This is a genomic window from Leptospira harrisiae (assembly GCF_002811945.1).
GTDB classification, from domain to species: Bacteria; Spirochaetota; Leptospiria; order Leptospirales; family Leptospiraceae; genus Leptospira_A; species Leptospira_A harrisiae.
Genome location: NZ_NPDX01000001.1, coordinates 692056 through 807398, shown reverse-complemented (window position 1 = coordinate 807398; position 115343 = coordinate 692056). Strand labels below are relative to the sequence as shown.

Genomic DNA, 115343 nt, shown 5'->3' with positions numbered 1-115343 from the left:
ATGTTGATCCATTTGGAAAAACCAACCGAGGAAAGAGTCCAAGAAATTTTGGACCAAGTCAGAAAAGAATTTTCTGTAGTGTTTCCTCCTGTTTATAACAAATTCCAAAATTCATTTACTCATATTTTTTCAGGTGGGTATGCAGCCGGATATTATTCCTACAAATGGGCAGAACTACTTTCCGCGAACGCCTACTACTCGTTTGTTGACAGAGGAGTTTTTGATTTAGACCATGCAGCACATTTCAGAAAAACAGTTTTGGAAAAAGGTGGATCTGGAAATGCAATGGACCTCTTCCGAGACTTTTATGGAAAAGATCCAGAGATTGATGCACTACTTCGTCTCAATGGAATTGCTGCTTAACTTTCGTATGGAATTGGTGATAACCTCTATAGAATCGGTTGACTTGATAAGTTTTCGAGTTTTCCGATTTTGATCTAAAACGTATATATAAGTGGAATGGTCAATACTTTGGCCATCATCTGCCTTTTGTACAAAGGCTGCATATTGTTTCAGAATTTGGTTAGTAGTATCTATTGAAAACGATAGTCCAATGGATTGCGGTATATAAAATTGAACATACTTTGTAGTTGTCTCTGGTGAATCTCTTTCTGGATCTACAGAGATAAACACCACTTTAAATTTTGTTTTTTCTGCTTCTGAAAGCGGTTCCACTGCTGCTTTAATTTTTGCCAATGTATTGGGACAAAAATCAGGACAATAGGTGTATCCAAAAAAAACGAGTAACACTGGTTCAGAGAAAGATCGAAATGAAATCAGTTTTCCTGTTTTATCTTTCGCTTCTACATTCCCACCAATCGGAAGATCTGTGAATTCCAAAGCAGAACCACAAGTTCCGAATAAAGCACAAACAAACAAAACTATAATAAACTTTTTTTTCATAATGAACGCTCTTCTACAATAATGACTCTTCTTTCTCCATTCGAAAATTCTAGTTCTAATTCTAATTTTTCTGAATGATTTAATTTGTCGTATAACATTAAATGTTTTCCTGTTCGCTCTAGTTGGATCGATTGATTTGCTTTTAGAAGTATAGGATATTCCAACTTTCGCATCTTTGCAACTTGAGTTTCGTTGTCTACTTTGGTTTCATGGAACTCTATTGTTTTGTAAGTGGAACTTACAATGTTTCGAATCTCCACATCCACAGGGAAAGGATTCCAAATTTCACCATACACGGCAGCAGTTTTTGCTACTTCTGGCGGCGGTGTCATCCAAAGTTTGCTGGTCTCTGTCGGTTTGTGACAGAAAACAAACAAATTGACTTGAATTAGTAACAGAATTCCTGCATTTGTTATATTTAACTTTCGTAACAAGAGAACCTCGATGAGAATAATAATCAAATGGGTGATTGCCATCACTCTCATTCTATCTTCATTCCTAGTATCCACTTACAACTGGTCTATCAGTGAATACAATTATGATTCCTCGCAGAAATTCGAAAATTTCGATGCCTTTTACCAAAACGAATTGAAGATCAGTGCAAAAGAAAATACAAGGCCAAACAACGAAGAACTTCTTGTCCGAGTATCAGAAGAAAAAACACCCATTGTAATTGTTTACATTCATGGATTTGGTGCAAGCCGTGGTGAAGGAGAAGAAGTCACAAACAAACTCTCCGAATACTTTGGTGCTAATACATATTATTTAAGATTACCAGGGCATGGAACAAATCCCGAAGACCACCTAAATACAAAATTTCAAAATTATCTTCAAGATGCAGAAGAAAGTTTAATTTATGCAAGGGAACTAGGTCAAAAAACAGTACTCATCGGAACAAGTATGGGTGGTAACATAGCATCGTATTTAGCAGCGAAACACCCTGACCTTGTTGACTCACTTGTCCTTGTGTCCCCATTTTATGATTTTGATGATCCGTCGGCTCATATTTTTAGATTCCACTGGGGAAAATCTTTTATCAATGCAATCAAAGGGGAAATGCGAATTTCTAAAACTGACCCAAAGGATGAGTCCGCTAAGTATTGGTATTTAGATCAGTACTACGGAGCTATACAAAACATTTTAGACTTAAAACGATTTATGGATCACAACAACCCATATCCACAAATCGCAACCCCCACCTTACTCATGTATTATTATAAATCAGAGACTGAACACGATTTTGTTGCATCTATACAAGCAATGTTACATGTTTATGATCTGATCCAATCCGGACCAAATCATAGTCCAAAAAATAAATTGTTAAAAGTTGAAAACGGAGCACATGTTTTACTTTCAAAATACGTAAAATCTGACAAAGAGCTGATTGAAAAAGAACTCATTCAGTTCATCAAAGAAAGTACGGGAGCGGAAGAAGCACCAAAACTAAAGAAATCCAAACGATAACAAAATCGTTTCATACAATTCATCAACGGATATTGGTTTAGAACGAACCAATATCCCTTCTGCATCCAACTCCTCCGAATCTAATCCATCCATATTTCCCGTATATAAAACCGCAGAAAGATTGGGATTTGTTTTTTTAATTTTTCGAATGAGACTGAGGCCATTCATTTCCCGCATTCTATAGTCTGATAAAATAAAATCGGGAGTTTTATCCTTCAATCCATCCAATGCCATGGATGAACTTCGAAAAACCTTAGGCACTACCTGTTTTTGAGAGAGCACAAAACAAATTGCTTCACTAGCAGCTTCGTCATCTTCAACAATCCAGATTTCTTTTTTAGAAATCTCTAACCAAACATCTTTTGGATTGTTTCCTTGGATATGAGGCGAAGATCCCAATAAGATTTGTCCTTCTTCTAATGGAAGGAAAATATGAATAAGGACAGTCATTGGTTCTGGTTTTTCGATATAAAATTCCCCACCCCAGTTTTTTACATAACGATTGATTAGGTGCATTCCAGCCCATTGGAATTCTTCATCACCAAAGTTCACAAAATCAAGTGTATTGAGACCAGAAAGACTCGGTAACGAAAGTCCCGTAAACTCCATAGATACCAAAAGTTTAAATTCGTCGGCCGGAGACGTTTGAATCCGAACGAGTCCTCGTTTTCGGTCATCCCAAACAAGAAGTCCTCCCGAAGTGAGCTCACAGAGAATTTTTGAAAACCGAACGGCATCTAACTTAGTATAAAGGGGAGATTTGTAAAAATCAAATTGAGCTTCCACATTTTTAGGCAAACCAGCATTCACCAGAGGAATCGAAGACTCCACAACTGAGGAAATTTCTATTTTAGTAGCAGAGTTTTCATCCTTTACTTTTGAATATTTGATAATTCGATGAATCATTGAACGGGCATTATCTGCACCCATTCTTATTTTTTCTAAATATTCCAAAATTCGATTTTGATCAAATTTTCCAGACTGAATTTGTTCTTCACCTAACTGCGAAAACACATGTATGGGTTGGAGGTAATTATTTAAATCATGTGCAATGTTTGTTGCTAAACTCCCAATTGTTTCCATTTTTTGAGAATGAAGTTGGTAAGATTCGAGTTGTTTTTTTTCTGTAACATCATCCAAAAACACATAATAAAAATCTGGTTTTCCCTGTGAGTTACGAAAGGCACTGATTCGGCGATAAACGCTAATTCGACGCCCATCTTTTCTTGTGAGTCTAGACTCTTCGGCACCTTCTTTAAAAAAACCAAAGTATTCCATCTCTTCTTCTGATATTGGTTCACCTTTAATTCGTTTGATATTCAAATCCGTTAAATTTTGAAAACTATATCCTGTGATTTCTGTAAACCTTGGATTGATTCGAAAGTATCCACCTTCCCAATCTTGCAATGCCATACCTACAGATGCATTTTCAAAGAGTCCCAGAAAAAATTGGATTTGTTCGACAATATTGATTTCATTTGTTTTTTCATTGGTCACATCACGAACAAAAACAATTTGTAAATCCGAATCCATATTGGGTATTTTTACTTTTCGTTTTTCAAATTGAAACCACCGCACAAGCACTTCATTCGGCATGAGGAATCGGTAATCTCCAGTGATCGTATCCCGATCAAAATGTTTATTCGGAGATAAAAACTGGTTTCTAAAGTTTGATTTATCTTCTTCCGCAACCCATAACAACAAATCGGATTCCAAACAATCTTGACCTGGCTTAGCACAACCCAAATTGTTTTTAAAAAAATCGTTAGAAAATAAAATCTGACCGGTTTTGGGATCTGTTAAGTAGACACCACCGGAAAATAGATTGGGCAAGACCTTAAAGAATTCTATCATTCCGCTTGCTTCTAGATTCGTTTGCATAACTCTTGCCTTAAGAGGGAAATATGCCATCCAATCCGTTTTCTTTTCAAGCACCTATTGCTTTTTTTAATTTAGGACCATGGGAGATTGCACTCATCGTTTTCTTAGCGTTACTTTTTTTTGGTGGAAAACGCCTACCAAGCCTTGCCAAAGATTTGGGTTCTGGAATCAAAGAATTTCGTAAATCCTTGACAGGCCAGGAAGACGAACCATCTCAAACCAGTTTTCCGCAAGAAGAGCCAAAAACTACTTCTGGCGCTTCCAAATCTGGAAAAAAGAAAAAAGCATAAGACTTAAACCTTGGCCGGGAAAAAAAGAACCGCACTACCGCCGCCGGAGGATTCTGAAACCAGGGAAAAATACATGTCCCTGGGGGACCATCTCGAAGAACTCCGCCAAAGACTCATTTATTCCATCTTAGTGGTTTCTGTTTTTATGACGGGCACCTTGTATTTTGGTAGTGAGATCCATACCTTTCTCATCCAACCTTATAAATCAGTCCTTGGCCCCGATGCCCATTTTTTTCAGATCCAGCTTATGGCTCCGTTTCTGATTTATCTCAAAACATCGTTTATCTTATCGGTTTTGGTTTCTCTACCATTCCTTTTGTACATCCTTTGGGGATTCATAGCTCCAGCTGTGGATCCAAGGACGGAAAAATGGGGAAAATTCATCATCCTATTTTCCACATTACTTTTTTGGTCGGGACTCGCCCTCTGTTGGTTTACAGTTTTTGAAAACTTCCTTCGGGTTTTTCTTGTGGTGTTACGTCCAGACGGAGTCGATCCGTATTTACCAATTGACGAGTATTATGATTTGTTTTTTAATTTGCACCTAGTGTTTGGTGCTTCGTTTCAATTGCCAATTGTCCTCATCCTACTTGGTAGGATTGGTATCCTTTCTTCAAAGTTTTTGATTTCCAGATGGAGAGAGGCGGTGCTTGTCATCGCAGTGGTTTCGGCTGTTTTATCGCCAGGTCCTGATGTATTTTCTATGTTAATGTTACTTGTACCTCTTAGTTTTCTATTCTTTCTTTCTGCACTCATCATGAAAGTTTTGGAAACAACAGACCGCAAATGAGCTTCCGAGTCAAACTCCCTGTACTTTTAGGTATCATAAGTTTTATTTTCTTTTTCATCCATTTTTTATTTGCAGAATTTACTTTTACCCATTGGCAAAATCCCAAAGGAGAAAATGCACTTAACTTTAATTTGGTTGGGATTTATTCTTCTTTTGTATTTTCATTATCAATTGGTTTTTTAACTTATTATTTTCTTGGATTTTTGTATCAGTATATTTTACATTTAATTGCGCATATCCAGGACAACGAACTTCCCAAAGACATTCGCAATCTAAACAAAGATACGGAAGAATACAAAATTTACAAATCGGTTCGATTTACGCTCCTCCAAGGGGATGAAAGTTTTGGTGAAGAACAATTCGAAAACAAATTTGATTGGAAAACCAATCAAGCCGCATCTGTTAATAAACAAATCCCAGACATCCATATACCAAAAATCCATGGGTTCGATGTTTCTGTATTTCCGTCTGTCATGCGTTATGCGGGTGCAGATTACATTCGTATAGTAAAAGCAAAAGATGGAATTTTTGGGATCCTTGCAGGACATATGGAACCAGGGATTTTAGAGTCTTCGGAAAAAGTATTCATCCATGGTATCATTTCTTCTTTTGGAGACGGACTTTTTACAACAGAAGAAATTTTGGAAAAATTAGAAGCAGCACTTCACCAGTTTACTTTTTTAAAATTAAAAATTTCTGCATTTGGAATCCAAAACAAAGAAGATAAAATGTCTTTTTTACATTATATGGATATGCCCATTTTTCAATTTTCTGATCATGGAATCCAAGTGATCGAAGGGAGTGGAGACGACCATTGGTATCCCAACCACAAACACCCACTTTCCATCGCCGACGGAATCGAAATTGGAGATTATTTGGTTTGGGCAAGTGACAGGACCCTTACTCAGTTTGGTCTCACATCTTTTGAAATTATGGAAGAATTTGTAGATTATCTTTTGGATTTAAAGCCAAGTTCATCAAGACAGATGTTACTTGCCATAGCGAAAAAGATGAGTGCTTTAGGTGCTGAAAGAAATCTTTCAAACCCTATGGAAAAACTTTCCATCTTAGTCGTTCGGCGAAACAAGTAACCGAATTGTATGACGAAGTAAATCCAACTTGCCCCAGTCACCGTGCCCCGGAACCACCACTTCAGCATCAGGATAACGTGACAACACCCGCTTCACAGAGTTTGGCCATTCATTTAAATCTGCTTCTTTGACATTCCCGAGGTCTTTTGCATCGATTGCCTTGATAAGGCAACCTCCAAAGAGGATATGAGTTTCGGGAAGCCAAACTACAATATTATCTGCCGAATGCCCATGGCCCGGGAAAAAAACTTCCACCGATTGGTTTCCAGCACCAAGTCTTGTTTGGATGTCTAGGATAGGATTTGTTTTTCCCAGTCCTCTTTCCTTGGCAAGTTTTGCCGTTAAAGAAGTACTATAAACAGGGATGTTTCGTTTTTGGAAAAGGGAAACACCCGCCATACGGTCGTCATGTGCATGTGTCACAACTAAAAACAAAATCTCTTTTTGGAACTTGGTGCTGATCTCTGAAAACAGTTCTTCTGTTTGAGATTCTGTCCACGGAGTGTCAATGACAACAGCTCCTTTGTTTGTGAGTATCGCAAGACCATTGGCAGAATAAACTTGCCCACTAAAAGTGCCGAAACTGCGATGGATCCAAACAGTTTCTTTGATTTTGATCCACTCCAAATGCGAGGAGGATACACTTGAATCTAAGATTTTCCTTTGGTGAGTTGGTGTGGCAATTGGATCAGTGGTTTTTCCAAGTTGGCAATGGGAAAAAGAAAACCCAATGCCAAATAAAAAAAACAATACTAAGAATCGAAACATGAAAGGCAAAGTGAATTCGTAGAACCTGTTTTTGATTGGATCGGAATCTAACATACATTACCCCTAAAAAAGAAAAACCTATCAATCAGATAGGTTTTACCAAATTCCCTAGATCCATAATTTTAAAGTTAGAATCCAGAGTTACTATTTTGAACTTTAAGCGATTTTTTCGATATCACCTTTTAAGATCGTGATGGGTGCTTCTTTTTTAAGAACTGTTTCATCTGTCACAACCACTTCCAACACATCTTTACGGGATGGAATCTGGAACATAAGCTCCATCATAATTTCTTCTACGATGGCACGAAGTCCGCGGGCTCCACTTTCTCGTTTAATCGCTGTTTGGGCAATGGCTTCGATGGCAGACTCAGTAAACTTCAGTTTTACGTTCTCAATATCAAACATCTTTTGGTATTGTTTGAGAAGGGAATTTTTTGGTTCGGTAAAAATGGATTTCAAACTATCGATGGTAAGTTCATCGAGAGTGGCAATGATCGGAAGTCGACCGATGAACTCTGGAATCAGACCAAATTTCATGAGGTCATCTGGAATCACATGGTGCACCACCGATTCCCCTTCTTCGATTTTACGACCTTTGTCATTTACAATTTCGTTGGAATGGAATCCAATTGATTTGACTCCAACTCGTTGTTTGATGATGTCACTAAGACCCACAAACGCTCCCCCACAAATAAAGAGGATGTTTTTGGTTTCTACTGGAATGTATTCCTGATGAGGGTGTTTACGCCCCCCCTGTGGAGGCACATTGGCAACAGTCCCTTCAATGATTTTGAGTAGAGCTTGTTGTACACCCTCGCCACTCACATCACGAGTGATGGACGCAGAATCAGACTTACGAGAAATTTTATCAATTTCGTCAATGTAGATGATTCCCATCTCCGCACGTTTGACATCGTTGTCAGCGTTTTGGATGAGTTTGAGAATGATGTTTTCTACGTCCTCGCCCACATAACCCGCTTCCGTAAGAGCAGTTGCATCTACGATCGCAAAAGGAACTTTTAAGATACGGGCGAGAGTTTGTGCGAGAAGTGTTTTTCCAGAACCAGTAGGGCCAATGAGCATGATATTGGATTTTTCCAATTCCACATCACCCGCCTTACGTTCGTTATGGAAAATTCTTTTGTAGTGATTGTAAACAGCAACAGACAAAGCTTTTTTAGCTTGTTCTTGTCCAATCACATACTGGTCTAAGATTTTTTTGATTTCGGTTGGTTTGGGGATGTCACCGACAATGGCAGTTTTTTCACCACCTTGCGGCTCTTCTGCGATGATTTCATTACATAGAGAAATGCACTCATCACAGATATACACACCAGGACCAGCGACAAGCCTTCTTACTTCGTCTTGGGCCTTTCCGCAGAAAGAACAATGTAATTTTTCTCTGGAATTACCCGTTTGGCTTGGACGTTTGGTCATGATTTAAGCCCCTCGATTAAGCTTGTGGCATCTGTTTGCGTTCTTGGATGACGTTGTCGATGATGCCGTATTCTTTGGCTTCTTCGGCACTCATAAAGAAATTTCTCTCTGTGTCTTTACGGATTTGGTCAGAAGATTTTCCCGTATGTCTTCCATAAAGATCGATGAGTTTGTCCTTGATCTTGATGATTTCTTTTGCTGAAATTTCGATATCGGATGCTTGTCCGCCTGCTCCACCGTAAGGTTGGTGTAACATAATTCTAGAATTAGGAAGTGCAGAACGTTTTCCTTTGGCTCCACCTGCAAGAAGAAGCGCTGCCATAGAGGATGCTTGTCCTATACAAAGAGTTCTTACCTCAGGTTTGATGAGTTGCATGGTATCGTAAATGGCAAGGCCAGAACTCACATACCCACCAGGGCTATTGATGTATAAATAAATATCACGGTCAGGGTTCTCAGCCTCTAAAAACAAAAGCTGTGCCGAAATGACATTAGCATAGGTTTCGTCGATAGCAGATCCAAGAAAAATGATCCGATCTTTCAAAAGCCGTGAAAAAATGTCGTATTGGCGTTCGCCACGGCTTGTTTGTTCGATTACATAAGGCATGAGTGTAGACATAGTTTACTCTTCTTTCCCGCTAAGAATTTTCTCAGCTTCTTCCGTTGAAATAGTCTTAGGCGACTTCTTTTCTACCTCAGCGTATACAAACTCGTCGATTTTATCAAACAGGAATTTGTCACGGTAGAAGGTTTCCGCCTTTTGTTTTTGGACTTCTTTTTTCAGGGATTCGGTCGGAATTCCTTGTTGAACCGCTTCTTTTTCGTATCCAGACTCCACTTCTTCGTCAGAAATCTGGATTTTGTGGTCTTCCGCAATTTTCTGCTTCAAAATATAGGTTTGGATGCGTTTTTCAGCTGCTTTTGAGAAGGATTCGCGAACTTCTTTTTCTTCCTTGTTCAAGCGTTTTGCGTAGTCAGCAAGGGAAGATACAGGAAGGCCAAATTCACGCATAAAGTTTTGGAATACGGTTTCTGTTTCTTCGTAAATCAAAGATTCAGGAATGATGAATTTGGATTCTTTGATGATTTCGTTATAAGCATCATCTGTGGCACGTTTTGTGAGTGCGTTTCCAAAAATTTCGAGTAATTGTTTTTTGGTTTTTTCTTTTAACTCTTGTAAGTTGGCAGAACCATCCACTTCGGATGCAAAGTCATCGTTGATTTCAGGATAAGTGACTTTGTAAATCGCAGAAACAGTTACTGTGTAAACAATGGTTTTCCCAGCAGACTCTGGAGATTGTGGGTAAGAGTCAGGGTATGTGAAAGAAAACTCTTTTGTTTCGTTTAGTTTCATCCCAAGGAGATTGGTTTCAAAACCGGGAGGGTTTTGCGGAGCTCCCATTTGGAATTTTCCCACTTGGCCTTGTTCCGGGTATTCTTTGTCTGATTCTTTGAACTTATAATTGATTTCTAAAAGGTCAGCAGATTCTACAGGTTCTCCCTCTTCTTTCAAAGAGTTACGAGCCATGTTTTTTTGGATCCCTTCCAATTCTTTTTGAATGTCCGCATCAGAAATTTTAATTTCTTTCGGTTGGATTTTGATTTTCTTTAACTTTGGTAAGGTGACTTCTGGTTTGGTGTCGTAAGTTGCTTTGGCTTTGGCACCAGTATTTTTATCAAAAGTTTCCATTTGGAATTGTGGCAGGCGAATTGGTTTGTGTTCCAATTTATCAAACAGGTCTGCCATTGCTTGGTTCAGCATAATGTTGGCTGCATCATCCATAACCGAATCACCGAGAACCTTTTCGACCATATTGAGAGGTGCTTTTCCGGGACGAAAACCAGGGATTTTTACTTTTTCGGATGCATTTTTGTAAGCCTTAGAGTAGGCAGTGCGGACTTCTTCAGCGCTAAATTGAATGCTGAGGTCACAAGTTGCGTTGTTATTTTTTTTAGCAGTAAATTCCATCGTATTATATCCAGTGTAAATAAAGAGAGTGTAGTGGAAAGAAAAAGAAGCGTACCTTCATTAGCGGGAAACGGGACTTGAACCCGCGACCCTCTCCTTGGCAAGGAGATGCTCTACCGCTGAGCTATTCCCGCAGAAGGTTTGTGAAACCATCATTTGGAATCTGGACAAATCGGCAAGGAAAAAAGATCAAAATCACATAGGAAAATCGGGGGGTAAAGGGAAATCTCCAAACTCTGAACTGATCGAATGAAAAGTCGTTTAGACCAACTAACTGTTATTTAGCGAGAGGGCCAGGTTTGTTCTGTCCAAGCCTGTTCCCAAAACATCCATTCGTAATTACAACTTTGTTGGAAAGCGGCCACAGCCCGTTTTTTAGAATCTTCATCAGCAAGATCTGCATACTTTTGCAAACGAGCCAAAAGACCTGTCATATATTCATTAAACCCAGGATCGGAATACATGAGTAACCAAGAGGCATAGGGATGGTCGTCAGGGATTGTACCCTTTTCCTTTAAAAGATGTTGCCCAAGTTCAATGTACAACCAAGGACAAGGAGTTATGGCGGCAAATCCTTCCACTACCGAGCCTTTGACAACCGAAGCAATCATATGGTTTTGGTATGCTAAATTGTTAGGAGTTGGTTCTGTTTCGGAAATGGTTTTGGCATCGTAACCAAGTGTTTTTCCATACCCAATGTGGAGTTGGCCTTCTACAACTAGTGCCATTTTTGCCGCATCAATTAGCCAAAGTTTATCCTCCGGATCTGTGACCCTTGTCGAAAGAATGGCACAGGCATCTGAAAAAGATTCTAAATACTTGGCATCTTGGATTTGGTAAAAACGAAAGAGTTTGGGATCTAAGGTTCCATTTGCAAGAGCAAGGACAAAGGGATGAGAAAAGGATGCACCAAATGATTTTTTTGCGGATACTTTGCATCTATCAGCAAAACTAGGGATGGGAAAGGAAGTAGACATTCTTTACTCCAAAAATATTATTTTACAAGTAATGGTTTGAGGTAAGGGTACACAGTGTCCGCTACCAATTTATGTCCAGCTTCCGTTGGATGGATTCCATCCTTCTGGTTGAGTTTTCGAATGGAGGCCACTTTTTCTAATATAAAGGGAACTAGAGGAACACCTTCTTCTTTGGAAAGGTCTGGATAAATTGAATTAAATTCTTTTGCGTATTTTTTTCCCATATTTGGGGTGGCATACATCCCAACTAACAATATCTTGGTGTTCGGGTATTGGGATTTGGTTTGGCGGATCATTGAACGTAAATTTTCTTTTGTAACAGAAGGACTAATCCCGCGTAACATATCATTGGCACCTAACTCGAGTACGAAGATAGATGGTTTTTCTGCCAAAACCCATTCCAATCTTCCGAGCCCTCCACTGGTAGTATCTCCCGAAACTCCAGCATTTGTCATTTGATAGGAATAACCTTCCGCTTTGATTCGATTGGTGAGGACATGAGGCCAAGCGTCTTCAAAATCCAATAATCCATATCCGGCAGTGAGTGAATCACCAAAAAAAATGATTCGTTTTGTGTTGTTGGAACTTGAGGATTCCTGGTTTTTGGGATTCGAATTCTCAGAAGAATTTCCGCAAGCAATCATAAGTAAAAAACTAATAAAGATAAAATACCGCATCATCCATTAGATTGTTTGGATTTGGTTAAAAATCAAACATTTTTAAAGTGTTAATAAATTCCGTCTGCGTCGTAATAAAAGGAGACACCAGGCATGATATAAAATTCGGTCACTGTGTGTTTGATGGAACCTGACATTTCAGAAAATCCAATGTACACACTTCTTGCGGAATAATCACTTCTTGGGACATTTCCAATGGTATCACCTAAATATGTATCGTAAGTTCTTTTGACATCTTGGCGGATCATACCGATATCCAAACTAAACCGGCAATACTGAAACGAAGTTTCCAGATTTAGAATGGTTCCTTTGTCTCTAACTTTTCCACCATATGCGGGAACAACTCCATTCAAATTGGAACTTCCATCTGTAAACACTTCTTGGATGATTTGAGAACCTAACACAGAAAAGTTTCCTTTTCTATCTAACAATTCCACACGAGCTCGAAGTTCCCACCAGTCGCGAAGTTTAAACTTTGCAAAAATTCCAGGTAAAATTCCTTTCATCGAATATTCGGCATTGGCATCCCCACCTATGGACCAGGTGACTTTATTGGGAACAGCTGCCTCGGGCCTACTCGTAGAATACGAACCATAAGAAATATTATTTCTTTCCGTATAACGGTGAAAATTGATGGAAGGACCAATCATAAAAATCTTTGAAAAAGGATGTGTATAAGAAAATCGTAAATGTTGGCTCACTCCTTCAAAACGAAGTAACCGATTTCCTTCGAATGTACTTGCCCAATAGGTATCTGTTCTTGGAGAAAAGAAATTATTGGATGCGGGTAGATCCCGGCTATAAACACCGAGAGATGTATCTTCCGCAAATTGAACTTCGAATTTATTTTTATAACCGTATCGAATGTCCCAAAACTGAGAATTCACTCCCAAATCTTTGGCAGGTTTATATGGAATTGAAAGTGGAGCGCCAGGTTCTCTGATTTGACGAAAAAGAGAATTTTGAAACCAAGCAGGTCCTGTTTCATTTAAAATGGCAGGAGATAATTTTCCAATCCCCCAACCACCCCGAATCATCAACCTATGTTCATACACTTGGTTGAAGATATCCATTCGAGTTTTATTATCTTCTCTATCTTCTAGTGGAACAGAAGTTTGTTTTCCAACTTCTGCACCTTCTTGTTTTGTTTCCTCAGCTGATAAAGAAAAGAAAACTCCAAACAGGAAAATCAAAAATACAAAGGAGTGTAGGGATGTAAAAAAACGGTACCAGAAATTAATAAACAATACGAACCGTCCCAACGTAAACTTCTGTTCTACGGTTTTTCTTTTCCGCAAGCATTGTATCTACTATTTTTTGTAAATCAGCGAAACCATCCACTTCCTTAAAACGTTCTTCAACAATTCTGTGAATTAGTTTTAATTCAAGTTTTACAGATTGAGAACGTTCCTTACTTAACTTAAGGTTCATTGAGAATGCACCCACACTATCCGTGTGTCCACCAATTCGACAATTGGTTTCAGGGTATGCTTCCATAGCGTCCCCAACTTTGGCGATGAGTTCTTTTGCTTTTGGAGTGAGAGTTGATTTTCCAGATGGGAATGCTACGTCCCCATCGATCACTATTAAAAGTTCTCGTAACCTTTTTTCATCATCTTCAATACGTTTGAGTTCGACCCCTTTTCCAACAAGACTTCCTCCTACTTCTTCAAATGGAGTTCCGGAGTGTTCAAAATCACTGCGAAGACCTTTATACAATTTCTCCAAATATTCGGAAGTTCCCAGTTTATCCAAAGAACCTACGGGTAAACTCCCCAAATAGTCACCGGCTTTCTCTTCTTTAGGAATAACACATCCGCAGAATTTTTGAAAAGCAACTGAATCCTTCCATTCTTGTTTTACAATACTATTGCAATTGATAACAAATAACAAAAGGAAGGTGGAATGGATTAGGATTGATAAGTATATTCTTTTACGCATAAAGCCAACAGTCCTTATCTTGAGAAGTGACTGGGAAAATCAAATGAAAATTAGTTCAGCTAAATTTAACAGATTTAGAAATAAAAAGGAAAATCATTCTACCATAAAGTTGACACATACATTAGGGCTTCACCCTAAAATTTCAACTTAGATTCCACTACAAACTGCTTGTTTTTTCACCACCAACTAACACAAACATGGACATTGTTTCAAATTTCTATACTCATTGGTTTTTCGTTGCTCCGATCTGATTACTGAAAACAATTGGACAAGCTAAAGCCACTGGAAACCGGAAATGATTATGAACTTATACCAACAGATAAAATCCTCACTTTTGATTCTATGTTTATCTTTCTTTCTATTCCAAAGTTGCAGTGGACAAGTTTCTGCAGGGGATACGTTTTTATTTGGGTTAAGTGAAAAGTTTGATCGACTGTTTGGAAACGAAGCAACGGTTGCTTGTTCCTCTGATGTAACGATTTCGACAAAGGCTGTGTCGCTTGTTGAAGACGGAAATGTTTCAGCATCATTTAGCACAACGGAAGATTCTGGAATTACACCTGCACCGACTGATAGCGACTTTGGATACAGTAGTTTCGAAACTTGTATTTATCCAAATTCTCCGTTTTCAGGATCTGTTGAAATCCCAGTATCTTTGTCATCTAACTACGGCTCAAGGGTCACTTCCACTCAATCTGTACCTGGACCTTCTGCTCTACCATCAAAACTCACTTTCACTGGAAACGGATTAGCTGCGAGACAATGCCTAAGATTCACAGTTGTCAACGATACCGACAGAAGTCCAGTTGTAGATCCAATGACCGTTGTTTTAGGAACGATGGTTCAAAAAGACGGAAGTGGAAATGTAACCTCAGGAACTTATTCAGCAAAAGATGCCTGCGATATTTCAGTATCCCTAGAAGATGATGAAGCACCTGGAGTTCGCGTTTCTAATATCCGAGTGATGGAAGAACCAGGCCCTTCTGCTACAACCACCAACGGAACTTTTAAAGTTCGGTTAAGAACAGCGCCGACAGCTAATGTAACGATTCCAATCAATGATGTTTATGATGCAGTGAATGTTGGGAATAGAGAAGGTACTGCAAATCCCAAAACACTCACATTCACGACTGCAAACTTTAATACTGACCAAACTGTCACAGTCACTTCTGTCGATGACTTAGAGTTAGATGGATTAAAATCGTATACTATTGAACTAGGAAAAACAACCAGTGCTGATTCTGAATACAATGGAATCAAACCAAGAAACGTTGTGGTTTATAACCTAGACCAAAGTGTGCCCGGATTTAGCGTACTTAAGTTTAGCGGTGGTGCCACCATCAATTCTGCAAGTTCAAGCATTTCTACAATTGATGGATTTGCAACTGATGAGAGTAATCGATTCGGTGACAAGTATGCAAACTTTCAAATTCGACTTCGTTCCAAACCAACAAATAACGTTACTTTAAATTTTACATCTAATTGCGGAAGTAAATGTACGATTCAAACACCATCATTGGTATTTACACCGACAGATTGGAATGTCTACCAAACCTTTCGTTCAATTGGTGCCACAGATTCAGCAAATTCGGGAAACCAAGATTACACAGTTTCTTTTACCGTAAGCTCTTCGGACTCAACGTATAGCACAACCGTTTACAAACCTAATTTTTCAATTCGTTCTTGCGACAACGATGGAACTCACCTCATTCAACCTTGTAATTATTCAGGTTCACCTTACGGCACTATAAGCGGTCGACTCAGTGCACAGGAAGGAGGATCTACACAAATTTGGCTCATCACACAATCTTCTCCTGCATCCCCAGTCACCGTCGGACTCACATCTAGCGACCTGACAGAAGGGACTGTTCCTGGGACTGTCACTATCGATTCGAGCAATTTCAATGCTATGGAAACAGGTGCAGCCACAAATAGAATCGGACTAACCCATGTGGATGATGCGTTGGTTGACCTCACACAAAATTGGATGATAACAACCAACACATCTACGGGAGGATTGGCTTATGACCCTCTTGATATTTATGCATCCACCACAGATGATGAAAAAGCATTCTATGTAACGCACACCGGCTCTCCGAGAGAAGGCACAGCAAATGTTGCCACAGTCCATGTTTGTTTGGGAGGGAATAACCCAACCCAACCAGTGGTTTTGAATATAACTTGTAAAACATATACATCCACGGAAGCCGCTTACAACGAATGCGGAGCGATCACAACATCTCCCATCACATTCCCTGTAAATAGCGAAGTAGAACCTGGATATGCATCTGATTCTGGATGTGCCAACTCAGCGAACAAACGCTCATTTACAGTCAGTGGTCTTGACGATAATTTTGCTGATGGAAATCAATCGTTTGACATTCGTTTTGCGATGGTTGCCAATACAGATACCAATTACCAAAATGCATCCAATCCTTCCGACCACTCCATCACCAATGAAGACGATGAACCAACAGGAAAGAAAATATTTACAACCTCCGGATCCTATAAAGGAGAAATGGGAACAGATGGAGTCTTCGGTGCTGACCTTACCTGCAACAATAACAAACCTGCGGGCGTTTCTGGAACTTACAAAGCTTTGATCATCAGCAATAGTGTTGGAGATGCATCCATTGCCAACCACCGAGTTCCTGGCGGAGTCAACTGGGTGCTTTCACCTAACTATTATTATTATCGCTGCACAGGTTCAGGATATAATGTTTGTAGTGATGAATTCACAAGGCTCTTTTACACCAATGGTTCTGCAACTTTTGATCCAACAGCGATGTCTCGTGATTTTTCAACGACTGCCTCTGATGAATTTTGGACCGGAATGACAAATTCCGCATCTCTAACCCCCGCAACACAAACTGCATTAAACCCAGATTTAACTGCGTGTAATGATGCATCGCTGGTTTACCGACAGAACTGTCATGGATTCAATTACGAAACTTGTACAACAAATGCTGCTACATACTTCTATGGAGAGATATGGGTTCGCAGCGGCAATGGCTCTGTGTCCAACGCATCAAGAAGATGTGATTTACAGAAAAAACTAATCTGCGTTGAACAATAGAGACCCATTCCTAAAGCAACTTTAACTTTTCTTTCAGCATCTTGGCGGCCATCGTAAAACCGCCGTCAGCTCCATCGACAAAATGAACTTCTTCGGAAGAGGCCACTTTTAAGACACAAGTCATAAGCGACCTGTTGGAAACAAAGATCCCATAACGGAGGAGACCTTCTGTTTCCAATTGGTTCAAAAAAGAAACAAGTGCTTCCCTATGTTCCTTTGATCCGTCAATTACCATCTTAAGAGTTCCATCATACTTACGAAAGTCAGCAGAAAGAGCTTGGTAATCTTTTAGTTTGTCGAGAGAATAATGACCTGACTTTAGAGGGATTCCAAACCGCATCGCAAAAGCCATAAGGGTTCTTTCGATCCAAATTTGAGTTAATGTTAAATAGAATTTGACTCCGCTGGATTTACCCACACGAGCCAGGGCTTCATTGCGTAAATAAGGACCCGAATCAAGTTCAATGTTGTTCACACGTAATGGATGGTAATCACCCTCTTCTCCATATTCAGAACGAATAAAATTAAGGACACGAGTGACCGTTTTTTTACAAACTTCAAAATCTTTGTGAATGGGTTTTACAATGAGAGAAACAATCTCGCCTCTCTCACTGGGAACGTCTTGCCAACGACAAGTAAATCCGGTAAAATCAGCGGGAATGATTTTTTCGTTTTCGCGAACCAGATACGATTCGTCTTTTCCTTCTTTGATCCATTGTTCTGCAAGAGTTAAGGCATCACCAAATAGAGAACATTGAACGTAGTGAGAGGAAGCACGAAACTTACTCAAAAACAATTCTGCCCCGGCACGATACAACTCCTGGACAGGAACAATCCCTGCGCGCATTTCTAAACCAAAGGCAGCCTTCACCTGCGAAATGGTATCAGCAATGGCCGAACGAATGGGAAACAATAAATTGACAGGCAATAAAAATGTCACCCCGTCCCCGCCAAACACAAAAGGGAAATTCATATGTCCATAAACATTAGCAACAGCAATGGCCGTTAGCCCACCTGCCGTATTTACATCTTTGTATCTTCCTTCTTCAATCGCCTTCGTGGATCCAACAATGTCTGTAATGAGGACAAACCAATCATCAGGAACTTTGGTTGGCATACTGCCATCAAATAGATTTGTAAAACTAGGACTCGGTATTAGGTTTTTATAAAAGTCATCCACAAAAACTCAGACGTTGGATTCGAATAGAATGTGGATTTTTTTCTTGGTTGTCTCGGAAAAGCCGTCCGTAGATCGTACCATCATAGCTTATGAACCAAGTTTTACTTCGCACATCCTTTTCCCTCTTTCTCCTTTTTGGATTTTTTGGCTCTTCCTATTGTTTTGGATTTTATCTTACAGAACTTGCCGCCAATGAACGTAAAACTTGGTTGGAAACAAAAGCTTGGTCCATCACCAATGCAATGACAGAAGAAGAACTTGTCGGCCAAACCATCCATATCGCCATCCCACAAAAGACGGTGGATGAAGTGGCACTAAATGAAATTGCTGCCACCAAACCAGGTGGAATCATTCTCTTTGGAAAAAACTTAGGCAAAAAAGAAGAAATCCTTACTCTCACTCATGGATTACAACTTGCTGCAAAAGACGAAGGTCTTGCTCCATTTTTTATCTCCACCGACCAAGAAGGTGGTCGCGTTTTCCGTGTCCAAGATGGAATTACACCTTACCCAGGTGCGATGGCTGTTGGCCAAACTGGAAATACGGAATGGGGAGAAGTGGTTGGTTTTGTAACCTCTTATGAACTTCGAAACCTCGGTCTCAATTTTCTTTTTGCACCAGTTCTCGATATCAATAACAATCCATTAAACCCTGTCATCAACACACGTTCGTTTGGTTCTGATTCCAAAAGAGTTTCCGAAGTTGCCGTAGCATACGAAAGAGGAGCTAGAGTTGGTGGTTGTTTGCCAGTCATTAAACACTTTCCAGGACATGGAGATACCACTGTCGATAGCCATTTGGGGCTCCCTATCATTAACAAAACATTGCAGGAATTGGAAACATTGGAACTGGTTCCCTTTAAACGATCCATTGCCGGTGGAGCAGAGGCAGTAATGTCTGCCCACATCATGTATCCAAAAATTGATCCAAAGTTTCCGGCAACTCTATCAAAAACTATTTTAACGGATGTTTTGCGGAAAAATTTAAACTTCGATGGAATTATCATCACCGATGCTATGGAGATGCATGCGATTTCCAAAAACTATGAAAAAGACAGACCAGGAGTTCTTACCATCCTTGCTGGTGCCAATATTGTCCTTCTAACAAGTTGGGGGGAAACAGCAAAAAAATTCAAAGCACAACTGACAGAGGCTTATCAAAATGGTGAGTTTCGTTATGTGGACAAAGACGGTAAAGAACGTGATAAACTAAAAGATGCAGTCCAAAAACAAATCCGAAAAAAATTGGAACTTGGCCTTTATGATGAAAACTCCATTTTACCAACCGTATACGATGAAAATCCAAAACAAAAAGAATTCTTAACCAATTGGAACCAAGAAAGAATCCAAAGGTACACAAAGTTAAACGAATCAAAAAATTTTGTAAAAGAAATCAACGAAGAATCCATTCGTGCCTATCCAAAATCCTTTCTGTCATCCGGGATTTTGCCTTCGGAAACTCTTTCCTTTGTAAAAAACAATCGTTTAAAAGAAACTCTCAAATCAAAAAAGATAAACACTTTGACTTTTAAATCTTTTCCAGCCCAAGTTAAAGACAAAACAATTTCTACTTATGTTTTTGATTCCACGTCCGAAAACGAAGTTTTATCCATTGCGGCTTTAGCCAAAAAATACCCAAACAAACGTTTTGTGGTCTTACACGGAGGAACTCCGTTTATCAAACTCCCTGAGTATCCTAACTTACAATATTTACTTTCTTTTTCCTTAACCCAAGGTTCTTGGGAAGCATTTGGCGAAAAACTCACTTCTGGAAAAGAAATTCCAAAAGTGGATTTAATTTTATTACCGAAAGGGTCAAAGACACCTTCAAAAGGTGCCTTTCCTGAGAGGTTATAGTTTTAAGATAACACTTCTCTAATGCCACCTCGTTTGCGGATTTCTTCATACAAAGTTTTCCGCACAGTTTCATCGGCATCTACATAACGAAGGAGATACAAATCTGACTTTTGTTTGGTGGGCATCATTTTCGCACGGATATGAAACAAAGGCCCATTATCAAATCCAAAACTCACTTCCCAAAGGTCTTGTTGTTTCCAAATTTCTGGAGAGATTTCTACTGGAAAAGTAAACAATATCCCTCGATCGGAAAGTCGTTCCGAAAGCGTAATAAAAGGCCTTGGCGTTTCTTTGATATCAAAACGTTTTTCGTTATTTTCTTTTTGATCTTTGGCAATTCGTTTCAATACTTCCAATTGTTTATCAATATTTTCTTCTGTTAATAGAAGTTTATTTTTATCCAATTCCAATACTTGTTTTTTTTCGTCAGGTGGGGGCCAAGGAGCAACAGTAATGGAAAGTTTGTCGGTTAACATCAAATGTGACTCACCTTTTCTCTCAATTTTTCCATTAAAATGAAAAATCATTCCACTTTCATTGGTTCGAACCACTTTTCCTTCCAGCAGATAACCACCGCTACTTGGTCTAAACACATAAAGTTTTGCTTCCTTTCCAGGTACTAACAAATCTTTAGAAAGACCTTTCATGGAAAGAAGGAGTTCATCTGTTGTTTTTTGCATGACATAGGTTAGTTCTTCTCTTCCATCTGCCTCTAAGGCTGCCACTTCCCCAACAGTAAGTTCATTCAAAGAAAGAATTTCTTTTTTGAATTCCACTCCAGACCGAAAGAGTTTATCAAAAAGATCAACCTCTTTCTCGGTTGTATTGGCATTCGATTTTAAAAAGTACCGATAAAGTGCATTTTTGAGTTTGTTTCTGTTTTCAGGCAGAAGGTAAATTTCACGTTCATCTTCACTTAAGTGGTCATAAAACGAGTGGAGGATGTTCAGTTCCACTTGGTTGCATTTTCTTGCAACAGCATATCTTTGGAACTCTACCCAATGGTTTACGACGCTTGATTGTTTGTTTTGCAAATAATTCATCACCTTCACGTAAATAAAGGCGGCAACACCCATTAGAAAGATGTAAAAGAGGTAGATCGTATCAAATTTGGGAAAAATCCAAACGACTTGTGCTATAAAATTCATAATTTACTTTTCCTCATATCCGTATTGTGTCGAATGGAAGCAAGGTGAGTTCATCCTACTTCAAAATTATCGGCAAAAATCCTCTGAACGGGACAGTAGTTCCCCAAGGAAATAAAAATGAAGCGCTCCCGCTTCTGGGAGCCCTCCTTCTTTGGGAAGGAGACGTCATTCTGGACAACCTTCCGGAAATCGCCGATGTGCAGAAACTTATGGAAGTCCTCCGCCAGATTGGAGTGGATATCACCTCCACAGGTACAAAAGGATCATACCTCTTTCAGAAAAAAAATCCAGTGAAATCAGACCTTCCTTATGAACTTTGTTCGCAGCTGAGAGGAGCCGTCACACTGGCAGGTCCCATCCTTGCTCGCACAGGCAGAGTGTTCCTACCAAAGCCTGGTGGAGACAAAATTGGTCGTCGCAGAATGGACACCCACTTACTTGCCTTAGAGGCACTTGGTGCAAAAATCGAAGTTTTCCCAGATGGATATATGATCACAGCCGACCGTTTGGTGGGTAAAGACATTCTTTTAGATGAAGCATCCGTCACTGCTACAGAAAATGCTGTGATGGCTGCTGTTTTCGCAGAGGGCCTAACAACGATTCGTAACGCCGCCTCGGAACCGCATGTCCAAGGCCTTTGCAGGTTTTTAATTGCTGCCGGTGCCAAAATTGAAGGTGTGGGAACAAACCACCTAACTATCACAGGTGTAAGTTCGCTAAAATCTCCTCTTGGCGGACTCAGGCATCGAATTGGTTCGGACTATTTAGAAATTGGTTCTTTTATTAGCCTTGCTGCCGTAACAGGTGGTGAAATCCACATCACGGATGTAAACTTAGAAGACGTTCGGATGATCCGAATGGTCTATTCTCGTTTGGGGATTGAAGTGAGGCCCACTGAAAATGGAATCCTTGTTCCTTCTGACCAAAAGATGGAAATCATTCCTGATTACCACGGTGCCACACCTAAAATTGACGATGCACCTTGGCCTGGATTTCCAGCTGACATGACTTCGGTGGCTCTTGTCACTGCAACTCAGTGCAAAGGAACAGTCCTCATCCACGAAAAACTTTTTGAATCCAGACTCTTCTTTGTAGACAATATCATTGCAATGGGTGCACAAATCATCCTTTGTGATCCGCACCGAGCCATTGTGATTGGTGCCAATCGTTTGTATGGCCAAAGAGTAGCAAGTCCTGATATCCGAGCTGGGATGGCAATGATCATTGCTGCCCTTTGTGCAGAAGGACAAAGTGAAATTCATAACATTGTTCAAATTGATAGAGGTTTTGAATCGATTGACACCCGTTTGCGTTCCTTGGGTGCCCAAATCGAAAGAGTCTCCGACTAGATGAAACGAAAAGATCTTTTCCGAGAAGGTTTTAAATCCGTTTTCCAATTTACCTTCAACAAAGCGGACGAATTTACAGAAGCCATCAAAGAAGTTTGGGAGGACGAAAAAACTCCCAAAGGTAGTTCCACAAAAACCTCAAAACGACCATCTAGCAAATCAAAGTCGAAACCAAAACCAGCAACAGTCAGGAAACGAAAAACAAAAATGTTCCAGACATTGGCCCTTCCTCCGGGAGTTTCTCCTGACTTTTTTTCTCTCTGCACTGGATGTAACGAATGTATTTTTGCTTGTCCTTACGCCGTCTTATTCCCTGTTACAGTGCAAGAATCAGGAAAATCATTTCCTCATTTTGATCCGAATGCAAAGGCCTGCCATATGTGTTCTGACTGGCCCTGTATTAGTGTTTGTCCTGAAGAGGCTCTCTTACCGTACGATTTGTCCGGTGGAAAACCAAATTTCGGTAAGGCGAAGGCCATCACAGAACATTGTATTAACGAAAAAACAGGTGAACCCACTTGCGAAGTTTGTTTAACTACTTGTCCCATTGAAAAAACAGTCAAATTTAAAGGGAATTTACCAACTTTTGTATCATCAACCTGTACTGGATGTGGGTTATGTGTAGAATCCTGCCCTAGTTTTCCTAAAGCAATTCAAATCAAATTCAAAAAATAATAACGATCGCCTATCAATCGTTTTAGAAAAATAAAACACCGCAAAACATCAAAAAATTGTTATTCGGTGAAAAAAATATCTTGAATTTTTCAGAGAGGAGAGAGATACCCTTGTTAGGGCAAGGGAATTTCCCTCGTCAAAAAAAAGATAAAATCTAGATTTAAAGGAAAAAGAAAGCTATGGAACCACAAAAAGTAGGCCCAGGACAAATAGACAAAATTGCAGAGGATTTGAAAAAAGATCCTGAAAAATCCATTGGAAATTACCTTTTCAAAGGTTTCAGAATTCAAATCTCTAAATACAAAGCTTCCGGAGCAGAAAGAGTACAACAACTCTACAAAAGAAGAAGAGCTCAGGGCCTTTGCATCGTTTGTGGAACCAAAGTAACTCGTAAAAACCCTGTAACAGGAATCCTTTACAGACTTTGTGACACACACAGAGCAGAAATTGACCAAAAAAACAAAGAAAAAGCAAAAGCAAAAAAAGGAAAATAAACCTTTCGCGGCATTTTTCTAACTAAGAGGGGACTTTGGTCCCCTTTTTTGTTTACAGACAGTATCTTCTCTTTATCTTTTTTGTCATGAAGTCCCTCCTCCCAGTTTTAGCCTTAACCCTAATAGGATGTTCTCAAATGGTCTGGCGCCAAGCACAATTGGCAGAAGAAATCTCTCCCAGTAACGAGCCGAACACCAACTTAGTTCTCTCCGTCAGTTACGAGGAGAAAGATTCTTGGAACCCATTAAACGGAACGACTGACAAAAGAAATTATAAAAGCAAAATCAAATTGGTAAAAAACACCGCCACTGGTGGGAAAACCATCAAAGAATGGGACTTACCTTCTTGGTCCCTAGGCGATGGAATTTTTTACCATACAGGTTCATCCACTTTATTTGTGTTATATGGGAAAGATGATGAGTATGGAACCCTCAACCAAACGCTTTCACTTTACCCAGAATCCGGTGGAGCCTTTTCTTACCCTGCCACTCCTGAAAAAAGAATCATTTTCCAAATGGCACCGTCTCCTAACGGTAGCTTGGTGGCCCTGGTAACAGCCAGTCCCACAAACGAAGGTGAGTTTTCTGAATTTGAACTCAACATCATCCAACTCTCAGATAAAAAAATCCAAAGTTTTCCTATCAATTTTTGGACAGCTCTCCCTCTTTATGGAATTCGTTGGGCCGAGGATGGAAAAAAACTGTATCTAAGGACCCCTGATCGCATCCTTTTATGGACTGGTTCTTCCATTGAAGAAACCAAATCCTTTCCAGATTGTTTTACCGTTTCCACAAATTTTGGGAAATGGGCCTATGAATCAGCAAGCCTGGGAGAAGGTGGAAACGTGATCCTTGGTAAAAAATTGCCGACTCCTCGCCAAATCACCAATATCGACCAAATCAAACTTTGTCGCTAAGGCAAAGCTCTGTTCCTTACCTCCACCCTTCTCATCCGAGAGAAAGGTGGCCGGCAGATTTCTAGAATTCCAGAAATCCCAATTCGATAGACTCTTCCTACCCTTCAATTCGCTTGATTTAATTATGTCACATGATTGGATGAGTGAAAAGCCCCCATGATTGAAAAGAAATTTACGGAACATATCGATGCCATTTCCAAATACCTGAATGTCGTCGAAAAAATTGAACCCATTCGCAAAAGTGGGGTCGTTGTATCCGTGGTGGGCAATGTCATTTATTCCCAAGGCCCACCAGATTCCAAAGTGGGAGAAATTTTAGAAGTCGAACGTGGCTCAGACAAAGGATATCTCGCTTGTGTCCTTGTTGGTTTTAAAGACCATCTTTACACCTTAATGCCATTAGGCGATACGCAGGAAATATTTCCTCATGCCTTTGTATTTTCATCTGGGAGACAAATCACTCTCAATGCAGGTCCTGAACTTTTAGGACGTGTATTGAACGGACTTGGAAAACCCATCGATAGCAAAGGAATACTCATCACCAAAGAAGAAAGAGCCTCCGAACCTAGATTTTTAAATCCACTGGATCGACCTCCCATCACAGATATTTTAGAAACAGGAGTCCGTGCCATTGACGGTATGTTGACCGTGGGCCGCGGACAACGGATTGGAATTTTTTCAGGTTCTGGTGTGGGTAAATCCAGTTTACTAGGAATGATCGCTCGTTATACGAACGCAGATGTAAACGTAGTGGCTCTCATTGGAGAAAGGGGTCGAGAGGTAAATGAGTTCTTACATGTAGAACTTGGAAAAGAGGCCCTTGCAAGATCAGTTGTTTTTGTTGCCACTTCCGATTCATCCAAAATGGAACAAGTAAGTTGTGCCAACTTAGCATGTTCTGCAGCTGAATACTTTCGTGAAAAAGGAATGTCTGTCAATTTGTATATGGACTCTCTCACTCGTTATGCGGAAGCACTTAGAGAACTTTCTATTGGAGAACCAGTGGTAACAAAGGGATATGCATCCAGCGTATTTACCAAAATGGCAAAACTTGTAGAAAGAGCAGGAACATCACATAACGGTGGTTCCATCACAGGGTTTTATACTGTGTTGACAGATGCAGAAGATGATATGGATGATATTGTCGCCGATAAAGTCCGTGGATTTATTGACGGACATATTGTACTTACGCGTAAATTAGCAGAACAAAGTCACTATCCGGCCATTGATGTTCCTGCATCTTTATCTCGTCTTATGCAAAAGATTGTGAACGAAGACCATTATATGCGTTCCTCTATTGTTCGTGAACTCATCTCAAAATATAAAAACTCTGAAGATATCATTTTACTCAATGCTTATGTCCGTGGTGCTGATGAAAAAGTAGATATGGCCATTGATAAAAAATCACAAATCGATGATTATTTAAGACAAAGGATTGAAGAAAAATCAAGTTACAGTGACGCCACAAATCGACTTACAAAAATTCTACAATCTGCAACACGTAATGAGGATGATTTTTAATTTTAAAAATCTATTCAATCTCTAAAATTACTAAGGTCACATCATCGTCCGGAGATCGGTTCCCAGTGAATTCTTTAATCCTTTCGAGTAACAAACGTTTGGATTCTGAGATAGGATATCCGCTGTATCTTTGTACGATAGATTCCCAATTTTCCTGACCTATCATCTCTTTATCGGCATTCGTGGCTTCTGTAATTCCATCCGTATACAAAACGATCCGATCTCCAGCTTTTAAAGGAAGTCGATCTTCTTGGATGTCTAACTCGGGAATCCAACCAATAAGTTTTCCTTGAGGAAGACTTAGTTTCGGTTTGGACTCACCTTTTCGATTTATGATAAGAGGTGGATGTCCACAACGTGCATGTACCAATTCTTTTGTTTCGAGATTAATATAAATATAGGAAGCAGTGACAAAGGCACCTTTCATCTTACCCAGTAAAGTCGAATTGATTTGAGTCATAAGCCCGGCTGGTTCTCGTGATAACCTTACTTGCATGGAAAAAGCAATTTTCAACATGGCAGATATCAGAGCAGCCGGAATCCCATGTCCCGATACGTCAGCAATCAAAACACCCAACTCTGTATCTGAGATGGCATGAAAGTCAAAAAAATCTCCACCAACACTATCCATTGGTTCATAGTAAAATTCTGTTTTGATCCCTGGGATATTGGGAGCTTCTTCAGGGAGGATGGAACTTTGGAGTTTCCTTGCGAGTCCTAACTCATTTTGAAAAGCAATAAATTTGTTTTGTTCTTCGACGGCTTTTTTGAGAGTGATTAAGTTTTTTGCTCTAGAGATTAACTCACGTTTGTCGAATGGTTTTGCCAAATAATCATTTCCGCCTGCTTCTAATGAAGCAATGATGTCGGTAATTTGGTTTTTTGCAGTTAAAAACAAAATAGGAAGTTGGTATAATGAATATGATTCACGTAAAACAGTACAAACATCATATCCGCTCATTCCAGGCATCATTATATCAAGTAACATCAACTCAAATGGTCCATCGTCTCGCACCATTCGAATTGCATCTCCTCCGTTTGAAGCCTCATGAACATCGCAGCCGATCAGAGTTAGGTGGTTCTTTAGAACTTGCCTATTGATGGGTTCATCATCCACAACAAGGACTTTTATTTTTTCACCGTCGTATTCTTCTGTTGTTTCTTCAATTGGTTCAAATTCTGGAGATTCACCACCAAACCATAAATCAGTTTTTCTTACTGGAGGTTTTTTCATAGGGATTTCCCCTTCCCTTGCCAAAGGGAGGGTGAACCTAAAGACAGAACCTTCCCCTTCAACCGATTCGACCCAAATGGTTCCGCCGTGAAGTTCTACAAGACGTTTGGTAATTGCAAGGCCAAGCCCAGTACCACCAAACTTCCGTGTGGTGGACGTATCACCTTGTTCAAAGGATTTAAATATATCAGAAAACTTTTGGGTTGGAATTCCAATTCCTGTGTCTTTAATTGAAAGAACAAGCATCCTCTCCATAATTTCGGCAGAGACGTCAATTCTCCCTTTTTCCGTAAATTTGATGGCATTCCCAATCAAATTGAAAAGGATTTGTTGGAGTCTTGCTTCATCACCTAAAATAGGTGGGAAATCCATAGGCACATGATTGCGAACTGTTAGATTTTTTGTAACATAGAGGGGTCTTGAGATCACTAAAACCAAATCACAAATTTGATGGAGATCGATTGCCTTTAGATCCAAATCCAAATCTCTATTTTTCATTTTGGAAAAATCCAAAATATCATCCACAAGAGAAGACAAACGTTTTCCCGAACTTACAATCATCCCTAAGTTTTGTCTTTGTTCTTGATTGAGTTTTCCACCAATTCCATCAAACATTGATTCGGCGATTCCAATAATCCCATTAAGAGGTGTTTTTAATTCATGAGAAGTATTTGCAAGAAAATCGTCTTTTAGTTTATCCAATACAAGAAGTCTTTTTGATAACGATTCCACATCAGAAAAGGCACGACTAAATCTTCTCGAAAGTGTGAGTGACTGAACTAAAATAAATACAAAAATACCGATTGGAATCGCTTCCACCGTATAAACAACTTGGTAGGCATTGAGTAAGTCAATAAAGGCAGCAATTGCGACCGAGACAATTCCAATTGCAAACAAAAGACTACTTTCCTTTTTATTTACAACAGCACGTAAAACACCTTGTAAAATCAAAATTACCGCAGTAAGAAACACAATCTGAAAGTAATCATTTAACTTTGTATAAATGGAAGTTGGTAAAACAAATAAAAAACTTATAAATATCAAAGTGGGAATCAAAAGTATTCTATCCATCAAACGCGGATAATATTTTGGATAAAACTCACGAAAAAAAGCAAAAAATAGATAAGGAGATAAATAAAATGTTAAATATTCAATCCGAAGACAAAAATTCCAACTGATAAGAGGAGATAATTCATTGAACCCAAACCTTTCGCCTGTAAACAAAGTTCTTAGAGATAATAATAGAGCAGCAAAACCAAATAATAAATTTCCTTTATCTGTGCGTCTAAAATAAAATAAACCAAAATGATATAAGGCAATGATAAACACTGCACCTGCTAAAAATAAAGAAGAAGCTAGGTCTTTTTCACTTGCTTTAAAAAGTTTTTTCCACTCACCAACATAAGGTGGTTCCCACATTCCTCCTTTGTCATGATGAAAATTGGAAATTTCCACCAAAAGTTCGTTAGGTCCTTCTTTCCAAGGTAATGGATAAAACTGAAATTGGTAAGAAGGTTTCGATTCTTCAGGAATTTTTGATACAACACCGGAAGACCCAAGGAGTTTTCCATTCCAATAAACTCGAGAGGCCGTTGCCATATCCACGAGTTTGATTCCATACACAGTGTCCGGGTCTATCCCCTCTGGCCGTTCCAAAACCAAACGGTAGGTTCCAAATCCACTTCCAGAACCAAGAACCGAGTTCCAAATCCCTGGAACCTGCAGTTTTAGATTTGTTTGGGGGGGTTCACCTGGTTCGGAAAGGAAAACTTGGGGATAAAAATCCCATTCCCCTTCCAAGTGCACCGGATTTCCCTGACTTTTTTTGACAATCTCCGTAGGGGGAGTAGCAACCAAAGGCTCTGCGACCAAGCAGAAAACCACACTGGTAGAAATCAAAAGTTGTAAGTATTTATAGGACAATATTGCAAGTTTTACTCATTTTTTTAAAAATACGAGTAAAAAAGAGTACAAAAATTATTCAGAACCGAAGAAATAGACAGGTGTGAAACGATTTCGTTTTAGTTTAGAGACAGTCCTCAAATTACGAGGTTGGCGGGAAGAAGAAGAAATCCGGCGGCTCTCTTCTGTTGTCTCAAAACTCAATGCGCTGATTGGAGAAAAAGAATCCAATGAACGTGAAATCGAATCTTCCTATGAAGCAATTTTGGCCTCCTCAAAAGTAGGGACAAGTCTTTCCGATTATCTTTCCATCGAACAATACATCCAGGGTCTAATGCGTCGTAACGAAGAGTTGGCGGAGAGGATCACTACACAAAACCAAGAAGTAAATTTGGTTCGTAAGGATGTGATGGTGGCTCGAATGAACAAAAAGGTAATCGAAGTTTTAAAAGACAAACGATTTGCAGAATGGAAGAAAAAACGAAACCGAGCAGAACGAAGAGAAGTAGAAGAATTTAATCTTCAGTTAAGCAAACAATCATTATTCGATTCGACAGAAAGTTACGGACCTTCAAAATCTAATAAAATTCCAAGAACTTTCAAAATTTTGAATCGAGAGGACGGAGGTGACGAACTCACATCCGACTTCAAAACTCTTCGTGATTTTTATGAAAAATATTACCTAGGACAAGGCAAATCATAATGGCAAGTGTAACCGATAGCACAAGATCGTTCTTTTTAATCGTACTCATTTTTTTCTTAATCGCCATCGGTTTTTTTGTATTTGATTACTTCCAAGTCATCAATGCAGAAGACTATCTTCCCTTCTTAAAAAAACAAGCAGGCCTTGTAAACCAAGACTTACTTTCTCCAACGGAACTTGAAAAGTTGGAAATGGAAAAAGCAAAAGAAAGACTGATTGCAGATCGCGAAGAACTAGAACAAATGAAACGAGAATTAGAAGAAAAATCTTCTTCACTTCACGCTGACAAAGAACGTTTGGAAGAACTCAAAGAAGGCATCCAACGAAAAGAAAAAGAAATGGCGGACAAACTTAAAAAAGACAATGCCCGCGCAGAAAAAGTAAAAGTTCTCGCAAACAAAGTTGCCAATATGCCACCGGAATCGGCAAGAGATATGTTAATCAATTGGCCAGACTACGATATCATTGAAGTGTTTGAACAAATGGATAAAGATGCCGAAGAAGAAGGAAGACAAACCATTACAACTTACTTACTTACTTTGTTTCCTGCAGAAAGAAGGTCAGTGATTTCCAATAAGTGGCTGGATGCCGGTTCTAAAAATGTTCCGAATTACGGCAAAAGTATTGATGAGGACAATGACGAACCATAGGAGAAAAAATAATTATCTTAAATTGGTTTTTTGACTAAGGTTTAGTTTTTAAACCGAACAAGATGGATTTGACGTCATGAATGGCGTCTTCCAGTTGATCGTTCACGATCACATAATCAAAGCTTGGTGCTTCATCCAATTCTTTGATTCCGTTTTCAATCCTTCTTTCAATACTATTTTGGGAATCAGTTCCCCTGCGGATCAGACGTTCTATCCAAATTTCCCGGCTCGGCGGTTCAATAAAAATAGTAACAGACTCTGGACGAAGGGCTTTTACGGACTTAGCACCTTGTACATCCAAATCTAAAAGTGCCACTCGGTGATCACGAATGGCATCCAAAATCGGACCTTTCGGTGTTCCATAATAATTTCCGTGCACTTCTGCCCATTCATAAAATTCATCTGCGGCAATTCGTTTTTGAAACTCTTGGTTTGAAAGGAAATAGTATGTTTTTCCTTCGATGTCACCAGGTCTTGGTTCTCTCGTGGTACAAGAAACCGAGAAATAAAAATCTGGATATTCTTTGAGAAGAGCAGCGATGATGGTTGATTTTCCACCTCCAGCTACAGAAGAAATAATATATAAATTAGGACGAACGTTCAATCTTCTTGTTCCTCCTCTCCCTCGCCAATATGGTTGTCCCCAGATTCTAAACGTTTGGATAAACTCTCTGGTCGAATGGCTGAGAGAAGGACATGGCCTGAATCTAAAACAAGGACGGAACGTGTTTTCCGTCCACTAGTAGCATCAATGAGCCTACTTTCTGATTTTGCTTCTGAACGGAGCCGTTTAGCACCTGCAGAATCTGCCTGAAGGATGGTAAGAATTTTCGATACAAATACTACATTAGAAAATCCAACATTGAGTACTGGAAACGAAGACATGGAAACATATTTTTAGATTCTTCTAGATCGATCAAGTCGAATCGTTTCTATTAAATGAATTTCATGAATGCCAATATTCATCGCTTCTGAAATTTCATCATGTTTGTATCCTTTTTTGATGAGATGAACCACTTTATCAATCTTTGTTGCTGATGGAGCAAGTTCTTCCAAAGCCGATTCAATCGAAAGATCCACTTTATCCAAACTCATTTTTTGATACGAGGCAAAGGCCGGGTCATTTGCTTTTGATACTTCGTTTAAAAAATCTCTTTTTTTCTGACCCTGAGTGAGTTCATTACGTATTAAATCTGTCGGATTTTCTTCTGTAAAAGGATTCCCTCCAACCGTATAATTCATCTTAGGTTGGAATGTGGGAACTTCTAAATTATCAATTGCTTCTGCAGAAGGAGAATTCACCGCTTCCATTCCAAAAATTCCCTTAACAGCTTTGCCTAGTTTTCCAAATGCTTGGTTCACGGCTCCTTCCGTTGTTTCTACATCATCACTTGGAACAGGGATTTGGTTGGATTGGTAAATTTTTCCAATCCCCGTCCTTTGTTCTTTGATATCAAGAGTTGGTTCTTCTTCCTTGTTTGGCTCGGGGACTAACTCTGATTTCATGGAAAGTCCAGTTGATTGGTAATGTTTAAATTCTTTTACCAATACTTCTCCCTTTTCCATCATGGAACGTAGAGCCACCATTTTAGATTCGATAACAGCTACCGTTGCATCTAGTTCACGAATGGTTTCCGCAGTGGCCATATCAATAGCTCGGTTTAATTTTTTATCGTAATATTCCCCGACTGCTTTTTGAACTTTTGCAGAGATAAATACATACATCATCCCACAAAATAGTAGATTGATTAAAACAAGTGAAAAGAGTTCCATGTCGCTCTCCTGCAGAACATTTCCAACAACATTCCGGAGTAAGGACTTTAAGCTTTTAAATCAAAACGAGATCCTCTTTCCAAATTGGGACGATCATAAATGACTCCTTCTTTGGAATAAGCGTGAACCGAATTTTCTTTGTCTTGTTTCGGTTTCGCCGCCGAACCCTGGTTACCTGACTTTGTCTCTGGAACCGTTTGGGCTCTATTTTGGGTTTGGATCACTACCTTTTGCAATTCCACCACCTGGTTTTGGTGGGTAAAAGGATTCTCTGCCTGTGCCCTACGTGCAAAATCGTAGTGGTGGGCGATACTCGCGAAGTTTTCGTTTAGAATCATCGGGAACCCTCTTAATTCTTAGACTTACCACGCCCTCTCTTTTTTCTCCAGTCATTTTTCGTTTCGTCTGGATCTTCGTATGGAGCACTACGGACTTGGGACTCTTCTTCGTAGAAAGTTTTGGCTTTGGTCTCGTGGCGGAGTTTGAATTCGGCATTGCGGATGCGGATGGTAACACCTGGGAAAATGGTCTTCTCGACCGAAATACGGCCACTGGCGGCCTGTTCATCCATATATTCTGTTAGAGTTTGGATGTCCTTTCCGGCCTCTGCAATCCGCTTTTCTAATTTTTTGGTGCCAGCTTCCAATTTCTGTAAATGGGCGTCTTGTTCTGCGGTAAAACTGGCAGGATCCGCTTCTTTTCTCGCTTTGAGAGTACGCATGGTCTTTGTGAGTTGGTCCAGCTTATCCTGGTTCTCTTTGCGTTTTTCTTCGTATTCCTGGATCTGCTTTAAGATTTTGGGATTGTTTCCAACGATGAGGTCGGTCTGTGGGTTGGCTTGGGAACCGATGATTTTGGCCGAGATCAGTTGGGCCGCTTGGATGGTCCCTCCTACAATTTGGCCTCGTTTTCCTTTGCAGGATATTTTGCCCCCCGCCATCAAATGAGAATGTAAAATTCCCTCTTGGACAATGATGTCTTTTTCTGTAATGCAAGTGGCGTTCTGGATGAACTTCGCAACAATGTTTCCTCCAGTGGATTCCACACGTGCCTCTTCCCTACCAGTCACCCCTTGGCGTACGATGATATCGCCATCGGCTTCAACAATAGCCTTTTGGACCGTTCCGTAGATTTCAATATTACCCGCCGCTTTGACAGAATAGTTATCTTCTACGTTTCCTGTGATGATGATAGAACCCAGGAAGGTAACGTTTCCTGTCCGAACGCCCACGTCTCCATTGATTCGGTAAACCGTTTCTACAGAAAGTCTACCAGCTGCATATAACACCTGCCCGTTGACTTCTGCGGTAAGACGCATTTTGTCTTCGGAAAGAATTGTTCCTTTCCCTTGTTTGAGTTCGGTATCCAAACCATCTTTGGCAGGTAATACCATTCCGAATAAATTGCGACCAAACTTTCCTTTTTCTGCAGGAAGTTTTTCGGCTAACAGTTGTCCGACGACAACGTTTTCGATCATATCTAAGTCTTTATAATCAACACGACCCGACTGATCTTCTTTGAAGTTGATTTTCTTTTCTGTACGAACATAGTATTTGATTTCCGCATTTTTACCATTTACAGGGAAATCACCTTCGGCCCCGATAAAAGGTTTGTTCACTACATCTTCGTCTAAGTATTTTCGAATTTCATCTTCTTTGAGTCCAAAAGCAACCCCCATTCCTTTGAGAGCAGCAACGATATCAGAAACTTCCAAATCACGTCCACCTGGCCTTGCAGGAAAAACAGTCACAAAGGCACGCATGTTTTCTTGTGCAATTTCAACGTTGCAACTAGAATCGTTTCCGGCCTTTGGTTTTTGGTTGGAGATGAGGGATGGTTCCCCTTTTTTTTCTTTGAGAATTTTATTGATTAAGGTCTGGTCAACACCAGCAACTCCTCGAAAGGAAAGTTTTTTGGAAACATCAGCCATTGTCATTTCCAATCCTTCACCAGTAGGAGGATAAACAGTTAAAAAAACACCGGTTCTATATATCTTAACTGTAACGCGACCATCTTTATTTTTAGGAGTGACTAGTTCTTTTAAATCTTTTGAAACTAATTTCCCACTACCGCCCGTTAGATGTTCATCCAAAAGACTTAGTTCATCTAATAACATGTCATCTGGGATGATGGAAGCTCGGATATGGTAAGGTTCTGAAAAGAAAAGAGACTTCTTTCCTCTTTTTAAAACAGTATAATCGATCTCATGAACTTTGCGACCCAAGTGCTGCGACGCAATTGCAAGACACTCTTCTATGGTATCGGCAATGACTTCTACTTGTTCTTTTTCCTTACGATCGAACTCTTTCAGTTCCTCTGTAAGAAATTCAGAGAGAGACATTTTTATTTACCTTTTTTGGATCGCGGATTTTACTTTTGAAAGTTTACTGCGAAGTCTTGCGACTGCTTTTGTATGAAGTTGGGAAATTCTTGATTCCGTAACTTCCAAAACTTCACCTATCTCTTTGAGAGTGAGGTCTTCATAATAATAAAGAACGATAACCTTCTTTTCTTTTTCCGGCAAAGATTGGATGGCTTCAACGATTACATTTTTGATTTCTTCTTTTTCGATGATATTGTCAGGGTTCATATTCATCGGAGATTCGAGAGTTTCCATAAAGGAAACTTCATCGTTCTCATCACCGAGAAACCAAATATCATTTAAAGAAACGAGCGAGGTTCCAGAAAGTTTTGCTAGGAGTGAATTGTATTCTTCCATGGAGACGCCGAGTTCTTTAGCGATCTCTTCATCATCCACTTTTTTGCCTTCTTTGTTTTCAAGCATGGCAATGATGTTTTCGAGTTGTTTTGCTTTTTGACGGATGGAACGAGGGATCCAATCCACACTTCTTAGTTCGTCAAAAATGGACCCACGGATACGGGTCATCGCATAAGTTTTGAATTTAATTTCTCGGGAAGGGTCGAACTTTTCAATGGCATCTAACAGACCAAAGACGCCGTAACTAACGAGGTCTTCAAATTCGACATTTTGAGGCATACCAATTGCAATTCGCCCTGCCACGTGTTTGACGAGAGGAGAATATTTTTCAACAAGGTAACTTCGGATCTCCGCATCTTTTGTGACACGGTATTTTTTCCAAAGATCTGTCTCATCAAACTGATTGTATTTGTCTAGCAATCTTGACATAGGGAACCGAAGTACGGAATCTCTTTACTTTATAGAAAAAATCGTAAAGAAGAGGAAATTACAAGAGGATTTTTTCTTATGTCCTCTAAAAACGGTAATTTTTCAACTCTCTTGGGTGTCATCCTTGGCCATCATGGTTCGGATGGCCTCTGCCATGAGTTTTGGCTCGTTTTTGATCGCAATTTTGTCCACAATGATGTGATCTCCAAATTTTCCTGACTTGGCCATGGCAAGTTTTGCATCCATAGCTGCATCCCCCATCGGTTGGACTCCAAAGTCATCAGAGCCCATCGATTCGGAACGAGACGAGTCCATCCCACCGTGGTCGTGATCTAAGTCATCAGAATGACTTTCGCCACCAAATCCTCCAATTGAGAATGTGGATACGAACTCTAAAAATTCAGGGACTTTCTTTTGTAAGACAGTAAAAACACCGAATCCCAAACCACCAAAGGCAAAGGTAGAAATGAGTGAGACAAAAAAGATATATCCAAGTCGGTTTCCAACAAGAAACCCACAAACGGAACTGATGATGGCTCCGAGAACCGCAAATCCCAGTACAAATCCGATCTGCACTTAGTTGTCTTCCTCCATCTTCTCTTCCATTTCCTTCTCTTTGAAGTCAACGAAGCTGAAGAATTTTTTAAAGAAACCAGTGAGTCCTTCTTCATCAGAAAAACCACCTTCGGTTTGTAAGAGGGTGTGAGTGACTCTGGTCAAACAAGCGGCTGCCTTAGAGCGAGGAGCTCCGATAATGAATGGTTTCTGTTCTCGAATTGATTTTTCTACTTCTTCATCTTGGAAAATAAATCCCAAGTTTTCCACTTGGACTTCTAAAAATTGACCAGAGATGTCGATGACACGGTCAGCAACTTTTTTCCCTTCAATGGCAGAACGAACACGATTGACGATGATTTTTAAATTTTTGTCTTTGGATTGGGAAACAATGGATTTGATGAGGCCATAAGAATCTGTGATGGAAGTTGGTTCTGGTGTTGTGACCACAACCACTTCGTCTGCAGGCATCACAAGACCAATCACGTTGGCAGAGATCCCGGCACCAGTGTCAATGATCATGACATCATATCGATCGAGTTCTGCAAATCCTTTGATGAGATTGTTTCTTTGAGTTTCGTTGAGATTGGCTAGTTGGGAATACCCAGAGGCACCTGCAATGATGTCTACGCCTTCCGGAGTGGAAATCACGATGTCTTTTAGAGACTTATGGCCTTTCACCACATGGTATAAATTGTATTTCGGAATGATGCCGAGAAGGACGTTGACATTGGCAAGACCCAAGTCACCATCAAAGATCAAAACCTTGAGTCCAGTCTTAGCTATGGAAATGGCGAGGTTGACAGAGACTGTACTCTTTCCTACTCCACCTTTTCCAGATGCTACAGCAATGATTTTGGTTTTTTTCACTGTGTCCTGGGGTTGAACAAGTTTTAATCCAGCACCAGATTCAGTGAGCTTTCTAAGATTTGCAGCTTGGTCCATCGTTACCCCTAGGCCTTAAGGATAACGAAGTTGGTTACACGGTCTTTTCGAAGACCTCCCCCGCTATCCCTTTCAATTTTTCTGGAAAAATCACACATTCGGCAAGAAGTTTTTTCGAGGCATTTAGGATGTCAAAAGGAACATCCTGGCCTACACTTAAGAATGCGAATTCCCTGTGAATAGTATCGGCTAATTCCACTACAGAACCTAAAAATTCTGCTTCATCCAGCTTAGTTAATAAAATTCTTTTGTATCCCACCGATTCGTAGGCATTGGCTACGGCAAGCGCATTGTCTTTTGAGACCGTGGAGGAAAGCACTAAGACTGTTTCAATATAATCCTTTTCCCCAAATACTTGGTAGAATTCCTGAAGTTTTTCTAGGTTTTCTGACTTTCTATGAGAGTATCCAGCAGTATCTACTAAAATCAGTTCTGATCCATCGCGAACAATGGTTTCCTTCCACTTACGTAAATCTTTCGCTGCATAAAAGGGAAGTCCCATTGCGTCAGCATAAAACTTAAGTTGGTCGATGGCTGCAATTCGGTAGTTGTCAGTCGTATACAGGGAAACTTTTTTACCCATATGCAAACTATACTTGGCAGCGAGTTTAGCAATGGATGTTGTTTTACCTGAACCAGTTGGTCCTACAAAAAATATCACTTTTCGTTTTCCGCGTGGCGTCCCACTAAACAAGTCAGAATCAATTTGGATCCTTTCTTCTAAATAGGTCACAGCTTTATCAGTCACATTCGCATAACGAGTGAGATCCACTGCAGATAACCTACGTTCTAAAGCGATTGCCATTTCTTCCAAAAAGGAAGAAGATAAACCTTCATTTAACAGTCGATCTACGAGTCTTTGGATATGAGGGTGTCTTTCCGGTAATTGAGGTTTGGTGGGTGTTGTTAGTTCTGGAATGGAATCTTTGGCTTCCGAAATAGATAAACCTACAGATCTTACCTCTTCCGCTTCAATTTCGTAAACAGGGGGATTTTGTCTGCGACGACGCTCCGAAAAAGGACGGACGGCATCGATGTTTTTTTTGCGAAGATGATGATTCCCTCCATTTCCAAGCGAGGATTGGTTCGAACCAATTCCGACAAGACTAGATTCAGGTAGGGATTCTGTTTTTTGTTTTTGTTTGATAAGTTCTTTGAGGTCCTTTAACTTACGTTCAATTCTCTCTTTCGAATTTTGTTTTTCTGGAACACCTACATCAATTTCATACATTCTTTGGGCCATAAGCCCCGTACCAAAGAGCCCACCTTCCGTGATCACTCGTTGGTCATAGAGATGAGCCTCTGGACCGTATTTCATTTTCATCTGCATGATGCAGTCTTGTAAGTCTTTGCCCCGGATTTTTACAAAATCCATAGAATATCCCCCGAACCTGGGAAAAATATGAAGAGTACCCTCCTTTTGGAAAGCCTTTTTTATGAGACATAATAAATTCAGAGAATGGACAAACCAAAAAATGGAAATTCCTCTAAAGAACCTATAAAGATGGGAGAAACGTTAGAAATTTGGTATATGACGAAGTTGGATTTGCAGGGGAAAGGAAAGGGGGTTACTTTGGCGTGGGGTTTTCTCTTGTGAGCGAGTTACTTGTGAAAGCCGGTTACTTAGGAAAGGCACTTTCGAATGAGTGCCAGTCTCCATGGAAATTGGTATTCTTTTGTTAGCTAATTTCAAATGAGCCCCAATTACCTTGGAAACTGAGTCTCCAAAGAAAATCACTGCAAAAAGTAAGTGAGTTACCTTTTATTGCGAGGGCTAAAAAAGATTGGGTTTCCAACGCAAGCAAGCACCGAAAGATGGGATACGATCCCGATGGAACCTGAGACCTCCCCCGCCCATTCCAAAAATGCCATCAAATTCCAAGATGGTGTGCCAGTGTCTTTGTTATTCGATGATATATATTTTTCCAAAGAAGGAGGCTGGGAAGAATCGAATTATGTATTTTTGGAAGGAAACAATGTTGAATCCAAACTAAAAAATAACGATAGTTCCCATTTGCGAATCGGAGAATTAGGATTTGGATCGGGTGTCAATTTATTTGTAACATTAGAAATTTGGGAATCCATAGATTCCCCAAAACCGACAGAGTTCATCAGTTTGGAAGGTTATCCTGTAGCAAAGGAAGTCTTTAATTCATTAAACAAGAGTTATCCGGAAAAAAAACTATGGTTTGAAGAACTAATCCAATCTTATGAAAAGGCTTTGGAAATTTGGCAAAAAGATAACCAACAAAATCTCTGGACTTATCGCTGGGAACATCCTAAACTCCAAAGTTATTTTGAATTAAAAGTTTTTTTTGGTGATATCAAAATTTGTCTCCCTCAGTTTCCCGAAATAGACGTTTGGTATTTGGATGGGTTTTCGCCTGGAAAAAATCCGGAGATGTGGTCTCAAGAAACTCTAAATTTAGTAAAAGAAAAGTCTTTCAAAGGAAGTAGTTTTGCAACATTCTCTTCCGCAGGTTTTTTGAGAAGAAACCTCGCCGAACTTGGATTTGTCGTTGAAAAGAAAAAAGGATTCGGGCGTAAACGAGAAATGATTTCAGGATATTTAGAATAAGATTTAATGAACAACGAAACAAAAATTGCCGTTGTAGTAGGTGCTGGAATTTCGGGAGCGAGTATCTGTTTTGCACTGAAAAAAAGAAATATCCAAACCATTCTCATCGACTCAGAACTAGGTCCCGCTCGACACGCAAGTGGAAACCCGATTGGAGTTATTTATCCCTTCCTCACGAAACATAAACTAGCCGAATCTGAATTTTCACTTGCAGCATTTCAATATTTCCTTTCAGTTTGGGACGAATTTCATTTAAAATCTTTTGTTCCTCATGTAGATGGTATTTATTTTTTAATGGATTCGGAAGAGGCTTATGATCGTTATTCGAATGCACTCAAATCTCATCAAATACCAACTCATGTTGCAAATGAAAAGTTAGAACCTTTTTCTGGTTTACCTGCAATTTTTTTTCCTTACGGAAAATCCGTATCTCCAGTTGATCTAACCAAACAAATTTTAACCATTTCTAATCCAGAAACAAAGTATTCATGTAAGTTACTTAGTTGGGAAGAATTAGAAAGCGATTCAAAGATTATTTGCCAAACCTCAGTGGGAGAAATTCAATGCGATTATTTATTCTTAAGCCAAGGATTTCAGTTTGCTCGTGACCCTCGCTCAAATTGGTTACCATTAAAAAAAGTGAGAGGGCAAATCCTGAAATTTCCAGAACAAAACCCGACCAATGCCCATGGAATTCTCTATGGCGATTATATCACTTCCGCAATTAACGGTTACCAAGTGTTAGGGGCAACATTCGATGAATTCAAACTAGAAGAAAACCCAAGACCAGAGGAATCAATTTTACTTTGGGAAAAATTAACAAGTAAACTGCCTAAACTTTCAGAAAAGTGGGGACAACAAAACCCCAGTTTGTTTCCGACACGTGTTAGTTATCGCACACAATCACAAGATAGACATCCAATTGCAGGGAAATTACCAAATATTTCAAAACTTGATTTAACCGTAAAATACCAAAACCTATTGAAAGTAGGTAAAAAACACATGGAAATTCCTTATTATGAATCGGTTGGGATTTTAAATGGCCTTGGTTCGAGAGGGCTAACTCATGCGCTTTATGCTGCAGAGATATTGGTTTCCTCTATATTTGAAGGTCAAAACATAACGTCTGAATCTATATTTAAATCTTTGAAACCTGATCGATTTTTGCTTCGTATGTGGAAACGAGAGCAACTAACATAGATTCCATTTCCTTATCCTCTTTGATAGCCACTTGAATCAGTATTAACAGAACACGAATTTTCTTTTTTTCTAATGTTTGAACAAACCTAGAATTCATTCGCATCTTCACCCAATCTTTTTCAGTAGTAATCAACAACTCTCCATTCTGAATTTCTTCTAATAAAGAGTCCAAAGAACTATCGGAAAACTCAAAGTGATCAGGGAAAAATTTGGTTCGGATTGATGGGGATTCAAGCGAAGTACGTGCAGTTTCATAAACATGTTTTGGATTGCCGACTCCTGTTACCAAAAAGTATTTATCACCAACGCCAGAAGTGTATGGTTTTTGCATAAAACCTCGATTCAAAATCACTTCTCTGACTGAAGCTTCAAAAGTAGAGTGAAAGATTGGGGCTTGGATCTTTGATCGATTAAGTATATTCTTATATTTTTCTATACTCAATTTATTGCGATTAGTTAGTTTGGTAATTACTACGGCATCTGATCTTTTCAAATGATGAATCGGTTCTCTCAAAAAACCTAAAGGAATCGTAAATCCATTCCCAAAAGGAGAATTTGCATCCAATAATACGAAATCGAAATCACGATTTAAGGTTTTGTGTTGGAATCCATCATCGAGAATTACTATGTGTTTGGAAGATTGGAATTTGTTGTATTTTAAAAAAGAGTTTTTCCGATCTCGACCAATAATCACCTGCACATCAGGAAACATTTCTTTATGTTGGCTTGGTTCATCACCGTATAGTTGTGGATTCGATTCAATCGGAAGAATGGCCCCTTCCCTACTTTTTTCAGCTTTATATCCGCGAGACAAAATTGTAATCGCATAACCCGGGTATGTTTTTCTAAAAAAATGAACCAAATATTGAACAAAAGGAGTTTTGCCTGTTCCTCCGACAGTGAGATTACCAACACTGACAACAAGAACATTCGGCAAACGGTAGGGTGTAACTCTTCTTTGTTGCCACCAAAACAAAAATTGGTATAACAAACTAAAGGGATAAAGCAAATACAGGAATATTTTCATCATGTTCCCAACGGGAAACAATTGTTAGCTGTGTCTTTTTTCCAATTCTTTGGCTATGGTAGATAAACTAATTCCCTTTTCCACCATAAGAACTTCTAAATGAAAAATTAAATCAGCAATTTCGTGAATCAGTTCTTTTTCATTCGGATTTTTTGCAGCGATGATCACTTCACCTGCTTCTTCCCCAATTTTTTTAAGGATTCTATCAACACCATCACGGAAGAGTTCCGCTGTATAAGACTTTTCAGGTAATTCTTCCTTACGTTTGCGGAGTAGTTCTTCCAATTTCAGTAAAAAATCCATATTTCGACCTTCTAGCGACCATAGAAACTGCCCATTCCATTTCGAAAAAGCGAAAATTGACTATTCAAACGATTGGAAAAACAATAGAATTCAATAGATGGTTCGCAAGATTCTGCCAATTTTTTTCTTTCTTATTTCGAGTTCGCTTTTTTCCGAATCCAATTGGGGAAGTTCAATCCAAAAGGGATTCGAAACCGCCAAACAAGACAAAAAATTCATCATTGTTGATGTATTTGCTGATTGGTGTACATATTGTTTAGTTTTAGAAAAGGAAATTTTTCCTGATCCAGAAGTTAGTAAGGTATTGGACCAATTCGTACGAGTTCGGTTAGATGGAGAAGAGTTTCCAAACCTTCGAAAAAAATACAATATAGAAGGTTATCCAACAATCCTATTCATTGATGGAGACGGAAATTACGTTACAAAGATTTCAGGGCTCGCAACAAAAGAAGATATTATCGTAGTTTCCAAAAGAATCCTACAAGAGCCAAATTTGGAATCTTATCTCAAAACGGAACTTAGAAAAAATCAAAATATCCCAGACATTCATTTTCGTTTGGGCTTATTGTATTTCCAAAACAAAGAATTTGAAAAAGCAGAACTTCAATTTGCAGAGACAATTCAAAAATCAAAACCTGCATCGGTTCTGAAAGAAAATGCACATTTTAATCTCAACTTGGTTAAATCCATACATGGGCCTAAAGAGACTGCAGCAAAATCATGGAAAGAGTTTTTAGAATCATACCCAACATCAAACCGCAAAACTACAGCTAAACTATACTATGGTCTGACATTAAAGGAAGCGGGAGAATTAAAACTGGCAAAGTCGATTTTAACTGAGGTTAAACCACTATTAGTCACGGAGACGGATAAATCGATGTGTAATGAAGCTTTGTCTGAAATAGAAAGAGGATTTTAGCCCAAACAACTCATTAGATTGATTGGGCTAAAAAAAATTATCGGTTTCCGATTGAGTAATAAGTAAAACCCAACTCAATCATAAGCGTTGGTTTGTATTGATTTCTTCCATCAAATACTAGAGGAGATTTTAAAAGGCTTTTGATTTTATTAAAATCAGGTTCTCTAAATTCTCTCCATTCTGTTAATAGAAGCATCGCATCTGCACCTTGGAGGGCGGAATACGCATCTTTTTTGTATTCAACTTTTCCATCAAAATAGTACTTCGATGTTTCAGCTGCAGCAGGATCAAACACTTGGATTTTTGCTCCATTTTTATGTAACTCATAAATCAATGGAATGGAAGGAGCTTCGCGCATATCATCGGTTCCAGGTTTAAATGCCAATCCCCAAATACCAAAAGTTTTTCCTTTCATATCGGTTGATTTAAAATGTTCAAAAATCTTATCGGTTAAACGAGTTTTTTGTTTTTCATTTACATCTTCTACTGATTGAATGATATGCATTGGTGCACTCACTTCTTCTGCAGTTCGAAGTAACGCTCTTACATCTTTAGGAAAACAAGATCCACCATAACCAATCCCTGCGTATAAAAACTGACGTCCAATTCTTGAATCAGTTCCCATTCCTTTTCGCACATCATCATAATTTGCGCCTAACGCATCACATAAATTTGCGATTTCATTTACGAATGAAATTTTCGTAGCAAGGAAGGCATTACATGCATATTTTGTAAGTTCGGCGGAACGAATACTCATCGTTATGATTGGGTTGCCATTAAGCACGAATGGAGAATACAATTCGCTCATTTTTTTGGCAGCTTTTTCAGATTCAGCACCTATCACAACTCTTTCGGGACGCATAAAGTCATCAATCGCAGCGCCTTCTTTTAAAAATTCTGGATTGGAAACAACATCAAACGGGTGTTTTGTGTTTTTTGCAACTATAGCTTTTACCTGATCTGCAGTACCAACAGGAACTGTTGATTTATCGACGATGATTTTGTATCCGTTCATCGTTTTACCGACTTCTTCAGCTACTGCAAAAACAAATCGTAAATCTGCAGAACCGTTATCAGAGGTTGGTGTTCCCACTGCGATAAAAACAAATTCCGAAGATTCCACTCCGTCTTTTAATGAAGTGGAAAAGTGAAGCCTTCCTTCTTTATGGTTTCGTTCCACAAGTTCAGAGAGCCCAGGTTCATAAATGGGAATGATCCCTTGTTTTAGGTCATTGATTTTCTTTTCATCTTTATCAATACAAATGACGTCATTGCCATACTCGGCAAAACAGGTTCCTGCTACGAGGCCTACATATCCGGTTCCGACCACACAAACTTTCATAGGATTTCCAGAATTTAGGTTTTTCCTTTGAAGGAAACTGTTTTTCTATTCTGATTTGGAAAGGGTTTGGATTTGGAATTCTGTCGGTAAATGACAAAGTCCTACAAATTTCTCAATTTTCCCTCGTTCCACCTCAAAATCCAAAATGGATTCGGCCCAAAAATAGCTGCCTTCCATATGGGTTTCTCCTTTGTGAATGGAAACTCCCAAACTGTATTTTCCATCACTAAATTGAATAGGAAATTGGAATTCGACAAGAGTGCGTTCGGACTCAAGGATCTTTAAATTTCGTTTTCCCAGGTGGAATGAATTGGTTCCAAAAATACGAATCCCCTTTTCGCTATCAATATGGAATCCGATGGTTGCATCTGTGATCTGTTTTGTTGATTGGAATTCAATTCGCAGTGTGGCTGTGGATCCAAGGAAATGATGCCGTGTGTCTAATCCCTTTTCATTTCGGAGTGAAACCAAAACATCCTGAATCAATTCAGAATTTGGGATTAATGAGGGTTCTGTTTTTTTTGCCAATACATGCATATATTCTTCAATGGCAACTCTTGGGCTTCCATCAAACAACATAGTACCATGATCAAGTAGAATCGCCCTTGTACAAAAATAAGAGATGAGCCCAAGATCATGGCTCACAACCAAAATACAAGACCCAAGATTAGAAAACTCTTTGATTCGTTTCAAACATTTTTGTTGGAAACTGGCATCACCAACCGCCAAAGCTTCATCTACAATTAAGATATCTGGACGTATTGCTGTAGCGAGACTAAAACCAAGGCGCATTGCCATTCCGGAACTATAATTCTTTAAAGGAGAATTTCGAAATTCTTTTAACTCTGCGAATTCAAAAATGGAATCGATTAGGTCTTTGATCTCAGATGGTTTATATCCCCAAACAAGACCGTTATAATATACGTTTTCTTCACCAGAAAGTTCTGGATTGAATCCAACACTCAGCTCAAGAAGTGCACGAACTGAGCCATTCACAATCAGGTTTCCCTTATCTTTACTGATAACACCTGTAATTAGTTTTAAAAGTGTGGATTTGCCTGCACCATTTTTCCCGATGATACCTAAAATTTCACCAGAACCAATGCGAACACTTAATGATCGTATGGCGGTAAATTTCAAATCGATTCCGAAATATCCAAAACTCAGTCCTGCAAGGATTCGTTTCCAAGGTCTTGAAAATCCATGATAATCTTTTGTTAGATTTTCTAAAACAACAGAAGGCATAGATTAAAGGTGGTCCAAAATGACCGATTGGAATTTACGTTTGGCAAGTAAATAAACTAGAAGGAAAAAAAAGAGAAACGGTAAAATATGAATCCAATCAAATTGGGGTGTGAAACCAGGAATGACGGAAGTGCGAAAAATATCCAAAGGAATTGTGAATGGATTTAATCGATTCCACTCTTTTAAATATCCAGTGGGATAATACAAAACAGGGATTCCCCAAAAAATCAACTGACTCACCAAACGAATCAAAGGTGAAATGTCTTTTAATAAAATATTTAACCTAGAAAGATAATGGAGAAGTAACATCAAATACAATCCGGCAAAAACTAGAATCATATACCCTACAAAAATTCCAGAAAGGTTTAACTTACCAGAATAAGCCAGATAACTAAATACGGGGATGGAGGTAACAAGGCTATGGATGAGAAACTGAATATAAGGAATCCACAAAAATAAATCAATCCCTAGGCTGGAACGTTTGAGCAAACTTCGATTGTCCGTAAGAATTCCCGTCCCCCTGACTAGTAGTTCTTGGATGGGAAACCAATAAAGAAGTCCTGTCAAAAGGTAAGCAGTGAAGTCTTCTTGTGTTGAGGGGGTTTTTAAGTTGAGCACCAAAAAAACCAGTGCGTACAAACTAATGAGTACGAGGTTCTGCAAAAACATCCAGGAAATTCCCAAAAAGGACCCTGCATACTGCAGTGCATAGTCTCGTCGAACAAGAGCCCAAAGTATGGATACTTTCTCCATACTTTGATTGTCGGCTAGCGGCTCCCGGTTCTAGAACAGGAAGCCTGTTTTTGATCCTACATCCTTTTTAGGTTCTTTTGGCCAAGAGCGGAAAGACCAGGCGATACCCACTCTCCGTTTTGAACCACTTCCCCTTGGAAGGCTTCCAGTAAATACTCTTCAAAAGTTTTCCCAGTTTGATTCTGGGAAAATCCCTTTTTCGGACCTTGGCCAGCGAGACCTGAGTCTTTGTGGCGGTTGTAAGCGGGTTGTTGGATGGATCGAACGATCATAGGTTTTTCCTCCCCGTCATCATGTTAGACGACATAAAACTAAAAAATAATACCAATAATATACTAAACGCTTGTTTACACTACTTAACATTTGGAAAGTTAAGTCAATATTTTTTTCACGTTTTTATCGGTTTCTAAATACAATTTAGCATTCCCCTGGGACAAAACCCGCCCTCGTTTGATTTTTTTTCAGTGGGAGGTTAAGAATATGTTCCTTTTTAGAAAAAAGCAATCGGACTTCGGGCAAAAAAGCGAAATTTCCGACCTCAATCCTGGTGGATTGGCAGAAAATTGCGATTATTTTGTGGATTTCTTTCGTACAGACTTTGTCTGCTGTAGAAAAAAAGCCGGACCAGATTTCCATCTCAGAACTTTTACAATCGGGGTTTCCTCCCCATTTGGCTGCGGCATGGAAAGAGAAAGCAAAACAACCACCTGAAAAGTTTTTGGAATGGAAAAAATCACTCAAAGGAAAGGATGCAGCACTCGTTTCAAAAGTTTGGAAACAAAAACAAATTACACTATATGCCAACAAACAAAAGTTTGTTGGCAATAACTTTCCTCAACAGAACCGAAGATTTACGAAAAAAGAAGAACATCAAAATAATAAAGAATCAGGATTAAAACTCAAAGATGGATTGGACAATCAATATGAACTATTTTTTGGATTGAGTTATCAAAACTTGGATGTCCGGTATTTACCAAGGAAAGAAAAAAACCATTCTTCACTTTTTTTCGGTGGGAAAGGGAACGGACAAATTTGGATCTTAGAAAAACGAGATGAAAATTTTTCATATGGAGCCAATCTCACATTCAAACAATGGAGGTTTACTTCCGGAAACCGTTACAAACCCATTCCTCATTTTTACTTTGCCAAAGATCCAAACTTCTATTCTCAGTTAGAACGAACGGGATCTCCTCTACCCCAACCTATCGAACATTCCAACTTCTTCGGCTACCGAAGATTTAACGAAGGAAAAGAATTTGAATTAGGAATATATCATGCTGCTACATTTTCTTCTTATCCTGGATTGTATTTTGTAACACCAAACAAATCCTATTCGGGAGTTTGGTCACCAGGGGATAACAAATCTAGTTTGTATATCAATGATTCCTGGACTTTTCAAAATTTAGGAATCCATAAGATTCAATCCGAATCCATAGCCAACAAAAAAGAATCCGTTGGATTCATTTATTTAAAATCAGAATCCCCCGAATCCAAATTATACTTAGATACCACAGTGTATAGAGACTCTCCTTTACTCTATGGGATGGTTTCTCCACAAGAAGTGAGACCAGAAATTCCTCAAGTCCTTGGATATGTTCGAACAAGTTTCAATCACTTGATAGGATGTGAATTTTTAGGATCTACAGAAGGCCATCGATATGAAAACGGGAGATCTGGATTTTTCCCATTTTTCTTGAGTGAGTGGGGAAACTTAATTTATAGGTATAGAGAATACAATGAATCAGGGAACTACCAATGGAATGAAATTGGAAGAGCGGCATTTTATGAATGGAGAAAAGAAAAAACAGTGGTTTCTCTTGGATTTGAATCCAGAGATAACGGAGGCCAATGGGAAGGGAAATTGGCAATCCCTATAAATACAGGAAACTTACTGGAGTTAAGTGCTATTTTTAGAGAAGGAAACTTACGCACCAGAGCTTGGTTTGAAAACTGGACTTATGCAACAGATTTTAATATTAACTTAACCGATAGAGGAGAGATCATCAAACTCAAATGGGTAAGCCCTTTTATTTCATTAAACGTAAGTTATTCGGAAAAAGAAAATGATCCGAATCCTATTTTATTTATTAATTTTCAATTATTACAAAAAATCGATCTTTAATAGAGAAGGTCATCCGTACGAACTTCGATGTATTCGATTAATTTAAAGATAGGAACTGATTGTCTATCGGCAAATTCTTTTGGTTCTGCCGGGAGTTTTTTAGGGGTGGGTAATGAAGACCGTTTTCCTCTTTCATCTACTGAATAAAAATAATAACCGATCCATTCCCCTTTCACCCGGTATGGATTGCCAGAAAACAAATCCTTCACAAAAACTTCAGCATCCAAATCAAATTTATTACGTCTGTACCGAAAGTGGATTTCGTCCCCGTTTAAGTCGTAAAAAACAACAAAATCCCCTTGTTTTCCCTTAAAAAACAGTTTCCATTCTAAGGGAAATGTTCCTGATTTTAGGAACTCTGCTTTCCCATCCAATATTCTTTTTTCAGAACGGGGAATTGGCCCCGTATAGCGACCGTTATCTTCCGAATAAAGACTTGTTTTTGAAACAATCAATAAGCAAATACAAATAGAAGTAAAAACTTTCCAATTCATTTGGGTTCTTCTTCCAGTTTTTCCTCTGTTGATTTTTCTTCATCGGGAACCGTTTCTTTTCCATTGATTTGGTCGATGGCTTTTTTGGCGGCTTTTTGTACTTTGGGACTCGGGTCCCTGTCCCTTTTGTATTCTAATAATTCTAAGGCTTTGGGATCTTTCAAATTTCCCATAAATTCAATGGCGCGAAGTCGCACCATACTATCATCATCACGAGCAAATTCATTTAGTTCTTGGAATACTTCTTTGTCTCCCATAGTCACGAGAGCACCGATGGCGTAAATCTTTAAGGATTGGGCTTTTTTCGCATCCAACTTACCAGCCGTTTTCTTTAATGAATCCAGAAGTTCGTATAACTTAGGTTTTGCAGTTTCAGATTTTAGCTTACCCAAAGTATTCATAGAATAACATCGTAAGGTAGTGGGTTGGATTTCATCAAAGGCAACTTCCATTAGAGCCGACTCTGCATCAGCATAAAGAACGGATCCAAAATACAAAGCAATTTGCCCTCGCATATCCGCATTATTAAACTTTTCGCGAAACTTAGTTTCTAAAAATGGCGCAGCTGTTTTTCCCTCCGGCAATTCTCCCAAAGCACTGATATAAAGACTTAGCGAATTAGAGTTCTTTGTGAAATCTTCTTTTTTCACTTTTTCGAGTAAGGGGTTTGTGGCTTCCGCTAATTTCATTTTTTTAGCCGAAGTGACTGCTTGTTTGGCAACGTCCTCATTGGAATCTTCAAACAAACTAATGATGGTTTCTTTGTTTTCTTTTAAGTCCAGATCACCAATAGTTTTTAAGAGGATGATTTTCATCCCCATATCTTTTTCTGTTTTTAATTGTTCACCGACGAGTATATACAATTCGCTCGCACTTTCTTTGGGGAACCTCGTCAACTCACCTAATGCTTGTTTTCTTTCCTGACTCGTTCCATAACGAACCATTTTGGAAAGGACTTCTTTTTTTTTGGAGATTTGTTCTGGACTGAGATCTTTCTCCTTCCCCAAAATTGGTGAAAGAGAAAGAAAAAAAAGCCCAAGGATAAAAATTTGTTTTTTGTTACTGTCCAGATTCCAATTCGATGATGCGACGATTGAGGGCTTGGATGAGGTGTTGGTTTTCCAAATTTTGTCGGAACTTATCCAGTAGGTCTTTGATGTCTTTGGATAGTTCGTCAATGTTCCACGGTTTTTCGACATACCGACTGAGTCCCCCGTTATTGATGGCATAGATTGCGGAATCAAGTCCTGCCTGACCAGTCAGAAGGATTTTAATCGCATCAGGAAGGCGGTGGTGCACCTGCTCCAAAAATCGATCTCCTTTCATTCCAGGCATCACTTGGTCAGAAACAATCAACTCAACAATGTCGTTGCTACTGATGATTTCGTCGATGAGGGAAAGTGCTTCTTCGGCACTACTGGCAGTCTCGATGATATGGGATTCGCCAAATCGAGCCAGAAGTTGTTCCGCAAGCGTCTCCAATACCGATACTTCATCATCGACACATATAATATAACCTTTACTCATTTGGGACCCTTTCCTTGGAACAATACAACTCTGGTTCTTTTATGTCGATTCAGTTTTGTGGCAATTTGTAGATAGTTTTTGGTGGAACTGTGTCAAGGAGAGGAACCTTCCAGATCTCTTTGGCGTACTCCCTGATGGTCCTATCCGAAGAAAATTTGCCTGACCTTGCCACATTCAGAATGGATTTTTTGGTCCAAGTGGTTTCGTCCAAATAATCTCTCGCTACTAGGTTTTGGGTCTGGTCATACGCATCAAAATCAGCCATCAGCAAGTAGTTATCCGTATAATATAGGCTATCATAGATCGGACCAAAAATCCCAGGTTCCCCCATTGAAAATAAATTCTCACGGATCATGAGAAGCACTTTGTGGAGCTCATCATTTTTTTGAATGTAATCAGCAGGTTGGTATCCGGCTTCTTTCAAACGAAACACTTCTTCTGTATGAAGTCCAAAAATATAAATATTTTCTGGCCCGACTTCTTCTAGAATTTCTACATTGGCACCATCCAAGGTTCCAATGGTCAAAGCACCATTTAACATAAATTTCATGTTACTAGTTCCAGATGCCTCTGTCCCCGCAGTTGAAATTTGTTCGGAAAGATTACTACCTGGAATGATTTTTTCGGCAAGACTCACTCGGTAGTTGGGTAAAAAAACCACTTTCAATCGGTCAGCCACATCAGGATCTCGGTTGATGACCCAAGCAACATTGTTAATGAGTTTGATGATGAGTTTGGCCATATAATAACCAGGTGCTGCCTTCCCACCAAAGATCACGGTTCGTGGTGTCAATTCTCGTGATGGATTTTCTTTGATACGTCTGTACAACGCAATCACACGAAGAATATTCAGAAGTTGGCGTTTGTATTCGTGGAAACGTTTGATTTGAACATCGATGAGTGATTTAGAATCGATGGTAATTCCTGTTTCACTTTTGATGAGTTTGGCCAATTCGTCTTTGGCAGTTTGTTTTACGACTCTCCAATCATTTTGGAAATCGAGATCATCCACAAAGGATTCCAATTTTTTTAAATTGTATAAATCGGTTGTAAACTCATTTCCAATTCGTTTGGAAATCAAATTCGCCAAACTTGGGTTTGATTGGAGTAACCATCGACGAGGTGTGATCCCGTTGGTTTTGTTATTAAATTTTTCAGGAAAAACTTTAGTAAAGGCTTGGAAAATTGTTTTTTTAATGAGTTCCGAATGTAACTCCGCAACTCCATTGACTCTGTAAGATCCAATGACAGCTAAGTTTGCCATACGAATTCTTTTTTCATTTCCTTCTTCAATGATACTCACTTGTCCAATTTCAAAATCAGATAAAATCCCTCGGCTTCGAACCTCCGTCAAAAACCGATGGTTGATTTCATAAATGATTTCTAAATGCCTTGGCAAAAGTTTTTCAAAAAGTTCCACGCGCCATGTTTCCAAAGCTTCTGGCAAAACCGTATGGTTGGTATAAGAAAAAACTTTGGTGACAATCTCCCATGCGGGTTCCCAATCCATTTCTTCGTTATCCAAAAATACTCGCATAAGCTCTGCAATTCCAATGCTTGGGTGGGTATCATTCAATTGGATGGCGATATAGTTTGGAAGTTCTTTTAAATTTTGAGTCGATTCGCGGAACTGAATTAAAATATCTTGGAGAGAAGCACAAACCATAAAGTATTGTTGTTTGAGTCGAAGCACTTTTCCTTGTTCGGTGGTGTCGTTGGGATACAATACTTTGGAAATATTTTCGGAAATGGATTTGTCTTGTACGGCTTTCATATAATCGCCGTGGTTAAAATAATCTAAATTAAATTCTTCTGAAGATTTGGCAGCCCAAAGCCTTAAATAGTTCACCGTACTCGTATTAAATCCAGGAATGGGATAATCATGTGCAGAAGCAAGAACCGTTTCATCGGGAACCCAATCATGTTGGATTTTCCCCTTCCCCGAAACCCTAGTTTCTGTATGACCAAAAAAACCAACAGAAAAGGAAATATCCGACCTTACTACTTCATAAGGAACCCCGTCAGCATCCCAGTGGTCGGGCATCTCCAACTGGCTTCCATTGGCGATAATTTGGTTAAAAATTCCATAGTCATAACGAATTCCATAACCAAATCCAGGGACATTCAGAGTGGCCATCGAATCTAAAAAACAAGCAGCAAGCCTACCAAGGCCACCGTTGCCAAGTCCCGCATCGGTTTCAAATTCTAAAACATCAGTAAGTTCAAAACCAATTCCACGAAGCATCACTTGGATTGTTTCGTATAACCCAAGATTGATGAGAGCATTCATAAGAGTGCGTCCCATTAAAAATTCTAATGAAAAATAAAACACACGTTTGGGATTTTCATTTCTATAACGTTCGTGAGTAACATTTAATCGATCGATTAAAAAGTCTCTGATGGTATGTCCAAGTGCTTTATATATATCTTCGTTTTTCAGATTAAATCTGTTTTTACCAATGGTATATTCCAAATGGTGGGCAAATTGTTTTTCCATCGAAGCCAAGTCGGCTTTTTGTTCTTCTGATAAAAGTGTAATTAATCGAGGATTATTGACAACCATGCTAAAGGATGGTAAAGAACTGTAGAAATAGATTCAAGTAAAAAGAGAAAATTTAGTCGCGGGCGGAGACCTTTCGCTCTAAAGTAAGGACTGCATCTTTGCCAATTTTGTGTTTGGCGAACCAACCTTGGTTGACTTCTAAAGCATACATCGCTGGTTTTCTTGCATTATACACTTCTTCAGTTTGGTTGGGTTTCATGTCGAATGATTCTAAAAGTCGCATATCTTCTGAAAAATAACCAATCGACAAAGGGATGAGTGTGTTCTTCATCCAAAAACTTAAATAATCAGAATGAGGAAAAACAAATAACATTCCCTCATCTTCACCAAGTTTAGTGCGATACATAAGTCCTGTCGCTCTAGTAGATGGAGTGTTGGCAATTTCTAATTTTAAAACACGATCAGAAACACTACCAAATAATATTTCGGGTGTGTTTGTTTGCGTCGGAAAGGATTCTGCTTGTTTACAAACAGAAAAAGTCAATAGAACAAGTAGAATTCCAATCCGTGTTTTCATAAATTAACCTTTGAAGTTTGGTTTCCTTTTTTCAAGGAAAGCGGAAAGACCTTCTTTCGTTTCTTCGTCGGCGAACCTTCCACCAAATAGTTGTTTCTCCCAATCCAATCCACGATCCATATTAGTTTCTAAACCTTGGCGAATGGCAGTTTTTGCCGCCTTGATGGCGTTAGGTCCACGTGAAAGAATTGTAGAAAGTGTTTTTTCTGATTCGTTTAATAACTCGGTTGGGTCAACAACCTTATTAATAAGCCCTAACCTGTATCCTTCATCCGCTGAAATCATATCTCCCGACAAAATAAGTTCAGTGGCTCTCCCCACACCTATGAGTCTCGGAAGTCTTTGGGAACCACCGAATCCTGGGAGCAAACCAAGTGTCACTTCCGGTAAACCTAATTTAGCAGAAGCTACCGCATAACGAATATCACATGCCATAGCAAGTTCCATTCCGCCACCCAAACAAAATCCATTGATGGCGGCGATAGAGATCAAGTTTGATAGTTCCATTTTTCTAAAAACAGTTTGGCCGAGTTCAGAAAAAGCCTGACCTTCACGGACATTGAACTCTTTCATTTTTGCTATGTCCGCACCTGCCACAAAAGCTTTTCCTTCGCCAGTAAGAATAAATCCTCGCACTGAGAGATTGGATTCCAACTCATCCACCATGGCACCGATTTCTGTAATCACAACATCGTTCAGTGCATTTAGGGCCTCTGGCCTTTTGATGGTAACAAGGGCAAAATTGGATTTAATTTGAATATCTAAAAAAGACAAATGAATTCTCCTTATTCTTCTACTTCCAATATGAGAAACATAGTGTCATCAGAAAAACTATCGAGTCCATAATTGGATTTTAATTCGGTGAGAAGGCTTACTTCCAGTTCTTTAATATTGGAACTTTGACTATGTCGATTGAGTAGAGCCAAAAGGCCTTCCGTTCCCAAAGAATTTCCTTCAGGGTCAGTGGATTCAATAAGCCCATCGGTATAAATAAAAAATCGATCCCCTGCGGCAATAGATATTGTTTTTTCTGTAATAGGTGGGATTTTAATATTAAATCCTAGGATCGCACCTTGGGTTTCTAACTCTTGAAAATCCTCCCCTTTGTGCGCCAAAATCAAATAAGGATGACCCGCATTTCCTAAAGTTAGTTTTTTTTCTATAAAATCAAAAAATAAATAAATCGCTGAAGCATGGTATTTGTTTAAATCATGAGCCAATCGATCATCCAAATAATCCATAAGTTTGGCCGGTGCCGTTTTGAAACGATAGGGAATGGTAGAAACAAGAACCTTCATGATGGACGCAACCATCGCAGATGAAATTCCATGCCCAGCTACATCCGTTAAAAATACACCTACGTTTCCTTCCCTGAGTTGCACAAAATCAAAAAAGTCACCACCAATGACATTAGGGCTTTTGCGATAATAGGTAAAGGCAAGACTTGGAATTTTTATATTCCCTGGAAAAAGTGCATCTTGTATTTTTTTTGCTAATTCCAACTCGTGTAACATAAATCTTTTTTCTTCAGAAAGATTGTACATATCTGTTGTGTCTTTTCGTTTGTTCAAAACAAAAACTGTACCTAGTGCAGCACTTCCCCAATACACTAAAATCAAAAAGTATTTACTAAAAAATGAAAACTGATCGGAAACAGAAGGCGGTAAATTATAAATATAAATGATATGCAATATAGAAAAATAGGAAGCACTTAAAATACATGCCTTAGGATCGAGTCTCGTACTATACAAAAGAATGGGAAAAATAAAAGACATGAGGTAAGAATTTAATAAATAAAAACTTCCAAGAGATGGGAAGGAATGTATTCCCAACATAAAAACAATATAAACAAGTCCATCACCTACAAATCCGCTGAAGTAAATGACTCTCTGTATAGGAACATTTTTTGTATAAAATTGCAAAAGTAAAATAAGTCGAGCAATAGATACCCCAAGTAGATAAGGTAAAATTTGCATTTGGATTTCGGAAAACGGAGGTGCAATTAATAAAGAGTAAACAATGATATGAGTGATAAAAATATAATAAGTATATTCTTTATCATAACGGGCTTCTACTAACTTTAAAATCTCCCATTCTGTTTTCGTTGGTTTGCGAAATATTTCTTTAAAGTATAAATAAAAGGAACGTGTCAATCAGGGTTCTCCCCATACCAAAGTTTGGATCTCTGATCCATTCAAGGTGATGGTGAAAGGTTTTCCTGAATCCAAATACTTGTCCATTTGATTCGCAAGTTCGAAAGCTTTTTTCTCATCTTCCATTCGGAAGAAAAAAGGGTGTGAGAGGGCTTTATAATTGTATGGGAATCGTTCGGAAACGATCAGTGTTACCCGATAGTGGTCAGGTCTTCTTTCCATCACGATATGAGACACTTCTTTTCTAGTTAAAATCCGAACGTCAGGTCGTAAATTCCACGGGTTGATTTCTGCGAAAAGGATTCCAGGTAAAAAAAAGCATAGACCAACAAATCCTTTCATATAGAAATACAATCGGCAAATGCGATCGAATCCTTACCTCATATCCCTCTTTCCTTTTCTTTTTTGGGCCTGCACTCCCAATTCTTTTTCCCTTCCCCAAAACCCATACGCCGATTGGGCAAAAAACAATATTGGATTACAATCGAAGAACCTTCCTGAAATCCAAGGAACTTGGAATTCAAGAGTTTATCCCTTGGATTCTAAACGTTTGGAGACACTCACAACCATCAATGCCATCGATGAAATTACGGACATTCCCAAACCAACAAAAGATTTATCCCCATGGAAAATGGAACTCAATCAAATGAATCAAACGATGCCAAAAGAACTAAGCAAACTTTTGGATTCCTATGTGTATGGAATATTTTTTGTAACAGACTTAGGTTCAACAGGACTGACAGGAATCGTGAGAAATGAAAAAGGAAAACCAATAGGAGGAATTATTTTTTTAGATTCCGATTTACTCACACAAGGTTGTAATGACTGGGCAACAGAAAAAGAAAGAACAGCCTTCCTTCCTTCCCAAGAACATTCAATTCGTATTCATTTAGAAAACTCTAACTCAAAACAAGTGGCTCTTCGCTTCATCTTATTACATGAGTTAGGTCATATTTTATCAATCGTCAAAGGTCATACTCCTGATTTTTCGGAAGACCAAAGAGATTTTAGAAAATTTCCTCTATTCGATGGAATCTGGTGGTCGGAAACATATTCTCCGTATGAGGCGACTTTTTTTCCTGAACGAAACAAAATCAAATTTTACCAAAGTGCTCCGACTCTTTCTCTATTTCCTGAAGGAAAACTTCTTTATAAAAAAATAACCAATACCGGGTTTGTGTCTTTATATGCAGCAACCAATGCAGATGACACTTACGCAGAAGCCTTTGCACAATATGTACATGTTTTTTTATACAAAAATGAATATAGGGTCATTCTGACCTCGAATGGAGTATCGGAAACTTTGTTATTAGATCCAATTCGAAAGGAAGGAGGGAGAAGATTTCGTGAAACATTCCAAGCCATTTTCGCAAATCCATATCCTTAGTTTTCTATTTTTGTTTTTTATCGTTTCAATACCTGTTTTGTCAGATACAAAACTCGATGAAACAAAACCTCTCCTCATCGAAACTAATACAGAAATAGTTTCGGACTTTTTATGGCGAGGGAATTCCTTTGCAGGAGAAGCCGAAAACCGAAGGAATGGTGCTACATACCAAAGTTTCACTTATGCTCCGGCTCTCCAACCTAGCATCAATGTTTGGTCACCTGAAAAAAAATTCCAATGGTCTCTTTTTGGGAACTTTCAACTAACAAACAGAGACGATAGAGACTCAGATAGACGAATTTTACAATCCAAACCCGGTGGAGTTGGACCTTCGTATCCTGGTGAAGAAGCAAAGTTTTTTGATCCATATGGCCAGGACCCTTGTGTTCGTTCCATCCAAGAAAGAATCTCCAATGGCGGAGAAGGATCTGATCCCTGTATGGGTTACAGTCCGAACGGAGGATATGGGCCAAAAAAAGAGCCAAACGGTAACAAACGCTCGGATGGGATGTTCTTTTCGATGAGTTATCATTTTGATCCCAGCAGGTTTGGTGATTTTGTTGTCGGAATTTGGTTTTATAATACTTTCCAAAAAACACCAAATTCTCTCCTTTCTCCTAACACTCAAAAACAAAATCTTTATGTTTCAGGTGGACCGAATAACACACAGAATACGAACAATCCTGATGCCATTACAAGACTCGTATGGCATGAGTATTTTGTACAATGGAAACTTCCTATTTTAAAAATAATGAAACCAACACTCTCCTATTACACACAGTATTCTACTGAAAATGGAGGGTTACTTGCGGGCAAAAATTATCTTTCCTTAAGTGCTTCCTATACATTCCGAGAAGAAGAATTTTTTAGAATTATGCCTCATTTCAATTTAGGTTATGCCATGAGTAATAATGCAGTTGACAATCGAAATGGAATCCAAGATATCACAACTTCTACTTCATTTTTCTTTGGTGATTTTTTTATCAAACTCGCACATATCTTTCGTCCCGATCTCTACCTTTGGGATACAAATAATTATTATGGATATGCAGGCGGAGATCCAAACAAAGCACACTGGAATCGAAGTTCTGAAGATGGGAAAGTAACCAATCCTTCGCGAATTTATGGTGCGTACAATACCTCAATCTTAAATTCAATCGAACAAATCAACACTGGGAATTCCCTAGCAGATGCAATTGCAAAAACTTGGCTGAGAGAAGCTTATACCTTACAAAAGATTCCTTCTCATTTATTCTATGTTAGCTTAGGATATTCCAAAACATTTTAGTTCTTTTTTAACTCTTTTTGTTTTTTATAATTTAATATTAGGAAAGACTTGACTAACTCAATTCATGAATTAGAATTCCGTCCACCTCTAGGGGAAAACTATGAAATGGATTCATGATCTTAAAATTCGAGTCAAATTACTTTTGGCCTTTATGGTAACCATTCTATTGATGATTGTTGTTGCTGGTGCCAGCTTCTATTCAGCACGACAAATTTTAGCTTCACTCCACACAGTGTTTGAAGATCGAGTTGTTCCGATTAGCCAAATCAAAGAAGTATCGGATGCTTATTTGATTGGAATTATTGATTCAGCCAACAAAGTTCGTGCCAAAAAAATCACAGTCGAAGAAGCACTTGAGTCAATTAGAGAATCAGAAACTAAAGCTGATACCGTTTGGAAGGTCTATTTGGGAACGTATCTTGTTCCAGAAGAAAAAGCGATCATTGATCAGATGGAAAAAGAATTTCCACCACTTAAGGCAGGTGTCAAACAACTCCGAGTCTTATTAGAAACAAGAAACGAGGTTGAACTCGAAAAATTTGTCACGGTGGACATGTATCCTATCTTTGAACCGCTTACCCACCACTTGGATGATTTGATTCGTGTTCAACTGAAGGTTGCCAAAGAAGAATACCATAAATCAGAAGCACAATTTAAAAGTTCGTTAGCCATTGTCACAGCAGTTGTAGCCATTGCTTTTGTTTTGGTTTTTGTCATAGCTATATTTTTCTCAGATTCTATTGCCGCTCCAATGAAAAAAATTGTAGAAGTAGCGCAAATGGTTTCCATTGGAGACTTAGATGTAAACTTAGAGACAAAACATAAAACCCATTCCAATACAAAACATTTAGAAGGAAATGAAATCCAACAGCTTTCACAAGCTTTTATGGAACTTGTTTCATTTATCAAGGAACGGGCCGAACATTTAGAACGAATTGCCAATTCAGATCTCAGTGCAGATGTGACACTCAAATCAGAACGAGACCAATTGGGCCTAAGTCTACGTCGTATGCTTGTCAACTTATCCGATGTAGTCGAAAAATTATATTTTACCTCCCAAGAGGTGGATTTGGGAGCCCAACAATTAGCGGATGCAAGTACCTCACTTTCGGAAGCAGCAAGCGAACAAGCAAGCGCAGTGGAAGAAATTTCAGCAACACTCACGGAAATTGGGAACAGTTTCCTTGCCAATGCAGAAAATGCAGAAAGAATGACAGAATTTTCTGAATCGACTGCAAAACAAGCGTTAGAAGGAAATTCTAAAATGAAAGACCTAGTTTCAGCTATGGGAGAGATTAGTAATTCTTTTGATCAAATTTCTAAAATCAATAAAGTCATCAATGACATTGCTTTCCAAACCAATATCCTAGCGCTCAATGCAGCAGTCGAAGCAGCAAGAGCAGGACAACATGGAAAAGGATTTGCTGTAGTTGCAGAAGAAGTCAGAAATTTGGCCCAAAAAAGTGCAAGTGCAGCTGACGAAACCACCTTACTCATTGAATCATCAATGAAAAAAGTCAAACTCGGGAATGATGCCACTGAAAAAACTGCAGAAGTTCTTGGTAAAATCTCCGACAGCGCAGAAAATGTAAGTAATCTTACAAAAGACTTAGCATTGTCCATCCATGAACAAAAATCGGCAGTTCTGCAAATTACCCAAGGGATCGACCAAGTAACAACCGTAACTTCAACAACTGCTGCCTCCGCAGAAGAAGTAGCTGCTTCTAGTGAAACCCTAAAACGCCAAGTGGAAATCATGCGTTCTGTTATTATGAGTTTCAAATTGAAAGAGGAAGGATCTAAGTCAACAGCTCTCACTCGGGTTGAAAGGCCAAGAATCATATTGTAGGTCATCATGAATCAACAATTAAAATCGTGGGATATGAGCGCAGACGAAGATACCATGAAAGATTTATATCTTTGTTTTAGTTTGGAAGATCGGGATTATGCATTTGAGGTTCGTTACCTTACAGAGATTTTGGCTCTTCCAGCCATCACCACTATTCCCGGTACGGCTCCTTTTTTAAAAGGTGTGATCAATATAAGAGGAAAAATCATTCCTGTTATGGATGTTCGCCTGCGTTTTGATATGAACTTCCAACCTTACCATGAAAGAACTTGTGTTCTTCTAGTAGAATTAGATGGTTTGCCACTAGGTCTGATAGTTGATACAGTAAACGATGTTTTGCGGATCCCGGTAGAAAACATAGACTTAGCGCCAAAGATCGGAGAATCAAAATCTTCTCGTTTTATCTATGCTACGGGAAGAGTTGGAGATTCCGTTAAAATTCTTATCAATCTACAAAGGTTACTCACACAAGAAGAAACCGTTTTAATTAAGGACATTCCGGGAAATTAATCCATGGAAAGAGACGATGTATTAGAATACCTATTAGAAGCACGAGAAACACTTGAAAACATCGAAAAGAATCTACTTCAATTCGAAAAATCAACGTTAGATGGTAGCCTCGTAAATAGAGATCTACTTGATACTTTATTTCGCCATTTCCATACAATTAAAGGAAGTTCCGGTTTTTTTGGATTATCCGCCATTGTGAAAATGGCACATTCCGCAGAAAATCTTTTAGATTATTTACGAAACAATCCGGAAGCACAAGATGAAGACACTCTCGAATTACTCATCACAGCTCTTGACCACTTAAATGAATTAGTAGAACACGAAGAATCATCTCCATCCGGTGGTGATTTTTTTAAAATTGAACAAACTGATTTTTTAAACAAACTAAACGAAAAAAATGATCTGATAAGAGTCAAACAATCCGAATTGTCCGAAGATTTAATTGCCAAAGAAAATGTTCCAGAGTTTGGATTGTTTCAGGAAACTAAAATAGAAGAAAACCCAAATGAAGGGTTCGGTTTATTTATTGATAATCCAAAATCGAAAGTCAGTGAAGAGTTTGGTCTTTTTATCGACGAACTTTCCAAGGAACAATCAAAAAAAGAATTTGGCTTGTTTCAAAAAACTGAAAGTTCTCCTACAAAAGAAACAGTTCAAAAATCAGAAGAAAATCTAAAAACCGAAAAGAAAACAATAATTAAAAAGGATATTCGGATTGATACAGATAAGTTGGATTCACTTCTCGATATCGTTGGTGAGATTGTCATCACAGAACCAATGGTAACGGATCACCCAGATATCACAAAACTCAAACTTGAAAACTTTCAAAAGACAGCCTTACAATTAAAAAAATTAATTCGAAACCTCCAAGAGATTACACTAAGTTTACGTATGGTTCCCATTGCAGGAATTTTTTCTCGTATGGAACGATTGGTGAGAGACACGGCAAAAAAAACTGGGAAACAAGTTTTACTGAGTATCTCTGGAGAAGATACAGAAATTGATAAATCCATCATTGAAGAAATGTATGACCCTCTCGTTCATATCATACGAAATGCGATTGATCATGGATTAGAAACACCTCAAGAAAGAAAAGAATCTGGCAAACAACCGCAAGGAACAATTCAACTCACAGCAAACCAATCGGGCAAAGAAGTTTGGATCGAAGTTCGTGACGATGGCAAAGGTCTCAGTCGAGAAAAAATATTGAATAAAGCAGTATCACTTGGACTCATCCACCAATCGGAAACTGAAAACTTGGAAGACAAAGATGTTTGGGAATTTTTATTCCATCCTGGGTTTTCTACTGCAAAGGTGGTAACCGATCTTTCTGGCAGAGGTGTTGGTCTAGATGTTGTTCGAAAAAATGTAACGACTCTCAAAGGATTTGTGGATGTATTTTCCAATTATGGACATGGAACAACTTTTCTCATACGAGTTCCATTGACACTTGCCATCATCGAAGGTCTTGTTGTTCGAAAATCAGATACTTATTTCATCTTACCTTCCATTGATGTAAAAGAATCAATGTATCTTTCCAATGAACCAATCAATGAACTATATAAAAATAATCATAGCATTCAATACAGAACCAATCAAATTTCATTAGTAGATATAAACTTATTATTTGGAAAAGATTCCGATTTAAATAACCAAAGATCCATTAAAGAAAAATATGTAATCGTTACCGAATCTCATGAAAAACAAATGGGAATTGTATTTGATGAAATCCTAGGGAACCAGTCGATTGTGATCAAACCCATATCACCAATTTTTAAAAACATCAATGGCCTAGCAGGTTGCACCATACTTGGTAACGGTCACGCAGGTTTAATCCTAGATGTAAGAAAACTAATTAGCCAACATTTATCATCATCGGTTACTATATGAAAAAACATACTGTTATAGTTGTGGATGACCAAAAGTCTGTGCGGAGTATGATCAAACGTTGGATTGAATCTGATCCAAACTGGGAAGTCATCGGTGAAGCAAACAATCCCTACGAGGCAAGGGATCTAATTGTAGATAAACAACCTGAGGTAATGACCTTGGATGTTCATATGCCGGGAATGGACGGAATTGTTTTTCTGAAAAAACTCCTCCCCCAATACCCAATGCCAGTCATTATGTTTAGTTCATCTACCACAGAAGGTGCAAGTATTACATTAGAAGCACTCGAAGCGGGAGCTTTTGATTACGTGACCAAACCCATTGGCACTCCGGAAAGCCTTTCGGAAACCAAAGAAGATTTACTTTCAAAACTTCACGCCAGTCTAAATTACAATCTCACAAAAGAACATCTAACGAAAAAAGCGGAATCGTCTTTTCTCCAAAAAAACAATGCGAAAACTACGTTTAAACGGAAATTTATTTTCATTGGATCTTCAACTGGAGGAACCACCGCATTACGAAAGTTATTAGAAGAAATTGACGAAACTTTTCCACCCATCCTCATTGCCCAACACATGCCGGAAAACTTTACTGCACTGTTTGCACAACGACTCAATACTGATTTAAAAATTCAGGTAAAAGAAGCAATCGACAAAGAAATTTTACAAATGGGTCACGTATACATTGCTCCGGGAAATTACCATCTTGGAATTCAAAAAATTGGTTCAGAGTATTACACCAAAATTTTTCAAACTGATAAAAAAAATGGGCATAGACCTTCCGTAGATGTTTTGTTTGAATCTGCTTCAGAACTTGGAATCGCAGACAATAGCATCGGAATTATTTTAACTGGGATGGGTAATGATGGTGCCTCGGGTCTTTTAACCTTAAAAAACCAAGGATGCCTCACCATTGGCCAGAACAAAGAAACCTGTGTTGTATATGGAATGCCAAAAGTTGCTTATGAACTAGGAGCTGTTTCCTATCAGGTTTCCTTACATTCAATAGTAGATAAAATTAAGGAAATTGCTTCATTATGATTCCTCATAGTTTATTATTAGAAAGTGAAAACACTAAACAAATCTCCGATCTATTAAAAGAAATTAATTATACATTTGAAAGAGTAGTTCAATTCGAAGAAATTGCGAAAACTTTAGAAGGAGGAAAATTCCATTTTTTAATTTTCCATATCGCAGATGTAACGAATGAAGAAAAACAGAATAAACTGAGGGAAATCACAAAAAATTTTCCACAAGTACTCATTCTCTTAATAACAGACAAAACCAAATGGGACATCACGGCATCTTTATTAAAGCAACATATGGTATATGATTTCATCCAAACACCGATAGAAACTAACCATTTTCAATTTACTTTAGACAGATCACTACAATACCTTTTAACTAAACTAAAATCACAATTCGTTTTAGAAGCAGAAAATCACCTCTACAAACGTATGGTTGAAATTTTTGATTGGAAAAAATCCCTCTCACATAAAGAAAACGAAAACATTGCCTCAGACATAATCCACCAAATGAATATTAACTTATTTCAGGGAAGTGGGATTGGAACACTAATGAGTGTTGTCAGCATTCTCATTGCCAAAAGTAAACTAGATGATGAAGGAAAAAACTATTCCATTCCAAAACCAATAATGGATTTATTATCAGAAAATTATGACGCAGCAAAAAGTATGTTTGATAGTATGTCTATTTCGCAATCAGTTATAGACGATGAATCCATAATTGAGACCCAAGAATCTCCAATTAAACTTCTTCCCATTATCGATTATGAATTAGAAACCCTAAATGAAGCGCTTTCAATCAAATCCCAGAAAATAAATTTAAGCCAAATCCCATCTTCGGTGATCGGAAAAAAAATCCGTTTCGATGCCACTAAACTTTCTTATGTTATTCGTGAAATCCTTTTAAATGCGATCAAATATTCAAAGGAAAAGGATATGATATATCTTATATTTTTTCACAAAGAAAATTTTTTAGAATTAAAAGTAATTAACCCAGCATATCAGAATCAGGATGGGACCAATGGAATCCCAGAAAAATTTGAAAGTTTTGTATTCGAACCTTTTTTTCGAATTTCCTCGGTTGTAGATGATAGTTATGCGAAATTCGAACAATTTAGATTTGGACTTGGGTTGCCTCTGGTAAAAAAGATTTTGGATCTGCACAAATCCAATGTTCAAATTTATAATATTGAAAATAATTTCCGAAATGAAAATTCAAAAGATATATGTTTAACAATTCGATTCCCATTGTCAGAAGAGGAGAAATAAAATGGCAAGAATACTAACAGTAGATGATGCACCAGCAGTTCTAAAAATATTGAACTTGGTTTTAACAACAGAAGGACATGAAGTCACTTCAGCAACTAATGGAACAGATGCACTTCAAAAAATTGAATCATCTAGTTTTGATATAGGAATATTTGACGTAAATATGCCTGGTATGACTGGAATCGAATTAACGGAAAAGGCTCTCAAAACAGACAATGGTAAATCCATGAAAATTGTTATGCTCACAACTGAGTCTAGCGAAGAAATGAAAAACAAAGGAAAGGCCGCAGGTGCAGTGGGTTGGCTTGTCAAACCCTTCGCAAATGAATCTTTGATCAAACTTATTTCCCAACTAACATAAATACTCTATGACATCAATTCTTGTAGTCGATGATTCTTCTGCTGTATTAAAAATTGTTCGGTTAGCATTGAGTAGCCAAGGGCTTACAGTCATTACCTGTGGAAGATAAACCGGAGATCGTTTCCAACGCATTGTTTCATGGTGCAAATGCTTGGATGTTAAAACCATTCAACAATGAACAACTAATCAAACTAGGGACGGAGCTTTTTTAAAATAATGATGCCATTTGAAGTAAATGTAATCTTTGCAATTACTATTATATCCGTAGTATTCAATACTTCTTTAGCATTTATAATATATTTTCTGTCGAAACATTCGAAATCAGAAGTTAAATTAGTTTATACAGCCATTTTTTTAGCTGTTCTTGTTTTTAGAAACCTTGCCCTTTATCTCTTCGGTGAAGGAAGCGAAAGGATCTTTTTTTTCTTTTCGGAAAGCTGTGCCATTTTTGGTTCTTATCTTCTAATAGCGGCAATAGCACCGATTGCCACCAAAAAAGTCAAACTAACGTATTTATATTCCATTTCGATATTTGTTTATGTATTTTTTGTAACTCTCCTTTTAACAGAGATCGGTTTTTTTTGGATCGCTCTCCCATCTGCTCTATTTAATGCAGGAGCCTTAGTATTATTTGGAGTTATTGTTTATAAATTAAACACATATCCACAAACTTTCCGAGTTTTTTTCCTAATTATTTGTTTGATCATTGCACTTCAGAGACTCACCTTCCCTTATCTTTTTGGGATAGAATGGTATAGACCTATCGGTTACATTATCAATACACTATTCATGTTTTTATTTGGAGTTGGATGTATTCTTTTTAATTTCAACATTCAAACAAAAAAATTAAATTTATCATTAGAAGAATTAGAACATTTGCAAAAAACAATCAAAGATGTAAATGTTCGCCTTCTCATCATGTATAACCAACTTCCGGCCATCATCTACAATATCGAATTTTTGCCCCAACCAAGAACATCTTACATTAGTCCCAAAATGGAAGAAATTACAGGTTATGGTTTGAATTTCTTTTATGATAATCCTGATTTTTTTAAAGATATCGTTATACCTGAAGACCAACACAAAATTGGAGAACTGTATGCGGGTCATTCACCAATCATTCTTAGAATGATTCACGCAAACGGTTCGTTAATTTGGACAGAACATTATGTAAATGTTTCCTTTGACATTCTTGGAATCGAAAAACGAATCGATGTAGTGGCACTTGACATTACTAAGTCAAAGAAAACGGAAATTTCTTTGTTACAGGAAAAAAGCCTAAACAACACAGTTTTTGATAACGCCGCCAATATTATTTTATTAACGGATGCCAATGGTATGATTGAAAGTATCAATTCGGCGGCAGAAACAATTTTAGGAATTCGAAAAGCAGATGCCTTAGGAAAGTATATTCAGGATGTGATTTTATTACCAGAAGACAGAGAATATCTAAAAGATGTATTGGATGATGTAAATGAAATTCAAAACATAGCAGAGAGTTTAATTTTACGTTGTGTAACTTCGACAAACCAAATCCTTTTTTTAGAATGGAGGCTTGGGATCATTCGTGACAATCGTAGCGAACCTTCCAAAATCATTTGGATCGGAATTGATCAAACCTCAAAACGTGCAGCAGAAATTGAACTTAAAGAACTAAATAAATCTTTGGAAGAAAAAGTAAAAGCCAGAACCAAAGAATTACAATCTAGCAACTTTGAATTAAACTCTGCACTTTATGCGCTGAGGGAAGCACAACAAAAATTGATTCAGAACGAGAAGATGGTTTCTCTTGGGCAATTAGTTTCTGGACTTGCACATGAAATCAACAACCCAATTGGGATGATCAAATCATCTGTGGAAACATTGATTTCTGAATGGGAAGAAGAAAGAATCCAAGAAAAAACAATAAAAATCAATGAACTCATTGAATTGATTCTTGATACAGATTCAAGTGGACTCCGAATTATCACAGGATTGTCAAATAGACAAGCTCGCATATCACTTATAGAAAGTTTAAAACAACATGAACTCCCGTTTGCTGAAGAACTAGCAGAACTTTTTGTAGATTCAGGGATACGTAATTTATCACACTCGATCATTTCTAAAATTAAATTTATCATACGTAACAAAGAGGACTTCCAAATTTTACGAAGGCTTTTACTCGTGAAACAATCTTCAGAACATATTTTATATTCAGTAAAACGACTTTCAAAAATTACTTATACACTTAAAAACTTTGCAGGACTACAATCAAACTTAGAACTTTCCGATTATTCTTTAACCGATACAATTCATTCTGCAATTTCTCTTTATAAGGAATATTTTTTAAGAGACATCAATCTTGTTCTCAATTTGGAATATAGTGGAAATGTTCGCTGTATCCAAGGAGATTTAGTTCAACTTTGGAGCCAAATCATTTGGAATTCTATTCAAGCAGTTGCATCAAAAGGTACGATTCAGATTCGAAGTTTTAAAAAATCAGAAACAATCGTTGTCGAAATAGAAGATTCAGGCGTTGGCATCACACAAGAAAACCAGATGAAAGTATTTATGCCATTTTTTTCAACCAAGATCACCGGAGATGGACTCGGGCTTGGCCTTTATTTAGTGAAAGAAATTGCAAATAGGCACAATGCAAATGTAGAATTTGAGTCGATCCCTGGCAGAACTGTTTTTAAAGTTAGTTTTCCGTTAACTACTTAATAGTAATGGTTCCAGAAGAATCTGTTTTTCCAATCAAATAGACATCTTCACCAAGTGATTTCAATTCAGATATCACTTCCTCAACAAGAGTTGGATCAACAACAAGAATGTATCCAATCCCCATATTAAAAGTTCCATACATATCATGACGATCCAAAGAATAATCTTTTTCTAATTTTGAGAAAACATAACTTTCGGGAAGATTGTTGATTTCCGCACCAATTCCTTTTGGTAATACTCGTGGTATATTTTCGTAAAACCCACCACCAGTAATGTGAACCATTCCTTTAATAGAACACTTTTCAATTAAACTTAAAATAGTTTTCACGTAAATTTTTGTAGGTTGAAAAACATGGTCTTTTAAAAAATCCAATTCCGCTGAAGAAGAAGGTAATTTTCCATCTTTCAATAACAACCTCCTAATTAGCGAAAAACCGTTGCTATGTGGACCCGACGAACCAAGCCCAATGATAGAATCACCAACTTTAATGGTGCGACCATCTATCATCTTTTGTCTTTCAACAACACCAACTACAAAACCTGCTAAATCATATTCATCATCAGGCATTACCCCTGGATGTTCAGCCGTTTCTCCGCCAACAAGTGCACAATCGGCAAGTTTACATCCTTTGACGATGCCTGAAACGATGGCTTCCATTCTTGGTAAAAAAAGTTTACCACAGGCAATGTAATCTTGAAAAAATAATGGTTTCCCACCATTCACAAGAATATCATTCACACACATTGCGACTAAATCAATCCCCACAGTATCATGAATATCAAGTAAGCGTGCAATTTGTAATTTTGTTCCTACGCCGTCTGTTCCTGATAATAGGATTGGTTCGTTATAAGATTTCAAAAAACTAACGTCATAACAGGCAGCAAATCCACCTAACCCACTCAAAACATTTTTGTTATGTGTGGATGCTACATTTGTTTTGATTCGCTGAACAAACTCTTGTCCTTTTTCGGTATCAACCCCTGCTTCTTTATATGTAACTTTATTTGAATTAGACATGGAGTTTTCCTGTTGTAGTATTGATAAGGGAAAGAGTGTGATTGGGAGTGATTGTTTTTGCAATCCTTCCGGCCAAGTGAACATAGTCAGAATCAGAAGTATTCAATAGAATATCTAATTGGTTTTTGTTTTCCAGGAAGTCAGGAAGATTTAAGATGCGCTTAATATGCAAAGCTGTACCTAAATTACCATCATATACTTTTACTTTTGGATAGTTATAAAGAATTCTTTCTTTAAGAAATACATAATGAGTACAACCCAAAACAAAAACATCACAATCCTTCACGACAGATTTAATTTTTGAATCAAACAAATCCCAAGCATCTTCCCAAAGATCTTTATCAATTAGTTTCGCAAGTCCTTCACAAGGTATTGGAAGGATTTCTGTTCCAACAGGAAACCCAGAAACTAGATTTTTAAACTTCTCTTCTTTCAAAGTCAGGTCTGTTGCAAAAACAGCAACCTTCACTCCTGGATTTTCAGCCACTGCGGGTTTTAAAGCAGGTTCCATTCCAAAGATGGGAACAGAATGTTTTGCACGTAGAAAATCTGCGGCTGCCGATGTTGCGGTATTACACGCAAACAAAACTGCTTCGCAATCTTTTTCTAACAAATATTCAAATGCATTTTTCGAAAGTTCCAAAACTTCTGATTTTGATTTTTGACCATAAGGAGAATTTATCAAATCACCAAAATAGATATAATCAATGTTTGATGTTTCTTTCCAGAGTGTTCGAAGGACGGAAAGCCCTCCGAGACCTGAGTCGAAAATTCCAATTTTATAACGTCCTCTGGAATTCATTTAGGATGCTAAATACTTCCTGATATTGTCTGCAAGAGTTTCGTAAATCCACTCAAACTTCGTTTCATCTTCTTCTAATAATGTAACTCTAAATCCATTACGATTACAACAAAAAGAACTAAGAGGAACCACACAAATACCTGCAGAAGCTAACAGATGCAACACGAATCGTCGATCCAATGCAGCTTTATCCATCAGGGGAGCAACAAAATCTCGAACCTTTGTGTTTGAGATTGGAAGAGTCATATGAGGTTTCAAAGCGCCTTCTTCGAAGAGAACAGTTAAATAAAACGCACCTTTTGGTTGGATGACTTTGACACCAGGAATTCCGGTTAGGATTTTGGTTGCTTTCTCGGCTCTCTTTTTGAACTTCTGGTTTCTAAACTTTAGATGGTTTAAGAATTCTGGATGAGAATAAACAAGTGGAATAGAAAGTTGTGGAAGTGTAGTCGAACAAACTTCCAACATTTTTGCATCTAACAATGATTTAATGTATCTTTCAAAGGTTGGATCATTCTTGCGATTAAAAACTTCTAACCAACCACAACGTGCACCCGGCCATGGAAATTCTTTAGAAATTGATCTGAGAGCAAACCCACAAACCTTGTCACCAATCACTTCTGATAAATGAATACTACCCCATTCCGAATAGTTTACGTGAGCATAAGTTTCATCACAAATTAAGATGATATCATATTTTTCACAAATTTTTACGATCTCTCGCATTACCTCTTTCGGATATACGGCACCAGTAGGGTTATCAGGATTGATAAGTAAAATTCCAGCAATCGAATCATTGTATTTTACTTTATTTTCAATGTCTTCTAAATCAGGCATCCAATCATTATCTGGGTTTAATTCATATGTGAGGTGTTCATATCCGGAATGCGCCGCTTCTGCAGAAGATAACGTAGAATAGGCGGGTGAAGGACCAAGGATCCTTGCTTCCCGTCTCATAAATCCAAAAATTTTTGCAACTGCGTCACCAAGACCATTAAAGAATAGAATGTCTTCAGAAGTGATTTGTGCCCCACCTCTTTCATTGACTTTAGAGGCTAAAAACTTACGAGTCGTTTCGTCCCCTTGTGTTGCCGTATAGGCCCATGATTTGTTTTGGGCGACCAGTCCACTCACAATGTCTTTCATCCAAGTGGGAACGGATTCCCCTTTTTGGATTGGGTCACCAATATTTTCCCAAGTGATACTAATTCCCATTGCCTCAATTTGTTTGGCAAGGGCCACAATTTGGCGGATTTCATAAATGAGTGCATCAGCACCCGAGTGGACTATATTTCTTCTCATAAAATTTACTGGCCTTTTTTATAGGCGGCCTCGACCAAAGGGATCGATAATTCCATCTCTTGGGTATCCCGTAATATCTTCAACCGTAAGACGCCCCCCAGACCAACAAGTCCCACTTGTTCTCGTAAATCATTGATATGGCGGATCTGGAGGCCATTGGCTCCTTCGATAAAGTCATACCGGCGAAGTCCTCCTTTTTCTGCTGAGGAATTTGGCTCTATGTCATAGACCAAAACACCCACTGTCTCCCCTGGAATTCCGAGAGAACGTCTATGGTCAGGAAGAGGGGCCGTCGCCATGACACCTAGAGTGGCAGGTCGAATGTTTTGTCCCACGTTTTGTTCAATTTGACGAAGTACACGTTTGGCATAACTAATGGGAATTGCAAAACCAATCCCAGCACTGGCGCCAGATGAGGAGCGTATCATCCGATTGATCCCAACCACTTCCCCGTAAATGTTCAAAAGTGGACCACCGCTGGAACCTGGATTGATGGCCGTATCCGTCTGGATATGAGTTTGTCCGGTTTCGTCCAAATCCTCTCGAGATTTGGCAGAGACTACACCCACAGTAAATGTTTTTTCGAGTCCGTAAGGTGAGCCCACGGCAATGGCCCAGTCCCCGACTTCGATTTCATCTGAATTTCCTAAAAAAGCGGGAGTGAAACGGTCGTTACTTGGGATTTTTAAGAGTGCGATGTCTGCTCTTTCATGGCTTCCCACATAACGTGCTGGAAAAATTCGGCCATCGGACATGATGATTTCTATGATCTCTGCATTTTTAATGACATGGTAGTTTGTGACAACAAACCCTCTTTCATCGATGATAAAACCACTGCCAATGGAAGAGATTCGGTCTTCCCTACTTTCACCAAAAGCATATGGATGGAAAATCATCTCTGTTTTTTTCGTCCGAATTGAAACTACAAATTGTTGGGCTTCGCGATATACGTTACGAAAACTAGTTTGGATCTGAATGGCCTGGCTTTGTTTGCTAGAAGAAATCGGTTTGGGAGACGCAAATAGCTTCGTTACAGCCGATCGAATCTCTGGAAAGAAGATGGCGAACAAAAGTACAAAAACTAATGCAAAGTTAATGTAGACGACTGGCGGAATCGAAGTTTTTCTTTCCATAGAATGCCAAAACCCCTTCCACTTTTGCCGATTCCCCTTCCTTGTCGAATCAAAAAGATTCTGATACTATTTGTGTTTTTACTGGTTCCCATTTTCCTTTCTGGGTGTTTACCGTATTTATTTCACTTAGGTAAGGAACAATCCTCAATAATCTTGGGTCGTGAAAAAATCGACGAAATTCTAAGTCGACAAGTGTTGGATTTAAAAACAAAACAAAAACTAAACTTAATACGTGAGGCACGAAATTTTGCCATCGGTGAACTTGCGCTAAACGAAAAAGGCGGTTTTGAATACTATACCAAGTTAGATAGAGAAGAAATTGGTTGGAATGTCAGCGCTTCAGAAGCTTTGGAACTAAAATCATATACTTGGTGGTTTCCAATTGCGGGAACTGTACCCTACAAAGGTTTTTTTAACAAAGAAATGGCAATTTCCCTAGAAAAGGAATTACAAGCCGAAGGATACGACACTCGCATCCGGGCCATCGGCGGATACTCAACACTTGGTTGGTTTTCTGACCCGGTTTTATCACCGCAGTTGAGTTGGCCAGACCATAGACTTGTGGGACTAGTTTTTCATGAAATGGCACATGCAACAGTTTATCTTCCGGGAGATTCCACTTTAAATGAGTCTTATGCAAGTTATGTGGAAGAAAAAGGGATCGAACTGTATTACACAAAAAAAGAAGGAGAAAAAAGTATACATTTAGAGAAATTCAAAAAAGACAAAGTTCGAAGAGAAATCACCTTAACTCTTTTAAAAAAATATGCAGAAGAACTAAAAACACTTTATGCATCACAGCTAACTAACGAAGAAAAACAAAATCAAAAAAAAAAGATTTTGCTTCAATTCAAAGAAGAAGTAATTCAAAAAAAACTAGTCCCTGAAGAAAAATCCAAAGAGTTTTTGGTTCGTGAATGGAACAACGAAGATTTTCTAGGTGCTCTCCGTTACCATTCTGGTGAGGTTAGTTTTCAAACCTTATTTAAAAAAGCCAGTTATAACTTTCCAATGTTTCATGAAGAAGTAAAAAAACTCTTTGATCTTCCAGAAGAAAAACGAAAACAATTCCTAAACGAAAATATTTAATCTTCAATCATTGCGGAAGTATATAGTTTGTAACCAATCCAATACCTGTCATCAATCGTAGAATTTTTTGCTGCTTCTTTCCCTTCGACCAAACGAACATACAATGGTTTTGGTAAATCTTCCGCTTGCAAAAACTGTTTGAGAAAAAACAAATTGTGAACACCCGATTGAATACCTGAATGTAAAACAAATAAGCCAGCATTTTCTCTCGCAAGATAATAAGCAACTCCACTAAAATCATTTGTATATTGAGTCGACGTTCCAATTTTTTGATTAGCATATAACTTTGTTATACTTCCACTTTTTCCGGAGACATCAAACAAAGGTGTTCCACCACTACACAAATAATTATTTTGGCACCAACCAATTGCCGAAAAATCTATACGATACGCTGCATTACCATCTTTTTTGCCACCTGTTTCCCATATTAATAGATTGGCACTAACTTCATCCTCCAAGGAAGACTTCCAACCAACAACAGACACATCCGGTTTTTTAGGCGAAATAGAGCTAAGCTTGATCGCCTGATTAGAAACAAAATCCGAAACTGAAGCTACAGAATAATATTCCATGTCAGGTAAAACCATAGGAACAACTGCATGAATCCCCGAACTATAGATATAATGTCGATTAGATTTATTTAACCGTAAACTTGTTCGGTATTTATCAACCAAAGATTCCCGAAGGATAACCTCCTGATTTCCTGATTCAGCAGAACGAAAATACCTGACTGATTCCCGGTAAATTGATTTGTTATCAGAGAACATCTCACGACCCAAAGATTTACCTGATGCAAAACTCAAAAGATAAGTTTTTTTGCCATGATCAAAAATTCCATGAAACTCTTGTTTGCCGATCATCTTTCTTTTTAATTTTTCTGAAAGTATTTCAAAATTTGGAATGTTTTTTACATACAATTCACCTTCAGAAAAACGACTGGATGTAAACCGAAACAAGTCTCGTGCAATCGCTAAGTCAAAAAAACTTTCAGAACTATTTTTCTCTAAACTTTGTTGCAAAAGAAAATGAAATAAAAACTCATACTCCTCTTTCAATTCAGGACTTAAATATTCACCTCGATTTTTACGATTGAATTCATTTAATATACCAATGTATTCTTCTGGTCTTTGAGTTTTGGCAGTTTGGTAAATTTTTAGAAACGGATTCGTATGAACAATCGTAGAAGGTTGGTTTTTCAAATAATCAAGTTTCCATTTTAAGTCATTCCACTTCTCTTGCCAAAACTTGTTTCCTTCACCCAAATCTTTATCCAAGGATTGAATTTTTGAAACCAAAGACAAAGCCATTTCGGAGTCTCCACGAAGTAACAAAGCCTTCGCCAGTTCCAAACGGAAAAAAAGTGTTCGATAACTGCGTCCTTCTTTAACTTCTTCAGCAAGAAGCAGTTCAATTAAAGAATTTACTTCCTGGTTCTTTTGGAACGGAATAGAAGTCAAAAGTAAATGATAAAATAAGGTTCGATTCAAATGAGAAAGTTTCGTTAACACTGATTCACCGCTAGTTAGGTATTCAGGTGTTAAAGACATTGGCTCAAAGTATCCTGTTTGGAGTTGTTCTTTCCAGGCAGTGTATAACCTTAAACGATACGAATCATAAATTGAATCTGCATATCCAAATTTTGTAAAATCCCTAGAAAGAACTTTTTCATCGAAATTTTTCCAATCTTTTTTGAAACCATAATTGTATGCAGAAGTTGAAGTGAGGGAAGTTAAATAAATTTCTTTGTCACCTAACAAAAAACCTTTGTGAAAGTAAATTTCCAAAATACGATTTTTTACGACTGTTTTCTCTTTTGTCGTTTTCGCAAGCCTGGCTAACTTGTTTGTTTCAGCCTCCGCTTCATAAAACATATAGTTTTGAATATATAATGTCCCCAATCGATATGCTTGCAAAAAAGGATCTTCCTTTGTTTCTACTTTGGAGCGTAGTTCATTTTTTGCGGCTAATTCTTTCACAGTCCCACGGCGCAGTTGAATATAAAATTCCAAAGCGCCTAAATAAGAATCTTTTTCTTCACCAATAAAATCCGATGTATTGTATTTACAATCTTCCTTTTCTTTAGAAGAAAGACAAGATACCAAATACTCATATCGAATTTGATTTTGGAACGGTGATTTTGAATACTTTAACCATAGTGGCCTAAAAATTGATTTTTTAGGAACGTTTGGGAATATTTCCGTTTTCAGTTTCGCCAATTTCAACTCAAGTGTAGACAAAAACTCATCACCATCATCTAACAAAGTAGAGGCTGTATAATAATTTTCATAGGCATCTACGAATTCTTTAGATTTTTCCTTTAAAAATCCATCTTCAATCAATTGTTTCGCTTTTTTATCCAAACCATCTTTGGAAATTGAAAAATCTTTCCAGTTTCCAATCAACACTCGGTTTTGATCTTTTGCAAAAAGTGAGAGTTTCATCGAAGAATAGTCTTCACTGTTTTTGGATTTGTATGAAACGATATTCTGAACTCGTTTTGAACGCAAAACTTCGTATAATTTACTGATTAGATTCCATTCTTTTTCTGTCTCAAAACTCGATTCGTTGATTCCAATCACTGAAATTTCAGATCCACTTCCTTGAAATATTTCTCGAAGTGGAAAAATCTGCGATCGTTCATCTCCAAATAGACTAGTTTGGTTTTTAAGAGAGCGATTGGTTACCAAATAATCTGTGTCATACAAATACACACCTAGATTCCCAGAAGGAAGAGTCCTTACATTTTGGCCTTGGTTTCTTTTTTCATTTTCACCGTAGATAGTTACCCATTTGAGTCTACGTTCATTTCTCTCTGGGAAAAGTTCGTTATGGCTTCTATCAAAATAAACTGAAGGAAAAATATCAAATTTATGATATTGACTTAGCAGATCTTTCACCAAACTTCCGTTTGCCTTCGTACCAATGACTTGAATTGTCGGAAAATTGTTTTGTATTTTTGGAATACAACGATTAATTTCTGATGATGTATTGCAGAAATCGGCTTTTAATTTTCCATCTTGAGAATAAAGGAAAACATTAGAATTAATTGTAGGATAGTATCCGACCCAACCATTTAAAAACAAATCCATTGCAGATCGTTTCGGTTCTAAAAACGCAGACCGTTCCGGTGATACCTTTCTTATTTTTTCAAGGATTCCGTCTAAATTTTGAATCTCGAGTGTTTGTTGTTTTAAAGAAGAAACAACTGATTCACGTTTCAATGCTTTTTCTGAAATTAAATTACTAAGTTTACGATATCCTTTGAACCATTTCACTAAATCCTGATAATACAAATTTAACTTTGAATCTTCAAATTCAAATTGTGCTGAAATCAAATCTCTGAACAACTCAAGGCTACGAAAATTTTCCCAGTGATTGACAAATGCCTTTGTTTCGTTAAATGCCAATTGTGACTCGGAATAGGATTCTAAAAAATCAATCAACCTGTGTTTCGGAGAAAAAAGCCTAACATTTAAATTGGATTGATAAGTTTGAAATGCCTCTTTCCCGTAAGTGATAAAATTATTTTTTTTCTCTAGGACAAAACGATATTTTTCCCACTTAAATCTCTGTGCATTTGCCCAAAACATTTCTTCATCTAATCGAAATTCATAGGCTAATTCGGAAGTTTCTTTCCATTTTTTTTCAGCTAAAACAAAATCACCTAACTTCATATAAATGGAATAAAGATTTAATTGTGCACGAACCCTTGTCCGCCGGGAAATTGGGTCATTTGGTAGACCAATGACCCGAGGATCCACAAGTCCAGGGTTTTCCAATGCTTCAACCGCTTTCCCTAGGATGGTATAAATGTCTCTTCCTTCTTGTTCCAAGTGTAAGGAAAGATAATATAAAGCAGTCCCGTAAACGATGTCAAACCTAGGATTCAAAGTTCTAAATTGATTTTCGCAAAATTCATTTATTTCTGCACAATTTGTAACTTCTTTTTTTCTCCAAAGTTCCAACTGATTCAAAAATTGATCCAGTAATGCACGTTTGGTTTCTAACGAAAAATCCGAAGATTCTTGCAATGAAAAAACTGAATGTGCATAATTTTGAAATAAATTCTCTATCCCTTTGTTTACAGGATTTTCCAATAGAATTTCAGTTAATTCTTTATAGTGACCGACTGCCTCTACTTGCAATTGGCTTCTTTGATAAATTTGCGCTTCTACCTGCCTTGACTTTGCAAGAATATTTTTTCCAATGATTGTTTCATCCAAATCTTTTGAAGTAATTAAATCATTTCTTGTTTGGATTTCCGACAATGCGGCCGCGTATTCTTCCTGTTCGATATGATTTTCAATTCTTATTCCTAAAGTGAGTAGGTATTTGAAATCATTAGGAAACTCACCAGGGAATCGACCATCACCTTTAACTCGAAAACTATCTCCAAAAAGTATATCTTTCCAACTCCATTTATTAAAACGCTGAAGGATAGATTCTTTATTCAAAGCATATTCAGTCTCTGCTAAATTTAACATTTGGTAAGAGTCACGAAACCTACCTATCTTTTGGAATGCTATTGCCAAATAATTTGCCAAGTTTACAGGGCTTATAAACTTAACGTCTTTGTTGTATGCAATTGCTGTTTGAAAGGAAGCAATTGCTTCTTCATAATTTCCAAATTCCAAATCAGATAAACCTTTTAGCGAAAATAATAAAGCCAATTTGGAACGAATATCATTTAGTTTTCCTAAAGTATAAGCATTAGGCTCCAATGCATACGCATTTACGGATTGGTAATATTCGTTTTTAAAATATATATCAATTGATTTGGAAAATTGTTCTGATGCCTTTTTATATTGACCTTGGTAAATCAAGGATTTTCCATAATTGAAATGATAAATTGCCTCTTGTTTGTAACTATCAAATTGATTTTTGACAGATAAATATATAGAAACATCTTCAACTTTACGATAACTTTCGTTTGCTTTTGGGAAGTTACTTAATAGAAAATAATTGTTCCCTAAATTCAAATTTAGATCAGAGAGAACCTTACGATCAGTATATTCATCGCCTAAAAATACTAAAATCTGATTATAAAGCTCAATATTAGCTTCCAAGTTTTTATCAGGAAAATATTTTTTATAAAGTGCCTCATAAACTTCAGAATCAACTTCTCCCGAATTTGGATTTTTCTGCATTTTAATCAAATCAACATATTGATACAACCACCCTAGTAATTGGTAAGCATCATAATGTGTAGGATCTGCGTAAATGATCCAACGAAGTTCCAATTCAGCTCTTTTAAAATTTTCTAGGATTTCTGTTTTGCGAACATCTGTCATTGTTCCAGTGGAATAGTAATAGGACTCAAAAGTTACATATTTATTGATTAAATAATATGAATATCCATATAGAGTAGCGAGGTCCAAATAAGGCCTTGCACGGGGAACCGCTTGTTTATAATATAACTCAGTCCAACTAAGTGCCTTCTCAGAAAGAACTTCAATTTTTTCAAAATCTTTAACATCAACTACACCACGTAGTAATTCATTATCGGTAAGTAAAGATGTAATGCCAGATATATTTCCAACAACGTTCAGTTTGTCTTTACTTAAGATATTCAGTTGATTTAATAGAGCACGTTCTTCTTCTTCGCGGATTTTTTTCCCATATAAAAAGATTGTATCAACCATCTTACGTTGGTAATAAATTGCATATTCTTTGTATAAAGAATCTAAATACAAATTTCTTGTTTTAACAAGAAACATGTTTTGATTGTTGAAAAAGTAATGGAACGATGACTGAAGTAAGTCGCCAATCCTTTCAAATTCGACCGCTTTATTCTCAAAATAGAAAAAGGCACTCTGAATGTCTTCTTCACCCAAATCAACACCAAGAATTGGATCGTAAAATTCTAAATATATTTTTAAGTTACGTAGTGCATCAGAAGTATTTCCTGCTGATTTTTGGTTGTAATACTTTAACAAGTTGGCACGTAACAAAATAGGACTTTTGTATTCTGCAATAAACGAAGGAGTTTCAAAGACAGAAGGTTTGCCTGGAGGTTCCAAGTCAATTTGAATAGGAATAGGAATGATCGAATCCAAAACTTCATTAGATTCGTTAAATTTTCGAATGTCTGATAATGACTTTGCTTTCAGATATTTCAGAGTCATTGAATACTGCGGGATTTGGTTTACCTCAGGATCAACAAGTAAGGTATCCACAAAAGAAATAACCGACTCACTATTTCGATTTTCAGTAATTTTCTGAATCACATCTTCCAAAAGGAACCGAAGATCCCTTTTATGATCATTCGAAAACGGAAGAGATGGATTCAATAAATAACGTTTTTTCTCCTGCTCCCAACCAAAAATCATTTCCTTATATAACTGTGACAATCTTAAAGAATTTGGCTGGAACTCGTATCCACCTAACCGTCGCTTAATCTCATCAATTTGATGGTAATCTGGAAATCGTTCGTAGATAAGTTTTAAATTTTCAAAAGCAAGGGAAAGTTTTTTATCCTTCTCCAATTCATCTGCATAAAGATGATACAACATTGCTTGTGCATCTTTACTCCATTTCGATGTATGGTTCTCGTGAATTTCATTTTGGAAATCGAACTTTTTGTTATTTTGTTTCGATTCTTCCCATCGAAATAAAAATAATGCGAAATGATTTTGGATCAACGCAGATTTTTGACGGTAGGAATCAAAAAAAATTCGAGCTTCTTCTTTTTTACCCACACGAATCAGCGATATGTATTTTAAAATGGCGACTCTAGCAGAATAAACTGGGAACAAAGGATCATCGGAATAAAATAATTCAACAGAATCTAAAGCTAAGAAGTAAGAATCTAAACTTTGTCCTGCAGAAAATGTTTTTGCGTATTGGTACTGCTCACGAATGTTAGGTTGCTTCGGGATGGCTCCGTTTTCTGGAATAAAATAAATATTGATCGCATTAAAATAAGAAGCAGAAAAAAGAATGGAACCCCCATTAAAATTTGAGTAACGAACGTCAAAATTAGATGTTTCACCAGAAGAAAGAACACGTTCCTCTCCCGTTTGCAAATTTTTCATCACAAGGATACTATGATCACGCTCATCCAATTTTCCATTCTGATTTGTATCCTTACGAATTGAAGCATAGTATAGATTTTTGGATTTTGGATCAACAGTAGGAGAGAAGTCCAAATAAAAATTATTGGTCATCCTTTGGATTGCAGAATTTTGTAAATTGATTCTATAAATCTCACCTTTCGAATCTTCGAAATATGAGATAAAATAAATACTATTTCCATCCGCAGAAACATAAGGAGAAGTTGCACCTTGAGTTGTAATTTGTGTTATTTGATTTTGATTTTCTAATTTGATAGCACAAAGATTTGGTAAACCGGGAGTGAAACGGTCAGAAACAAAATATATGATTTTCCCATCAGGGGACCAAACAGGATCAGTATCAATTACACCTTTGGAATATTCACCATTTTTGTTTGGTTTGTTGGTAAGTTGAATAAAATCATCACTAATAAAACGATTTCCTTTTAGTAGTTCATGAGTCCATTCCTCTATGTCCATCGGCAGCAACATCAAATCACCTTCTGAGTCAAACTCTTCAGATACAAATACAAGATACTTTCCATTAGGTGAAATTGAAGGTTTTGATTCAGAGAATGGGTGATTAGTCACAGGGACTACGATGGAGCTTTTTAAATCGCGAAACCAAATATCAAAGTTTCCCTTTTGATCAGTTGCATAAAATAAATACCTACCATCATTCGTAGTTGAGCTGTATAAATTGTTTCCTCTCTGAACTGTTAGTGGAAAAGGTTTCGATTGGGTAGGTGAAAAATAGTTTTTTGAAATTGCCGAATAATCAAAATCGACATTCGTCATTTTAACATTTTTTTGAAACAATACACAATTTGAAAAAAGAAATGAGAAGAGGAAAATTAAATATACTGGAAACCGCAAAATAGGTTTCATTGGAATTTCTCCCATCTACCACTTGTTGTTTCATAATATTCTCCTGCCGAAACAGATTGATAATATTCGTCAATTAAAGATTGTTTGAATTGAACTAACTCGTCGTCCTTTTTCCCTTTTTTCTTCTGAGTAAAAACTTCTTTTTCCCAAATGACTTTTCTTGATTCATTTAAAAACAAAATCACATCTTCAACACGTTTTCGTTTTGCAGGAATCTCATACTGAGAATAACTTGGTAACCCAATTGCTAGAGGATTTAGCTTAACTAAACCAGATGGAGTCTCCCCCACAATACCGTGCATTTTGTACCTTTTTAATTCTGGTGTTAAATAGTTTAATCGTACACGATGAGCCTTTATCTCTGGATCTAAATCTTCTGCAGCTAATTTTTCACGATTGGATCGGCCATTTGACGATGATTGAATAGAAGCAATCATCCAACCATCTTTCTCTAACTCTCGATCTTCACCTACCATTTGTTTTTCGGCCGCTGTTTGCGCATTAGTGATTGTGATTGGAGGAACTTTTAGGTTTAAGATGGATTTACATCCCAACATTAGGGATAAAAAAATAAGACGTTTCATAAATACCTCACTCTTGGTATGTTTGGATTTCGCTTTGAGCTCGTTTTAAAAAATTTGCTAGAGGCATTCTTTGCTGAGAAATTTTACCATCTTCTAAATTCACTAACAAAGACAACAACGATCGATTAAAATATACATCTGCATAAACTAATCCCTTCGATAGGGATATATCAATTTTGTTGATCGTATAACTATCTGTAATTCGATCAATAATGAAATTTTGAGGAGAAATAACATTTAAGGCACTTTTACCAAAATCACGGCCGATTTGAAAAATAGAAAAAAACAAATCTAAATTAGCAACAGGTTCACTCAAATCTCTTACGGAAATATTCAAGTCTGCTTTTAATTTTCCATCATCAATCTTATCGCGAACCTTGGGAGCCATCAATTGTTTTAAATCAATGTCTCGAATCAGAAAGTTCCCACGAAATTCCATTGATTTAGGATCCAAATTTCCTAAATTAAAAACCATATTTTTCCCAAGAACCAATCCATCCAAAGAATATGATCTTAAAGATTCAATGTTTGCATAGTTTTCTTTGTATTCTATCGATGCCGTAAGTCCCGGTCCTTCCTTTTGCCGCTTCACATATTCAAAAGGTAAATTAGGGATACTCGGATGGGTTCCAAGAACATGTCCTATTGTTAGGTTGGATGGTTGGTTCCTTCCATAGTTTTTTATAAATATTGATTTATCACCAACGATCAAACTATCTTCAACATTACGTGCTAGGTTATGTTCAATTGGAATTTTCGCGATCACATCTTCCAAAAGATAGGCTTGGCACTGTTCGCCAGGGCATCTTTGATTATTATAAGCAATCACTGGGACTTTAGAATGTAACTCACCCGTGATATCATAATCTTGAATTTTTAAATTTAACCCCAAATCACCTTGGAAACTAAGACCTTTCGCCAAATATTCTTTTGTTGCAGAAACAAGTCCGAAGGATAAATTTAAATTCCCGAAATATGGACCTAACGGTGGTTTTGGTTTGCCATTTTTATATAACTTTCCACTAGCTGCTAAATTAAAAATACCACCAAAAGCATTCATTTTTAACGTTCGAATAACAATTTCGTTTATCTCATTCCCAGAAATAGAAAGGTCTGTTACCATTTTCAAATCTTTCATTTCCAATCCGGGAAGTTCCGCTCCAAGATCGGCTTTGATTTGTTTTGAATTTCCAGATGCTAAATAACGAGCATTCAGCTTTAATTTGGGATGATTTCCTAACAAGTTTTGGAGAGGTGAAAGTTTTTCCTTTAAAACCAAAGGAAGAACTAACAAAAGATTGGACGTATGAACATTCAAACCCAGCGGATATAGACTTGCAGTGAGATTTGAACCAAGTTGTACACTTCCCTTTAAGTCTAACTCCATGGCTTTGTTACCCGTCATGGTTTTTTGATCAAGTTTTAGGTCAGAAATTTTAATTTCCGATAATCCAAAAGGACGATCGAAAAGTAATAACGCATTTAAACTGAGGCCAAATAAAGAAGAAGGAGAAATAGAACGATCCAATTGATACCGAAAGCCGTCAATTTTTGCATTCATTTGGACCGAAACAGTCGCAAACGATTCACCAATAATCCCAATTTCTGTTTTTAGTTTTCCACCAAGATTAGTTACATACTCACCTAACTGAAGTTTATCTGCATTAATTCGAAAATTGAGTCCTTTTTGTTCTGAATAGTCACCAAACAGCGATAACGAAGCTCCATTGTAATCGATATGAGAAGGTGAAATCATAATTGTTTTGATATAAGGGAAAGGTTTCCCAGCAGTTTGTGATTTTATATCGGCAAAACTAACTTGAGATACTATATCAATCAAAGCAGTTGGAATCGAATGCACTTTGGATTTTCCCATTTTCAAAAACAACTGATTTGCTTTTAGTTTTAGATTCGCTTCCGCATTTTGCCAATCACCACGAATGCCTGTACCTTCAAGAGATAGATCACCTGATAAATTTATATCTGGAATAATTCCTGATAGCTGATTAAGCGAACGTTGCAGCTGTGTAAGTTGTATATTTGATTTTCCAACTGTGATATTTACTTTCGGTTTTTCCTTTGATACATCTTGAATGGAACCCGAAAAACTGAGCCAGGATTGCCCAAGCACTTTTAGATCTAACTGGTTGATACTAACCGAATCCAATTGATTATCGTAATGTATGTCAGATAACAGACGTAAACCTAATTGGACTGGTTTTTTTCTAACTTCCAGTAAGAGATCATCCTTCCCAATGTCCGTTGTGAACAAAAACATTTCAGGAGATACAGTTCTATCCCATTCAAATCGCATAGACAGCGGAATGGTTTGTTTCCATCGCAACTCTTTTGAATCTAAGTCTAGTGGGATTGGTTTGGATGCATTGAGAGAAATAAGTACATGATCAATTTGATTGAGGGCAGAGAAATCGAATGGAATGGAAGTGAATCTGTTTGTTTCCAATTCCGTCTGCAAAGAAAGATCTTGAGCGGAGAAAAAATGTAAGGAACCTGTGTCTCGTTTCAATTGAAATTCAATGGCATCTAAATTGATGTAAACACTTACCTGTAACGGAAGATAGGTTTTGAGTTCAGTAAGTGGTGTTTTTGGTTCTGGTACTGGCTCCGGTGTATCCGTTTTGTTTTGTTTTAAGAAAGAAAGAAAGTTCCACCTTCCCATATTTTCTTCGATTTGAATTTTTCCAGCCTGCAGTCCAATTTCAGAAATTTTAAGTTTTCCAAAAACCAAAAGAGGAAGGTTATAACGAAGGCGAAGTTGTTTGGCTTCCACCATCGGTGTGTTTTCAAATGGAATGCCCGGGTAGAGTCGGAAGTTTTCTATCTCAATCCCGAAAAAAAGGGAGAACGTATGAAAGTTTCCCTCCATTCGACCCATAGTAAAATGAGAGACTAATTTAGGTACAAGCAGGTCTGCTGTGAAAGCGTTAAAAAGAGATTTATAGAATAGAAAAAGGACAAAAAGTCCACGAAAGATTTTTGTTTTGGCGATTCCTAAACTTACCTTCAGGATTGGATTCATTAGTAGAATCGCCTCTTGCGATTAATATTCGAAGGAGTCTTCAGCCTCTTCCAGAGTTTTATAAATCTCGAAAACGCTAGAAAGTTTTGTGATTTCCATTAGGTTCTCGATATCGGAATTTAAGTTCGCAAATACAAGTCTACCATTCAGGCCGTCGATGTGTTTATAAATATTTAAAAATGTCCCTAATCCAGCGGAGTTGATGAAAGGAACCTTTTTCAAATCTATTATAAACTTAGGGACTTGGCCTTTTTTGATGTACTGTTCAATCTTTTCAGATAGCTCGAACTCATTTCCGGCTTTGATGGCACCTTCAATTTTAATGATGTGCACGTCGTTTTTACTAGTAACTTTGATTTTCATAACCCTTCGGAAGGTGGTGTTGCCATTAAAATCCTTTGATTTTGCTGAATGTAAAGCAAATTTTTATGCATAGTACAATAAATCTTTGCCAGCCCTTCGAAGTTGATGTTTTCCCTGTGACAAATGATTGCGAACTGCCTTTCTGGAAATTCCTAAGAGCTTTGCAATCTCTCGTTCAGAAAGAAAACTGCGATCGATGGTTTTTGAACGTCGTAAAATCCAGAGTTTCTTTTGTTTGAGATACCATTTTCGCCGATTTGGATCCGTTGCTTCATACAGTTTACGCGTATATCTGGTAATCATTCCCGAAAGTCGGGCTAAAATTTGGCGTTGTCGCAATCGTTTCTCTTCTAGCTCCCGATAAAATGTATCGATGTTTTGATTTGATTCACGTATCTTCCAGAGAAGGAGCTGTTTTAAGTTCTGTTTCATTGGCAAATCAAACTGTAAGGACAACACTAAAGCTGTTAGTGTAGGCAATTTTTCCAATTCTAGCTTGAGTGGATTTTCTAAATCCAAAAACTCAATAGGATGCTCCTCATTTGCGGGCAAATCATAGTTCCATAATTGTAAATATAGTTCACCTGATTCAGATATTTCGGTTCGACGAAACCTGTTTCGATACTGATTAAAGGCATAAGTAACAAAAAAGCCGAGAACATTGGTTATATGGTAGTTTAAACTAAGCGCCCACATTTTTGTGAATACTTCCAAGATAGTGACAACCATCTCCGAACTTTCATCTTCCGTAATTTTCCTTTTTTTTGCCAACCGATCCACCATCCAGATGGGCAATTGAGTTTTTACTATATTTAAATCATGATTGGATCTTGCTTCTTCAATCAAAGGTAAAATTTTTTCATCTAGTATTCTTGGTAACATGGATGGAATTTATAAATAATCTACTTAAGAAAGAAACCCTATTATAATTCATATTAAGAGTTTATCTCCCGTTATATGAACTTGGTTTGTTCAACTACGAACTTTTAGATTTATTTTTTGCGATTAACAGAAGTGATACTGAAAGTATCACATGAAATAAATTAAAAAAAACAAATGGGAAAAAAGACATTACCGAAACTCCAAGTGAAGTAGACATAAATGCCCCACAACTGTTCCAAGGAATCAGGGGAGATGTGATGGTACCTGAATCTTCTAACGAACGTGAGATGTCTTTTTCCGGAATGGAATTTTCTTCAGCTAAACTACGAAAGGCACGAGCAGGAATCACCAATGATAAGTATTGGTCTGCTGTCACCAAATTCAATAAGAACGATGTTCCCATAGTAGAAAGAAGTATATCCCATTTATCTTTTGCCCAAACCTTAATTTGGATTAAGATTTCATTTAAATAACCATAACCTTCCACGACCGCACCAAACCAAACAGCCGCAAGTATCAAAATTTCCGTTGGGAGAATGGCAACAATCCCGCCTCCACTTAAAAATCGATCCAATACTGCGTTTCCAGTTTTCGATTCGAATCCGAAGACCAATGTTTCCAAAATATGAAATTGTATCCCACGTTCAGTAAAACTAAAACCTATCGCTGAAACAATACCGAGTAACAATGATATTCTGATATGCAATTTAAAAAATGAGGACCCAAAAACTAATATTACCGGAATCAACTTGATCCAAGAAATACTGGAATTTGGTTCAGAAAAAATTACACCTGACTTTAAAGTTAAATTGGTATTTTGGTGTGAATCCAAAACATAAAGATTCAAAATGTAAAAACCTAAGATAGCAACTCCAAAACTGATACAAGTGGTTTTTAACATATGTTGTATATGTTTCCAGATTGGAACGTGCGTTAAACTTGAGGCCAAATTGGTTGTGTCAGAAAGCGGGGATAACTTGTCCCCAAAGTAACAACCGGAAACAATGGCGCCAGCAGCCATTGTCTCTGGAAACGAAATTACCTCAGCTACACCCATCAGCGCAACACCTAACGTACCAGCAGTGGTCCAAGAAGAACCGGACACCATGGCAGCAATTGCAGAAACAATAGCCAAAGAAGGTAAAAAATAATCGGGCTGGAGAAATAAAATTCCTGCATGAATCATCGTCACAAGCACTCCCGAATAAGCCCAAGAGGCAATGAGCATCCCCACAAAAAAAAGGATTTCCATTGCTGGCAATACTGAGAAAAAATTTTTGCGAAACGATGATTTTAAAAATACAGATTTACGTGTTCTTCTCTGTAAAAACGCAAAAAGCCCGGCTACAAATAAAGCCAGAGGATGCGGGTACGGTAGAATCCATACAAATCGAAAAAATAGAATCGAAAGTATTAAATAAAGAAGTGGAGAAAGAGAGAAAAATATTGAGTGCGATTTTTCTCTCTCCATACTTTAAAGAAAAGTAATATTGATATAATAAATAGAAAAACCAAACAAAAACAAAATTCCAAACCAAGAAAGTAAATTCATCCAAGGTTTTGGCCTTTGTTCTTTTGGAATTTCTTTTCCAAATAATATCAAATGGTGAATGAGAGCAAGAACAGGTGCATTCAGAAAAGATACGGTAGTAGCAAAATCCACCAAACTCTTCATATTAGTTCTAAAAAAAAGTAAAATTAGAACTGAACCCACTCCCACGAAAAGGATCCAATACCAATACAATTTTTCTGTCGGAATTTTTGCAAATGGTTTGAATAGTCGACGACTTGCATTAGAAACAACCCGAGGATAAGCATCAAAACAAGTTAATGTTGTGGAGAACATTGTAAAAAAAGCAGCGATTAAGATGATAGGATAAGACCAAGAACCAATAGCTGTTGTGTATAATTTTACAAGTTCAGATGCAAAACTAACTGCTTGAGAAGAAAACTCGGCTCCTGTATTGTACATCATGTTTGCACCCAGAGCCAAAAAACAAACCGCAAGCAAGGTAGTCCCAATATAACCGATGTTAAAATCTAACATCGCATATTTCATTGGAGGCAGTTTGCCATCAGGAGTTTTTTTTGCGAGTGTCCAATCCGACTGCCATACAGCTGCTTCTATCGGAATTGGCATCCATCCCATAAGTGCAATCAGGAAAGCAACATCTCCAAGATTCGAAATTGAAAATGTTTTTCCTGCCGTTTCCAACTTAGGTATCCCTGCATAAAAGGAAAGGACCATGGCAACGATGGTTGAAATGGTTAACAAAACCACTATCCATTTCATAAGACCGTCCAAAGCTGCAAATTTTCCTATTGCAAGCAAAAGAAAACAGAAGATTAGAATCATAGAACAAAGTAACCAAGGTTCCATAGAAATCCCAAGAAGATTGGAAAAAAGTCCAGATGTGACAAGCGTTACTGTGGCAACAATGATACACATCGTACCAACGGAGATTAAAAAAAAGATCCAAATAGGTAGTCTACCTAAAGCCTCATACCCATCTAACAATGATTTACCGGTAACAATTGTATATTTGGTGCCGACAACAAAAAAAGGATATTTGATTAAATTTGCAAATAGGACAACGAAAAGTAATCCATATCCATACACTGCACCGGCTCGAGTTGATTGCACAAGATGCGAAACACCAACGGCGGCACCGGCATATAGTAGACCAGGACCAAGATAAGCTAAAAAAGGAAATCGTCTCATTTTGGACAAAATAGCCGGTTGGATTAGTTTTTGCTACTCTATTCGAAGGTTTATCGATTCAAATAATGAAATAGAATTTGATTGAGAGCTAATATATCGATCGGTTTGGTCAGAAATTGGTCCATCCCAACATCAAAACATTTTTTTCGTTCTTCATACAGAGCCCCTGCCGTGAGGGCTATGATGGGAACCGATCTTCCAGTGGTTTGTTTGCGAATCTCCGTTGCCGCTTCTAATCCATCCATATTTGGCATTTGGACATCCATAAAAATTAAATCGGGCTTTGACTCTAAAAAGAAACGAACCCCCTCGAGTCCATCCAAGGCTTCCGTAATTTTTGCCTCAGGGATGTATTTATGGATCATACGTTTGAGTAGATCGCGGTTCATTTCATTGTCTTCGACCACTAAAATTTTAGGCGAAATTTCGCTCAGTACTGGGTGATTGTTATTCGCAAATAATTCATTTTGTAGTTCATTTCTAGAAGAGATGGTTTGGTTTGTCACCGTTCCAACTGCGCCACATTCAATAACAAATCGAAACTCTGTTCCAACCCCTAACTTGGATTGGACTTCTATTTGTCCGCCCATCAGGTCTAACAAAGATTTAGTGATCCGAAGTCCAAGGCCCGTTCCACCATACCTTCTCGTTGAATTGGATTCTCCTTGCCAAAAAGATTGGAAAAGATGAGATTTTTGTTCTTCCGAAATCCCAATCCCAGTATCAGTTATAGTAAATTCTAATTTTGTTTTTTCCTTTGCGGTCGGTGCTGAATTTACTTTTAATATAACTCCACCTTCTTCTGTGAATTTCACTGCATTCCCTAATAAATTGATGAGAATCTGACGAAGCCTAGTTGCATCTACCGAAATGATTTTTGGCAATTCCGAGCCCATTTCCAATTTGAGTTCGATTCCTTTTTCATTCGCTTTCCATTTAAGGACACCTAACGAATCGTTGATGATTTGTTCTAAATTGGAAGTGACTTCGTTTAAAACTAGTTTTCCAGCTTCAATTTTAGAAAAATCCAAAACATCATTGATGATACCCAAAAGTCCGTGTGCACTGCTGATTGCATTTTGTACGAACTCCCTTTGATCAACAGTTAAATTAGTAGTTAACAATAATTCATTAAAACCAATGACTCCATTTAAAGGAGTTCGAATTTCATGGCTCATGTTTGCAACAAATTCAGATTTTGCCTGGTTGGCACGTTCGGCTTCTTTTTTCGCATTCAAAAGGTGGAATTCGGCATTCTTTCGATCTGTAATGTCATTTAGGTGAACAACAAAATAAGATGGTTTTCCGTTCCTATCTTTGACTAAAGTATTTGAAATTTCTACCCAAAGGATATTTTGGTTTTTCGAAAAAAAACGTTTTTCGTATATCATATTCTCTTTCGAACCACTGAGTGCTAATTCACGAAAGGAATCAAAAACCTGTTTGTCTTCTTCGTAAGCGAACTCATTTGATTTTTTACCAATGAGTTCAGTGGAATCATAACCTAACATTGATTCTAATTTTTTATTGACTCTTACAAAACTACCGTCTAAATCCAAAAGACAAACACCAACTCCCGCATTATCAAATGTCATACGAAATCGTTCTTCACGGTCTGCCAATTCTTCCTGAAATTTACTTTCGTCTGTAATGTCGCGGTTGATCGCAATAAGCCCAATCGTATGCCCAAGTTTATCTTTTAAAAAACTTACGGCAGATCGAATTTTTAACTTTTCTGATTTTTTATTGTATTGGAAAACTTCGCCCTGCCAAATTCCTTTGGTTTGTAGTTCCGTAATTCGACTTTCTCTTGTGCTTTCGTCTTGTTCTGTTTTTAAAATGGAAATTGTAGAGTGGCCAACTACTTCACTAGCAGTAAAACCATAAATACGTTCCGCAGCTAAATTCCAATTTGTGATTCGGAATTCCATATCCGTTACGATCACCGCATCATATAGATATTGTAAAATTTGCGAAGAATACACCTCGCTCGGAATTAAATTTTCCATTACCCAATCAGGAAAACTGACTCTAAAAAAAGTGCAAGCGATAACCAGCGATGCACTGGGGGCAGCCTTCTCTGATTTTCCTAACAATAAAATCCCCCCGGCACTCGCTTTTCCACTCAGCGGGATCGTGTCAAAGCCTTGCTCAATCTGCTTCTTACGGAAGCCTCACCCATTTCGCAAACAATTGGTGACCGACTTGTAGATTTATAAAAAAGGATTTATATTTATAGATAGGAAAAGATTTAACCCGCAATCCTGCGCAAGCGACCCGTAGGGAACGAGCATCTAAATTATTTATGAGCATTACAGGTTTTGTGATAAATCCACCCGGCAATCATGCCGGAAACATTAGAGCAAGACACCTTGCTCTAATGTTGAGGCAGCGACCGCTACTGCGAGTCGCGGACATTAGCCGGCTCACACAAAGCGCCCACTTTCGTGAACGCTTTCTAAATGATTATGAGTGCTAACAGAGGCAATGTCCTACTTCCACCCCCACTCGCTTTTCCGCTCCGCGGGCGAGTGTCCGAGCCTTGCTCCCTATGGGTCGCAAGTCTGTCATTTCGCGAACGATTGGTGACCTACGGTACTATTGCGTTCGTTCAATGGATTCTTTTTTGTACATAAAAAAAGCCAACCTTACGGCTGGCCTTTTTTTAGTGAGTTATTAGTGCTAACCCGGCAATGTCCTACTCTCCCATTGAGCGAACCCAATAGTACCATCGGCGATGAGAAGCTTGACTTCCGTGTTCGGAATGGGAACGGGTATGGCCTTCTCTCCATAATCACCAGGAGTAATTACCATTACTTACAAGTATGCTGGATTTGCAAGTCTATTTAAAAGAAAATTTACATATTTAAATCGTAAGTCACACCAAATTTTAAGCCGGAAACCAGGATATTGTGTTCGGCTGTTGCTGATACAAATTCCATTAAAGTGCCAAGGCTACTGATTCCATTTTCCGAAACACTGAAGGAAATAGGGCTTTGGGATTTTGCTGTCATTCTTTCACTTTCAAAACTAGCAAACAATCGAAGTTTTGGTACAACAACAATGCTTCCACCAACACTTATCTTTTCTGAATAGAACGTATAACCGCCGCTAGCGTAATTATAGACAATGCCGGTATTGTAGATCCTAAAATGTTCCGAATTGTATGTACCGGATGAGTTTAGTAGGAACGGTCCATAAATTAGGAAATCAGCATATAGTGTGGCACGGTCATTTAAATCAAATTCGAAACCAACACCGAGGAGTCCCGAAGTACCGGTCGCAGTTTTTGTATCTTGTCCCAAATAAGCCGGAGCTCCCACTCCTAAATAACTTCCTTCCAAAGTTTGGCCAACACTTCGTAAAACATATTTAGGTAAAATTCTAAAGTTAGAAACTGGTGAGAGAGTAAATCCGAAGTTGATATCTGAATAAAGCAAACGATAGTCTGCTTCTTTGATCCCTAACCCATTTGCATAATAGGAATTCCATTCATAACCACGACCAAAACGATTTAGGTGTAAACCTAAAAATACATTACTGAGGATGCCTGCATTTAAAGAATGGAAGTAATCAAACCCTAAATCATTGATAAGAGTCATCCCTCGGTTGTTTTGCCAATCCCTGTTGTATTCTAAACCGACAATATCGTTATAAAAATTTCTCTTTTCGAAATCAGGACGAAGGCTACCGAAAAATAAAGCACCTTTTAATCGTAATGTATTTCCATCCACTTTTCCTTGCGCATATACAGAACCGGTAAAAACGGATATGATCATTAGAAAAAAAACGAGACTACGTTTCATTATTTGAATTACCTCTACCATCCAATAACAACTAGCAGAGGGTTGACTCAAGAAAAATTTATCTACAGTTTGTTCTTTTTTTAGATCATTCTAAACAAAAACTCCAATTAATATTAAGAATTTAAACCTAGGTATTTACTTAATCGTTAAATCAAATATTTGTTTGGTTTTTCAAGAGAATTTTACGACTGGGGCATAACGAAAACTTGTTTTGCTGATATTGATCTCCCGTTGTTTTTGTTCTGAATAAATGTGAAATAAAAAATTGATATTCCGGATCTTCAATGTAATTCGGATCTCTGTCCCAGTGTTCGGAAAGTATTAAAACATTGATTTCATTTTGTCTTAAAAATACATCAAAGCCTAACTTCTTATCAGAAATTTGAAATTGTTTGCAAGGGACATTTGGTAGGTAGGCACAAACACTTCCATCAAAGGCCAAAATATGATACGATTCTAATTTTAAATTTTGTAACACCTGTAAAGTGAATAAATTACTGCAAGGACTACGTAAAGCTGAGGTCCGAATGGATTTTGCTTTCTGCAAATAAAAAGACAAAAAGACTGCCACTAAAACAGTAAACATTAGATACATTGGAACGGGTTTGGTTCGCAAAAAACGAAAGAATTGATTTAACTTTTGGTTTTGAATCAAAAGGAGGACGGCCGGAACAAAAAAATGCAAAATATAATGTTCCCGAGGAAAAAAAACTAAAATCGTTAGGAAACTAACAGCAAGTAGAGCATAAAGAATCAGTCGATTGGCAATTTTTCTTTTATTTTTTTGTTCTAAAATCCGCAAAAAATCTTTCCCCTCAACGAATAAAAATAAAAGAAATAAAACAATACTGACAAAGGGAGGAAGTAAAAATAAATCCTGAATTTTATTTAAAAATAGACCTACATTATGAATCAGATGCAGTCCAAAATGTTTAGGATTCAACGCCCAAAGATCCCAGAGATTTTTTGCATTTCCAAAATCGGAAGTCAAGAGCAAATCGCAAGTTGTCCATGGATCCGCAAAATATAAATTTCTAACAAATTTTGAAAAAGCATAGTGTTGGCAAAAAGCTAGATAAGGTCTTTCACCATCTGTTGGATTGTGAGTAAGGATGATTGTTAATCCAATAAGATAAAATAAATACATTATAAATAACGAATATTTATTTTTTTCACTTTTCCAAGTTTTATATAAAATTAGAAAAAACAAAAGATAGTATAAGTATAAAAACTCTACCCTAGTGTACACGAGAATGAAACAAAAGAAAATGGAAAGGAAATGATAATTTGAACGAAACGATGAGTATAATAAAATCAACAATACACATGAAAACAATGTGATAAAAGGCCAAAGGTCGGATGCAAATCGGCTTGAAAACAAAAGAACAAGGAATGATATAATGAGAATCAGTTCCTTTTTTGAACGTGCGACTAAAAGGAAACTAACACCAAACATAAATAACAAAAGTTGGTAATTTACAAAATACCGATTTATGGGATCCTTCACAAAATTAGATAAAAATTTATAATGAAGTTTGTAAATTGCAGAATCCAAAAATGCAAAACTCTCGTTACCTGCAGCTAAATAATTTGTTTCATCATAAAATAGAATGTCCCTATCTGATTTGATAAAAACTGAATTCGAAAGAAGAAATAACAAAACAAGAATTGAGTATAGTTTGTAAAATTTTAACTTCATCGAATCATTTCAGCTCAAATCAAATAAGCATCTGCCTCGATCCATTGAAAAGCCTAATATTCAATTCAAATCAATAAAAAACTACTCATCGAAATTTCATTTTACCTTCAGGAAACAAATACCCACTTTAGGATGGATTGATTTTATAACTGAATCTCAACATCTGTAACAGGAAAGGCAACGCAGGAATGGATCCATCCAAACTTTTTGTCAGACTTTCTTATTTTTGCTTCTTCTGGGCTAAACACTTCACCAGTTTTTAACTTCACCCGACATAAACTACATTCACCTGACCGACAGGCATTCTCAGTGAAATATCCATTTCGCTCTAAACTGTTAAGAAGAGGTTCCCCTGCTTTTGCTTTAAATGAATTGTGATTTCCCACCTTGATATTCACCTCTAAAGAAGGAAGAACCGATTTCGGCCAACCTTCTAGATTTTCTGGTTTGTTCGGTGGGCCATTACTTTCGATTAAAATACGACCAGATTTAACTCCAAGATTGGAAAGTAGCTCCGCACAATGTTCGTTAAATGGAGTGGGACCACATACATAATACATTTCAGAAGGTGCATTTGGTAATAATGTTTTTAATGTATCTACGTTCAATCTACCATGATAACCTTGGTATTCAGGACTCACCTCACGTGAAAGGAACTCTGTCAAAATAAAATGACTATTGGTTTTCGCTAATGCCCGAAGTTCATCAATAAAAATTACATCATTCTCAAAACTATTCGAATAAATGATATGAAAACGAACTGGATCTGTAGAAGCCAAAAATGATTTTAACATACTCATAGCAGGGGCAATCCCAGAACCACCAGCAAGAAATACCAAATCCATTCCATGAAAAAGTGGATTGTGATGAAAAGAACCCATTGGCCCTGTGGATTCAAACTCATTTCCAACTTCCACCTCATCTAACAAATAAGGACTCACAAACCCACCTTCTGCTCGTTTAATGGTAAGTTCATAAGAATCTAAATTTTTTGATGAAGATGAAATCGAGTATGGTCTTGCAGTTAATACACCTGCAAGAGAAACAAATAAATTGATGTACTGCCCTGATTGGAATGGAGGTAATTTTTTACCATCGACAGAACACAAAACCAACGTTTTTGTAGATAGAGTATCAATTCGAATTTTTTCTACACGTAGTTTTAATCGTTTTGGATGAAGACGATGGATTGTTTGTCGAACTAGACCTTTTTCTTCTACGAAGGTAGAACCTTTAGATTCCATTTCCGTTTTTTTTAAAACTGCTTCTTTAAATCCAACAACAGAGTTGAAAACATTTGTTTCTAGTTTTTGGTTGTTATCTAACATATTTTATTCCTTTAACCTTAAGAGCAATAAATGGATTTTAACTGAGTTTTTTTATCTCAGTTGACCGAAGCTGTAGTTTTTGTTTTACGAATTGCATTTTTTCGTTTTAGGATTTTTCGAGCGGTGTTGTAACCATTCAAATACGTTGGTTGAAAACCACCCATACTCGTCCAACTACTAGCAGAATAAAGTCCATCAATCGCATCCAAAGAATCTCGAAATAAGTGACCATCTTGTAAGGTCTGCTTGAATCCGTATATGGCGCCACCAGGAGTATTCAAATAACGCATCATCGTCATAGGTGTGGCCACTTCTGCCTTTTCAATATGTGTCCGAATGTTTGGATACGCTTGCTCAATCAGATTGATTAGTTTGTCACCAAACTCATATTTTGTGGAAATATATTTTTCCGGTGGTACATCCTTCCATGCTTCTCCATATTGTAATGCAACAAGAGTGACAACTGATTTCCCCTTTGGCGCAAGCTCTTCATCTATAAAATTATAACAAGTCACCATTCCCCAATCTGGAGCTTCTAAGGTGTACATACGATCTTCCGTAACTTCTGAATTGGAAGTTGTCATCACAAAGGTGGAAGCTGTTGTGAATCCTAACTCTTCAGGAGAACAATCTAATCCCAAATAAAGACAAACAGCTGAAACACCCATCCTTCTAGATTGAAAATCTTTTAATACTGATGGAGGAGTTTCTAAATCCAACATTTCATGGTAAGTGATGAGAGGACTCGCATTCGATACAACTGCATCGCATGAGACAGTCTCACCTGTTTCCAGAAGAACACCCCGCACGACACCATTTTCTGTAAGGATCTTTTCTGCTGCACAATGAAATCTTACTTCTCCTCCCGCTTCTTCAAAGGAAGACAAAAGAGAACTCGAAAGCATTTGAGATCCACCTTTGATATGCCAAGGTTTATATACACAATAAAAATATAACATACCGATGAATTCAGCAAACACCAAATCTGTTGTGGGGATTCCAACATAACTCCAATAAGGTGTAATAACGTTAATTAAATCTTGATTCTTAAAAAACTCATTTAAAACTTCGGTAGTAGAACGTAATCCGTATGCTGAAAAATTTGGACATTTAGTTCTAATTTTTTCTTCATCTTTAGATAACCTGACCCTAGGTAGTACAAAATAATATTCATTCACTACAGCTTCACTTAGTTTAAAGAATCTTTCTATAGATTCCGCTTCTTCTGGGAAAAGGTGTTTCATATGCATCTGTAACTCGTTCCAATCTGCAGGTAATGTAACATCTAACTTCCCTGGAATAATGATCCGATACAGCTCTTCTTCTTGTACAAGTTCAATTTTATCTAATACTCCAAGTTCTTCGAATACTCGACGCATGATAAATGGATTTGATTCTGTTCCCACACCACTGAGTTGGTGGAGTGCTACTTCAAATTCAAAATCTCCTCGGACAAAGGAAGTGGCACAACCACCGGGGACATTATGACGTTCTAACAACAGAGTTTTAGCACCTTCCCGTTGCAAACGAGTGGCAGCAATTAAACCAGCGTTACCGGCACCAATTACGACAGTGTCATAGTAAGACATCTTCTTCCCTCCCCAAGGAAATACTTCTGAGGTTCACCCAATCTTTACACTGTAAAGATTGCAATACTTTTTTACCCTCTTTTTTTAAAAAAGAAGTTCATTAAAAAGAAAGGAATTCGCTTACAAGAAATCTCGAATTTTCACACTCCCCATTACCATTCGAAAAGACTTTACCTATCCCGCAATTTTGCCTACTAGGTTGTAATGGCCGGGAAAAAACAGAAAGTAACCAAAGAAACAACCCCCTACCATCATGGAGACCTTCGCCCTGCTCTTGTTTCTGCTGCCCGGCGTTTATTACAAAAACAAGGAACCGATGCTTTGTCTCTACGCTCCATCGCATCAGAAATCGGTGTCACTCATATGGCACCATACGCACATTTTAAAGGGAAACAAGAATTGTTGCAGGCAGTTGCGGCTTCGGGTTACGATGAATTGGCGGCTAACATGATTGCCGTACAAAAAAGACATCCGAAAGTTCTTGGCCGAATGTTAGCTTACCATTACGGAGTCGAATACATTCAATTTGCAATTGCAAACCCAAACCTCTATCGCCTAATGATGAACCAAATTAATTTAGAAAATAAAATTACTTTGGAAAGTTCTAATCGTGAGATATGGGTGAGTTCACAACGTCCGTTTCGATTGCTTTTTACAGCGTTTGCAATTGAGCGAGTGAATAAAAAGTTAGCCCATGCAAGAGCCTTAGGTGCTTGGGCCACTGTGCATGGAATCGCATCTCTTGCGATCGAAGGACATCTTGTTCTTCCTGAAGGAATGAATGTCATCCAATTATTTAAAACTACGGTTAGTTCCTCTATGGAAATAGTATAAATAGAACAGCGCATTCGAAAGAACAATAATTCAACTTGATCTATTTCTACTTTATAGAAAAAGAAGGTCATGACAAAGAGTAAACTATACGAAATGCACAATGTTGGTATTGTGGTTGAGTCCCTCGATAATGCCATTTCCTTTTTTAATGAAATTGGCCTAACACTAGAAGGTCGAATGATGGTTGGGGGAGAATGGGCAGGACAGGTCACAGGACTTGGAAACCAAGAAGTGGAAATTGCAATGATGGTGACCCCCGATGGACACAGTCGCATCGAACTTTCTCAATTCATATCTCCAAAAACAATCGCAGACCACAGGACTGCTCCCGTGAACTCACTAGGTTACCTTCGCATCATGTTCCGAGTAGACAATTTAGACGAATTGTTATCACGACTCAAAAAGCATGGTGCTACTGTTGTGGGAGAAGTGGTTCAGTTTGAAAATATCTATCGCCTTTGTTACATACGTGGAGTGGAAGGCCTTCTCATCGGACTTGCTGAACAACTAGGAGATCAAACTGCAACTGATATTTTAGAATAAATTCTCCGGAATCGGCTTCAAATGTTCGTATCGTTTGAAATTCACTGTGACATAAAATAAGAACCATTTTGCTTTACCATAAATTTTAAGTTTTGTAGTTACCAAATGGATCGATTGTAGCGACAATCACTGTAAGAAAGGAGCAGAACGTTCACAAGTTTCCCTGGGGTTTCCCTAAAATTATCTTGCCCAATCATTCTGTGCCAATTATTTTACGGTATGAAAATGAAAGGATTCACCAGAAAATCTATTCTTAAGTTTAATTTAACGTTAATTTTATTAAGTGTTATCGTTACTGGAGTTGCTTGCGGAAAAGATAAAGACAATAATGATACTTTAATTGGAACAATGTTAGTCGCTTTAAATACAAATATAGGCTGTATAAACAAAGACCATTGTAAAATGTATGTAACCAAATCAAATGCTGTCCTGAATGTTGGTATTTCAGGACTAGATAATCAATGTAATTCCGACGAAAACAAACCTTCTGGCAGTGGTACTTACAAAGCGATGGTTGCCGATGGAACAAATCGCAATGCTTGTACTTACGCTAATTGCGCCACTGGCGGCACATCAGAACATATTGATTGGGTACTCAAACCCAATAAGGAATATCGCAGAGCTGATGGGACAACTGTGATTGGTAATACAAGTGTAAACGGAATCTTCGAATCGGATTTGACGAATGAAGTTTTATCGGTCGTAACTGGCACAAATTTTACAATTACTGGTTTGAATGCAAATTGGACAAACAGTGTAAATGATTGTTCCAATTTTTCTACAACCGGAGCAAATGTTGCCTTTGGATCGCATATTGAAAAAACGATAGCAAATGTAATTACATTTGGCACCACGACCTGTTCAAGCTCGAGGAAGCTATATTGTGTTGAACAATAAAGTTTATTAAAACCTTACATCGAAAGTATAAACTTGGACGTTTCCATAGATATTGAATACGATGGATTTTCGTAAGTTCTTCCAAAGTATTCATGTATATTTTCAGTAAGAATTGCTTTAATTAGAACATTATGTTCTTCTAAAAATGGGAAGACTTAACTATTCTAAGTTTTTACTGTAGTGAACCTCTTTTTGATGCGCGAAGATTTCCCTATGAATATCTTCACTGGCAATATAAGACAACCGGTAAAACTGACTCTGTGTCCTTGATTGAGGTCATGCGTCTTCCCTCCAAGGAAATGACTTATCTGCGAAAATCATTTTTTTAATTAGAGGACGTGTGACCGCTACTTCTAAACCAAACTGCCACGTGGATACTATACTTACACAGATTAGCGTTTCTAAAAGCAACCTAATCCAAATATAACGATCATAAAAGGTAATGTTTTTCTTTTAATCATTACATTAGTTGTTTTTTAGAAATAACAAGCACAACTAAGATATACATGATCAAAATTTGGTCTTGTGGATATAAACTTGGAGAGAGAATTAACATCTATAAGCAAAAATCTTTAAACATTCTTTTGGCATCTAAATTAAATTTTCAAACGTTCATTTATATAATTTGTTATTAGATTCAATAATAAAAGACTGTAGATGACAATATTTAATTTTACAAAAAATTCCTTACTAGGTATTGAAAAAATCAAACTTCGATCAACATATAAAAAAAGCCAACCTTAAAGTCAGCCTTTCTTAACAATGAAATCCAACCCGGCAATCATGCCGGAAAAATTAGAGCAAGAAACCTTGCTCTAATTTTGAGGCAGCGACCGCTACTGTGAGTCGCGGACTTTAGCCGGCTCACACAAAGCGCTCACTTTCATGAACGCCTTAATAAACTATAATTGCTAACAGAGGCAATGTCCTACTTCCACCCCCACTCGCTTTTCCGCTCCGCGGGCGAGTGTCAAAGCCTTGCTCCCTATGGGTCGCAAGTCTGTCATTTCGCGAACGATTGGTGACTTGCGGTACTATTGCGTTCGTTCAATGGATTCTTTTTTGTACATAAAAAAAGCCAACCTTACGGCTGGCCTTTTTTTAGTGAGTTATTAGTGCTAACCCGGCAATGTCCTACTCTCCCATTGAGCGAACCCAATAGTACCATCGGCGATGAGAAGCTTGACTTCCGTGTTCGGAATGGGAACGGGTATGGCCTTCTCTCCATAATCACCAGGAGTAATTACCATGTGTACAGAGAGGTTCGGTTAGTCAAACCTTTCACTAAGAAAAGGTTGCGTTTTTTTATGAAACTGAAACTTTTCCTTTATGTCTGAAGTGACAGAACCATTGGTAAAAACTGAGAAATTCACTGTGATGGGCCTCAAAATCCGGACTTCCAACGCACCTGGGGATGCTGATGTCAAAATCCCTGCGATCTACTCTCGGTTTTACAAAGAAGACATTCCAAAACAAATGGAACTTTTGCGAAAATTTGATCCGCTTTTCGCTGTGTATTTTAATTATGCCTCTGATGAAAATGGGGCTTATGACTTTTTGTTAGGTTATGCAGTGGATTCAAACACAAAACTATTGCCAGGAATGGAGATAGTTCACGTCGAACCACAAAACGGTCGTTATTTTCAAATCCAACCAGGTGCACCTGAAGAAGTAGTCCCTAAGTTTTGGGCAGAAATTTGGAATCATCCAGAAATTCCTAAAATCAGAACGTATCAAATGGATTGGGAGGAATACTCGGAAGCAGGGATCAGAGTATTTTTATCCACTACTTAAAGTAATCGATGGCTCGTATTTCCTTTCCACCACTAGTTCCCGCCAATCGTTGACTGTCCAAACCCAAATCCCAACAAATAGGGAAGTGGCAATCCAAAGACCTATGATGGAACCTGGAATCAAAAGAAAATCAACCACTCCATGTTGCATTACTGCTAAAACAAATCCAAATATTATGTATAACCTTTTGTTTGCACTTTCCAATTTCAAATTGCTCTTCAACAAAAACAAAGAAAAACAAAGATTGATGAGCAAATGAATGTTAGATGAATGAACGGTTCGTGCAATAAACAAGTCGAACTTTTTTTCATCTGGTTCTCTGGCAATGTAGTGTGTATTTTCTATAAAGGAAAAACCCATTGCCACAAAAGATCCAAACAAAACCACATTTGGTGAAAAGGCTTTTGTTTTTTTATCATAACCCAAAACGAAAGACAAAATCATGATAAAAAATATTTTAAAAGTCTCTTCGGTAATTCCCGCTTGGATAAAGGCCAAGTGAGCTGTTTGAGATAACATACTTACTTTTTTCTTTGGCATAAAATCTGTTTCTGGCCAAAGGATGGGATGAAGCCTTAAGATTAGATCTGTGGACAACCATCCAAAAAACAATGCTAACAAAATTCCTAAAACTTCCTGCCAACCTTTTTTCGGTTTGTAAGCTTTCCAAATAACAATGGCCCAAGGAAGAATGGTGAATGATCCAATTAAATAATCAATAAATCCAATTTCTTTCATTCTGGTAACTCTTCCATATAACGGCCGTCAAATAAGTTGATCATTTCTTTTTGGAGTTGAGTGGGCACAAACTCAGGATCAATGGGTCCATTCCAAAAAAGTTCTGTGACTCGGATGTCATTTTTCGTACCCGGTGGTGGCATCAGTGGCCCTAAACTTTCCACAAGTTGCAAAGTGCGGAGGTCTTGGTCAGGATAGTCGGATGCTTCCACAAGTTCCACATCAATCACATCCCCGTCTTGGGTGATGGTATAAGCAACCACGGAAGAATAAGGGTGGGGAGCTTTGGCCCAGTAGTCCATATAACTTTCAGGAATTCGCATTTTCGCAGAGATATAATTTGAGTAGGTAGGTGGGACTTTTTTCCCTCTAATTTTTTTGATCTGGCCTTTGACAGGGCCATTATCCGCTACTTTTTCATTGGAAATCTTTTCACCCTTTTCTTTGTTTTCTGTTTCATTCCCCGTGACAACCCCACCGTTCAAACCTTTGGTATCATCGGGAACATTGGGATCGATAAAATAGAATTCCATTTTTTCAGGACGGAAGTGATCATTTTTTTGTGAGGACTGTTCTTTCTTTTTACCCCGTTGGAGTGTGATTGGAATCAGAAATACAAGAGAGATCAAAATCAAATGAAAGAGTAAAGATAAAGGGAGTACGTTTCGAAACCCTTTCCGAAGTCCAGGTTTGAAAAAAGGTTCAGACTCGCCTACTTTGTCTTCCTTAACACCTAAGTTTTCTAAACTAAAAGACTTTTCGAGTAAGTAAGAAGAATAAAAATATATTCCTACAAGGGCAAAAACTGAAAAGACCGCATAGGCAATGTTTTGTGATGAGATAAAAAAGTCTTTATCCGGCACCCCTGGTTTTAATCCAAATCCTGCCAAAAACTGAATTCCAAAAATGGGGCTTAAATAGGAGAACACCCAAACTGCAGAAAATAAAAATAATAGTAATGTTAAAAATAAAATAGGAAACCCACGCCAATACTCATAAACATAAATATGTCCAAATCCAGGAAGGATTCGATCTCGGAATTTTGCTTTTTCCTTCACGATGAGTTCTAACCGGAATGGAAACCTTCCTTGTGATACAACAGCGGCCTTCCAACGTTCTCGGATACGAATTCCTTCCATATAACGCAGATAAGGTTTTGCAATTACAGAAGGAATTTTGTTTCGATTGAAACTAAACAACAGAATACAAAGAGAAATCGAATAATTAAAAACAAACTGATATACATCCACAAGCGGTGCCAATGGAGAAAGTGATTTGATTGGATGTAATTTTTCAGAAAGGAATTGGAATCCAAAATTAAGAAGTAAGGCAAGAAATAATACCAGCAACAAAGTATCAAACTTGGAATCACGAATTCTCATCTCCGTGCGGATCGTTCCATAAGGATGTTCTTTCTGCAAACGGGAAGTTCTAATCGATTCTCTTTTTCTATTTCTCTTGAGACTATGAATGTAATTTATTAGTAGCAAAAGAAAACATAACAAAACAAATCCAAACTTTAATTGTAGGTTTCGAGAATCCTTGGCAAGAAATTCATTGATTGTTGCCTCCCATTCGAGTCCAGACCTGTGCACCAGTTCTATCGGATAAAAAACTACCCAAGAAAGGATGTAAACCGCAACCACAGCAATGGCACGTAGACGGAGGCGAAATTCTCTTGGAAAAGCAAATAGGATACCTAATGCCAAAAAAGGTCCGAGAGAAAAGAGAGGGGACATCCAAAGGAAGAAGGTTAAGGATTTTTTAGCCCAGGGAGAGAGTTGTTTAGAATTTGCCGAATCCATTCTTTAGTCTTATCTCAAGGAAAATACTTTGAATTTTCATGGAAAACAAAAAATTTGGCGGATATGGCACAGCCGAAAGAGAAAGAAGAACAGTCGCTCAAACCCATAGTCGCAGTCTCCAAAAGAAGGGGATTTGTTTTCCCAGGTTCCGAAATTTACGGAGGCCTTTCCAATACCTTTGACTATGGTCCGAATGGAATTGAAGTATTAAACAATCTAAAACGACTTTGGTGGGAATACTTTGTTCACAGACGGGACGATGTTTTGGGCCTTGATTCCTCCATCCTACTCCACCCTCGCGTTTGGGAGGCTTCTGGTCATATTTCCAACTTCAACGACCCCTTAATGGACTGTAAAAAATGCAAAACTCGCGTGCGAGTGGATAAATTTTTGGAAGATAAAGAAGGAGAAGGTGCTGCCACTGGAAAAAGTTTGGAAGAGCTAACAAACACAATTCGAGACAAAGGATATGCCTGCCCTACTTGCGGTACTGTAGGAAGTTTTACTGATGCCCGCCAATTTAATTTGATGTTCAAAACATCTCACGGTGCCTCAGAAGAAGGTTCCACAGACATCTACCTACGCCCAGAAACCGCCCAAGGAATTTTTATTAATTTTAAAAACGTAACCCAAATTGCTCGGAAGAAAGTTCCCTTCGGAATCGCACAAATTGGGAAGTCTTTCCGTAACGAAATTATGGCACGCCAATTTATCTTCAGAACCCGTGAGTTCGAACAAATGGAGATGGAGTTTTTCTGTGAACCTGGAACTCAAAAAGAATGGTTCAAGTATTGGGTAGACTACTGTATGGACTGGCTTGTGAATGTGGTGGGTCTAAAAAAAGAAAATCTTCGTGTGAGAGAACATGAAAAAGAAGAACTTTCTTTTTATAGTGATTCCACAAGTGATATCGAATACAAATATCCGTTTGGTTGGGGAGAACTTTGGGGTGTGGCCTCAAGGACTGATTATGATCTCACCCAACATGAAACTTTCTCATCCGAAGATTTGAAATACCATGATTTGGATCAAAAGAAAAAATACCTGCCTTATGTTGTGGAACCAGCACTCGGACTCAATCGCCTTTTCCTTGCGGTTTTATGTGATGCCTACGAAGAAGAAAAACTAGAAAAAGAAGAAATTCGTACTGTCCTGAGATTTGGGAAACGAGTGAGTCCAATGAAAGTGGCTATTTTCCCGCTTATGAAAAAGGACGGACTCGACTCCAAAGCTAAAGAAATTTACGCTAACCTTCGCAATCACTGGTATGTAGACTACGATGAAAGTGGAGCCATTGGAAAACGATACCGCCGTCACGACGAAATTGGAACACCATTTTGTATCACTGTTGATTACGATACCATGAGTGATGGAACCGTCACCATTCGGGAAAGGGATTCTATGAAACAAGAACGAATCCCTTTGACTGAAATCAAATCATACCTAATCAACAGAATGGTATAGGTGATTCGAGATCTAACAGAATCTGATAGAAACCAAACCATCGAACTCGTAAACCAGTTTTACCGAAAAGTAAACGAACTCGAGTTAGATGGTTTGTTCCGCATACGGCCCCGCGCAGCCACCAAATTCACTGATATTTATTTCAAACTGATTGGAACCGGCAAAGTGTATATGCGTGGGTTCTTCGCCGACTCAGAACTAGTATCCTTACTCATTGGTCGAGTGGAAGAAAAACCTCACCTCGAAGAAGAAAGAAGTTTATTCATTGATCTTGCCGTTACCAAACTCGGGAAAAAGAAAAAAGGTTATATGTCCGCTCTTTTGAAAGATGTAGACCTTTGGTGCAAAAAAAAATCCATTCCGGCTATCGAACTTCGGGCCATACTGCAAAATGAAGAAGCTGTGAAGTTCTGGGACAAATCCCCTTTTGAAAGGTTTTATATCCGCTATCGCAAACGAGTGGATTGAGTTAAAATCGTCCAACTCGTTTCCCACAATTTTTCTCGTAACTGGAAATTATCCGAACATTCCACCCCAACAACTCCCAGCAAAATTTTGGAATGACTCTAATTGTTACAAATTTGCCTTATTTTTTTCAATTTTGTAGCAAAAATTTCCTTGCCCTACATAAGGCAATTTGACACAGTTTTATCTTAGAAAATTCAGAGGTGAAATATACATGATTCGTAAAGGTCTTTTAGCCATTTTTATCACAATTGCGCTTGCAACTCCCGTTCTTGCTAGCTCCGGTTCTTCTTCCAAACCGCTTGCAGGCACTTATCCAATTATCCTTTCCCATGGTCTCTTTGGTTGGGGCGAAAACTCCGGCGGAATCATCAGCATCGTAAATTACTGGGGAGGAACAGATGATTACCTCAGAAGCCAAGGAGCTACTGTATTTGCTCCAGGAAAAACAGCTGCCAACTCAAATGAAGTGAGAGCTGCTGAATTAAAAGCAGCCATCCTTACTTATGCTGCTGCCACAAACTACACTGGAAAATTCCATATCCTTGGCCACTCCCAAGGTGGACTCGATAGCCGTTATATGGTTTCTAATTTAGGCCTTTCTTCGCGCACAGCATCACTCACTACCCTCAACACTCCTCACTACGGATCTCCTATTGCTGACATCATTAAAACTGTCCTTCCAGGATGGATCCAACCTTTCGTAGCAAGTGTTGTTGAAACTCTTGTCAAAGTAGTTTACGGTGGAACAAACCAACAAAATGCACTCGCAGCTTTGTCTTCTTTAACAAAAGAAGGTCTAACTTCCTTTAACTCATACACTCCTAACAAATCAGGTGTGAAATATTTCTCTTATGGATCTTCCATCACTCTTCCTGACCTCATCCAACATCCACTTATGGGAATCCTTCACCCTGCTTGTGCAGCTGGTGGACTTTTCCAAGGACAAGGAGCTACAAATGACGGACTCGTTCCACTTTCTTCACAAAAATGGGGAACTTGGAAAGGTGGACCTTCTTATGGAATCTTCACAACTGGAGTAGACCATTTACAAGCATCCAACACACTTCGTTCGGGAAGCCTCTGGTATGATGTAGAAGGATACTATTTGAATATGGCTTCTAATATGAAGGCAAACCAGTAGTTCACTCTTGAAGTTTTTTCAGAAAACCCAAGCTTCTGCTTGGGTTTTTTTGTTTCCAGAAGTTCCAATCCATCCTTTATTACTACGATATCATCTCCCATGAATGTTAAAAATATACGTTACCTTAGTTATACCGTTGGCGCCGTACTTCTTATCTACGTTGCCTTTCGAATTTTCTCACCTGGTGAATTAGAAACCTCAAATGAAGAAAATCCAAATGACAAAGCAGAATCCTATTTCCGAACACAAAGCGACGGATTTTCTGTGGATCCTTTTTACTTAGAATCAGCGAAGACCATCTTCACCGCGGATGGACAGTTCCTTCGTTTTGAAGAAATATTGGCTCGTGCCAAATCAGGTGAGTTGAATTTAGTTTCTGAACTTTGGAACCTACGTAGGCAATGTCCAGAAGGAAGCACTCGTGAACAATGCCATGAATACATCAAAGCCTTTTTACAAAATGAGTATGGTGGCGAAGAAGGCAAACGACTCATTTCCATGCTTTCCAATTATTTAAAATATGAAGAAGCGATGGTACAATTAGATCCTTCTAGTAAATCCTACACCAACCAAGAAAGATACGAACAAATCAAACAACTTCGTAGGAAGTATTTTGCCAAAGATGACGCAGAACTCATTTTCGGATTGGAAGAAGCCACTGCCGATTTTAGTTTTAATCGAAAAAATTTCTTAGATGAAACTAAAAACTTAAAAGCAGAAGAACGAATTCGGTTGTATGAAGACTATCGTAAAAAATCTTTTGGCACTTTTTACAATGCAGTTGCCGCAAGGGAACCTAAGTTTGATAAGTTCGAAACAGAAATGGATTTAAGGCAGAATGAACTTTCTAAGTTGTCCAGTACCGAAAGAGAATCCAAAGAAAAAGAAGTCCGAATTCGATACTTTGGCAAAGACGGAAACGATCGAATGGAAAAGGTTTTAAAAGAAATGAAAGAAGAAGAGGAGAAAATTTCCAAACTCCAAGTAGAAGAAAAAAACCTCCTAAAAAACTATCCCAATCTTTCTGAATCGGAACGTGAAAAAAAACTTAATGACCTTCGTATCCAAACCTTGGGTAGCAAGGAATTAGCAGAGGAATATTCAAGAAGAATGGAATATGAGAAAACGCTCAAAAATTCCGGAAATTAAACACCCTCTCCTTTTACTTTTTCCAATTGCAATTTTATTTGCACTGGCATTGGAACCCTTCGGATTTACATCTGCGGGGTTTCTTTGTGTATTTTTACTCCTTTATTTCACCAAACAACTAACGATCAATTCTAGTTGGAAAAAAACATTTGTTGGAACCATTTTGTTTTCGTCCCTAGTGACATTAACTAGCTTTTATTGGATCTGGAATGCCATTCGTAATATCTCTGGCCAAGGGATCGTTGTATCTAGTTTTCTATTTTTAATTTATGCACTAATATCGTTTTATAAAATTGGTATCGTTTTTTTTGGTTCTGTGTTTCTCACAAAATATAAGTCCATCAAAGACTCTCATTATTTTTTATTTGTCCTTCCTTCCTTATTTTTAATTTCTGATTGGCTTTCTCCCATGGTGTTTCCTGTGTATTGGGGAGATTTGTTTCGAAACCAAATCCTTTGGCGCCAAATGGCTAGGTTTGGAATTGAAGTTTTGGGTTTTGTTTCTGTGTTCTCGGCCTCCCTTCTCTATTTGATGCTTTTAAAATCAACCAAGGGCGCCAAAAGTTACCTTCCCTATCTTTTTCCAATTTTTTGTTTTTTTTCGATCAACTTGTATTTTCTTGCGGAGACCATACCCCAAGGCCCAACTATCCATCTGGCCTTACTGCAGCCAAACACCACTTATGCGAGAAGAGAAATCCAAGAAAACCAAAACCAGATGACTCAAACCATCCAATCGGTTTATGATATCGGACTTGAAGCCATTCGCAACTCACCAAAACCAATTGATTTATTGGTGATGCCAGAATCTTCGATTCCCTTTTTAGGTACCTTAGATTCAAAAGATCCCAATTCAACGTATAGCAAAAGTTTTGTGGATATTACAACAAGTTTAGTCCGCATGGGCAATACCCCACTTGCTTTTAATGAGTTAGTTTGGGACCAAGGTTCTAGAAATTCGCTCACCCTTCTCCATCCCATAACACTTACATCCGAAAGAAGATACAAACAAAGACTTTTGCCTTTTGGAGAGTATTTGCCTGGAGAAACTGAATTTCCTTGGCTGCGTAGCATTTTTCCAGAAACTAGCCACCACATTCCGGGAAAACTAACAGATGCTTTAGGGTTCCAAACAAAAACAGGAGATACGGTTACATTTAGTCCGCTCATTTGTTATGAGGTTCTGTATCCAGATTTGGTTCGAAAGATTGTCAATCATTCCCCTTCTGAGTTCATTCTGAATCTCACCAATGACTCCTGGTTTGAAAGTTTAACTGAAACCAAACAACATGCGGGTGCTGGTAGACTTAGATCCATAGAAACAGGTAGACCTGTGGTTCGTGTGGCTGTGACTGGCCTCACCACTGCCTTTGATCCATGGGGAAGAGAGATGATGGGAGATTTACAAACATTCCAAAAAGCCATTGGTTATCTCGATTTACCAACGATCACCAAGGAGAGAACAACACCCTATCTCCAATTCGGACCGACTCCTTGGCGAATCATGGCCCTTTTTCTAATATTTTTTGTTTTTTTCCGTAGTCCGCCTCAGTTACTCCCTCATAAAAAGAAAAATGAAATTGAAATTTAGGTAAGGAAAGAAAGGCTATTCGAATATGGAATGGGAAAAAATACTTCGCGATGCGGTGAAAGAAAACTCAATTAAGGAATTGTATCTCAGAAAGGTACCTTCTTTAAAGACCTGCGAAGATTGGAATAAGGTCATGGAAGTGGGTATGGTAGACCACAAAACCAAGTATGCTTATTATAAAGGTGGGCTTGTGAAATATGGAGAAAGATTGTTCTTTGTGACTCAAGAACGTTTAGATGCTGTCTCTCCCTTTCGTAAATGGGATTTTAAAAACAAAATCAAAGTAACTGACCCAGAACTAGCGGCTGGCGAAAAAAAATAAATCCAAAACCCAGGTCCTAAATCCATCCTCTACAGGCCTGGAGTACAAAAAAAAGACCAACAAAAGTTGGTCTTTTTTTTTTAGAATCTAAACGGTAACAACTACCGATTCAATCGAATGATCATGTTTAATTTTTCTGCAATGGCTATGACTTCCATAACCTTTGACTTCTCAATGATAATCCCAGTTGGACTTACTTCTTCCAATACAAACTTTTTACCTTTGATTTGACCTAGTAGAAGTTCCATCACCTGAGAGTCTTTGGTTCGAAGAAGGACCGAATCTTCTGTAATGGTAACGATGGGAAGGTTATTTCCCCAATCATCCAGTAAGAAGAGTAAATTCTGGGCAAGATCTGCTTTTGAGGATTCTCTTAAAAAGTGAACAAAAGTTTCTTTGTCATAACCGAGTAAAATACCCAATTGGAAACTATCTTTCGTGAGTAAAAAGGTATAAACACGATCGTAATCTTTTAATTCACAGAATGCTTTTAATAAATGAATTCCATGTAAGGACACTCGATCAGGGAATGCAATGATCGAGAAGTCTGGGTTGATGGTGATTCCACCTTTTTCCGTTACAGTTACTAGTGCTTCATGATTGAAGTAGTGAGCACCAAGCTCTGAAAGGCTTAAGTTTCGTTGTGGGTATTCCACTTCGATAAGACCAAAAAGTTGTAAGTAGAAAATTGCAGAAATGATTTCTTTTCGTAAGTCTGCTAAATCTTCTTCATATGTTTTGATTTGGAAGGTTGGCGAAAAAACCAAATGGTCACGAATGATATGCGAAAAGATTACGGATGTGTTGATCTTTCCATGCGCCATTATGAGTTTTACAGTTTTGTCCAAAATTCCTTTTTCGTAGAACGGAACTTCGGTGGCTGTAAATACTTCTGGTGGATTGAGACGACGTGTTCTTGCTTCATTCACTTCATGAATGACAAGTTTCATGATTTCAAAGATATCTTTCTTTAAAAATTCATCTGTCTCTTGAATGAGAATGACATTTTCGCCTTTGATATCCACATATCCTAAAAGTTTTAAGATAGGAAGGATGAGTTCAATTTGATACACCTGGCTTTTTTCAGGAAAAATTTCTATATCAGGGGATAAAAGTTCAGTTTCTGTTCTTTTGTGGTCAGCCTGTTTGATTTTCCCAGATTTTGCAAGGTTCAAACCTTTACGCGAAATATAAGAAATTAGTTTTTTTACGTTTAAGAAAAAATCCAGTCCATTGGCGGAAATTTTTTCCTGACGTACTCTTGTTCCTTTCTTTACAGGAGGTAAAATAGGAGAGAATTGTAGATGATCCAAAATTTCTTTTGGAATGACAATGACCCGAATGAATTTATCTTCTACGTAATATAAATCACGAACAAGATATAGGGATGTTAAGTGAGGAATGGTTTGTTCAAACTTACCACGATTCACAGTGATATAGTTACGGATTGTATCCGCTTCAATCACACCACCATGGATATAAATTTGATGAAGAATGTCTTTATCAAAATCAGAAAGTCCTTCAATTAGTTTTTGAAGGAACTCTTGGTCCAAAGCATTCTTTAAGAATGTTTCAATGTGTTCGCCTTTTTTGGCACCAACTGCTTCTTTCCATTCTTCAGGAAGTTCGGCAAGAGTGGCTTTATGTAAAGCCTTCTCAATTGAGAATTTAAACTTCTCTCCCTTAGGATTTGTTTCTACTTTGATGAGTCTTAAATATTCATCATAAGTATGGTATTTATCTAAGTTGTTAGTAAGTCGTTCGCGGTTTTTTCTTTGGTATAGAAGATAATACTTTCGAAGAACATTGAGTTCCATCTCCACGTTGATGGGAGGAATATTAACCTTTCTCGAAATTTCACCAAGAGTCATCACACCTTTGTTCTTGAGTATGGATGTCAGAATGTTGACTTGGAGGGGTGTGAACTTCTCCAGAACCCCTTTTAGGAAGAATTCGTTCTGGAAAATCTCCATGAGACCTAAAATAGTCGATTTTTTGTCCTTTCCCGGGATCTTTTGGATGTTCCAAAGGCTGGCGATTTTTTTGATCTCGTTAAGATCGAGTTTCTCTAACTCTTGGTACAGGACAGTTTCTTGGCTCATGGGTGCGATTTGATAAGTTTTTGGTTGGGACCTATTCCTGCAACTCTATTTCAATTGCAGGATTGAAGGGTATTTTCTCGTTTTCAATCCGTATTTAACTCTTAAACTAGGGCGTATGGATTCCCTTTCTGAATTTGTCTCTTTTGGTTGGCAATCAAGCCTACGTGTCGCCCATTCCAGTTTTGTGTTCACTTCTAAGGCTTTTGGGATTCTGGCCCAGCTAACCAAGGGAAACCCCAATCACAGAGAGATTGCCATCACCCTCCGGGAAGCATTTTCCCATCTTGGCGCAACCTATATCAAACTAGGCCAATTCATTGCCAGCGCACCTTCTCTTTTTCCAAAAGAATATGTGGAAGAAATGCAGGCTTGTTTGGACTCCGTAAGACCTGTTGCCTTTCGAGACATTCGTTCCTCCGTAGAACGCGAATTGGGTGGAAAAATAGAAAGTTTATTCCATAGTTTTGATGAAACTCCCCTAGCCTCTGCATCCATTGCCCAGGTCCATGCGGCAGTTACCAAAGAAGGTCTGGATGTAGTTGTCAAAGTTCAAAGACCCGATGTCCACCTAACATTGAAAACCGATATGCAAATTTTAGGAATTCTAACAAAAATTTTAGAATTCATTGCTCCTGACTTCAAAAAATCAGGACTCACTGCCATGTTCGATGAATTTCAAATTTCGATCCTACAGGAAATTGATTTTATCCAAGAAGCAAAAAACATTGAAGAGTTTGAAGATTATCTTTTGCGAGCCAAAGAATCAAGAGCTCGTGTTCCGAGAGTGTATCATACACTCTCTACAAAAAAAGTTTTGACCATGGAACGTTTCTATGGTGTGCCCATCACAGATGAAGCTGGTCTTCGTAAATTCACAAACAATCCAAGAAAGGTTCTCAGTGATGCATTAGAAATTTGGTTTTCCTCTTTATCCAATCAAGGTTTTTTCCATGCCGATGTCCATGCAGGAAATTTAATGATTCTAAAGGATGGAACCATCGGTTTTATTGATTTTGGTATTGTTGGACGTATTTCTCCTAAAATATGGAAAGGTTTGATGTTATTTACGCAAGGGATTGGAATCGGTGAACCAACGTTAGTGGCACAAGGTTTAGTAGAAATGGACTCAACGAATAGCGGCGTGAATCCAACGGTCCTTGCTAAAGAATTAGATTCTGTATTTAATGATTTAGAATCAGTTTATGTTCATTTGACTGACAATGAGATGTTTGACGAATCTAGGGTAAATCGAATCATGTACGACATGAAGGAAATTGCAGAAAAGAATGGTTTAAAAATTCCTAGAGAATTTGCACTTCTTATGAAACAAATGTTATACTTTGATAGATATGTTAAATCAATCGCACCTGAAATCAATTTATTCCGTGATTCACAAAAATTTGCAATTTCCTAAACAATACAAATGACTATACAAGATTTAAAAATTGGTGAAACAGCAGAGATTGTTTCATTAAGTTCGCAAAAACTTCCCAAACCAATGGTAACGGAGTTACTGGAATTAGGATTTTTTCCAGGGGCCGAAATCACACTACAAAACAAATCTCTTTTACTTGGGAAGATGGTATGTATTTTGAGTGGAACAAAAATTGCCTTACGAATTGAAGATGGAAAAGCAATCGAAATCAAACTGAAACAAACATGAAAGACAAACGAATTTATTTAGTTGGGAATCCCAACTGTGGCAAATCAACTTTATTCAATCAACTGACAGGACTCAAACAAAAAACTGGAAACTTCAGCGGAGTTACTGTTGAAAAAAGGGAAGGAACTTTAGTAATAGACAATTCGGAATGGATCATCACCGACTTACCAGGTACATACGGACTTGGTGGAGTTGCGGAAGACAAAAAAATTGCATACGAAGTATTACTTTCAAGAAAACCAGATGAACAAGTGATTTATGTTTTAGATGCTTTGAACTTAGAAAGGGGTCTACAGTTTTTATTGCAGATCATCGACATGGGTGTTCCCACTCTTGTTGTGCTTACAATGAAAGATGTGCTCGAAAAAAAAAGAATCCGATTGGATTTAGAAAAACTAAAAAAAGCCATTGGCCTACAGTTTTTATTGGTGAATGCAAAGTCAGGCGAAGGAATTGATATTTTAAAGGATGTGATTAAAGATCCAAATCAATTTCAAAAACATTCCAGGTTATGGACATGGGGAACAAAGGAAGAAACTTTTCTAAAGTCAGCAAAACATAAGTTAGGCATCAATACCAACGAAGCAGAATTCTTTTTATCGCAATCATTAAAATATATAAATAAAGATCCAAATTTGAGTGAGGAACGTTATTTAAATCAGTTCCCTAGCGAAACAAAAGTTTGGTTACAATCTGAAATAGAAGGCAAGGGATTCTCTTTTTTTTACCAAGAAGAAATGATCTACCGCTCTTTTTTTATTAAAAAAGTTTTAGCAGATGTAGTTAGCTATCCCAAATCTGCTCCAGGAAGTTGGGAAGAAAAACTAGACCGTGTTTTATTACATCCTGTCCTTGGATTTATTTGTTTTTTTCTTTTAATGGGACTTCTTTTCCAAAGTTTATTCAGTTTTGCTGAAATCCCTATGGATCTAATCGAATCAGGAATTACCACCTTACAGTCCCTTGTTGATTCAAACATAGGTAATGGACTTCTGAAATCTCTTTTGTCAGAAGGAGTCATTGGTGGAGTAGGAAGTGTGATTGTATTTATTCCTCAGATTGCCCTTTTATTTTTATTCATTGGTATTTTGGAAGAATCTGGATATTTAGCACGTGCTAGTTTTTTAATGGACCGAATCATGGGGAAATTTGGATTGTCTGGGAAATCTTTTATACCCCTTCTTTCTTCTGCTGCTT

The 115343-nt window shown here is 37.9% G+C and carries 99 protein-coding genes, 1 tRNA gene and 2 rRNA genes (2 of these 102 only partly in view); 43 read left to right on the top strand and 59 right to left on the bottom strand.

Translation table 11 applies throughout. From position 1 onward, the window contains the following. Positions 1-363, top strand: partial view of a M3 family metallopeptidase gene (locus CH364_RS03760; RefSeq protein WP_100742272.1) — the 3' end only. Its footprint begins 1584 nt before the window's first position; 363 of the gene's 1947 nt are visible here — the last part of the coding sequence; the start codon falls outside the window, past its left edge; it ends in the stop codon at positions 361-363. Here the strand turns inward: CH364_RS03760 and CH364_RS03755 are convergent. Both CH364_RS03755 and CH364_RS03750 read right to left on the bottom strand, forming a co-directional pair. After that, positions 334-903: an SCO family protein gene (locus CH364_RS03755; RefSeq protein ID WP_100742271.1), complete on the bottom strand. Its 570-nt coding sequence runs from the start codon at positions 901-903 to the stop codon at positions 334-336. The two genes, CH364_RS03760 and CH364_RS03755, sit on opposite strands and share 30 nt — an antisense overlap. Further along, positions 900-1337 (bottom strand): copper chaperone PCu(A)C, encoded by a 438-nt coding sequence (locus tag CH364_RS03750; protein ID WP_243401236.1) that lies wholly within the window; start codon positions 1335-1337, stop codon positions 900-902. Before CH364_RS03750 ends, CH364_RS03755 begins: the two co-directional genes overlap by 4 nt. 10 nt (positions 1338-1347) lie before the next feature. Here CH364_RS03750 and CH364_RS03745 point away from each other — a divergent pair, with 10 nt between their 5' ends. Continuing rightward, entirely contained in the window at positions 1348-2367 is a 1020-nt protein-coding gene (locus CH364_RS03745) for an alpha/beta hydrolase (RefSeq protein WP_100742269.1), read from the top strand. Here CH364_RS03745 and CH364_RS03740 read toward each other — a convergent pair. Further along, a complete protein-coding gene (locus CH364_RS03740; protein WP_100743384.1) occupies positions 2347-4248 on the bottom strand; it encodes a hybrid sensor histidine kinase/response regulator in 1902 nt (633 codons plus the stop codon). The two genes, CH364_RS03745 and CH364_RS03740, sit on opposite strands and share 21 nt — an antisense overlap. A gap of 23 nt (positions 4249-4271) precedes the next feature. Between CH364_RS03740 and CH364_RS03735 the strand changes: the two genes are divergently transcribed. Genes CH364_RS03735 through rktP form a run of 3 tightly spaced genes read left to right on the top strand, consistent with a single transcriptional unit; the run spans position 4272 to position 6419 of the window. Continuing rightward, on the top strand, positions 4272-4538 hold the full coding sequence (locus tag CH364_RS03735; protein ID WP_100742268.1) for a Sec-independent protein translocase subunit TatA/TatB: 267 nt from the start codon (positions 4272-4274) through the stop codon (positions 4536-4538). Positions 4539-4548: 10 nt separating this feature from the next. Further along, entirely contained in the window at positions 4549-5328 is a 780-nt protein-coding gene (gene tatC, locus CH364_RS03730) for a twin-arginine translocase subunit TatC (RefSeq protein ID WP_207762204.1), read from the top strand. Then, a complete protein-coding gene (gene rktP / locus CH364_RS03725; RefSeq protein ID WP_100742267.1) occupies positions 5325-6419 on the top strand; it encodes an Arg-Lys translocation region protein phosphatase RktP in 1095 nt (364 codons plus the stop codon). The genes tatC and rktP overlap by 4 nt, the downstream gene beginning before the upstream one ends. Here rktP and bla read toward each other — a convergent pair. The 9 genes from bla to CH364_RS03680 form a co-directional block, all read right to left on the bottom strand. Then, the gene (gene bla / locus CH364_RS03720) at positions 6396-7241 is read right to left on the bottom strand and encodes a subclass B1 metallo-beta-lactamase (RefSeq protein WP_243401235.1); all 846 of its coding nucleotides are present in this window, start codon (positions 7239-7241) and stop codon (positions 6396-6398) included. The two genes, rktP and bla, sit on opposite strands and share 24 nt — an antisense overlap. Positions 7242-7343: 102 nt before the next feature. After that, entirely contained in the window at positions 7344-8624 is a 1281-nt protein-coding gene (clpX, locus tag CH364_RS03715; protein ID WP_100742266.1) for an ATP-dependent Clp protease ATP-binding subunit ClpX, read from the bottom strand. A 16-nt stretch (positions 8625-8640) separates the two neighbouring features. Continuing rightward, entirely contained in the window at positions 8641-9243 is a 603-nt protein-coding gene (gene clpP / locus CH364_RS03710) for an ATP-dependent Clp endopeptidase proteolytic subunit ClpP (protein WP_100742265.1), read from the bottom strand. 3 nt (positions 9244-9246) lie between these two features. Then, a complete protein-coding gene (tig, locus tag CH364_RS03705) occupies positions 9247-10593 on the bottom strand; it encodes a trigger factor (protein WP_100742264.1) in 1347 nt (448 codons plus the stop codon). Positions 10594-10655: 62 nt separating this feature from the next. Next, a tRNA-Gly gene (locus CH364_RS03700) sits at positions 10656-10727 on the bottom strand. A 147-nt stretch (positions 10728-10874) separates the two neighbouring features. Then, on the bottom strand, positions 10875-11570 hold the full coding sequence (locus CH364_RS03695; RefSeq protein WP_100742263.1) for a TenA family protein: 696 nt from the start codon (positions 11568-11570) through the stop codon (positions 10875-10877). A 17-nt stretch (positions 11571-11587) separates the two neighbouring features. Beyond that, positions 11588-12247, bottom strand: a complete 660-nt coding sequence (locus CH364_RS03690) for an arylesterase (protein WP_207762234.1) — start codon at positions 12245-12247, stop codon at positions 11588-11590. A gap of 50 nt (positions 12248-12297) precedes the next feature. Further along, positions 12298-13494 carry a hypothetical protein gene (locus CH364_RS03685; protein WP_100742261.1) on the bottom strand — a complete coding sequence of 399 codons (1197 nt, stop codon included), beginning with the start codon at positions 13492-13494 and terminating at the stop codon, positions 12298-12300. Beyond that, the gene (locus CH364_RS03680; RefSeq protein ID WP_100742260.1) at positions 13484-14188 is read right to left on the bottom strand and encodes an OmpA family protein; all 705 of its coding nucleotides are present in this window, start codon (positions 14186-14188) and stop codon (positions 13484-13486) included. Before CH364_RS03680 ends, CH364_RS03685 begins: the two co-directional genes overlap by 11 nt. 301 nt (positions 14189-14489) lie before the next feature. Between CH364_RS03680 and CH364_RS03675 the strand changes: the two genes are divergently transcribed. Continuing rightward, positions 14490-17264 carry a DUF1554 domain-containing protein gene (locus CH364_RS03675; RefSeq protein ID WP_100743381.1) on the top strand — a complete coding sequence of 925 codons (2775 nt, stop codon included), beginning with the start codon at positions 14490-14492 and terminating at the stop codon, positions 17262-17264. A 10-nt stretch (positions 17265-17274) separates the two neighbouring features. On the opposite strand, the gene CH364_RS03670 is transcribed toward CH364_RS03675, so the two are convergent. Then, on the bottom strand, positions 17275-18444 hold the full coding sequence (locus CH364_RS03670) for a DUF3095 domain-containing protein (protein ID WP_100742259.1): 1170 nt from the start codon (positions 18442-18444) through the stop codon (positions 17275-17277). 89 nt (positions 18445-18533) lie between these two features. On the opposite strand from CH364_RS03670, the gene CH364_RS03665 reads away from it, so the two are divergent. Continuing rightward, complete coding sequence (locus CH364_RS03665) at positions 18534-20300, top strand: glycoside hydrolase family 3 protein (RefSeq protein WP_100742258.1); 1767 nt, start codon at positions 18534-18536, stop codon at positions 20298-20300. A gap of 2 nt (positions 20301-20302) precedes the next feature. Here the strand turns inward: CH364_RS03665 and CH364_RS03660 are convergent, their stop codons facing one another. Then, the gene (locus CH364_RS03660; RefSeq protein ID WP_100742257.1) at positions 20303-21448 is read right to left on the bottom strand and encodes a hypothetical protein; all 1146 of its coding nucleotides are present in this window, start codon (positions 21446-21448) and stop codon (positions 20303-20305) included. A 44-nt stretch (positions 21449-21492) separates the two neighbouring features. Between CH364_RS03660 and murA the strand changes: the two genes are divergently transcribed. The 5 genes from murA (at position 21493) to CH364_RS03635 (ending at position 26404) form a co-directional block, all read left to right on the top strand. After that, positions 21493-22797, top strand: coding sequence for a UDP-N-acetylglucosamine 1-carboxyvinyltransferase (gene murA / locus CH364_RS03655; RefSeq protein ID WP_100742256.1), 1305 nt, complete (start codon positions 21493-21495; stop codon positions 22795-22797). After that, positions 22798-23472 (top strand): 4Fe-4S dicluster domain-containing protein, encoded by a 675-nt coding sequence (locus CH364_RS03650; protein WP_100742255.1) that lies wholly within the window; start codon positions 22798-22800, stop codon positions 23470-23472. Between the two features lie 179 nt (positions 23473-23651). Continuing rightward, positions 23652-23966, top strand: a complete 315-nt coding sequence (locus CH364_RS03645; RefSeq protein WP_002973161.1) for an LIC10235 family protein — start codon at positions 23652-23654, stop codon at positions 23964-23966. A gap of 137 nt (positions 23967-24103) precedes the next feature. Beyond that, positions 24104-24883, top strand: coding sequence for a hypothetical protein (locus CH364_RS03640; protein WP_100742254.1), 780 nt, complete (start codon positions 24104-24106; stop codon positions 24881-24883). 156 nt (positions 24884-25039) lie between these two features. Then, complete coding sequence (locus CH364_RS03635; RefSeq protein ID WP_100742253.1) at positions 25040-26404, top strand: FliI/YscN family ATPase; 1365 nt, start codon at positions 25040-25042, stop codon at positions 26402-26404. Positions 26405-26414: 10 nt separating this feature from the next. On the opposite strand, the gene CH364_RS03630 is transcribed toward CH364_RS03635, so the two are convergent. After that, positions 26415-29510 (bottom strand): SpoIIE family protein phosphatase, encoded by a 3096-nt coding sequence (locus tag CH364_RS03630; protein ID WP_243401233.1) that lies wholly within the window; start codon positions 29508-29510, stop codon positions 26415-26417. Positions 29511-29643: 133 nt separating this feature from the next. Here CH364_RS03630 and fliJ point away from each other — a divergent pair, with 133 nt between their 5' ends. Both fliJ and CH364_RS03620 read left to right on the top strand, forming a co-directional pair. Further along, positions 29644-30243: a flagellar export protein FliJ gene (fliJ, locus tag CH364_RS03625; RefSeq protein ID WP_100742251.1), complete on the top strand. Its 600-nt coding sequence runs from the start codon at positions 29644-29646 to the stop codon at positions 30241-30243. Then, positions 30243-30893 (top strand): periplasmic-type flagellar collar protein FlbB, encoded by a 651-nt coding sequence (locus tag CH364_RS03620; RefSeq protein WP_100742250.1) that lies wholly within the window; start codon positions 30243-30245, stop codon positions 30891-30893. The genes fliJ and CH364_RS03620 overlap by 1 nt, the downstream gene beginning before the upstream one ends. A 34-nt stretch (positions 30894-30927) precedes the next feature. Here the strand turns inward: CH364_RS03620 and CH364_RS03615 are convergent, their stop codons facing one another. The 9 genes from CH364_RS03615 to flhF form a co-directional block, all read right to left on the bottom strand. Continuing rightward, positions 30928-31497, bottom strand: coding sequence for a guanylate kinase (locus CH364_RS03615; protein ID WP_100742249.1), 570 nt, complete (start codon positions 31495-31497; stop codon positions 30928-30930). Then, on the bottom strand, positions 31494-31778 hold the full coding sequence (locus CH364_RS03610; protein ID WP_100742248.1) for a DUF370 domain-containing protein: 285 nt from the start codon (positions 31776-31778) through the stop codon (positions 31494-31496). Before CH364_RS03610 ends, CH364_RS03615 begins: the two co-directional genes overlap by 4 nt. Positions 31779-31790: 12 nt before the next feature. Then, positions 31791-32666 (bottom strand): hypothetical protein, encoded by an 876-nt coding sequence (locus tag CH364_RS03605; RefSeq protein WP_100742247.1) that lies wholly within the window; start codon positions 32664-32666, stop codon positions 31791-31793. Between the two features lie 47 nt (positions 32667-32713). Next, positions 32714-33004, bottom strand: a complete 291-nt coding sequence (locus CH364_RS03600) for a hypothetical protein (RefSeq protein WP_100742246.1) — start codon at positions 33002-33004, stop codon at positions 32714-32716. Between the two features lie 11 nt (positions 33005-33015). Next, positions 33016-35007, bottom strand: a complete 1992-nt coding sequence (locus CH364_RS03595; protein ID WP_100742245.1) for a FapA family protein — start codon at positions 35005-35007, stop codon at positions 33016-33018. Between the two features lie 6 nt (positions 35008-35013). Beyond that, positions 35014-35814 carry an RNA polymerase sigma factor WhiG gene (gene whiG / locus CH364_RS03590; RefSeq protein ID WP_004785020.1) on the bottom strand — a complete coding sequence of 267 codons (801 nt, stop codon included), beginning with the start codon at positions 35812-35814 and terminating at the stop codon, positions 35014-35016. A gap of 102 nt (positions 35815-35916) precedes the next feature. Beyond that, entirely contained in the window at positions 35917-36390 is a 474-nt protein-coding gene (locus CH364_RS03585) for a hypothetical protein (protein WP_100742244.1), read from the bottom strand. Continuing rightward, a complete protein-coding gene (locus CH364_RS03580) occupies positions 36391-37314 on the bottom strand; it encodes a MinD/ParA family protein (protein ID WP_100742243.1) in 924 nt (307 codons plus the stop codon). Between the two features lie 34 nt (positions 37315-37348). Further along, entirely contained in the window at positions 37349-38689 is a 1341-nt protein-coding gene (flhF, locus tag CH364_RS03575; RefSeq protein ID WP_100742242.1) for a flagellar biosynthesis GTPase FlhF, read from the bottom strand. A 149-nt stretch (positions 38690-38838) separates the two neighbouring features. On the opposite strand from flhF, the gene CH364_RS18670 reads away from it, so the two are divergent. The 3 genes from CH364_RS18670 to mnmC1 all read left to right on the top strand — a co-directional run bounded on the left by CH364_RS18670 (position 38839) and on the right by mnmC1 (position 41092). Beyond that, a complete protein-coding gene (locus CH364_RS18670) occupies positions 38839-38997 on the top strand; it encodes a hypothetical protein (RefSeq protein ID WP_165782915.1) in 159 nt (52 codons plus the stop codon). Between the two features lie 148 nt (positions 38998-39145). Further along, on the top strand, positions 39146-39892 hold the full coding sequence (gene mnmC2 / locus CH364_RS03570) for a tRNA (5-methylaminomethyl-2-thiouridine)(34)-methyltransferase MnmC2 (protein ID WP_100742241.1): 747 nt from the start codon (positions 39146-39148) through the stop codon (positions 39890-39892). Positions 39893-39898: 6 nt separating this feature from the next. Next, positions 39899-41092, top strand: a complete 1194-nt coding sequence (gene mnmC1 / locus CH364_RS03565; protein ID WP_100742240.1) for an FAD-dependent 5-carboxymethylaminomethyl-2-thiouridine(34) oxidoreductase MnmC1 — start codon at positions 39899-39901, stop codon at positions 41090-41092. Here the strand turns inward: mnmC1 and lpxK are convergent. Then, positions 41031-42122, bottom strand: coding sequence for a tetraacyldisaccharide 4'-kinase (gene lpxK / locus CH364_RS03560; RefSeq protein WP_243401232.1), 1092 nt, complete (start codon positions 42120-42122; stop codon positions 41031-41033). The two genes, mnmC1 and lpxK, sit on opposite strands and share 62 nt — an antisense overlap. 21 nt (positions 42123-42143) lie before the next feature. Beyond that, a complete protein-coding gene (gene hisE, locus CH364_RS03555; protein ID WP_004786038.1) occupies positions 42144-42422 on the bottom strand; it encodes a phosphoribosyl-ATP diphosphatase in 279 nt (92 codons plus the stop codon). Between the two features lie 97 nt (positions 42423-42519). Here hisE and CH364_RS03550 point away from each other — a divergent pair, with 97 nt between their 5' ends. After that, complete coding sequence (locus CH364_RS03550; protein WP_100742238.1) at positions 42520-43341, top strand: thioredoxin fold domain-containing protein; 822 nt, start codon at positions 42520-42522, stop codon at positions 43339-43341. A gap of 37 nt (positions 43342-43378) precedes the next feature. Here CH364_RS03550 and CH364_RS03545 read toward each other — a convergent pair whose 3' ends face one another. From CH364_RS03545 to CH364_RS03530, 4 genes are read right to left on the bottom strand one after another with little or no spacing between them, the layout of a single operon-like run. Beyond that, positions 43379-44683, bottom strand: a complete 1305-nt coding sequence (locus tag CH364_RS03545; RefSeq protein ID WP_100742237.1) for a UDP-glucose dehydrogenase family protein — start codon at positions 44681-44683, stop codon at positions 43379-43381. A gap of 45 nt (positions 44684-44728) precedes the next feature. Further along, the gene (locus CH364_RS03540) at positions 44729-45928 is read right to left on the bottom strand and encodes an ABC transporter ATP-binding protein (RefSeq protein ID WP_100742236.1); all 1200 of its coding nucleotides are present in this window, start codon (positions 45926-45928) and stop codon (positions 44729-44731) included. Between the two features lie 3 nt (positions 45929-45931). Continuing rightward, positions 45932-46681, bottom strand: coding sequence for an ABC transporter permease (locus CH364_RS03535; RefSeq protein ID WP_100742235.1), 750 nt, complete (start codon positions 46679-46681; stop codon positions 45932-45934). Between the two features lie 56 nt (positions 46682-46737). Continuing rightward, positions 46738-46953, bottom strand: coding sequence for an LIC12298 family protein (locus CH364_RS03530; RefSeq protein WP_100742234.1), 216 nt, complete (start codon positions 46951-46953; stop codon positions 46738-46740). A 302-nt stretch (positions 46954-47255) separates the two neighbouring features. Here CH364_RS03530 and CH364_RS03525 point away from each other — a divergent pair, with 302 nt between their 5' ends. Further along, positions 47256-48803 (top strand): hypothetical protein, encoded by a 1548-nt coding sequence (locus CH364_RS03525; protein WP_100743380.1) that lies wholly within the window; start codon positions 47256-47258, stop codon positions 48801-48803. Here CH364_RS03525 and CH364_RS03520 read toward each other — a convergent pair. From CH364_RS03520 to CH364_RS03485, 8 genes are all read right to left on the bottom strand, one after another. Next, the gene (locus tag CH364_RS03520) at positions 48800-49297 is read right to left on the bottom strand and encodes an LIC_11959 family protein (protein WP_100742233.1); all 498 of its coding nucleotides are present in this window, start codon (positions 49295-49297) and stop codon (positions 48800-48802) included. The genes CH364_RS03525 and CH364_RS03520 overlap by 4 nt on opposite strands. Further along, positions 49294-50241 carry a HEAT repeat domain-containing protein gene (locus tag CH364_RS03515; RefSeq protein WP_243401231.1) on the bottom strand — a complete coding sequence of 316 codons (948 nt, stop codon included), beginning with the start codon at positions 50239-50241 and terminating at the stop codon, positions 49294-49296. Before CH364_RS03515 ends, CH364_RS03520 begins: the two co-directional genes overlap by 4 nt. A gap of 115 nt (positions 50242-50356) precedes the next feature. Next, the gene (locus CH364_RS03510) at positions 50357-50824 is read right to left on the bottom strand and encodes a response regulator (RefSeq protein ID WP_100742232.1); all 468 of its coding nucleotides are present in this window, start codon (positions 50822-50824) and stop codon (positions 50357-50359) included. Positions 50825-50873: 49 nt separating this feature from the next. Then, the gene (locus tag CH364_RS03505) at positions 50874-53387 is read right to left on the bottom strand and encodes a glycogen/starch/alpha-glucan phosphorylase (RefSeq protein WP_100742231.1); all 2514 of its coding nucleotides are present in this window, start codon (positions 53385-53387) and stop codon (positions 50874-50876) included. A 52-nt stretch (positions 53388-53439) separates the two neighbouring features. Beyond that, complete coding sequence (locus tag CH364_RS03500; protein ID WP_100742230.1) at positions 53440-53904, bottom strand: DUF192 domain-containing protein; 465 nt, start codon at positions 53902-53904, stop codon at positions 53440-53442. A 3-nt stretch (positions 53905-53907) separates the two neighbouring features. Continuing rightward, positions 53908-54684, bottom strand: coding sequence for an enoyl-CoA hydratase-related protein (locus tag CH364_RS03495; RefSeq protein ID WP_423790169.1), 777 nt, complete (start codon positions 54682-54684; stop codon positions 53908-53910). Between the two features lie 5 nt (positions 54685-54689). Then, the gene (locus CH364_RS03490; RefSeq protein WP_100742228.1) at positions 54690-56057 is read right to left on the bottom strand and encodes a PP2C family protein-serine/threonine phosphatase; all 1368 of its coding nucleotides are present in this window, start codon (positions 56055-56057) and stop codon (positions 54690-54692) included. Beyond that, a complete protein-coding gene (locus CH364_RS03485; protein ID WP_100742227.1) occupies positions 56058-56399 on the bottom strand; it encodes a hypothetical protein in 342 nt (113 codons plus the stop codon). Between the two features lie 19 nt (positions 56400-56418). Between CH364_RS03485 and CH364_RS03480 the strand changes: the two genes are divergently transcribed. The 9 genes from CH364_RS03480 (at position 56419) to CH364_RS03435 (ending at position 68338) form a co-directional block, all read left to right on the top strand. Next, positions 56419-57444 carry a hypothetical protein gene (locus CH364_RS03480; RefSeq protein WP_100742226.1) on the top strand — a complete coding sequence of 342 codons (1026 nt, stop codon included), beginning with the start codon at positions 56419-56421 and terminating at the stop codon, positions 57442-57444. Beyond that, a complete protein-coding gene (locus CH364_RS03475) occupies positions 57404-58732 on the top strand; it encodes a hypothetical protein (RefSeq protein WP_100742225.1) in 1329 nt (442 codons plus the stop codon). The genes CH364_RS03480 and CH364_RS03475 overlap by 41 nt, the downstream gene beginning before the upstream one ends. Before the next feature lie 100 nt (positions 58733-58832). Next, positions 58833-60581 (top strand): methyl-accepting chemotaxis protein, encoded by a 1749-nt coding sequence (locus CH364_RS03470; protein WP_100742224.1) that lies wholly within the window; start codon positions 58833-58835, stop codon positions 60579-60581. A gap of 6 nt (positions 60582-60587) precedes the next feature. Further along, positions 60588-61091, top strand: a complete 504-nt coding sequence (locus CH364_RS03465; RefSeq protein ID WP_100742223.1) for a chemotaxis protein CheW — start codon at positions 60588-60590, stop codon at positions 61089-61091. A 3-nt stretch (positions 61092-61094) separates the two neighbouring features. Beyond that, positions 61095-62981: a chemotaxis protein CheA gene (locus CH364_RS03460; RefSeq protein WP_100742222.1), complete on the top strand. Its 1887-nt coding sequence runs from the start codon at positions 61095-61097 to the stop codon at positions 62979-62981. Beyond that, a complete protein-coding gene (locus tag CH364_RS03455) occupies positions 62978-64021 on the top strand; it encodes a protein-glutamate methylesterase/protein-glutamine glutaminase (protein ID WP_100742221.1) in 1044 nt (347 codons plus the stop codon). The genes CH364_RS03460 and CH364_RS03455 overlap by 4 nt, the downstream gene beginning before the upstream one ends. Next, entirely contained in the window at positions 64018-65274 is a 1257-nt protein-coding gene (locus tag CH364_RS03450; RefSeq protein ID WP_100742220.1) for a sensor histidine kinase, read from the top strand. The genes CH364_RS03455 and CH364_RS03450 overlap by 4 nt, the downstream gene beginning before the upstream one ends. A 1-nt stretch (position 65275) precedes the next feature. Next, positions 65276-65635, top strand: a complete 360-nt coding sequence (locus tag CH364_RS03445; RefSeq protein WP_100742219.1) for a response regulator — start codon at positions 65276-65278, stop codon at positions 65633-65635. Positions 65636-65851: 216 nt separating this feature from the next. Next, positions 65852-68338: an ATP-binding protein gene (locus CH364_RS03435; protein ID WP_165779474.1), complete on the top strand. Its 2487-nt coding sequence runs from the start codon at positions 65852-65854 to the stop codon at positions 68336-68338. On the opposite strand, the gene purM is transcribed toward CH364_RS03435, so the two are convergent. Genes purM through CH364_RS03415 form a run of 4 tightly spaced genes read right to left on the bottom strand, consistent with a single transcriptional unit; the run spans position 68331 to position 72593 of the window. Then, on the bottom strand, positions 68331-69356 hold the full coding sequence (purM, locus tag CH364_RS03430) for a phosphoribosylformylglycinamidine cyclo-ligase (protein WP_100742218.1): 1026 nt from the start codon (positions 69354-69356) through the stop codon (positions 68331-68333). The two genes, CH364_RS03435 and purM, sit on opposite strands and share 8 nt — an antisense overlap. After that, positions 69349-70158 (bottom strand): glutamate racemase, encoded by an 810-nt coding sequence (gene murI / locus CH364_RS03425; RefSeq protein WP_100742217.1) that lies wholly within the window; start codon positions 70156-70158, stop codon positions 69349-69351. Before murI ends, purM begins: the two co-directional genes overlap by 8 nt. Then, positions 70159-71460 (bottom strand): pyridoxal phosphate-dependent aminotransferase, encoded by a 1302-nt coding sequence (locus tag CH364_RS03420; protein ID WP_100742216.1) that lies wholly within the window; start codon positions 71458-71460, stop codon positions 70159-70161. It abuts the gene before it with no gap. Between the two features lie 5 nt (positions 71461-71465). Continuing rightward, positions 71466-72593 (bottom strand): S1C family serine protease, encoded by a 1128-nt coding sequence (locus CH364_RS03415; protein ID WP_004784920.1) that lies wholly within the window; start codon positions 72591-72593, stop codon positions 71466-71468. Positions 72594-72596: 3 nt separating this feature from the next. Between CH364_RS03415 and CH364_RS03410 the strand changes: the two genes are divergently transcribed. Then, a complete protein-coding gene (locus CH364_RS03410) occupies positions 72597-73682 on the top strand; it encodes an aminopeptidase (protein ID WP_100742215.1) in 1086 nt (361 codons plus the stop codon). On the opposite strand, the gene CH364_RS03405 is transcribed toward CH364_RS03410, so the two are convergent. The 6 genes from CH364_RS03405 to CH364_RS03380 form a co-directional block, all read right to left on the bottom strand. Next, positions 73679-81532, bottom strand: coding sequence for a PD40 domain-containing protein (locus CH364_RS03405; protein ID WP_100742214.1), 7854 nt, complete (start codon positions 81530-81532; stop codon positions 73679-73681). The two genes, CH364_RS03410 and CH364_RS03405, sit on opposite strands and share 4 nt — an antisense overlap. A gap of 86 nt (positions 81533-81618) precedes the next feature. Further along, on the bottom strand, positions 81619-82206 hold the full coding sequence (locus CH364_RS03400) for a DUF1318 domain-containing protein (RefSeq protein ID WP_100742213.1): 588 nt from the start codon (positions 82204-82206) through the stop codon (positions 81619-81621). A gap of 7 nt (positions 82207-82213) precedes the next feature. Continuing rightward, positions 82214-85246, bottom strand: a complete 3033-nt coding sequence (locus CH364_RS03395; protein WP_100742212.1) for an LIC_11026 family protein — start codon at positions 85244-85246, stop codon at positions 82214-82216. Between the two features lie 21 nt (positions 85247-85267). After that, positions 85268-85609: an STAS domain-containing protein gene (locus tag CH364_RS03390; RefSeq protein ID WP_002989181.1), complete on the bottom strand. Its 342-nt coding sequence runs from the start codon at positions 85607-85609 to the stop codon at positions 85268-85270. 63 nt (positions 85610-85672) lie between these two features. Next, positions 85673-86491: a sigma-70 region 4 domain-containing protein gene (locus CH364_RS03385; protein ID WP_100742211.1), complete on the bottom strand. Its 819-nt coding sequence runs from the start codon at positions 86489-86491 to the stop codon at positions 85673-85675. Positions 86492-86585: 94 nt separating this feature from the next. Beyond that, positions 86586-87743: a Na+/H+ antiporter NhaC family protein gene (locus CH364_RS03380; protein WP_243401228.1), complete on the bottom strand. Its 1158-nt coding sequence runs from the start codon at positions 87741-87743 to the stop codon at positions 86586-86588. Between the two features lie 35 nt (positions 87744-87778). On the opposite strand from CH364_RS03380, the gene CH364_RS18780 reads away from it, so the two are divergent. Beyond that, a complete protein-coding gene (locus tag CH364_RS18780) occupies positions 87779-87979 on the top strand; it encodes a hypothetical protein (protein ID WP_243401227.1) in 201 nt (66 codons plus the stop codon). Here CH364_RS18780 and CH364_RS03375 read toward each other — a convergent pair. The 7 genes from CH364_RS03375 to CH364_RS03345 form a co-directional block, all read right to left on the bottom strand. Beyond that, positions 87966-89213 carry an Nramp family divalent metal transporter gene (locus CH364_RS03375; RefSeq protein WP_100742210.1) on the bottom strand — a complete coding sequence of 416 codons (1248 nt, stop codon included), beginning with the start codon at positions 89211-89213 and terminating at the stop codon, positions 87966-87968. The genes CH364_RS18780 and CH364_RS03375 overlap by 14 nt on opposite strands. Positions 89214-89263: 50 nt before the next feature. Continuing rightward, positions 89264-91222 carry a PAS domain S-box protein gene (locus CH364_RS03370; RefSeq protein WP_100743376.1) on the bottom strand — a complete coding sequence of 653 codons (1959 nt, stop codon included), beginning with the start codon at positions 91220-91222 and terminating at the stop codon, positions 89264-89266. Between the two features lie 676 nt (positions 91223-91898). After that, positions 91899-92015 (bottom strand): 5S ribosomal RNA (rrf, locus tag CH364_RS03365). Between the two features lie 56 nt (positions 92016-92071). Continuing rightward, the gene (locus tag CH364_RS03360) at positions 92072-93019 is read right to left on the bottom strand and encodes a hypothetical protein (RefSeq protein WP_100742209.1); all 948 of its coding nucleotides are present in this window, start codon (positions 93017-93019) and stop codon (positions 92072-92074) included. A gap of 151 nt (positions 93020-93170) precedes the next feature. Then, positions 93171-94718 carry a hypothetical protein gene (locus CH364_RS03355; protein WP_100742208.1) on the bottom strand — a complete coding sequence of 516 codons (1548 nt, stop codon included), beginning with the start codon at positions 94716-94718 and terminating at the stop codon, positions 93171-93173. Positions 94719-94861: 143 nt separating this feature from the next. After that, entirely contained in the window at positions 94862-96046 is a 1185-nt protein-coding gene (locus tag CH364_RS03350; RefSeq protein ID WP_100742207.1) for an FAD-binding oxidoreductase, read from the bottom strand. A 56-nt stretch (positions 96047-96102) separates the two neighbouring features. Beyond that, on the bottom strand, positions 96103-97635 hold the full coding sequence (locus CH364_RS03345) for a phytoene desaturase family protein (protein ID WP_100742206.1): 1533 nt from the start codon (positions 97633-97635) through the stop codon (positions 96103-96105). Positions 97636-97839: 204 nt separating this feature from the next. Between CH364_RS03345 and CH364_RS03340 the strand changes: the two genes are divergently transcribed. The 3 genes from CH364_RS03340 (at position 97840) to CH364_RS03330 (ending at position 99909) form a co-directional block, all read left to right on the top strand. Next, positions 97840-98469, top strand: a complete 630-nt coding sequence (locus tag CH364_RS03340) for a TetR/AcrR family transcriptional regulator (RefSeq protein ID WP_100742205.1) — start codon at positions 97840-97842, stop codon at positions 98467-98469. Positions 98470-98538: 69 nt separating this feature from the next. Continuing rightward, complete coding sequence (locus CH364_RS03335) at positions 98539-99012, top strand: VOC family protein (RefSeq protein WP_100742204.1); 474 nt, start codon at positions 98539-98541, stop codon at positions 99010-99012. 225 nt (positions 99013-99237) lie between these two features. Further along, complete coding sequence (locus CH364_RS03330) at positions 99238-99909, top strand: DUF1554 domain-containing protein (RefSeq protein ID WP_243401226.1); 672 nt, start codon at positions 99238-99240, stop codon at positions 99907-99909. A 1121-nt stretch (positions 99910-101030) separates the two neighbouring features. Here CH364_RS03330 and rrf (CH364_RS03325) read toward each other — a convergent pair. Then, positions 101031-101147 (bottom strand): 5S ribosomal RNA (gene rrf / locus CH364_RS03325). Positions 101148-101238: 91 nt separating this feature from the next. On the opposite strand from rrf (CH364_RS03325), the gene CH364_RS03320 reads away from it, so the two are divergent. Beyond that, entirely contained in the window at positions 101239-101703 is a 465-nt protein-coding gene (locus CH364_RS03320; protein ID WP_100742203.1) for a GyrI-like domain-containing protein, read from the top strand. On the opposite strand, the gene CH364_RS03315 is transcribed toward CH364_RS03320, so the two are convergent. Together CH364_RS03315 and CH364_RS03310 are read right to left on the bottom strand one after the other, a co-directional pair. Beyond that, complete coding sequence (locus tag CH364_RS03315) at positions 101689-102441, bottom strand: PrsW family glutamic-type intramembrane protease (RefSeq protein ID WP_100742202.1); 753 nt, start codon at positions 102439-102441, stop codon at positions 101689-101691. The genes CH364_RS03320 and CH364_RS03315 overlap by 15 nt on opposite strands. Beyond that, positions 102438-104246: an energy transducer TonB family protein gene (locus CH364_RS03310; RefSeq protein ID WP_100742201.1), complete on the bottom strand. Its 1809-nt coding sequence runs from the start codon at positions 104244-104246 to the stop codon at positions 102438-102440. Before CH364_RS03310 ends, CH364_RS03315 begins: the two co-directional genes overlap by 4 nt. A gap of 63 nt (positions 104247-104309) precedes the next feature. Here CH364_RS03310 and CH364_RS03305 point away from each other — a divergent pair, with 63 nt between their 5' ends. The 6 genes from CH364_RS03305 (at position 104310) to CH364_RS03280 (ending at position 110381) form a co-directional block, all read left to right on the top strand. Beyond that, positions 104310-105710, top strand: coding sequence for a glycine--tRNA ligase (locus CH364_RS03305; RefSeq protein WP_165782914.1), 1401 nt, complete (start codon positions 104310-104312; stop codon positions 105708-105710). Next, positions 105711-106178 (top strand): GNAT family N-acetyltransferase, encoded by a 468-nt coding sequence (locus CH364_RS03300; RefSeq protein ID WP_100742199.1) that lies wholly within the window; start codon positions 105711-105713, stop codon positions 106176-106178. A gap of 214 nt (positions 106179-106392) precedes the next feature. Continuing rightward, a complete protein-coding gene (locus CH364_RS03295; protein WP_423790168.1) occupies positions 106393-107319 on the top strand; it encodes an esterase/lipase family protein in 927 nt (308 codons plus the stop codon). Positions 107320-107418: 99 nt separating this feature from the next. Then, entirely contained in the window at positions 107419-108468 is a 1050-nt protein-coding gene (locus CH364_RS03290) for a lipase secretion chaperone (RefSeq protein WP_100743374.1), read from the top strand. Further along, positions 108437-110059, top strand: coding sequence for an apolipoprotein N-acyltransferase (gene lnt, locus CH364_RS03285; protein ID WP_100742197.1), 1623 nt, complete (start codon positions 108437-108439; stop codon positions 110057-110059). The genes CH364_RS03290 and lnt overlap by 32 nt, the downstream gene beginning before the upstream one ends. 25 nt (positions 110060-110084) lie before the next feature. After that, positions 110085-110381 carry a hypothetical protein gene (locus CH364_RS03280; RefSeq protein WP_004784493.1) on the top strand — a complete coding sequence of 99 codons (297 nt, stop codon included), beginning with the start codon at positions 110085-110087 and terminating at the stop codon, positions 110379-110381. Between the two features lie 101 nt (positions 110382-110482). Here CH364_RS03280 and CH364_RS03275 read toward each other — a convergent pair whose 3' ends face one another. Next, positions 110483-112483: a helicase gene (locus CH364_RS03275; protein ID WP_100742196.1), complete on the bottom strand. Its 2001-nt coding sequence runs from the start codon at positions 112481-112483 to the stop codon at positions 110483-110485. 115 nt (positions 112484-112598) lie between these two features. On the opposite strand from CH364_RS03275, the gene CH364_RS03270 reads away from it, so the two are divergent. The 3 genes in view from CH364_RS03270 to feoB are tightly spaced (at most 9 nt apart) and all read left to right on the top strand, a layout consistent with a single transcriptional unit that may run on beyond the window. Beyond that, positions 112599-113897 (top strand): ABC1 kinase family protein, encoded by a 1299-nt coding sequence (locus tag CH364_RS03270; protein WP_100742195.1) that lies wholly within the window; start codon positions 112599-112601, stop codon positions 113895-113897. Positions 113898-113906: 9 nt separating this feature from the next. Then, positions 113907-114146: a FeoA family protein gene (locus CH364_RS03265; protein ID WP_100742194.1), complete on the top strand. Its 240-nt coding sequence runs from the start codon at positions 113907-113909 to the stop codon at positions 114144-114146. Further along, positions 114143-115343 carry the 5' portion of a ferrous iron transport protein B gene (feoB, locus tag CH364_RS03260; RefSeq protein ID WP_100742193.1) on the top strand. 869 nt of this gene lie beyond the right edge of the window, so 1201 of the gene's 2070 nt are visible here — the first part of the coding sequence; it begins with the start codon at positions 114143-114145; its stop codon lies beyond the right edge, outside the window. The genes CH364_RS03265 and feoB overlap by 4 nt, the downstream gene beginning before the upstream one ends.

What these genes read in the sequence shown, in the direction of transcription:
- CH364_RS03755 (WP_100742271.1), bottom strand. Translation starts at nt 903, where the DNA reads ATGAAAAAAAAGTTTATTATAGTTTTGTTTGTTTGTGCTTTATTCGGA.
- CH364_RS03745 (WP_100742269.1), top strand. Translation starts at nt 1,348, where the DNA reads ATGAGAATAATAATCAAATGGGTGATTGCCATCACTCTCATTCTATCT.
- CH364_RS03740 (WP_100743384.1), bottom strand. Translation starts at nt 4,248, where the DNA reads ATGCAAACGAATCTAGAAGCAAGCGGAATGATAGAATTCTTTAAGGTC.
- CH364_RS03735 (WP_100742268.1), top strand. Translation starts at nt 4,272, where the DNA reads ATGCCATCCAATCCGTTTTCTTTTCAAGCACCTATTGCTTTTTTTAAT.
- rktP (WP_100742267.1), top strand. Translation starts at nt 5,325, where the DNA reads ATGAGCTTCCGAGTCAAACTCCCTGTACTTTTAGGTATCATAAGTTTT.
- bla (WP_243401235.1), bottom strand. Translation starts at nt 7,241, where the DNA reads ATGTTAGATTCCGATCCAATCAAAAACAGGTTCTACGAATTCACTTTG.
- clpX (WP_100742266.1), bottom strand. Translation starts at nt 8,624, where the DNA reads ATGACCAAACGTCCAAGCCAAACGGGTAATTCCAGAGAAAAATTACAT.
- clpP (WP_100742265.1), bottom strand. Translation starts at nt 9,243, where the DNA reads ATGTCTACACTCATGCCTTATGTAATCGAACAAACAAGCCGTGGCGAA.
- tig (WP_100742264.1), bottom strand. Translation starts at nt 10,593, where the DNA reads ATGGAATTTACTGCTAAAAAAAATAACAACGCAACTTGTGACCTCAGC.
- CH364_RS03695 (WP_100742263.1), bottom strand. Translation starts at nt 11,570, where the DNA reads ATGTCTACTTCCTTTCCCATCCCTAGTTTTGCTGATAGATGCAAAGTA.
- CH364_RS03690 (WP_207762234.1), bottom strand. Translation starts at nt 12,247, where the DNA reads ATGCGGTATTTTATCTTTATTAGTTTTTTACTTATGATTGCTTGCGGA.
- CH364_RS03680 (WP_100742260.1), bottom strand. Translation starts at nt 14,188, where the DNA reads ATGCGTAAAAGAATATACTTATCAATCCTAATCCATTCCACCTTCCTT.
- CH364_RS03675 (WP_100743381.1), top strand. Translation starts at nt 14,490, where the DNA reads ATGAACTTATACCAACAGATAAAATCCTCACTTTTGATTCTATGTTTA.
- CH364_RS03665 (WP_100742258.1), top strand. Translation starts at nt 18,534, where the DNA reads ATGAACCAAGTTTTACTTCGCACATCCTTTTCCCTCTTTCTCCTTTTT.
- CH364_RS03660 (WP_100742257.1), bottom strand. Translation starts at nt 21,448, where the DNA reads ATGAATTTTATAGCACAAGTCGTTTGGATTTTTCCCAAATTTGATACG.
- CH364_RS03650 (WP_100742255.1), top strand. Translation starts at nt 22,798, where the DNA reads ATGAAACGAAAAGATCTTTTCCGAGAAGGTTTTAAATCCGTTTTCCAA.
- CH364_RS03645 (WP_002973161.1), top strand. Translation starts at nt 23,652, where the DNA reads ATGGAACCACAAAAAGTAGGCCCAGGACAAATAGACAAAATTGCAGAG.
- CH364_RS03640 (WP_100742254.1), top strand. Translation starts at nt 24,104, where the DNA reads ATGGTCTGGCGCCAAGCACAATTGGCAGAAGAAATCTCTCCCAGTAAC.
- CH364_RS03635 (WP_100742253.1), top strand. Translation starts at nt 25,040, where the DNA reads ATGATTGAAAAGAAATTTACGGAACATATCGATGCCATTTCCAAATAC.
- CH364_RS03620 (WP_100742250.1), top strand. Translation starts at nt 30,243, where the DNA reads ATGGCAAGTGTAACCGATAGCACAAGATCGTTCTTTTTAATCGTACTC.
- CH364_RS03610 (WP_100742248.1), bottom strand. Translation starts at nt 31,778, where the DNA reads ATGTCTTCGTTTCCAGTACTCAATGTTGGATTTTCTAATGTAGTATTT.
- CH364_RS03605 (WP_100742247.1), bottom strand. Translation starts at nt 32,666, where the DNA reads ATGGAACTCTTTTCACTTGTTTTAATCAATCTACTATTTTGTGGGATG.
- CH364_RS03600 (WP_100742246.1), bottom strand. Translation starts at nt 33,004, where the DNA reads ATGATTCTAAACGAAAACTTCGCGAGTATCGCCCACCACTACGATTTT.
- CH364_RS03595 (WP_100742245.1), bottom strand. Translation starts at nt 35,007, where the DNA reads ATGTCTCTCTCTGAATTTCTTACAGAGGAACTGAAAGAGTTCGATCGT.
- whiG (WP_004785020.1), bottom strand. Translation starts at nt 35,814, where the DNA reads ATGTCAAGATTGCTAGACAAATACAATCAGTTTGATGAGACAGATCTT.
- CH364_RS03580 (WP_100742243.1), bottom strand. Translation starts at nt 37,314, where the DNA reads ATGGACCAAGCTGCAAATCTTAGAAAGCTCACTGAATCTGGTGCTGGA.
- flhF (WP_100742242.1), bottom strand. Translation starts at nt 38,689, where the DNA reads ATGGATTTTGTAAAAATCCGGGGCAAAGACTTACAAGACTGCATCATG.
- mnmC2 (WP_100742241.1), top strand. Translation starts at nt 39,146, where the DNA reads ATGGAACCTGAGACCTCCCCCGCCCATTCCAAAAATGCCATCAAATTC.
- mnmC1 (WP_100742240.1), top strand. Translation starts at nt 39,899, where the DNA reads ATGAACAACGAAACAAAAATTGCCGTTGTAGTAGGTGCTGGAATTTCG.
- lpxK (WP_243401232.1), bottom strand. Translation starts at nt 42,122, where the DNA reads ATGATGAAAATATTCCTGTATTTGCTTTATCCCTTTAGTTTGTTATAC.
- hisE (WP_004786038.1), bottom strand. Translation starts at nt 42,422, where the DNA reads ATGGATTTTTTACTGAAATTGGAAGAACTACTCCGCAAACGTAAGGAA.
- CH364_RS03550 (WP_100742238.1), top strand. Translation starts at nt 42,520, where the DNA reads ATGGTTCGCAAGATTCTGCCAATTTTTTTCTTTCTTATTTCGAGTTCG.
- CH364_RS03545 (WP_100742237.1), bottom strand. Translation starts at nt 44,683, where the DNA reads ATGAAAGTTTGTGTGGTCGGAACCGGATATGTAGGCCTCGTAGCAGGA.
- CH364_RS03540 (WP_100742236.1), bottom strand. Translation starts at nt 45,928, where the DNA reads ATGCCTTCTGTTGTTTTAGAAAATCTAACAAAAGATTATCATGGATTT.
- CH364_RS03535 (WP_100742235.1), bottom strand. Translation starts at nt 46,681, where the DNA reads ATGGAGAAAGTATCCATACTTTGGGCTCTTGTTCGACGAGACTATGCA.
- CH364_RS03530 (WP_100742234.1), bottom strand. Translation starts at nt 46,953, where the DNA reads ATGATCGTTCGATCCATCCAACAACCCGCTTACAACCGCCACAAAGAC.
- CH364_RS03520 (WP_100742233.1), bottom strand. Translation starts at nt 49,297, where the DNA reads ATGAATTGGAAAGTTTTTACTTCTATTTGTATTTGCTTATTGATTGTT.
- CH364_RS03515 (WP_243401231.1), bottom strand. Translation starts at nt 50,241, where the DNA reads ATGGTTCGTTATGGAACGAGTCAGGAAAGAAAACAAGCATTAGGTGAG.
- CH364_RS03510 (WP_100742232.1), bottom strand. Translation starts at nt 50,824, where the DNA reads ATGAGTAAAGGTTATATTATATGTGTCGATGATGAAGTATCGGTATTG.
- CH364_RS03505 (WP_100742231.1), bottom strand. Translation starts at nt 53,387, where the DNA reads ATGGTTGTCAATAATCCTCGATTAATTACACTTTTATCAGAAGAACAA.
- CH364_RS03500 (WP_100742230.1), bottom strand. Translation starts at nt 53,904, where the DNA reads ATGAAAACACGGATTGGAATTCTACTTGTTCTATTGACTTTTTCTGTT.
- CH364_RS03485 (WP_100742227.1), bottom strand. Translation starts at nt 56,399, where the DNA reads ATGAAAGGATTTGTTGGTCTATGCTTTTTTTTACCTGGAATCCTTTTC.
- CH364_RS03480 (WP_100742226.1), top strand. Translation starts at nt 56,419, where the DNA reads ATGCGATCGAATCCTTACCTCATATCCCTCTTTCCTTTTCTTTTTTGG.
- CH364_RS03470 (WP_100742224.1), top strand. Translation starts at nt 58,833, where the DNA reads ATGAAATGGATTCATGATCTTAAAATTCGAGTCAAATTACTTTTGGCC.
- CH364_RS03465 (WP_100742223.1), top strand. Translation starts at nt 60,588, where the DNA reads ATGAATCAACAATTAAAATCGTGGGATATGAGCGCAGACGAAGATACC.
- CH364_RS03460 (WP_100742222.1), top strand. Translation starts at nt 61,095, where the DNA reads ATGGAAAGAGACGATGTATTAGAATACCTATTAGAAGCACGAGAAACA.
- CH364_RS03455 (WP_100742221.1), top strand. Translation starts at nt 62,978, where the DNA reads ATGAAAAAACATACTGTTATAGTTGTGGATGACCAAAAGTCTGTGCGG.
- CH364_RS03450 (WP_100742220.1), top strand. Translation starts at nt 64,018, where the DNA reads ATGATTCCTCATAGTTTATTATTAGAAAGTGAAAACACTAAACAAATC.
- CH364_RS03445 (WP_100742219.1), top strand. Translation starts at nt 65,276, where the DNA reads ATGGCAAGAATACTAACAGTAGATGATGCACCAGCAGTTCTAAAAATA.
- CH364_RS03435 (WP_165779474.1), top strand. Translation starts at nt 65,852, where the DNA reads ATGATGCCATTTGAAGTAAATGTAATCTTTGCAATTACTATTATATCC.
- purM (WP_100742218.1), bottom strand. Translation starts at nt 69,356, where the DNA reads ATGTCTAATTCAAATAAAGTTACATATAAAGAAGCAGGGGTTGATACC.
- murI (WP_100742217.1), bottom strand. Translation starts at nt 70,158, where the DNA reads ATGAATTCCAGAGGACGTTATAAAATTGGAATTTTCGACTCAGGTCTC.
- CH364_RS03420 (WP_100742216.1), bottom strand. Translation starts at nt 71,460, where the DNA reads ATGAGAAGAAATATAGTCCACTCGGGTGCTGATGCACTCATTTATGAA.
- CH364_RS03415 (WP_004784920.1), bottom strand. Translation starts at nt 72,593, where the DNA reads ATGGAAAGAAAAACTTCGATTCCGCCAGTCGTCTACATTAACTTTGCA.
- CH364_RS03410 (WP_100742215.1), top strand. Translation starts at nt 72,597, where the DNA reads ATGCCAAAACCCCTTCCACTTTTGCCGATTCCCCTTCCTTGTCGAATC.
- CH364_RS03405 (WP_100742214.1), bottom strand. Translation starts at nt 81,532, where the DNA reads ATGACGAATGTCGATTTTGATTATTCGGCAATTTCAAAAAACTATTTT.
- CH364_RS03400 (WP_100742213.1), bottom strand. Translation starts at nt 82,206, where the DNA reads ATGAAACGTCTTATTTTTTTATCCCTAATGTTGGGATGTAAATCCATC.
- CH364_RS03395 (WP_100742212.1), bottom strand. Translation starts at nt 85,246, where the DNA reads ATGAATCCAATCCTGAAGGTAAGTTTAGGAATCGCCAAAACAAAAATC.
- CH364_RS03390 (WP_002989181.1), bottom strand. Translation starts at nt 85,609, where the DNA reads ATGAAAATCAAAGTTACTAGTAAAAACGACGTGCACATCATTAAAATT.
- CH364_RS03385 (WP_100742211.1), bottom strand. Translation starts at nt 86,491, where the DNA reads ATGTTACCAAGAATACTAGATGAAAAAATTTTACCTTTGATTGAAGAA.
- CH364_RS03380 (WP_243401228.1), bottom strand. Translation starts at nt 87,743, where the DNA reads ATGGAAATCCTTTTTTTTGTGGGGATGCTCATTGCCTCTTGGGCTTAT.
- CH364_RS18780 (WP_243401227.1), top strand. Translation starts at nt 87,779, where the DNA reads ATGATTTTAAAAATACAGATTTACGTGTTCTTCTCTGTAAAAACGCAA.
- CH364_RS03375 (WP_100742210.1), bottom strand. Translation starts at nt 89,213, where the DNA reads ATGAGACGATTTCCTTTTTTAGCTTATCTTGGTCCTGGTCTACTATAT.
- CH364_RS03370 (WP_100743376.1), bottom strand. Translation starts at nt 91,222, where the DNA reads ATGGAAAATTTAATTCCGAGCGAGGTGTATTCTTCGCAAATTTTACAA.
- CH364_RS03360 (WP_100742209.1), bottom strand. Translation starts at nt 93,019, where the DNA reads ATGAAACGTAGTCTCGTTTTTTTTCTAATGATCATATCCGTTTTTACC.
- CH364_RS03355 (WP_100742208.1), bottom strand. Translation starts at nt 94,718, where the DNA reads ATGAAGTTAAAATTTTACAAACTATACTCAATTCTTGTTTTGTTATTT.
- CH364_RS03350 (WP_100742207.1), bottom strand. Translation starts at nt 96,046, where the DNA reads ATGTTAGATAACAACCAAAAACTAGAAACAAATGTTTTCAACTCTGTT.
- CH364_RS03345 (WP_100742206.1), bottom strand. Translation starts at nt 97,635, where the DNA reads ATGTCTTACTATGACACTGTCGTAATTGGTGCCGGTAACGCTGGTTTA.
- CH364_RS03340 (WP_100742205.1), top strand. Translation starts at nt 97,840, where the DNA reads ATGGCCGGGAAAAAACAGAAAGTAACCAAAGAAACAACCCCCTACCAT.
- CH364_RS03335 (WP_100742204.1), top strand. Translation starts at nt 98,539, where the DNA reads ATGACAAAGAGTAAACTATACGAAATGCACAATGTTGGTATTGTGGTT.
- CH364_RS03330 (WP_243401226.1), top strand. Translation starts at nt 99,238, where the DNA reads ATGAAAGGATTCACCAGAAAATCTATTCTTAAGTTTAATTTAACGTTA.
- CH364_RS03320 (WP_100742203.1), top strand. Translation starts at nt 101,239, where the DNA reads ATGTCTGAAGTGACAGAACCATTGGTAAAAACTGAGAAATTCACTGTG.
- CH364_RS03315 (WP_100742202.1), bottom strand. Translation starts at nt 102,441, where the DNA reads ATGAAAGAAATTGGATTTATTGATTATTTAATTGGATCATTCACCATT.
- CH364_RS03310 (WP_100742201.1), bottom strand. Translation starts at nt 104,246, where the DNA reads ATGGATTCGGCAAATTCTAAACAACTCTCTCCCTGGGCTAAAAAATCC.
- CH364_RS03305 (WP_165782914.1), top strand. Translation starts at nt 104,310, where the DNA reads ATGGCACAGCCGAAAGAGAAAGAAGAACAGTCGCTCAAACCCATAGTC.
- CH364_RS03290 (WP_100743374.1), top strand. Translation starts at nt 107,419, where the DNA reads ATGAATGTTAAAAATATACGTTACCTTAGTTATACCGTTGGCGCCGTA.
- lnt (WP_100742197.1), top strand. Translation starts at nt 108,437, where the DNA reads ATGAGAAAACGCTCAAAAATTCCGGAAATTAAACACCCTCTCCTTTTA.
- CH364_RS03280 (WP_004784493.1), top strand. Translation starts at nt 110,085, where the DNA reads ATGGAATGGGAAAAAATACTTCGCGATGCGGTGAAAGAAAACTCAATT.
- CH364_RS03275 (WP_100742196.1), bottom strand. Translation starts at nt 112,483, where the DNA reads ATGAGCCAAGAAACTGTCCTGTACCAAGAGTTAGAGAAACTCGATCTT.
- CH364_RS03270 (WP_100742195.1), top strand. Translation starts at nt 112,599, where the DNA reads ATGGATTCCCTTTCTGAATTTGTCTCTTTTGGTTGGCAATCAAGCCTA.
- CH364_RS03265 (WP_100742194.1), top strand. Translation starts at nt 113,907, where the DNA reads ATGACTATACAAGATTTAAAAATTGGTGAAACAGCAGAGATTGTTTCA.